We start from the raw sequence: 115,343 nt of genomic DNA, 5'->3' as shown, positions 1-115,343 counted from the left end.
CGCTCGCCGCACCCGCCGCAAGGCCATTAACCTGGATGATGTTAATCTCGACGGCATCGACCCGGTTGCCGATCGCCGCAGGGACGATGCGCAGGATGAGGCTCCGCGCCGCAAGATGCGCAAGCGCTCCGCCGAAGAGATGTCTGCCAAGGCTGACGATCTGCTGGCCACGCTTGATTTGGGCACTGATCCGGCCGATCGCCGCCGCGAGCGTCGTGACAATCGTCGCAATAACGGTGAGGAACTGCCGGGCATTCGTCGCGTGCGTGACGATGAGGGTGAGGGCACACGTCGCCGTCGCCGTCCGGCTGATGACAATATCGATGCTGTGCGTGACCTGGATGATATTCTCGCCACTCTGCCCAGCCAGAAGCACACCGAGCCGAGCGATGAGGGCGAGGCTGGTGAAGAGCGTGAGTTCACTCGCCGCACTCGCAACCGTGACCGTGGCGTCGCCGCCCATGACGAGCGCGCCGACCGTCACAACCGTCGTATGCGCGGCCGCGATGCCGGCGATGATGATCGCCGTCGTGACGATCGCGATATTCGCGATACCCGTGATACCCGCGACAATCGTCGCGAAGAGCCGGCGGAGGATATGGTGCCGGTGGCCGGCATCGTCGATGTGCTCGACTCCTACGCTTTCGTGCGCACCTCCGGCTATCTGCCCGGCCCGAACGACGTGTACGTTTCGATGGGCCAGGTCAAGAAGTATGGCCTGAGGAAGGGTGATGCCGTGCATGGCACCATCCGCGCCCCGCGCGAGAATGATCGCCGCAACCAGCGTCAGAAGTTCGTGCCGCTGCAGGCCATCGATTCGATTAACGGCATGAGTGTGGAAGAGGCGATGAACCGCCCGCAGTTCTCCAAGCTCACCCCGCTGTACCCGCAGGAGCGCCTCAAGCAGGAGACCACCGCCAACAAGCTCACCGGTCGCATCATGGACATCGTCTCGCCGATCGGCAAGGGTCAGCGTGGTCTGATCGTCTCCCCGCCGAAGGCCGGCAAGACCATCACCCTGCAGAACATCGCGAACTCCATCACCGCCAACAATCCTGAAGTGCATCTGATGGTGGTGCTGGTGGACGAGCGCCCCGAAGAGGTGACCGATATGGAGCGCACGGTGGCCGGCGAGGTCATCTCCTCCACCTTCGATCGCCCCGCCTCCGACCACACCACCGTTGCTGAACTGGCCATCGAACGCGCCAAGCGCTTGGTGGAGCTCGGCCAGGATGTGGTGGTGCTGCTCGACTCCATGACCCGTCTGGCCCGCGCCTATAACATTGCCGCCCCCGCCTCCGGTCGTATCCTGTCCGGTGGTGTGGATGCGCAGGCCTTGTACCCGCCGAAGAAGTTCTTCGGTGCGGCCCGCAATATCGAGAACGGTGGCTCCCTGACCATTATTTCGTCCGCGCTGGTGGAAACCGGCTCCAAGATGGACGAGGTGATTTTCGAGGAATTCAAGGGCACCGGCAATATGGAACTGCGTCTGAGCCGCGAACTGGCAGACAAGCGCCTGTTCCCGGCCATCGACATCAACGCCTCCGGCACCCGCCGTGAGGAGCTGATCACCAATCCGTCCGAACTGCCGGTTATCTATCGTCTGCGCAGGCTGCTGGGCGGTATGGAACCCGAGCAGGCCTACCAGACCTTGGTGCCGCGCCTCAAGAAGACCGCTACCAACCGCGACTTCCTTGCCGCGATTGTGCAGCAGGCCAACGCCGGCAACGCCACCAACGGCAACTGATCGCTGATCAAATCAATAATTGGCCGGTTGATGAAAGCCTTGATTTTTTAGGCTTCGTCAACCGGCCACTTTTTGTATGCATGCGCTTGAGATGAGAGATGGCCTGCCGACACCGTTCGCTTGTCGAGGCTGGCGTGCGCGGTGCGCGGGGCCGTTTGGTAGTAGGCTGGTGTTTATGAGCGATACGACAGGCAGCGACTGGCAGAACTCCACCATCGACGAGGCGCAGGCAGCGCAGCACCCCGAAACCGCGGCGGCTGTGGCATCTATTACCGCACTGCGCCAGACTATTGATAACGTCGATTCGGCGATTATCTCGCTGCTTGCCGAACGATTCAAAGCCACGTCGCGCGTAGGCGTGCTCAAGGCCCAGGCCGGTTTCGCGCCCGAGGATATGAAGCGCGAGGATTATCAGATCGAGCGGCTGCACCGCATCGCCGTGGACGCGGGGCTGGATCCCGATATCGCCGAAATGTACCGCGAATTCGTGGTTACTGAAGCCAAGAAGCGCCATGCACGCATCGCCGCTGCCGGTGGCGATCCCGGCGTGCTTGACGTATTCGCCTAATAGAGCCCTTATATACATATCTGATTCTTTACTGAATCTTTGCTGTGTTGCGAGCCGGTGCATATGCGCCGGCTTTTTTGTGCGCTAAATACGCGACTAGCGATAATGTCCCATGTTTTTTTGTGAATTTCACACTGGTTTCGGGGGTGTGGACGAAAGCCGATGATCTCGAAGCGAAGACCTTGCAGCCCTTATTTTCGAGGGCTTTAGCCGGTTGTTGGGGGGTGTGAAGGGGCTTGCGCATGGGGGTATCGTGAGTGGAATCTTTGCGCAGGCGTATGCGTGGGAAGTGAAGGAACACTTATGAAGCACAAGGCACAGCGAACGAAATTATCACGGGGGGGGTATCCATAATCGCGTTGTAACAACGGTGAGCGCGGTGGCGGTATCCATCGCGATGCTGTGGAGCGCATCTGTTGCGATTGCTGATCCTGCCTCCGGCGAAGAGTCGCTTCAGGAAACTACAAATACGTTGGTTGTATCCGATGACCAGACAAGTCAGACCGACCAGTCGGGGTTGGAGGTGCAAAGCAACGAATCGGATGCCGCATCCGATACCACCACTCAGCAGGATGATGTGTCCGCAACGGCTGACACTCAACTGCAGGATAGCGATTTTGATGAGTTCCGTGTTGAGGATACGGTGTCTCCGGCCGGTACGACAATCAACCTGTTCGACTATTGGAATGCGTCTAATCAGGGGGTGAGCAATGATTATGACACGTATATCAACAATGGTCATGCACTGAAGTTCTCGAGCAACTCCAATCCCAAGAACCATTTCTATTGCACGGTGGAAAAGACGGGTGAGGACGGCAAGCCCTTAACGGATGAGAAGGGTAACGTCTTAACGGAAGAAAAGCTATGCACCGAAGTGGGCAAGGATGCCAGTGTTCCGGATCGTGGTTATGCGAATTTCTGGACGGGTGACAGTACGGGGAAGAACACCAACAAGGAACCTTACGAGGAAGGCGAAGCCGGGCAGAACATCGATAGCTGGAAGTACGAACGGGGCGGCCCTCGCCAAGGCATCGTCGCGAAGGAACTCGGTGAGGATGGTTACCCGTATCTGTCCGGCACCGCCAACAACGAGGATGGTAACGATACGCCGGACGACGAGTCAGACGATTATGCGATGTTCCGTGACAAGGCCAGCACGAAGGCGGAAACCGGTGCGATAACCTCGGACGAGGATTCGACGGAGTCGTTGAGCTATCTGTTCGACGCGTCGAGGACCACGTCGGATGCGGATGGCATGAAGGCCTACAGCAGTGTGGGCAATCTGCTGCAGATTGATGACGAAGGTTATTACTACTACGACAGTAAGAAAAACTTCGCGTCGTACAATGAAAGCACCCACAGGTTCGATGTGTATGAGAAGGGTGCCATCACCAGTGGCGGCACCGGGGTGATGGATGGCACCCAGTTCTTTCCCTTCAACACCGCCAGCGAGGTGTTCGACATCAAGGACGGGGAGCTGGTGCAGAAGGATGACATTCCCAGATCCAATAGTTCTGATTGGAACCATCATTTCGGCATGACCATGTCCACACGATTCATCCAGCAGGATGGCGGCAAAGTCGGTGACAACGACATGATCTACGAGTTCGCTGGCGATGATGATGTGTGGATCTACATCGACGGAAAGCTGGTGGCCGATCTGGGCGGCATCCATGATCCTGCCGGCGTTACGATCAACTTCAAAGATGGAACGATCACGTACGGCGATGCCCTGAATAAAGACGGTTCGTTCAAGGAAGGGCGGACGAGGGTCGAATATCTTGACGAAGTGTTCGGGATTGATTCTGAGCAGGATGGCTGGGTGATAACCGACAATGGTCATTACACGTTCGCCGATGAGACATACCACACGCTCAAAATGTTTTATCTGGAACGTGGCGCGCAGGATTCCAACCTGGCGTTGAAGTTCAACTTGGTGACCGTGCCGCAGAGCGTGATTACCAAGGTCGATCAGTCCGGTGTCGGTGTCAAGGGCGCGGGCTTCGAGTTGTATGGCATTGGTTCGGATGGGCAAGAGAGCGACCAGCCAATTGCCTCGGGCTCGACCGATGATAACGGTAACCTGCTGCTGACGGTTCCGGGTGACGAGAACACCCCGCTTTCGTTCGACCAGATCTACCAGAATTCGGGGTATACGAAGTATGTATTGAAGGAGACCGTCACGCCGACGGGCTACCGTTCCTCCGGCGACATACGGTTGGACTACCATCCGCCGACTTCGAGCAGCAATTTGTACGGCGGCTATGTCACGTCGGAGACCCAGAAGTCGGAAACCGAGAAAAGCGACAACATTTGGAAGACCGGCGCCTACGCGAAGGCTGGTTTGCTGGTGTCCGCGCCGGAGAACGTGTACCTGTTGAAGGATCCAAATGATTCCACGGAACCTTCCGACACGCCAATCAGCAGCGATGCTCTGAAAAAAGGCACGTTGTTCGCCGTGGTGCTCAAGCGTACAGGGAATGATGGGGAACTTGGCGCTTCCACAAGCTGGAGCGTGGTGTCGGGCAACAGCCTTGAGGGCTATGAGCTGACTCATCTGACGGACGAAGATGCCATAGGGGATGTGGCCAAGGCGGCGAAGAAGGACGATACCGCGTATCAGTTCCAGATGACGACGGACAATTACCAGGCCACCATCCCGGAACTGCCCGGCGACATTGCCACCTACTACAACCTGTTGCATGACACCGGTGGAGATGAGTCGAAGACCCAGTACACGGTCGCCTACTACTTCACCGAAGGCGCACTGGCCGATGCGGATGGCACGAATACCCATCGTCTGTATATCGAAGGCAAGGATGCGGGCACGCAATGGACGCGTAGGTTCTCACTGAACTTGCATGTGCCGAACATCAAGAACCGGCTGTTCGTGCAGAAGACGGACGAGAACTGGACGCCTCTGACCGATATCGACAAGAATCTGACGATACAGTTCACACTGTATTCGGAGGATCAGGTCAATATCGATCAAAATACTGGCAAAGTAACTGCGAAGGATACAAATAAATACTACGATCGCGCGACCACCAAGCCCAATCTCGTCTTGGACAATGTGGGTGCCGATAGTGGCAAAACGCTGATGCGCAGTGCCTTGGTGTTCCCCACGGGCGACAACGTTCTTAAAGAGGGCGTGTACTACCTTATGGAGACGGGCGACCCGAATACGTACGGCTACACGAAAACCAATCAGGTCACCAAGGTGGTAGTCACCAGCGGCGGTGTGTATGCGGATGCCGGCACATCGAGTGTGGACGTCAAAAACGATGATGGCAGCATCAAGGAATATGGCGACGACGTACGTGTGTGGAAGGGCGTGGGCTCTTTGGTGCGTACCATGGCCGAGTTCGCCTCCGACGATGAATCCGATACCACGCTGCGCGACATCAAGGCCACGCTGCAGACAAGAGATGATGACCCCATTTGTACCGATGGCAAGTGTACGTGGTCGTCAGATTGGAGCGACGAGGACTCCCAGACGAAGTACCTGACGTATGACGCGAATGGTGCCGTGCTGCAATATCGTCCGACGGATGACAACGCCCCGAATTCATCGTTCGAGGATGTGTCGATGATGATCGACGAGGGCTGGTCGAACATGACTGTCACCCAGAACTATGAAGAGCACGAAGTCGACTCTTCCAAGAAGCAGAATCTTGTCAGCGGCGATCTTGGTCAGGTTGATTTGAGTGCTCTGTTCTCTGGCACCACCACCGTTCAGGTGCGCAACAGGGCGAACAAGTCCAACGTAAAGGTGCCACTCAAGGTGAAAAAGATCGTCGAGGGCGGTGATTGGGCGGTCGGTGACGAGTTCACGTTCAAACTGACGGCGGATCCTGCGCAGGCAACGGCTTCGAACGGCCAAAAGGTCACGGCGCCGCTGCCCATCGGCGATGGCGTGGAATGCGACTCGGATGAGGCTGCCGATGCCGAACGCAGTTGCACGGTGACGGTGACCAGACCGGAATCGGGAACCGAGGACGAGGTCTCATTCGGCGAGATCACCTTCACGACACGCCTGTTCCAGCGGACAGGTTGGCCGGAAGACGCAGACAAGAATGGAACGCCCCTAGAATTCACCTACACCATCAGCGAAGTTAAACCAGCCGAGGGTGCCGTTGATGGCATGACGTATTCGGAGGCCAGATACACGTTGAAGGTGGTTGTAACCCGCGATTGGGTGAGTGGCAAGGGCAGCAATGCTCTGACGGTTCGCGTGACGTTGATACGTAACACGGATGACGGCGGTGTAAGTGTTGACGGCGGTAAAGGCGAACTCATGTTCGATTCGCAGTGGGGTTTTGACGCCGATGAAACGGATCCCGCAGTGGCCGTCGCCGAATTCACGAATTCCTTCGGATTCCCGGTTTCATCCCTGCCATTCACCGGTGGTGCGACCGGACGCCAATGGCTGCTCTGGGGGCTTGCCCTGGCCGGCGCTTCGGTACTGGCGTGGCTGGCCTACAACGAGTGGTGCAAACGACATGGTTTGCCCTTCTCAATGATGTGATCAGCTTCATTTCTTAACCCAACACACCAACAACAAATAACCAATGAATAGGAGGAGAGGATTCTCATGAGAATGAGGAAACTTTTTGCCGGACTCGCCGCCGCGGCGACGATGCTGGGCGGCCTGGCACTTGGCGTATCGACTGCCAACGCGGATGATACGTTGGCAGTAACAGCCGACGAACTGGGCCAGACCCAGTCCATCGTGCTGCAAGGCGATGCCGCGCAGCTCAAAGACCACACCTTCAAGGCAGTGCTGCTCGGTGCGTATGACGGCGGCGAATGGACCGATGCCAGCAAGGAAACCCTGGCCAGCGTGTCTGTAAGAACCGAAACCAATGTGCTGGCCAAGGTCGAGAACGCACTGAAAACCATTGAAGGCGTTAAGGATGCTGATGACAAATTCATCAGCCCCGACATCATCGAAGGTGAGGGGACGGATGCCGTAACCATCAGCGGCACGGCATACAACGACTACAAGGCCAGCGTATACAAGGACAATCCGGTTGCGTTCATCGCCCGCTACTTCCTGGGCTATGAAGCAACGGATTCTGGCAACACGGACAACCGCGACACCACGTCATCCCTGAAATCCGAACATTACGCCGGTCTGCTGCGTGACCTCGTCGAAGTATTGGGCGATGGTGACGACACTGTGGGCAGTGTGTTCGAGGGCGTGGCCGACGCCACCACCGAATATGCGGAACGCGGCAAGGCGACCGTAACCATCAGCGGTCTGACGCCGGGCATCTACATCATCATGGATTCCTCCACCGGTGACGTTATCGAACCCTCGCAAGATGAGCCGTCCAAGTACACGGCCTCCATCCACATGCTGGTGGGAACCAAGCTTGCCGGCAAGGATCTCGAGCATCAGGAGCTTGGCGCAGTCGCCGTGAAGAACGAGCTGATCGAGGTGAACAAGGAGATCCTCAAAGCCAAGGGTGAGTACAACGAAGAGCCGGTGAACGAGTCCGACCAGAACGTGGGCGATGTCATCGACTACAAGCTGTCCACCAAGGTGCCGAACACCACCGGTTACGAAACCAAGTGCGGCACTGTCGACGCCGAGGCGGAGTGTGACGGCACGAATTATCTGAGCTATGTGCTGACGCTGAACGATACCCTTTCCAAGGGCCTGACCCTGAACGACAAGGTGACTGACACGGATCAGAGCCACACCGGCATCGTCGTGCGCGTAGCCAAAACGGACGATCCTGACCCGTCTGACGACGACGATTGGCTCACGCTGGCTGAGGATACGGATTATCTGATCACCATCAGCGATGTTGCCGATACTACCGGTGACTATGTTGGCGGCACACTGCTGCGCGTTGACCTGTCCAAGTGGATCAACAATACGATCGTTGGCAAGGAGAAAGGCAACGCGTACATCGGCAAGGAGATTCGCGTCGACTATTCCGCCACGCTGAACTCCGACGCGGTGATCGGCGTCGAGGGCAATCCGAACAAGGTCGATTTGACCTACTCCAACAAGCCGGACGGCGACTCCACCGGTACCATCCCCGGCCCGGAACCTGAGGTGTTCACCTTCGACTTCGGCTTCCAGAAGGTTGCGGCCTCCGATAACAGCAACCTGTCTGGCGCGAAGTTCTCCATCAAGGCACTTGACGGCAAGTATGCCGGCAAGTACCTGACCAAGAACGACAAGGGTGAGTGGGTGCCCACCCCTGCCACCGATTCCAAGGCCGAAGGCGAGACTCCGTACGAGTTCTCCGAAATTGCCGATTCGGATGGTCGCTTCTACTTCTCAGGTCTGGCAGCCGGCCAGTATGAGGTTGAGGAGACCACGGCACCGACCGGATACCTGCAGTCCGTCAAGCCGAAGACCGTTGTCACCATCACGTGGACGGGCCAGAACACCAAGCCGGAACCCGATGGCGCATACACGGTTGCGTTCTCCAAGGATGGTACATGGGATCTGATCACGCCATATCTCAGCGGTGACTCGCTGTCCACCGATATCGTCGAGGGCAACACCGCTGACCGTCCGCTGGTGAACATCAAGAACGCCAAGAACCTAACCGAACTGCCGCTTACCGGCGGCGCCGGCATCGCCCTATTCGTTGTAGTGGGGCTGTTACTCACAGGTGCGGCTGTTATGGTGTACGCCAAGATGCGTGGAACCATGAAGGCTCTTCGCGTCTGATGCGTTTGCGCTGACGCCAAACGCACGTGAGGGGCGAGCGGGAGACCGTTCGTCCCTCACGCATATTGGCCACAAAGCAGAAAGGAAGTGTTGTGTCTGCCGGTAGCCGAAAATTTGCGCCAGATGAAATGGCTTATTTAAGTATGCTACCTATTGTCAGTCGCGTGACTACCACGCGCATCAGTTACACGCGCGACTTCAAAGTCGATTGTCTTCGCGCGTATTTGGCCGGAGAATCTCCCTCCGCGATTTTTCGGCAAGTGGGGCTTGACCCTCTGTTGGTGGGGCCCAAACGCATCGAGCGATGCATAGCGCGGTGGAAACAATCGCCGGATCTCATGGATGAGGCTCGGGCCATTTTGGAGGGCAGGGCGCGCAGGCCATCGCTGGACAGCGCAAGAGTGCCTGTGTCTCCGTATGATGTCGCACGTGTTGCCCTGCCAAAGTCCAATGGTGCGCGCGTGGATCTGCGTGATTTGGTGATTTACCAGCAGTCTTTGCATATTCATGAATTGGAGCAGGAGTTGTGTCGGTATCGTTCTCGGGGTGCGGACGAGACCGAAGATGATGCTGAAAGCGTGAGTGGGGGCGAATCGGCAGTATGAGTTTCGAAGACGCCATAGATATCGCCGATTGGATGGACAGCCGGAGGCGGTTGCGGCGGCAGGTGACGGCGATGCGCGCGATAATTGCGGTATTGCTGATTGCCGCCGTTGCGGCGGTAGGGTATCCATTGGCGTTGCAGTGGCGTTCGGCGGGAGAATTGGCCGCCACGTCATCCGATGCGGCAGCTGAGGTGGCTGGGTGGCTATATCCGCAGGCGGAGGAGAGTCTGGCTGCCGCGCGGGAATATAATGAGCGGCTGGCCGAGCAAGGCCAGAATGTGTTGGGTGAGGCATCGGATCCATTCGCGAGTGTGGCGGGCGGTTCCCATGCGTCGGATGCCGAGGATTCCGCGGCAGAGCAGGATGAGGAATACCAGTCGCTATTGGATGCGGGCGATGGGGTGATGGGTTCCGTTCGTATTCCGAAAGTGTCGATTGAACTGCCGATATACCACGGCACCAGCGATATTGCATTGGCGCGTGGCGCCGGCCATTTGTATGGAACGTCGTTGCCGGTGGGCGGGGAATCGACGCATAGTGTGATCACTGGGCATCGCGGTTTGGTGGAATCGCTGATGTTCACGCGCATCGATGAGCTGCGCAAGGGGGATTTTGTCTATCTTGAGGTGATGGGGGAGACGCTCGCCTATGAGGTGGACGATATTGCGGTGATTGAGCCGGATGATGACTCCAAGCTGCGCATTGTGCAGGGCGAGGATCGTCTGACGTTGATGACCTGTACGCCGTATGGCGTGAATACGCATCGTTTGCTGGTCTCTGGCCACAGAGTGTCGATTCCCGACCCTGCCCCGGATCCTACGGATTTGCATGATGCGCGCACCCTCGGTATTTGGACAGGGGTCGGCGTGCTGGCCGTTGGGTGGACTGCTGTTCGTGTGGTGCGTCATGTGCGGCGTTCTAAGCGTGATGTGCTTGGTATCGCTCGGCATGCTGCCTGCTGATGCTGTGCTGCTGGCGTTGCTGTATTGCTGATGCCGGCAATGAGGTCAATTGCTAATCGCTGAGGCATGAGAGCTGTCGGATTGGGCACAGGTATCACATCGCCACGCCGCACGCAATGTGCTCCTGTGATATTTGAAGGGTAAAAAGGGTGGCTGTCAATATTGTGATATTCATGTTATATAGCGATTTTAGAGGGATGAGACCCCCGAAAATAGGAGTGAACGACAAGTGAATTCGGGGGTATTATGGGGCCTATCGCCGCCAATGATGATGGTGGATGATACGTGGGGTAAAGAGAGAGGATCGTAAGCATGCGACACGGAAAACATCCGGGGGGGGGGGCTTCCATATAAGCATCTGAATAAGTATGTGATGTCTGCGGTGGCAGCACTGGTCGCCGTATCGACACTTGGCATGGGCGCCGTCGCCATGGCCAACCCTTCAGATACCGATCAAACCTCCTTGGAACAGACCCAGACGCTGGTTGAATCCCCTGAACAAGGAGAGTCGGATACTTCAAACGGTTCCGCCGATACTTCCACTGACGCTACCGGCGGCGCCACTGATGGTTTCAATGACTCCAACAATGATGCACCCGATGGCGGTGATGTAACTGATGACAGTGCATCCGATGGCGGTGATGTAACTGATGACAGTGCATCCGATGGCGGTGATGTAACTGATGACAGTGCATCCAACGGCGGTGATGTAACTGATAGCAATGCATCCGACGGTGCCATGGATGGTGAGTCTGCCTCCTCTGGTGAGTCTGCCTCCTCCGGCGAATCCGATGCCACGGGCGACACGGATGAATCAGCAACTGCGAATGAGGAATCCTCAGCCGCAGATACCCAGAGCGATGTGGATGATTCCGTCGCGACGATGTTCAAGAGTCATGAGGTCCCGGGCGTGACGCCCAGCAGCACCAGCATCGATTTGTTCGATTACTGGGATCGATATGACGGTATAAACAAAAAGCCGATTAATGAGACTCGTACTAACAACTACGATAGTTACATCAACAAAGATCATCCGTTGAAGTTTCTGAAAAACGCAAACCAGGCGGATTTCAACAATTGTACGGACAAGACGAAGTGTGGGGTTCAGGATAGAGGCGACGCCAATTTCTGGACGGGAAAAATAGAATCAGGCAATAGGGATTTGCGTCGTACCGGCATCGTCTCGAATACGTTGGTCAACGATTATCCGCAGCTTGCAGGAACAAGTACTAATGGTATGTTCAGGGCCACAAATCAAGGTCCATCATTGGAAACCAATGAATCATTGGATTACCTATTCGATCCGACCAAAAGCAGCGAAGGCAAAGCGTCGTATCCCAACGTCGGGAACCTGTTGCAGATTGATGACAAGGGATACTACTACTACGACAGCAATGAGAACTTTGCATCCTATGATGAGGCCAGCAACGAGTTCAAGCTATACGACACCGGCGCGGTGAATAATGGCGGTGGCGTGGATTCAAAGAACGATCGAACCCAGTTCTTCCCCCTCAATTCGGCGGAAAGCGTGTTCGAAAGCACGGAGGACGCCAACGGCAATCTTCAGTCGAAGGGCATTAAAGCGGATGATATGAGTGGCGCCCTCAACCATTATTTCGGCTTGACCATGTCTACACGTTTCACTACGCAGAATAAGGGCAAAATCAAAGGCTTGGATGGCGAAACATACGATATGACCTACAATTTCGCCGGCGACGACGATGTATGGATCTATATCGACGATGTGCTGGTGGCAGACTTGGGCGGCATTCATAATCCTGTGGGAACCACAATCAACTTTGCTACAGGCAAGATTACGTTTGGCAACGTCGTCGTCAACAACGATGGTTCGATTGAACTGAACAGTTCAGGCTACGAAAGCTATTCATTGGCCGAAGCATTTAAAAAGGCCGGCAAATATTCAGAAGCCGATTGGCAGACAGTCGAGGATGAGTCAGGCAATAAGACGGAGATCTTCAAAGATGACGGCTACCACACCATCAGGATGTTCTATCTGGAGCGAGGCAACCAGGCGTCCAACCTGCGTCTGAGCTTTAATCTGGTGAATATTCCGGAAAGCAATGTCACGAAAGTTGACCAGTCCGGTAATCCGATTCCCAATGTGGGATTCGACTTGTACAAGGCCGACAAGAACTACAAAATCATCGACGGAAATGATGCGTTGGTTGCGAGGGGCACCACGGACCAAAAAACAGGCGAACTGGTGCTGCGCAACTCTAATACCGGTTTGCCAATTTCCTTCGATCTGTTGCATCCCGAGGGTAGCAAGGACAATGACTATTACGTGCTGAAAGAGACCTCGGTCCCTGACGGATATCGAAAATCCGATGACATCCATTTGAAATATGTACCGCCGAGTGATACCGGAAACCAACAGTTCGGCGGGTATGTGGTCGCAGACAAAGACAACATGTGGGATACCGGCGCGTATGCCAACGCCGGTGTGATGGTCAAAGCGCCACAAGATATCTATCGATATGATCCGAGCAAGCCAAAAGGCCAAGGCAAAAAACTTACCAACGACGAGTTGCGTAGTGGAAGACTGTTCGCCGTCATCCTGATGTATCAGGGCAAAGGTGAGCCGAAAGATGTGGCTGACCTTTCATCGAATTGGAAAGTCGTGACCGGTGATGTGTTGAGCGGATATAAGTATTATCCCGAAAACAGGCCGGTTAGCTCGATTGCCGATGTGGCTCAAGCCGTTTCCACATCCACAAAGTCCGCATACCAGTTCACTCTGAATGTGGGCGGCGGATTTGAAACGGTGACTGATGAGCTTCCCGGCGATATCGATACATACTACAACGTCATCGAATCCAAGGTGGGCGCGTCGGCGACCGATAGCAACATCGGTCAGTTCGCCAATGTCAAATACACGGTCGGCTACTACTACACATCGGCGAAAGCCATTGCCAACGTGTCAGAGAGCAACACGACACGTTTGTATATCGAGAGCACGACGCCTGGTGAGATGTGGAGTCGTCAGTTCTCGATGAACCTGAAGGTTCCGAACGTTAAGAACCGTTTCTTTGTGCAGAAAACGGATGAGCAGTGGGTGCCGGTGACCAAGATCAATTCGCAATTGACAGCGCAGTTCACCCTGTATTCGAAGGATCAGGTCAATATCAATGAACAGACCGGCGAAGTGACTCCGAATGATAAAGAGGTTTTTACCGACCGGCAAACCACTCAACCTGAGTTGGTCACCAGTAACGTGGGGCTTGATAGTGGTAAGACGCTGATGCAGAGCGCCGCCGAATTCCCCTCATCGGGAAAAGTGCTGAAGAACGGTGAATACTATCTTATCGAGACACAGGCGCCGGGACTGACTACTGGCATGTATACGGCGACCAAACAGGCCACCCATATCATCGTTTCCAACCAAGGCATTTACGCCGATGCAGGCAAGAGCGGCGATGATGTGCGCGTCTGGAAGGGCGTGGGCTCGTTGGTGCGTAGCATGGCTGAGTTTGCGACCGATGATCAGTACAGCACCACCTTGCGTGATGTCACCGCTACTTTGCAGGTGTGCGGCGAAGACGCTAATGGATCTTCCGCCACGGGCAGCCTCACATATAACGATGATGGCTCCGTTTCATGCAGTGCCGGCACTGATGGTTGGAAACAATCCAAACAGGATGCCAGAAACCCGCTTTATCTCACATATGGTGAGGGCGGTGCCGTGCTGCAATATGGTCTGACCAATCCTAGCGAGGATACCGACGCTTCGTTCGAGGATGTGGCGTTGATGAACGATGCCGGCTGGTCGAACCTTGATGTGAAGCAGAACCACGGTGATAAAGGTGTAGATAGCACCCTGAAAGATAATTTAGGGGATAAAGTACTTGACAAGCTGTTCTCCGGTACCACCACCATTCAGGTGAAGAATACGCCGTCCACCCAGACGGTCTCGCTACCGCTGCAGGTTAAAAAAATCGTCACCGGTGGGGAATGGCCAGATGAGTCGTATACGTTTAGAATAACGGCACCTGAGACCGTGACCGGTACAACAAGCAGTGGCACTAAGACGTATATGACGCCAATGCCTATTGGTGAAGGTGTGACGTGCGAGCCGAAGGCCGTTGATCGACAGCGGACCTGTACAGTGACAATTGCCAAGCCATCAAATGATGCGAGAGAGTCGGTACAGTCATTTGGCCGAATTGTTTATACGTTTGCTTTGTTTAAAGAAGATAAAGGTTGGCCTTGGCCTTCAGAGCTGGACTTTGATTATACGATCACCGAAGTCATACCTGATGGCAAAACAAGCATGAATTATTCTCAGGCCAGCTACACACTCAACGTGAAAGTATCGCTCGGGCAAAGTAACAAGCTCACAGTAAACGCCACGATGACCCAGGCCAAGAACGATAGCGGTTCCACGCCATCCGGCAACAATACTGCCCAGACGAGTGTGTGGGATTTCAATACCTCTGAGACACAGGAACCACCAACCGCCACGTTTACGAATTCGTTTGGGGAGCCTGTTTCGTCGTTGCCGTTTACGGGCGGGGCGACTGGGCGTCAGTGGCTGCTGTGGGGACTGGTTTTGGCTGGTGCTTCGGTGCTGGCGTGGCTGGCCTACAGCGAATGGCGAAAACGTGGCGGCTGGTCAAATTTGCTTGTGTGATTCGCGGCCGATGGTGCCGGCGATCGCACATGAATAACTGAATAACCAATATCAAGATTTGCGGCGGCGGTAGCGCACGGGTGTGGTTTGACCCGGTACCTGCCGGTGGTGTTGTGCAGGTACTTTCGCTGTCGCCCGCAAAACAACAACACAATAGGAAGAGAGGGTTCTCATGAGGATGAGGAAACTTTTCGCGGGGCTCGTAGCCGCCGCAACACTGTTCGGAGGTCTGGCCATGGGCGTTTCCAGTGCCTACGCCGAGGACGGTGAAACTGGTGACAATAATTCTAATCTCAGTGTTGATACTCAGTCCGCAGTTTGCGAGGAGAACGGCACGACGATTACGTTGACGGTGACGGATGCGAACGCGCTCAAGACGTTCACGGATGGGGTTGCTACGGGCAACCGTACGTTCAAAGCAGTCAAGTTGGCTAACTACAACCTAAACAACGGCAAATACCTGACGCTCGAGAGTATCACTGAGGATACGGGGATTATCAGCAAACTCACCGCTCTTGGATACAATCAGTCCAAGGATGGCGACGCGATGACTTGGTTGAGCAAGACGGAGAACTCCTCCAAGTGGCGTACATTCGCCGACGATCCGGGCATAGACTTCACCAATGTGAGCGCTATCGATTCCAGTAAAATCGCAATTGACGATAAGAACAAAACGGCTACGTTCACTATGAATTCGTCTGGTTTGTGGCTGATCGTGGACACTTCTGGTGCCCAAGTATACAAGACGAATGATCAGACCACTACATATCATCCGTTGAAGAACATGCTGGTTGGTACTCCGCTCACCGGTGCCAACTGTCCGTCAGGCAACACGGGTGCGGTTGATACCAAAGATACGAGCGATGTTGACAATCATCCGGAATTTGAATTCAAGAAGATCAACGCGCAAGATCATGGAGTGCAGGGAGCAATATTCAAGGTCTACGAGGGTGAAAGTGTCGACAACGCTAAGATCGTATTTTTCACCGGGTCGAACGGCACGTACACTGTCGCTACTGCCGAAACCCCCGGCGCGGTGACTGAGCTGCAGACACCGGAGGGTGGCGTGATTACGCTCAAGATGCTTGACGTCACGAAAAAAAGCTATTACGTGCAGGAGTACCAGGTGGCCTCCGGCTACAAGGACTTTAAGGGCGATTTTAAGCTCACCTACAACGAAGATACCAAGAAGTGGGTTGCGACGGCCGTGAATGATCCGAATGGCCTGGTTAACCCGAGCAATCCGAAGCATGAATACCTGACGACGGTGCTGAATGTAAAGACCCCGTCCGAACTGCCTCATACGGGTGGTGCGGGTATCGCTGTGTTCAGCGCAATCGGTCTGCTGCTGGCTGGTGCAGCTGGCGTGGTGTACATGAAGTTGCGTGGTGCCAAGAAGACGCTGATCGTCTGACCCGCAGAACTGGTTGTACAACCATCATTCTGATTGTTCAGACCAGACTATTCCCGAAACGTGCTGTGCGGGGTGAGCGAGAAAATCGCGCGCCCCGCACAGCACGTGACGGTACGTCATGACAGTACATCGTGACGGCGCACCATGGCAGCGCATATGGAGAAGGGAGAAGCGAACATGCATCCAGGCCGGCGTATGTTCACTCCGGAAGAGGCGGCATATCTGAGTATGCTGCCCGCGGTGAAACATGTGAGCAGCACACGTATCAGTTACACCCACGAGTTCAAAGTCACATGCCTTGCCGATTATCTTTCCGGGCATTCGCCGTCGGCGTTTTTTCGTCAATCGGGTCTCGAGCCTTCGCTGATCGGTTCTAAACGCATCGAACGATGCGTGGCGCGGTGGAAGCAAGACGACAGGCTTGTCAAAGAAGCTCGTTTGGCGATGGACAAAGGCGTTTCATCACTATTCGACGGCAAAGTCGATGTAGTGGAGCCCGACGACGTCACTCAGTCGGTGATGTCGCTATCAAGAGACAAACGCTACGATCTGCGCGATCTGATCATCTACCAACAGTCGTTGCACATCCACGAACTGGAACAGGAAGTGGCACGATTGCGTGCCGCGACCGCACCGAAACCATGAGTTTCACAGCAGCCCTGGGCATTGCAGACATCCAAGCCCGATATCGTGCGCTGAATCGTCGGCTGATGGCGATGCGCGCCGTGATCGCCGTGCTGCTTATCACAGCCATTGGCGTGGTCGGCTATCCGCTGGTTTTGCAATGGAAATCCGCGCGCAACTTAGCCGCGGCATCAAATAATGCAGCCGAGCAGGTGGCAGGATGGCCATATCCTCAGGCCGAGCGCGTGCTCGAAGCCGCGCGCGACTATAACAAGCGTCTGGCCGAACAAGGCCAAACCATCTTGGGAGAGGCCGCCGATCCCTTCACCACGCAGGCCGGCGAATCAAAAACCTCGGATACAGGCGATTCCGCCGCATCTCAAGACGAGGACTACCAGTCGCAGTTGAATGCAGGCGGGGGAGTGATGGGCACTATTCGCGTGCCTGAAGCCTCCATTGAACTGCCGATCTATCACGGCACCAGCGATGACGCGCTCGCCCGTGGTGCCGGCCACCTGTATGGCACATCGTTGCCAGTGGGAGGGAAGTCGACTCATAGCGTGATCACCGGGCATCGTGGCCTGGTGTCCGCAGCCATGTTCACCAGACTGGACGAACTGGAACCGGGCGACTTCTTCTACATCGAGGTGATGGGAAAAACCCTCGGCTACAAAGTGGATCGCATTACCGTGATCGAACCAGACGACACCTCGGAACTCACCATCATGCCCGGCGAAGACAGAGTGACGCTGATGACCTGCACGCCGTATGGTGTGAACACGCATCGACTGCTGATTTCCGGCCATCGGGTGTCGGTGCCCAACCCCGCCCCGGATCCCACAAATCTGCACGATGCGCGCACCCTCGGTATCTGGACGGCTGCAGGCATGCTTGTTGCCGGATGGGCCTCCATTCGAATCGTGCGCCATATCCGCCGCTCAAAGCGAGACGCTCTCGGCATCGCTCGACACGTCAAACCGGCCGCAACGCATACAACGCATACGCCACATGTATCGCATGCTTCACATAAGGCACCCGCACGCAGCAAATTCTGAAAAGTGTCGTTTTAAGGGGTCTCAAAATTCCGAAAAGTGTCATTTCAGAGGGTGTTGAAATTCTGAAAAATGTCGTTTTAGGCGGTCTTGAAATTCTGATTTGTGTCATATGCTGTAGAAAAGGCAATGATTTCGAGGGAAGAAGGCGACATGCTGCGACGTAAGGCTTTGGAGCGTTTTCGTTTTTGGAAAGAGCATAAAACCAAGCAGGCGTTGCTGGTAACAGGTGCACGCCAAGTCGGCAAATCCACGCTGATCCGCGCTTTCGCCGAGGAATCCTATGATCATGTGGTGATGTTTGACCTCGTGGACAACATGCGTGCGCGAGATTCCTTCGCTCAAGCGCAAAGCGCCCAGGACCTTGAACTGCGTATGTCGGTAATGTCTGATGTCGATATGGTTCCGGGAAGCACGGTCGTCATCGTTGACGAGGTGCAGGAATGCCCGCAAATCGTCACATTCATCAAGTACCTGGTGGATAAAGGCAACTATGATTTCATCCTCTCCGGTTCGATGCTCGGCGTTGCTTTGGATAACATCCGTTCCATCCCCGTTGGCTATCTGACAGAAGTGCGCATGTTCCCGATGGACTTCGAGGAATTCTGTTGGGCCAACGGCGTGCCCGAAACGGCATTCGACATGCTGCGTCAATGCGTATCGCAACGTAAACCCATAGCCGATTATCTGCACAATCGGTTCGCTGATTTGTTCAAGCGCTACCTGCTCGTCGGCGGTATGCCAGATGCTGTGAACGCGTTTCTGCAATCCAACGATATCGGCCAAGTGCGGATAATTCAGAATGATCTTCGCCGCTACTATCGTGAAGACATCAGCAAATATGCGCCGAAAGACCGGCGTTTGGTAATTCAGAATATCTATGACCTAGTGCCGAGCGAACTGTTGCATTCCGGCCGTCGGTTCCATCTGGGATCCATCGAAGGAGTGAAACGATTCACGCAAGTGCAGGATGAATTTCTCTGGCTCACCAATGCTGGAGTGGCGTTGGCTCAATACAATATTGCCGAGCTGGCGCACCCGTTCCTTTTATCGGAGAACCGTAACAAAATCAAACTGTTCTATTCCGATGTGGGCCTGCTGACAGGTGCCTATTCCAAAGAAGCAAGCCGAGACATCCTTGACGATAATCCAAGCGTGAATTTGGGAAGTACCTATGAAAACTTCGTCGTGCAGGAACTGGCAGCGCACGGATTCCAGACGCGCTACTACCAATCGAAAGCGATAGGCGAAATAGATGCGGCGATTGAGCGAGCGGATGGCACGGTAGTGGTGTTCGAAGTCAAATCCGGCAGGTCATACAAAAGTCATGCCGCGTTAGACAATGCGCTTGCATCCACCAACTGCCATGTTGATGAGGCATACGTGCTGTACAACGGCAACGTCGAAGCGTCTGGCAGCATAATGTATATCCCGGTCTACGCCGTAGGACTATTCTCAGCGGAATAGCAGTAAGGGGCTTGAGGCGTCACAATCAAGCTTGCGTGATTGGTGAAAGCGGCTCTAAGCCCGCTGCTTAAACTACTTAATCGTTGTCGTAGCGGACTTGGACGCCGTCCGTAATCATGTCTACGCTGCCGCTGACCAGTTCGATCAGTTGCTGGAACAGTGGGAAAATCAGGAATGTGGCGAAAATCGACCACAGATTCAGGAACACGGTGGTGGCACCGAGCGGCTGCAATATCATGCGGGAAACCAGCATCAGCAGGCCAATCACCGGGCAGATCAGATGCAGTATCACCCCGAAATGCTTACGCGTTTTGAACTGATGCACCGACACCATCAGCAGCGGCACGATAATCACCAGAAAACCGACGGTGATGAATGCATCCAGCAGATGCAGTCCGCCAAGATGCCAGGACGCTGGGGTGAATATTGACGCGATCAGCAAAATGAACCCCACCCCCACGCACATTCGCAGTACGCGTTCGTTGAGCACGTCATCGGATTCGACATCCTCGGCGGCGGACAAATACCTGGTATCTTCCATGATGATCCCCCTTGCGTAGCGACTTCAGTGTAGGCGCGTCAACAGACTTGTGTGGTTTTCCGCAGAAAGGTGAGTTGAACTGTTACGTCATGCCCCGGTGAGGACTACATTAGGACGGGAATTATTGGACGCCATGTCGAATGGATAGGGAATGAAACGTATCGCCGCCGCGGTCACCTGTGCCCTGTGCGTGGTCGGTACCGTTGGCGGCGTGTGGCTGTCTCGCCCGCCGGCTGCGGATTATGGGCCGACATTGGCCGCGGCAAGCGACGTATATGCGGTGATGAATTCCGCTACGAATCCCACGCCAACCCGCTGGTATGTGGCTGGATTTGGCACTTCTGACACAGCTCAAGCACGTGTCGAGCGCATTCCTTCCGATGCTGTCGCACTGCCGTGGACAGTGCATATCAGCTATTCGTTGGACGGTCCCAACGTTGACGCCGATACCGTGCGCGGTGCAAGCGGTTTGGTGGGCATCAGCATTACTGTCGCTCCCTCCGATTCGTTCACGTCTTCCGACCGTTCATCTTCATCCGTCGCTGCTGCCAGCGCAAATGACACAATTCCGGTAGTCGCCTTCAGCATTCCTGCCAGTACTGCCGAGAACCTATCCGCAGATGCCGGAGTATCCATAAGCGCACAAGGCAGCAATATGCTAGTCACCGCAGCCGGGCAGCCGAGCGATACGCTGCACGTCACCTGCTATATGAATGCGAAGGACTTCACCATGAGTCCAGTCGCGCTCGCTGTGCTGCCGACCAGCACCACGCAGTCTGATACCGCTCAGTCTGATATCGCTCAGTCTGATACCACCCAGCTGACTGATACAGCTGCCGCACTAGTCGATTCGCTCACCGATGCTGGTTCCAGCGCGCATCAGCAGCTCATCGATCAGCTCAAGGCACTGCGCGAACGCGAACGTGAGCTGAACAAATCCGTAGTGGCCGAGCGTGAATCCGCCCACAGCCAGGCATTCCATGACTATATGGCCGCCTACGTGGGCTCATACACCAGCCACTTGTCCGGTTCGATCGGCACCTCCACGCAACTGCCCGCGCTGATGGGCACGGCCGGCGAACTCTCTGGGGATACGCCTGTGGCGCAGGCGGTGCTTGAGCTGGCCGACGCGGTGAACAATGTGAGCGCCGCACACCAGCATGCCGGCGCAGTGCAGGCGTTGGACGAGGTGATCCGTCGTATCCAGCAGCAGGGCACCACTGGATTAGTCGACGATCTGACCGCCGAAGCCGCCTCAGAGGCCGCAGCCGGGGCAAAGCAGTATACCGAGGGGCAAAATCAGCTGTCTGCGGCGATGATTCCGTATTCGATGGCCTACACCGACGAATACACGGCCAACCTCAGCATGCTTACCGGAGGATCGTCCTCTGGTGCCGCCGCATATCAGGCGCAGGCCATTGCCTCCACCGACGGCAGTGATGCGCTCGTCAGCGCCCAAGCCAAGGTTGACACCGCCATGGCCACGTTGGCCACGGCGTGCGAGCATACGGGCAAGTCCACTGCGTTAAAGCAGATTCTGCTGCGATTCTCCGATCAGTTCGCCTCCACGCAGACGCAGTCAGATGGTGCGCAGAACAGCGCTACTGGATTGGTGGATACTCAAGCGCAGTCGTTCTATGGCAAAGCGAAAGCCGCTGAAGCGCAGCGCAAAGCGGAGGTCGCACGCAAACAAGCTGAGGCTGCCAAACAGCAGAACGCGGCCGATCCGAACGCATCGCTGGTGGATGATCGCATGCAGATGAGCGCTGGCGACGTGATGAGTTACGCCAGCGGCCTGACTTCGGCCTTGGGCTCAGGCGGTAAATCGTCGGATGACGCGCATCAGGATGCGGCAACGCAAGATTCGGGCAATGCCGGCGATACGGCGAAGAATGCCGACAAGACGGGCACAACTGGTAGTACCGACGATACTAGCGACAACGGTGAGTCGGATACCAGCGATGACAATGCAACCGGCAACGCCGGCGATGCCGACAATATCGAGAACGCTGCGCCAATACTGTTTGGCTTCGGCAACAATGGCACCCTACTCAAACATGACATGAGCAGGCTGATCGGCGAAACCGTGCAATTGGGTGACGCCGGCGACTTGATCGCGCAGGCCATCGCGCAGCTTGAACAGGCACAACAGCTGGAACAGCTCACACAGTTCACGCAATCAACTGACGGCACATCCACCCAACAAAAAACCGCCGGAATCCGATATCTTATCGTGATTCCGACGGTGTAACAGTCAGAGACAAGTCAAAAGCAAGTCAGAAGGTGATGGGAACCGCCTGAATTAAGCGGCCCCCATCAAACTCACAAACTTTTCTCTTATCAGGCCTTCTTAGGTGCCTTAACCGGCGGTTCGCCCAGCTCGCTGGATACCACGGCCACGGCGTCGGCCGCAGCCTCATCAGCCTCAGCCTCGTCAGCGGTCTTGGCAACCAGCTCGAACTTGGCAATATCGCTCACGCGACCGGCCTGGGCAATATCAGCCTTGGCAGCGTTGATTGCCTCAGCACCCTCAGCCGGGGCAACCAGCTTAACAGCCAGAATCGGGGTCTTCATAGAGACCTTGGCCTCGGACTTGATCTTGCGCAGCTGCTCCACAGCCTTGCCGGCCCAATCCAGCACGTCGGCGGACACATCGCCAGCAGCCTGCTCATACGGATCGGCAACAGGCCAAGCAGCGCGGTGCACGGAACCGGAACCGGCGTGCATCCAGCTCCACACCTCTTCGCAGGCGTAGGGCAGGTAAGGTGCCAGCAGACGGGCGAATGCGTCCAGACCCAGACCCAGCGCGGTGCGTGCGGACTTCACGGCAGCCTCGGAAGGCACATTGCCCTGCTCGTCGGCGGTGCCGTAGGCGCGGTTCTTCACCAGCTCAATGTAATCATCGCAGAACTGCCAGAAGTAGCTCTCGATCGCCTCCAGCGCCTTGGAGTGCTCGTAAGCCTCCAGCGCCTCGGTGGCGGTGCGCACCACGTTGGCCAGCTTGGCCATGGCGGCGCGATCGAGCGGCTCGGTCACATCAGCCGGGTTCCAAGCGGCAACAGCAGGCTTGCCCACATGATGGTTCTCGTCCTCGCGGCCAATCGCCAGCGCGAACTTCGTGGCGTTGAGCAGCTTAATCGCCAAACGGCGGCCGATTTTCATCTGGCCGATGTCATAGGTGGCGTCCAGGCCAAGGCGAGCGGCGGCAGCCCAGTAGCGCACGGCATCCGCGCCGAACTTCTCGATCGGCTCGTTCGGCACCACAACGTTGCCCTTGGACTTCGACATCTTCTTGTGGTCGGGGTCGAGAATCCAACCGGATAGCGTGGTGTGCGCCCACGGCAGGCACTGGTTCTCCAAGTGCGCGCGGTCGATGGTGGAGAACAGCCACGTGCGGATGATGTCCTGGCCCTGCGGGCGCAGATCCATCGGGAACGTGGCCTTGTACAGGGCCTTGGAAGCCTCGTCCGGCTCCTCCCAGTGGGTCACGATCTGCGGGGTGAGCGACGAGGTCGCCCACGTATCCATAATGTCCTTCTCAGCGGTGAAGCCGTTGGGCTGGTCACGCTGCGACTCCTCGTAGCCGGCCGGCACATCGATGGTCGGATCGATGGGCAGCAGATCCTCAGCAGGAGTGATCGGATGATCGTAGTCGGCGGTGCCGTCGGCCTTCACCGGGTACCACAGCGGGAACGGCACACCGAAGAAGCGCTGGCGGGAGATCAGCCAGTCGCCGTTCAGGCCATGAACCCAGTTCTCGTAGCGCACGCGCATGAAATCGGGGTGGAACTCCAGCTCCTTGCCGCGCTCGATCAGCTCGGCGTTCAGCTTGGTGTCCGTGCCACCGTTCTTCAGATACCACTGGCGGGAGGTGACGATTTCGAGCGGCTTATCGCCCTTCTCGTAGAAGTTCGTCATACGCTTGGTCGGCGTCGGCTCACCGTCCATATCGCCGGATTCGCGCAGCTTATCGACGATGATCTTACGAGCAGAGAACGTGGTCTTGCCAGCGGTTTCGGCAAACACCTCGCGGCCGGCCTCGTCGGTGATCCAGTCCGGCGTATCCATGATGATACGGCCGTTGCGCTGGATGATGGAACGGGTGGGCAGCTTCAGATCGCGCCACCACTCAACGTCGGTCACGTCGCCGAAGGTGCAGCACATGGCGATGCCGGCACCCTTGTCCATTTCAGCGGCCGGATGCGCCAGAATCGGCACCTTGACCTTGAACAGCGGCGAATAGACTTCCTTGCCGAAGAACGGCTTGTAACGCTCGTCGTCGGGGTTGGCGATCAGCGAGGTACAGGCAGCCAGCAGCTCAGGGCGGGTGGTTTCGATGTAAATCGGGGTACCGTCTTCGAAACGGAACGCGATCTTGTGGTAGAAGCCGGGGTATTCGCGGCTTTCCAGCTCAGCTTGGGCCACAGCGGTCTGGAAGGTCACATCCCACAGGCCGGGGGCATCCTGCTGGTAGGCCTCGCCGCGGGCGAGGTTGCGCAGGAACGCCTTCTGCGCCACGCGCTGCGGATGCTCGCCGATGGTGTGGTAGGTCTGCGACCAGTCGATCGACAGGCCCAGCTTGCGCCACAGCGCCTCGAACAGCTTCTCATCTTGGGCGGTCAGGCGTTCGCACAGTTCGATGAAGTTCTTGCGGGAAATCGGCACCTGATCCTTGGCGTCGATTTTCTTGCCATCGGTGCCCTCGAACGGCGGCTTGAAATCCGGATCGTAAGGCAGGCTTACGTCCACGCGCACGCCATAGTAGTTCTGCACGCGGCGTTCGGTGGGCAGGCCGTTGTCGTCCCAACCCATCGGGTAGAAGACTTCCTTGCCCTGCATGCGCTTGTAGCGGGCGATCACATCGGTATGCGTGTACGAGAACACGTGACCCACGTGCAGGGAGCCGGAGACGGTGGGCGGCGGGGTGTCGATGGAATACACGGCCTTGCGGTCGAGCACTTTGCCGTCCTTATTGAACTTGTAGGTGCCGTTTTCATCCCAAACGGCGCGCCATTTGTCCTCCAGGCCGTCCACGCCGACTTTGTCGGGCAGAGCGGTGAGGTTGGCGTTGATAATAGTGGAGTTGCCTTCAGTCATAAGCCCTGAGTTTATGCACGTTGCATGACAAGAGAAGGGCTAGCTCTTGGTGACGCCGACCAATGGCATGCGTTGGTCGATCAGTGCGGTCGGATAGCCGGAAACCGACGTGCTTGCCACGGTAAAACAGGCTTTGGTATACAGCCAGTCGCTGGCCGCATCCTCGCTGACCGCACGCGCGTAAGCGGCGATATTCTTGGCGTAATCCTCTTCGTTAGTGGAGGCCCGCGCCTGCGCATACAAGGTTTGCACCTGCGCATTGTTGTAATGGAACATTGAGTTTGGGTCAGCGAACGAGCCCAAGCCATCGGAATCGCTCATGGATATGATCGTCAACTCCCAGTCGCCATGCTGAATGCGCTTGTCATACTCCTCTTGACTGAGCACCTCCAGATTCACCTGCGGGCGCGGCACCTGGCTGATCTGCTGGGCGATGGTTTCCGCCAGCGCACGATACTGCTCGCTGACCACCAGATTGACGCCGGGCAGGAACTCTGGCGAAAAATAGCCGAACATATCGGCCGCCTGATTCACATCATGCGGGAACAATCCGGTCAGATCCTCGTAGCCGGTTTCCAATGGGCTGATTGGCCCGCCCAGTGCGCCCGCCGAATCCGGCTGGCTGGATGCAATACCCGCTGCGTCGATTAAATAGCGCAGAGCCTTGCGTATCTGTTCGTCGGACGGCAGGGCATCGGTATCGCTGTTATACGCCAGCAACACCTTATCTGTGGTATTCCCCTTGCTCACCGTGAACGTCGACTGATCGGCGAACGAGGCCGCCGCAGTGGCGCTCGCCGGCGCGATCATGTCAATAGTGCCGTCGTTCAGGGCTTGGGTGACGGCGGTGTCATCGGCGTATTGGGTGACGGTTATGGTGCCGGCGGCCGCCTTGGTGCCATAATACGCATCGTTGCGATGCAGAGTCAGTGATTGGCCGGGCTGAAAATCGGCTACGGTGAACGGCCCGGAGCCGATGGTCGGATCGTTGGCCTCGGCGTCGAACACCATGCCGAGGCGGCCGGACAGCGCGCGCAGCAGCGTCGGATTCGGCTGGCTGAGCGTAATAACCACGGTGGATGAGTCGGGATTGGTCACCGACGTGAGATTGCCGAGTTCTTCGAAGCCGGATACCTGATTGGTCACTGCCTGTTGCAGGGAGGCGACCACATCCGCCGCGTCCAGCGTGTGCCCGTTGGAGAAGGTGACGTTCTTACGGATGGTCAGGGTAGTGGTCAGCCCGTCGCCTGACGTGGTCCATCGGGTGGCCAGCGCCGGTTGCACTTGATTCTGCTGGTCGACGCTGAGCAGGGTTTCGACCACGTTGTCAAGCATCAGACGTTCGGCGGCATTGCTGGGTGTGGTGCGCACGTCCAGCGACTGCGGCATATCCGTTACTCCGATGCGCACGGTGGCGTTGCTCTGGCCGGTGCCGTCGGCAGAGCTTGGACGATGGATTATGGACCAGCCTGCCCAGACCAGTGCCGAAAGTATCAGCGTAACTCCGAGGAAGATACCCCAACTAACCAGTCCGCTGTTCCGTGTGCTTCGCATGCCACCACAGTCTAGCGATGGCTATGTAGTGATGTTGGATGATTGGGTGCGATAGTGCTCTGCCAGCGGCTTTATTCGGCACTCGGGCAGGAATCAGCCAGCGGGCAGTTGGCACAGTCGGGTTTGCGCGCGTGGCAGGTGGCCCGGCCGAACAGAATCAGCCGATGGCTCAGATCAGTCCATTCTTCGGGCGGAAAACAGGCGGTGATTTCCCGTTCGATGTGCACCGGATCAGGGTGAGCGTCTCGCCAATCGGTACGCCAACGCAGGCGTCCGGTCACGCGCATCACATGCGTATCAACCGGGAAGCCGGGCACGCCGAACGCGTTGCCAAGCACCACGTTCGCGGTTTTGCGGCCGACGCCGGGCAAGGTGACCAGTTCATCCATCGTGTGTGGCACTTCGCCATCGAACTGGTCGGTGAGGGCTGCGGCGAGGCCAAGAAGATGCTGGGTTTTTGAGCGGTAGAAGCCGAGCGGGTGGATGATGTCTTCCACACGTATCGGATCGGCCGCAGCCAAGGCCTGTGCGGTGGGGTAGGTGGCGAACAGCTCTGGAGTGACGGTGTTTACGCGCTTGTCCGTAGTTTGGGCAGACAGCACAGTGGCAACCAGCAGCTCAAAGGGGTTGGTGAAGTTCAGCGCGCAGCGAGGTGTGGGAATCGTCTCGCAAAGTATCGCGTATTCCTCATGCATGCGCTGGATGCGCGCGGATTTGCTCTCTCGCATGATTGGTAGTTGGTTCGGCCGGTTCGGATTGTGTTGAAATAATGCCGCCGACTCGCCTAAGCGATGGCTTCGATATCAGCGTTATCAACCGGCTCGTCGGTGGGGATAACGGACTGTGCGGCATGCTTGGCTGCGGCATCATCCCGATCCTCTTCCGGCGGATCGAAGCGGTAGCCCACGTTGCGCACGGTGCCGATGAGATGCTCGTATTCGCCGCCGAGCTTGGCCCTCAGGCGACGGATATGCACATCAACGGTGCGGGTGCCGCCGTAGTAGTCATAGCCCCACACCTCTTGCAGTAGTTGGGCGCGCGTGAACACGCGGCCGGGATGCTGCACCAAGTACTTGAGCAGCTCGAACTCCTTGTACGCCAAGTCAATCGGGCGTCCATGCAGGGAGGCGGTGTATCCGTTGGTGTCCACAATCAGATCGCCGGAGCGAATCTGGCCATCTTCCACGGTGGTGCCGGGTTCACTGGTCGTGCCGCCGGTGTTGCCTCCGGCCGGCGCGTTGCCACGTTCGGAGACCAAGCGCAAACGTCCCTCGACTTCTGCGGGGGAGGCGGAGGAAACCACCACATCGGCGATGCCCCACTGCGAGTTGACCACGGTGAAGCCGCCTTCGGTGAGAATCAGCACAATCGGCGTGGACAGGCCACTGGCATGAATCAGACGGCACAAAGTTTTGGCGGTTGCCAGATCGTCGCGAGCGTCAAGGAACAGAATCGTGTTCTCCGGCATTTTCACGAGGCTGGCCGCATCCATCGGCAGCACGCGCACACGATGGGAAAGCAGTGCGAGGGAGGGCAGCACACTAGAGGGATCACTGGCGAATGTCATCAACGTCAAATCCGTCACGTTGTATCCCCGCTTCTTACTGACCTTATGTTTGCCCGATTGTATCGCGCGCCGACGAAGAATACACCACAACTTCACCGCTCACGGCGATGCAACCTGTTTTATTGTATGTGCTCGCAGGAGTAATTGTGGTTACAATCGCGAAATAATGTTCAGAACGTGGATTAATTAATCATGCCGGCAAGCAGCAGTGTGGCAGCGGCGACGGGAGCACCCATCAGCATGGTCGTAAGAACGCCGGTGCCAGCCCACGGCTGACGAATCTCAGGATCGGGGTCGGCGTCGCGCACCCACAGCACGGAAGCAGCCGCCAAAGCCGCAGCCAAGGCCACCAGAATCACTATGGTGACGATGCCCGCCGTGGTACCGCGCGTAACAAGCTCACCAAGTTCAGGCAGGAAGCACCATCCGGCCACTGAGATGGCAGCCACCCCGGAGGTGACGGCGTGCGACAGCGCACGAATCAGATGCGTGCGATTGGCGCGGGCCATCTGCCGGCCGAAGGAGAACACCACCAACGCCACCAGCAGGAATCCGGCGGACAGTGCCCAGGAATACAGGTTCTGCTCATTGGCAAGCTGCGGGGGCACCTCGCCGGCTGGGAACGGGAACAGCGTGAACGCCAGCGACAGCGCACCGAACACCACGGTGACGACGCGGTCGAGCATGGTGCCGCGGAATGGCCAGTACGCGGCCAACAGCACCAAGATGACGGCTGCCACAACGAAAGGCACCAAGGGTGTGCTGCTGCCGGGGAACGTGACGGCGAACAGAGCGGCGACGATCAGCGCCACGTAGGCTGTGAACTGGGTCAGCAACATGCGCAATGTTTTGGCTGTCCGGCTGTCCTGCGTGGTGCTGGTCATAAGTTGCCTCTCAAAATGAACGGATATGTTGCCATAATCCTACGTCGTGCGGTGGAATGCGGCTGTTTAGTGGGAGTAGCAATGCCAATTGCTGGCGTTACTTAGCGCTACAGGGCAAGGAAGCCGAGGTGCTCAAGCAACACTTTGAAACCAATCAGCAGCAGCACCACGCCGCCGGCGATTTGCGCGGGCTTCTGCCAGCGTGCGCCGAATACGCGGCCGATATATATGCCTGCAATCGAAAGAATCGCAGTGATTACACCAATGGACGTGACCTGAAGAATCAGGTTTGTTTTCATGAACGCGAAGCTCACACCCATGGCGAAGGCGTCGATGCTGCAGGCGACCGCAAGCGGCAGCATATGCTTCCAATCGAATTGCGCGGTCTCTTTGGAGTTCTCTTCCTCTTCCTCAAAGGCTTCGTGGATCATATTGCCGCCGATGAAGGCGAGCAGGCCGAAGATGATCCAGTGATCGAAGGCCGTGACATAGGAGGCGAAGGTGGATGCGGCGAAATAGCCGATAACGGGGAACAGTGCTTGGAATCCGCCGAACCATAATCCGGTTTTCATCGCATCCGTGGCACGTACGCGGGTGACGGTCAAGCCTTTGCCGATGGAGATGGCGAAGGCATCCATAGCCATGGACAGAGAAATCAATACTGTCTGAACAATGCTAGCGATCATAGTGGTGCATAAGGGGTTCATCCCGCCGAGCCTCCCCGGGGGATGGGCCTCGACGGGGTTCCTACACCCGCCTACGCCTTGGGGAGCGCCGACATTCAAACTGCCGAGTCTCACGGCTTTGAATCCCATACGAATGCTGTTCGCCAGTCGTACGCGTTTACGGGGCAAAATTGTAGCACGTTGCGTGTGGAGTGCGGGTTTTCGCGCCGGAAGCCCTGCGATCGCGGGATTCGGGGGATATAGCAAGTGAAAAAACGAAAACCTGCTATTTCCCATCTTGATGGATGGCAATAGCAGGTTTTCGCATTAGCGTTGTCGCAGCGTTATTCAACGGAACGCTGCGCTAGCTCACTTCTCGGAAGCGGCAAGGCGCTCGCGGGCCTCGACGATTTCCTTCTCGGCCTTCTCAACGCCGGTCCAGTAGTCGCCGGGCAGCACTTCCTTGCCGGGCTCCAGAGCCTTGTACTGCTCGAAGAAGTGCTTGATTTCGGCCTTGTGGTACTCGGAGACGTCGTCGATGTCCTTGATGTCGTCGAAACGCACGTCGGCAGGCACGCACAGCACCTTGTCGTCGCCGCCGGCCTCGTCCACCATGTGATACAGGCCCACAGCGCGGCACTCAACCACGCAGCCCGGGAACACGGAGTTCGGGATCATCACGAGGGCGTCAAGCGGATCGCCGTCCTCGCCCAGGGTGCCATCGATGTAGCCGTAGTCATCCGGATAGCCCATGGAGGTGAACAGCGTACGATCCAGGAACACGCGGCCGGTCTCGTGATCGACTTCGTACTTGTTCTTGGAGCCGCGCGGAATCTCCACCACGACGTTGAAGGTTTCTGCCATAGTTATCTCCTTGATCAGTGTGATCAGCAGTATTCGCTACTCACAATACCCGCTTTTGCCGTTCGTTGCGGCACAGTTGCTCTGTGAGTGTTCGTGGTCGGATTGTGGAAGAACGGTTGACCTGCGGTAATTTACGGTTCGACTGCGGGTTCTCACGGTTGCGCTTCCGATTCTCACGATACAGCTGTGGGATTGTCGCATACCTACGTAACAATCCCACAGGTCAATCGTGCAGACCGTCAGGCGAAACGTGCAAATGGCAGGCAAAAGAGATTTTCGTTGGAATTCCACCGTTTTGTCGCGTCTGTGCGTGGTTGCAGAAGTTGGGGGGCAAAGAAATCCCTGAATCACCATGTGGTTTCGTGGGGCTATGCCCAGCTGGGAAGGTATCGGATGTATCGTTTCCCCGATTCGGAATCGACCGTTTTGAGAACCCCATCCTCAAGGCATGTCTTCAGCAATCGTGAGATTTGTGAAGCGGCACTGCTTGGCAAACCGAAGCGTTCCCGCAGAGTGGTGTTGGTCATCGGCTGTCGCTGGGCATACTGTATGCAGGCATGCCAATAGGCAGAGTCGATACGTTGCTGCATGGTCAGTTCCCGGTATGGACTCGCCTGCAGCAGTGTGACGCGAAGATTGTCCCCAGGTTCTTCGATGTTTGGGGCGGGCATATGGTTGGACTCGCAATCCAATACGATTTTGTCCCAGCCGGATCCGGCCTCCTCGCAAAGATTCATACGTCGACAAAGCGCTGCCATTTTTTCATTGCGGGAGTGGGGCGGGTCGTTCAACAGCCGTGCGATATCCACGAGGGAACGTCCGGGATTGGTGAATTCGACGCGACCGTCGAAAATGCAGACCATGGGGCCGGTGCCCGTGATGGAGAGATCTTGATGGATGAGCATGTTGGCCGTCAATTCGCGTAGAGCGTTATGCGGGAATGCTCGTATTGTTGTGCGTCTCGCGCCCTCGATGACCTCCCGTTCCGGCAGAAGTGTCTCGATGTAATTGAGCATCTCGTCGAGATGCGCATAGCCGGATTCGAACGTTCTGCTGCGTGAGGGGGCGATGGGGGAGGTTCCCTCATATCGGATGACGCGCAGTGCCTTGCGCGAGACCGTGGGGAACAAGCCGAGGTTGCGTGCAAACAGCAATGCGCCGAGATTGGTGATGGCATACCGGCCGGAGTCTTGTGCGACGGCCAGTTGCTCCCTGACCAGCATGTGTAGAAGATGTTGGGCCGACGTTGTGGCCGGAACGCTGAACTCCTGACGGTAACAATCGACGTCAATGCGATCGAATACTTCGTCCACGGTGAGTTCCGTGGCGGCGAGCTGCAATTCGAAAATCTCGGATCGGGTGCGGGCCCATAGTTCCTCTTCGCGACGCGAGCCGTGCTTGAGCTCCTGTGTCGACGAGCCAGCTCGGATGTATGCGATTCCGTTCCACAGCGCGGGACGGTACTGTGCGGGCCAGATACGCAGCAGTACCAGTCGCTTATCATCTGTCTCAATGGTTTCGAACTGGAATTCGACATTGTCAGAGAGATGCTGGCGCAGCCAGATGTCTAATCCCTGTCGACCAATAGTCGTGGTACCTGGATCGAAATTGGTTCCGACGATTTTGTGTGATTCATCATCGATTCCCCAAACCTTGTATGCGTAGGTATGCCCGAGAAGCGTTGCCGAGTTGGACATGGCGCAGATGTCTCTGCCAATGCGTTCGGGGTCGGCATTGCCTCGTTTGAACTCTAGGCATTCGCTTTCGCTGGAGCGACTTGCCAACGCTGTGATAAGTGCGATGAGATCTTCTGGCATGATCGTCCTCCTCGTTGGTTCTGGATTTAGCTTAAACTCTTTTGATTTTAAAAGCAAAAGAGAACTTGAATTTTCAGAGCAAGTGCAACGTTGTTGAATGGTGGATTTCCCAGGGTGTCCTGTAGCCGTGGCGTTTGCGTGGTCTGTGGTTGATAGCGTCGTATACGGTCCGGACCTGGCCGTCGTCGATGGTGTCGAAGTCGGTGCCTTTGGGGAAGTACTCGCGGATCAGGCCGTTGGTGTTCTCGTTGCTGCCGCGCTGCCAAGGGTGGTGCGGCAGCGCGAAGTAGCAGACCGCGCCGGTGGCCCGCTCGACCTTCTTGAAATCGGCGAATTCCATGCCCCGGTCCAGGGTGACGGTGCGCGTCTCGGGATGCTCGCGCAGCGTCAGGCTCTCCACGCGGGCGACGTCGCGTTTGGTATGCGTGGCGGCGCGTCCGCCGGCGAGCAGACCGCTTCTGCGGTCCACGAGCGTGACCAGGCACGCCCCGGCGCCTTTGCCCACGACGGTGTCGCCCTCCCAATCGCCCAGCCTGGAACGCTCCTCGACCTCGGCGGGACGCTCCGATATGGGCCTTGCGTCGGGGATCTTGCCCCGGCGCTCCTCGGGCCCGTCCTTGCGATGCCGGCGTTTGCCTTTGCGGCGCAACCGGCCCTTGAGCCCGCGGCGGGTGCGGGCCAGGTCGGGCGGATCGAGCTCGCGGCGGTCGATCGCCCGGTAGATCGTCGAAGCGGAGACGGCCAGATCGGGCCGCTCCAGACCGATCCTGCCCGCGATCTGCTCGGGGGACCAACGCTCCCGCGCGATCAGCCGCACGACCAACCCGGCCAGCTCCGCGTCGTCGAGCCGACGCGGACGCGCGCAGGAGAGCCGACGGTCCTCGTAACGGCGTTGGGCCGTCGACGCGCGGTAGCAACGGCCCGTGCCGACCCTGAACGAGTTGCGGTCGATCTCGCGGCTGATGGTCGACTTGTCCCTGCCCGTGGCCAGGGCGATCTCGCCATAGCTCCTGCCCTCGTGCCGAAGCAGCATGATCTCCTCGCGCTCGGCCAAGGTAAGATGGGTGTACCGGCCCATGGGCCCTCCCGATGTCTGGTTGTCGTAAGCAAACACCATGCTATCGGGAACCCATGGGCCCATATCATTCACACCCGTTGCACTTGCTCTGAAAATTCAAGCCTCATTTATTGATAAGATGATGCAGAAAACCGTGAGATGAGGCAGAAAGGCTGTGACGATGCGAGAATTTAGCTATGCGACATTGCCGGATCGGTTCTTTGCAGCTGACATTACCAAGTTGCTGCTGGAGATTCGTGAATTCAAAGGCAAGCAGCAGCTGTGGGCTGAACTTCGGCCGCAAGTACTGGACTCTCTTATGAATGTGGCGCGTGTGGAAAGCATTGGCGCATCGAACCGCATCGAAGGCATCGCCACTACAGAGCGTCGGTTGCAGGGTCTGGTGCTGCGTACCACGGAGCCACATGGGCGTGACGAGCAGGAAATCGCCGGTTACCGTGATGTTTTGGCGCTGATCCATGAGCAGCATGATTATATCGGCATCACGCCGAATGTGATTCTCCAATTGCATCGTGACCTCATGCGTCATACCTCGTTTTCATTCGGTGGGCATTGGAAAGACAGTGACAATGCGATTGTCGGCATTGACGAGGCGGGGAAGCGTTATGTGAGATTCCGCCCGACCTCCGCATTAGCTACACCTGACGCCATGGAACGGCTGTGCGCGACATATCGTGAAGCGATTAGTCTTGACCGTTACGACGCGCTGCTGCTCGCCATGCAATTTGTGTTCGATTTTCTTTGCATCCATCCCTTCAACGATGGTAACGGCAGAATGAGCCGACTGCTCACTGTATTGCTGATGGAACGTGCAGGATATTCGGTCGGCAGGTATGTGAGCATTGAACGACTGATCGAAGACAACAAGCAGCTCTACTACGAGTCTTTAGCTGCAAGCTCCACCGGCTGGGATGAGAACACCAACGATGAGACTCCTTTTGTGCGGTTTATGCTTGGCATTGTATTGGCCGCATACCGTGACCTTTCGGATCGCATGGGTACCATCTCCTCTGATTCAGGGAAGCGCTCCAAAGCGCAGCGTGTAGCCGACGTGTTTGATCGGCGACTTGGACGAATCACCAAGGAAGATATTCGTAAGGAATGCCCGGACATCAGCGACACCACCATCGAACGAGCGCTGAAGCAACTGATTGATGAGGGACGCATCGCCAAAGTGGGTGCCGGACGTGCCAGCGCTTATGTACATGTGCAATAGGTTAGGAGATCCTTCGACTCCGGGCTACGCCCTCCGCTCAGGATGACGATGGGTGGCGTGTAGTTGCGCTCAGAATGATGTTAGCTGGAGTACAGTCGGCGATCATGTTGGTTGCAATCATTGTGCCACTTCGCCACATGGTAAGACGCGTCGGGCCGGCGTTCGTGCCCATCGCTTACAGTGGCGCATGAAACCCAATGACGCAAACCAAAGGGGAGAGTCATGTCCGTATTGGATGAACTGGTGGCGGGAGCCGTCGAGGATGCTGCAGCGCGCGAAGCGCTGGTGCCCCTCGCCGAACTCAAGGAGCAGGCGGCCAAGGCCCCTGCGCCTCTTGACGCCAAACGATGGCTCAAGCGCGCCGACGGCATCCCTGTGATTGCCGAAATCAAGCGCGCCAGCCCCTCCAAAGGCCATCTGAGCGATATTCCCGATCCGGCCGGATTGGCCAGGGAATATGAGGCTGGTGGCGCGTCCGCCATCTCTTGCCTGACCGAAGGTCGCAGGTTCTTGGGCAGCCTTGACGACTTCGATAAGGTCAAGGCCGCCGTCAAGATTCCGGTGCTGCGTAAGGACTTTATCGTCAACGATTATCAGGTGTGGGAGGCGCGAGCCCACGGCGCGGATTTTATTCTGCTGATCGTCGCCGCCCTTGACGACGCCACGCTCAAGCATCTGCTGGATCTCGCCCATGAGCTCAAGATGACCGTCCTCGTTGAAACCCATACCCGCGAGGAAATCGAACGTGCCGAACGAGCCGGTGCCAAGGTGATTGGCATCAACGCCCGCAACCTTAAAGACCTGAAGGTCGATGTCAACAAATATCTCGAACTCGCCGCTGACCTGCCCGCTGACGTTATCAAAGTCGCGGAGTCCGGCGTGTTCGGTGCCGTGGAACTCACGGATTACGCCCGCGCCGGTGCCGACGCGGTGCTGGTCGGCGAAGGCGTGGCCACCGCCGACGACCATACGCTTGCCGTTGAACGACTAGTGAAAGCAGGAGCACAAGTGAAAGCATCCGAAACCACACCACTGAGTGAGCATGATGGCCCGTACTTCGGCCAGTATGGCGGCCGTTACGTGCCCGAAGCGCTGATTCATGCGCTTGATGAGCTCGAAACCGTATACAACGAGGCCAAGGCCGATCCCGAGTTCCATAAGGAACTCGCCCGCTTGCAGAAGCAGTATGTCGGCCGTCAAAGCCCTCTGACCGAAGCTCCTCGCTTCGCCAAGCTCATTGAGGAACGCGTCGGCATCAGCCCTCGCGTGTTCTTGAAGCGTGAGGATCTGAACCACACCGGTGCGCATAAGATCAACCATGCACTCGGTCAGGCGCTGCTGGTCAAGCGCATGGGCAAAACCCGTGTGATCGCCGAAACCGGTGCCGGCCAGCACGGCGTGGCCACTGCCACCGTATGCGCCATGCTCGGTCTCAAGTGCCGTGTTTACATGGGCCAGATCGACGCCCGTCGTCAGGCTCTGAACGTCGCCCGTATGCGCATGCTCGGCGCGGAAGTGGTGGAGGTCACCACCGGCGACCGCATCTTGAAGGACGCCATCAACGAAGCTTTGCGCGACTGGGTCACCAACGTTGCCACTACGCACTACCTGCTTGGCACGGTGTGTGGCCCGCACCCGTACCCTTCCATGGTGCGTGACTTCCAGAAGGTCATCGGCGAGGAGATCAAAGAGCAGCTCAACGACTGGTACCACATCGACCATCCGGACGCGGTGTGCGCCTGCGTGGGCGGCGGCTCCAACGCCATCGGCGCGATGAACGCCTTCCTCGACGACGAGCGCGTGAACCTGTACGGCTACGAGGCCGGCGGCCACGGCCCCGAATCCGGTGAGCACGCCGTGCGCTTCGCCCCCGGCACCGGCCAGCTCGGCATGTTCCAAGGAGCCAAGAGCTACCTGCTGGAAACCGACGAAGGCCAGACCAAGGACACCTACTCCATCTCCGCCGGACTCGACTACGCTTCCGTGGGCCCCGAACACGCCTGGCTGCACGACATCGGCCGTGTCACCTACGATTACGCCACCGACGAGGAGGCCATGAACGCCTTCCGCGACCTGAGCCAGACCGAGGGCATCATCCCCGCCATCGAATCCGCGCACGCCGTCGCCGGCTCGTTCAAAGCCGCCGCCGACCTCAAGGCCAAGGGCTATGAGCATCCGGTGATCGTCATCAACATCTCCGGCCGTGGCGACAAGGATATGGCCACCGCCGGCAAGTGGTTCGGCTATCTGACCGACGAGCAGAGCGCCGCACTGGAAGTCACCGGCGCGCGCGGCACCGAGGTCGCCTGAACACCGAACACCCTAGAGTTCGTGGCATCAGCCACGAACCCGCACGAGAACGCAACAACACGGAAAAGACGATTATGACGAACGAAACAGCAACCACCCCCTCCGGCCAGCCGTTGGGCATCAGCCACAAGCCTAGCGCCACCGAAGCCATGTTCACCAAGTTCAAAGCAGAGAACCGCCCGGCATTCATCGGCTACCTGCCTTACGGATTCCCGAATCCGGATGTGTCGCTCGACGCGCTGCGCACGATGGTCGAGCACGGCGTCGACGCGGTGGAAATCGGCCTGCCGTACTCCGACCCGGTGATGGACGGCCCGGTCATCCAAGCGGCTAGCCAGCTGGCATTGAACAATGGCGAAAGCATTAATGGCGTGTTCAAGGCCGTGGAAACCGTGGCCAATGCCGGTGGCGTGCCGCTGGTGATGAGCTACTGGAACCTCGTGTTCCATTACGGCGTGGAACGCTTCGCCCGCGATTTCGAGAACGCGGGTGGCGCGGGCCTGATCACCCCTGATCTCATCCCGGATGAGGCAGGGGAGTGGATCGAAGCCTCCGACCGCCACGGCCTTGACCGCATCTTTCTGGTCTCCCCGGATTCCTCCGATAAACGTCTGGAAATCGTTGCCAAGAACACGCGCGGCTTCGTATACGCTGCCTCCCGCATGGGCGTGACAGGTGAACGCGACACGCTTTCCACCTCGCCTGAACAGCTGGTACAGCGCACCCGCCAGGCCGGTGCCGAAAACGTGTGCGTCGGCATTGGCGTGTCTACCGCCGAACAGGCATCCAAGGTCGGTGCCTATGCCGACGGCGTAATCGTGGGCTCCGCATTGGTGCATACCTTGCTGGCCGATGACAATGTCACCGCCCGTGACACCGCCGAAGGCTTGAAACTCCTGGCTGCAAAAACCGAGGAACTCGCCCAGGGCGTGCGCGACGCTCGCTGACACGGATTATGGCATCGTCATATCAGGCTCATCGGCAGTTCCTTGCCTCACAAATCAGTGTGAGTTTTGCGATCAACAACCCGATGAGCCTGATATGACGGCAATAGATAGGCACTTGTTGCCCCCGCGGCTAGGATGAAAGCATGAATCTGGCATATATCCCTTCGCCGACGTTCTCGAAGTTCGAAATCGGCCCGGTCACTATCCACATGTACGCCGTCTGCATTCTGATCGGCGTGTGCGTTGCCGTATGGATTCTGACCACTCGGTGGAAGCGTTATGGTGGCACTTTCGACCAAGTGCTTGACACCACACTGGTCACCGTGCCTTGCGCGTTGGTTGGAGCACGTCTCTATCACTGCATCACCACGCCAAGCGCCTACTTCCCACCCACTGGAAACCTGGTGAACATCCTCAAGGTGTGGGAAGGTGGCATGGCCATCTTCGGCGGCATTTCAGTGGGTGTACTCGTTGCCTTCCTATGGTGCCGGCACCGTCGCTACCCGTTCGCTATCTTCGCCGACGCCATCGCTCCGGCTTTGCCTGTGGCACAGGCCATCGGACGCCTCGGCAACTGGTTCAACCAGGAACTATACGGCTGGCCCACCAATCTGCCGTGGGGACTGAAGCTGAACGATGCCGATGCGATCGGCAAATCGGAGATCTGCTACAACGGCAGCGAATGCCCGGACTACACGACCACGCTATTCCACCCGACCTTCCTATACGAGATGATCTGGAACCTTATCGGTGCGGCGTTAATCGTGTATCTTGGACACAAGCTTGCCGATCGGCTGAAAGGCGGGCAGCAGTTCGCCATGTACCTGATGTGGTACGGCTTGGGCCGCACTTGGATCGAGAACGTGCGCATCAACTATTCCACCGTGATTCTGGGGCTGCGCACCAACGTGTGGACCGCCATCATCGTGTTCCTGCTCGGCTGCATCCTGTTCGTGGTGCTCTACCGCAGCGGCCCCGATCCCAAGGCTCAGGCTCGCCGGCTTGAATCGGTGACCGCCGACGAACTGGAACGCCAGCGCCTCGAAGAGGAACGCCTTGCAGCTAAGAAAGCTTCTAAGGCCAAGTGACGTAACACAAAACACCAAGTAACTAACTATTCGCCTATAAAGCTGCCTATAGTCCCAAACCAAAGTTAGAGTAGGGAATCATGAAGAAGATTGAAATCGCCCCCAGCATTCTGTCCGCCGACTTCTGCAACCTTGAGCGTGATCTCAAGGCCATCGCCAACGCTGATCTAGTGCACGTTGATGTTATGGATCATCATTTCGTGCCGAACCTGACCTTGGGCGAGCCAATCGTCGGCCGCATCTGCGAGGTTACCGATCTGCCGGTTGACGTGCATTTGATGATTGAGGATCCCGACCGCTGGGCCCCCGAATACGCCAAGCTCGGCGCAGCCTCCGTCTCCTTCCATATGGGTGCCGCACATGCTCCCGTGCGCCTGGCCCGCCAGCTGCACGACATGGGCTGCAAAGCCTGCTTTGCAGTGCGTCCGGCCGAACCGGTCGAACCGATTTTCGACATCCTCGAAGAGTTCGACATGATTCTGATCATGACCGTGGAGCCCGGTTTCGGCGGCCAGAAGTTCCTCGATAACCAGATGGCCAAGGTGCGCCGTCTGCGCGACGAGATCACCCGTCGTGGTCTCAAGACCAAGATCCAGGTTGATGGCGGTGTCAGCCCCAAGACCGCGCACATCGTGGCAGAAGCTGGCGCCGATGTGCTGGTGGCCGGCTCCGCAGTGTACGGTGCCGAAAGCCCCGCACAGGCCATTGACGATATTCGCGCCAAGGCCGAGGCCGCCTACAAGGACTGATAAGTAGGGCGTTCTTTCGCCCGTCAACTTTCCACGCAAACCCCAAGGAAAAACACGCATGAAGACATTTGAATCGCTGTTCGAAGAGCTGTCCGAAAAAGCCAAGACCCGCCCCGAAGGGTCGCTGACCGTGGAGGAGCTCGACAAGGGCACCCACTTCATTGGCAAGAAGATTGTTGAGGAAGCCTCCGAAACGTGGATTGCCGCCGAATATGAAGGCGCGGATCGCACCGCCGAAGAAATGAGCCAGCTGCTCTACCACGTTCAGGTCATGATGATTAAGCACGGCCTGACCCTTGCGGACGTGTACAAGCATCTGTAAGCCGTTATAGGTCGCGTTCACAACACGGGATGCATTACATAACAACGTCGTAAAGAGAAGGAACCATTATGCTCAGAATCGCCGTGCCCAATAAGGGCATGCTCTCCGAACCTGCGTGGAACATGCTGGCTGAAGCCGGATATCGTCTGCGTACCAATCCGCGCCAGCTGGTGGTGGAGGATTCGGACAACGGTATCGAACTGTTCTATCTGCGACCGCTTGATATCGCAGTGTATGTGGGTCGCGGCACCATCGATGTGGGCATCACCGGCCAGGATTTGTTGAAGAACTCCGGCACCGAGGCACTGGAGCATATGCCGCTTGGATTCGGTGCCTCCACCTTCCGTTTTGCAGCTCCCAATGAGTCCTCAATCAGCGAACTCAAAGACATCGACGGCAAGCGCGTGGCCACCTCCTTCGACAAGCTCGTGCACGATTATCTGGTTGAGCGCGGCATCAACGCCGAAACCATCCACCTGGACGGCGCTGTGGAATCCTCCGTGCACTTGGGCGTGGCCGACCTGATCGCCGACGTGGTTTCCACCGGCACCACGTTGCGCAATGCCGGTCTGCGCATCTTCGGCGACCCGATTATGCATTCCGAGGCATGTCTGATCCGCTCTCCGCGTCTTGATCCCAAGGACGAGCGCCTCACGGTGCTGTCGCGCCGTCTGGAAGGCGTGCTCACTGCGCAGCGCTATGTGCTGATGGATTACGATATCCCGATCAGCAAGGTCGCCGCTGCCGTTGCCGTGACCCCTGGCTTCGAAAGCCCCACGATTTCGCCGCTGCACGACAAGCAATGGAATGCTGTGCGCGTTATGGTGCCCAAGGCCAAGGTCAATCAGCTGATGGACGATTTGTATGAAGTCGGTGCGCGAGGCATCATCGTCACCGCGCTTCAGGCTTCGCGCATGTAGGCTTACCCAGTGTTATGACCAACCAGAAGGTAAGCGCGCGATATAGTCCGGAAGCACGGGACATTTATTTCACCGTGCCCAATTTGATTAGCCTACTGAGAATCATTTCGATTCCCTTCATCACGGCGCTGATTGCCCGGCATGAGATGATATGGGCCCTGACACTGATAGCGGTGTCATCCGCCTCTGATGGGGTGGATGGCATCATCGCCCGTAAATTCAACCAGGTGAGCAAAATCGGCCAGATCCTAGACCCCATAGCCGATCGACTGCTGATTTTCTGCTCGATTCTGGCACTTGGCATCGCAGGCATCATCCCTTGGTGGCTGTTGATCGTCGTGGGATTGCGTGATTTGTGGATGGCCATTCAAGTGCTCTGGCTCGCCCAATATGGCTATGGGCCGCTGCCGGTGCATTTTGTCGGTAAAACCGGCACTGCGCTGCTGATGATCGCCATCGTGGGCCTTATCTTCGCGGATATCGGCACTGGAACATTCTTCCATGTGCTGTATCTGGCTGCCCTATCCGCAGGAATCTGGGGCGTTGCCATGTACTGGCTGGCCGGATACATCTACATGCGCCAAGGCATCGGCCTGCTGCGCAAGGAACTGGGGGAGCGGTATGGCGCCTGATATCGCCGTACCGGTTTCTTTCCCCGTCTCCAAGGAGAACGAGCCTGTGCGGCGGCGCGCCGTATTCTCATCATCGGTCGCCTCGCTGCAATCGCATCACGCCCTATCCCCGGACGATAGTGCAGCCATACGTACCCGACGTCGGCGTAAAACCGATGATGATTCTTTGCGCCTTATCGACGATTTGGTTAATCGGCCGATGGATTCGATGTATCACGACTCCCGTCTGGTACGTCCGCACCAGTCAACCATGATGATTTGGGCCACGCGCATCGTCGTATTCCTTATCTGCGTCGGTGTCGGATTCGTGGGATCCCTGTTCGTACAACAGCTGCAATCCGACCCACGCAAACAGGTGCGCCAGACATTGGCCAGCCAGATAGAAACCCGCAATAGTGAGGTCGATCAGCTTACCAGCGACGTCAACGATTTGCAGGCGCAAGTCAACGAACAATCCAAAGCCATTTCAGGCATGGCCGATAACGAGACACTGACGCAAAACAATATGGACAACGGCACGGTGGCGGTGCGCGGCGAAGGCATCATTATGACCTTGGCCGACCCACTTGCCGCATCCCAATCAGATCAATCCGGTAGCACCAGAGTTGGTACCACCAGCGCCATCCGTGTCGTCACCGATCTCGATCTGCAACAACTGGTTTCGCTGATGTTTCAAAACGGCGCGGAAGCTATCGCCATCAATGGCAACAGGCTGGGCGCGCAAACCTCCATACGCAAGGCAGGCGGCCATATTCTTATCGGCATGACTGCCATCCAAAGTCCCTACACTATCGAGGCAATCGGCGACAAGGACACACTGGCCGAGGCGATGGGGGCTACAGCATTGAAAAGCCTTTACGATTCCTACAAGGAAGCCGGCATTTACCCGCAGGTCAGCAAATCCAATTCGATTACACTGAAGGCAGCGGTTACTGGCGAAACACAGTATGCAGAGAGGAACGAATAATGGCAGCCGTGCTTGGACTGATCATAGGCATCGTCGTCGGCGTGTTCATCAAGCCGGACATTCCGGTGGTCGTGCAACCCTATCTGCCGATTATGGTGGTCGCGGCAATCGACGCACTGCTCGGTGCAGCCCGAGCCTACTTCGAACGTAGCTTCTCCGATCGTGTTTTCGTGATCTCCTTCTTCGCCAACGTAATCACCGCCACATTGCTGGTGTTCCTTGGCAACCAGCTTGGCGTCGGCTCCCAGCTGCAAACGGCGGTTATCGTCGTGCTCGGCATCCGCATCTTCTCCAACGTGTCGGCCATCCGACGCTTCATCTTCCGAGGCTGATATGGCACGACGTTCAAAATCGGAGAATATGCTGGACAAACTACACGACCAGCATGCGCAAGACAAAGTCAACGACCGTATGCAAACCAGCTCGTTCCCCATCGTTCGAAAAAAGCCTCGTAAAGATCTGAACCGTACCTCTGACCGATCACGACTGTTGTCTTCGATTCTGATTGCTATTATGTGCGCGCTGCTGGGCTTCGCCTATATGACTCAGATCAACAACACCAAGTCCACGTATGAAACGATGGACGAAAGTGAGCTGGTACGCCTGCTCAATGAGACGGACACCCAGATCAACAGTTTGCAACAAACCAAATCGCAGCTGACCGCACAGTTGAATTCGCTGAAAACCGCAGCCGACGAGCAGGAACAGGCGCAGCGGATCGCCAAGCAGAACGAAGAGACCAGCGGCCTGATCTCCGGCAGGCTTCCAGCCAAGGGGCCGGGTATCACAGTGCGAATCTCCCGGGGTGACACTCCAATCGACGCCGCAATCATCTATAACCTCATCGAGGAACTGCGCAACGCCGGAGCCGAAGTCATCGCCATCAACGATGTGCGCGTCGTCACCCGCACCTATGTGCAGGACTCCGACAAAGGCCTTATCGTCGACGGCACAGCCATCGACACGCCTTATGTGGTGCGCGCCATCGGCAATCCGCAGGAGCTATCCAACGCCGTGGATATCGCCGGGGGAGTAGGTGCCCAGCTTCAGGTCAAATACGGTGCCAATGTGGATGTGGAATCCTCCGACGAGATCGTTATCGACGAAACTCGCGAGGCTGCCAAATATAATTATGCAAAGACGGTAGAATAGCGACTATGACTGATCCGATTCCTTCTGCAGGCGAAACCACCATCATCGGTATGCCTGCCATTAATGTACTGCCCGTTACCTCGACCGGCGATCGTCCGCTTACCCAAGAAGACCTGGACACGATCACCAAATTGTCTGAGGGGACGGCGTTGTTGATTTCCACCAGGGGAGCGGTGTCTGGTTCGCGCTACCTGTTGGACGAAGATGAAATCACCGTTGGTCGTGATCCGCGAGCCGATATTCTGCTAGATGATTCAACCGTATCTCGTCAGCATGCTGTGTTCCGTCGCATCGATGGACAATTCTATGTGGTGGATGCAGGCAGCCTCAATGGCACCTACGTCAACCGTCAGCGTGTTGATCAGGCAAAGCTGAAGAATGGCGATGAGATTATGATCGGCAAGTTCAGGCTGGCGTTTTTCACTAAATCCGCCGTGATTTCCCACTAGCCAGAGCGGCAATCCGAAGCGTTCCATTGGAAGCCGGCTACACTGGAAACAGGCGAAGGCAAGCCAAGATAAGGCAGGGGCAAGGCAATGGCGCTCACGGATTTGCATCTTCATGTACCGCTTGAGGAACGCGATAATCTCAATGGCGGTGCTGTTCAGGGAGAACTGTTCTCCGCCGCCGATTCAGATGAGGCCAGACGTGGCTATCGGGGAACCGTCGCTTCCAAAGTCGCCGGTATCACATACCGGCAATTGGATTATTGGGCGCGTAAGCAGATTGTCGAGCCGTCGATCACTCCATCGCACGGCTCGGGATCTCGTCGCCTGTATTCGTTCAAGGATGTTGTGATTCTTGCCGTCTCCAAGCGCTTGCTGGACGCCGGCGTGAATCTGCAGAATGTGACTGCGGCCATCGGCTTTCTGACGCAGCGAAGCGTCGACCAGCTGGCTGGAGTGACCATCATGTGCGATGGCTTGCATGTGCATGAATGCACTACCAGCGATCAGATGCTTGAGCTGCTGCAAAGTGGCAAAGCAGTATTCGCCGTATCCGTGGGGTCGTTATACCGACAAATCTCCGAACAACTCGAACGTGAGGATTACGTGGATCTTGACCAACATGAGATGGTGACGGCAGGCGGCGCATCGCGACCAATCGATGAAATCACTGCAATGCGGCTGCGTAAAAAGATTGAAGCGCAACGATTAGACCGTCAGACTGCGTAAGTGCGTACGAGGGAAGGAAAGGATAGGGAAGGCGTTTGGGAAGTATGGCAGCGCATACTGACGATGTTATGGAGGGTGTTGGGGATAACCCAAATAACTAATCTGACATAACGTACATTATCGGTTTTTTAAGGCTTGGCATTGTTGAGCTTCTCATCCATTTGGGATTCCATGGCATTGCGCGCCTGCATATACATAACAGCAACTTCGCCAAGCACCAAAACAATAACAAGAATCGCCGCCGGTAATGCTTGCGCTTCGTAGAAACGTCGTGCGCGAGCATCCATGAGGTCGGCAACCAAGGCATATACGGGAAATGGCAATATCGCCATAACAAACGATGCCACATGCATAAACACCATTGTCCATGCCACAGGCTTCACCGGTGGACGCTTGGAACGGCGCGTGAACACATGTCCGGTTTGGATGGTGATGCCGATAATCAGCACCGCCCAGAATATGGCCACCAGCCATAACAACGCAGGCACCAGTGCAATCACAGGACGTGCCTCCCCTAAAAAACTCATTACAGCATTTACGTTATGTCAAAAAAGCGTTGGCCGCCATCACAAATCATGATGGCGGCCAACAATTATTGCCTTTTATTTGGCGAAATACCGGTTGACGGCTTCCTCAATCTGATCAGGCGTCTCAATAATCTCATATACGCCGTGCTCTTCCATTTCGCCGGCAGGGGCATACCCCCAGCGGCATCCAATGGTGTCCACGCCGCAGGCGCGTGCACCTTCGATATCGGTGTAGCGATCGCCAATCATCAGGGCCTTATCCCCCGCCGCCGGATCAAAGCCGATGGACTCGAAGCAGTATCGAATCACCTGATCCTTGTCCAGACGGGAATTGTCGGTGGATGCACCATAAATGCCATCAAGCAATTCGGTCAGATGGAAATGCTCACAGATCGGCAGACACTGATATTCGGGCTTGCAGCTAGCCAGTGCCAAATAATATCCGTCATTGCGCAAGGCCACCAGCTGTTCGCGGATGCCGGGGAACACAACATTGACCAAGCGGCCCGGAACCTTGGCACTCGGCTCGTTCGGATCGTCGAATACAGCCTTATCCGCATAGTAGCTGCGATAAATGGCAATGGCATGCTCGAGTTGATCCTCGGGCACATGATTGCGGCGCAACGATTCGATGATTGCTGGGCCAATAAAGCGGCGCAATTCGGCATCATCGGGCACCGGGCGGCCAAGTTCTTCAAAGGTTTTGATTACCGAGGCGATAATGCCGCCGTCGGACTTGGTCAGCGTGCCATCCAAATCCAGCAGAACCACGTTCGTTGGATGATTCATATCCGCCACTCCCCTGTCGTATTGAATAACAGTCTTGTCGAATACCCGTCAACAATCACTCGTAGTCCGGAATCCAACCGTCGCGATGCATTTGAAGCCTTTTCTCCAGCAGCGTGGCCAATTCCTCTTCGCTGCGGCGCTCCAGTAGCATATCCCAGTGGGTACGGGTGGGCTTGCTGATCTCGTCGGGGTCACGGTCGCCGTCGCCCTCAACATGAGCCGTGGCGCCGCAACGGCACTCCCATTCCTCGGGAACTTCAGCACCTTCGGCGAACGGCAAAATGGTGCGGTGTCCCTTCGGGCACACATACGCCACATCATTCCTGGCGGCGAAATCCACGTTGTCGTCGGATTCCAACGATTTCGCGCCAATGCTCATGCCCCTGAGGCTGCGTTCTGCCATAATGGCGTCCTCCTTGCAGTGAATCTAACCTAACAACAATACGTAACAGTTCGGACTAGCCGGTTATTCCACACCTGAATAAGCCACAATGCCGCGATTGACCAGATCGGCAGCTTTGCGGGCGGTATCGGCCAACTTATCCGCTCCATCACAAGGCAGCGGATCGGCCACGGCAATCTGCTGCAATACATCCGATAGACGTTTGGCGGTGCGTACGAAATCGCCGCCGGTCATATCCGTGCCGTACAGGCACGAGGCCAACGAGCCACCATCCGCCCATTCATAGATGATGTCCACAATGCCGAAATCAGGCTGCGCAGGCTCGTCCAATCCATGGTCTTCGCACAGCATACCGATATTGGCGCATACGCCCTGAAGCTTGGAACAGGCGATGGCAACAGGCCCGGAAATACCTCCTGGATAATGCCTCGGCTCCCCCTGCGATCCTCGTCGAGACTCATACACCAAGCCAGACACCACAGCGGCAAGACCACGCGCATCCAGCTTGCTGAATACGCCTCCAAGCAACGCCTCGCATAATTCCAAATCATGTTCGCTGTAAATACGCCTAAGCAACCGCCCCTTGTCGCTGAGCGTCATATCGACACGGTTGCTGTTTTCATGGCGCTCAAGATAGCCGAGTCCGCCGAGAATATCACAGATGCGGTCGAACTGGCGAGCCACGGAACCGGTGCGGGAATGATAACGTTCGGTTACCCGATTCAGTTCACGCATTTCGCGAGCCCAACGATGCCCCCACTTGAGATGCTGCTGCAGATCTGGGCAGTTGCGGCACGGATGCTGTTGCTCGGCTTTGCGCAGCTGCTTGATGCGCGCCTCAAGATCCGCCCAAGCAGCCGCGCGATCCTGTTCGCTGAAGAACAACTCACGCTTGAGTTTGCGCCGGCCATCCTTCTCGATGTCGCTTAAGGCCATGCGAATGCTCATGAAATCCTTGAAGTCGCCATGGCCGCATTGAAACGCCTGTTCGTAGCCGTCAAGCGCCTCGCGCAGCGTCGTCATCTGCGATTCCAGCTGCCAAGCCGATTCGTTAGCCTCCCATTGGGCGAAGGATTGATCCAAGGTGATGCGTGCGGTCTCATAATCGCTGGCATTGAGCAGATTCACCGCCATGTTGAAGGTCGGACGGAAGCTGGAATGCAGCGGGTACACGCGCTTGGATGACAAGGCTGCCGCAGTGGCAGGCACAAAGCCATGATGATCCACCACAATCGCATGCCCGATAGTGTCGATGCCTCGGCGGCCCGCACGGCCGGTGAGCTGGGTGAATTCGCCGGGAGTAAGCCCCACATGGCCCGTACCGTCGAATTTCTCCAGCTTTTCGACCACCACACAGCGTGCCGGCATATTGATGCCCAGCGCCAGTGTTTCGGTGGCGAACACCATTTTCACCAGACCTTCTTCGAACAAACGTTCGACAATCTGGCGGAACAGGGCAATCATGCCTGCATGGTGTGAGGCGAAGCCTTCTTCAAGCGCAAAACGGAACTGGGAGAAGTGCAGGGCTTTGAGATCTTCTTGGGTCAGTTGCCCATCCACCATCTCGTCAACAATGCGACGGATGCGCACCACTTCTTTATCGCTGGTAAGCTCCAATCCGGCATTGATGCACTGTTCAACGGCCTGATCGCAGCCGTTGCGCGAAAAGATGAAATAAATGCCGGGCAGCATTCCCAGAAAATTGAGTTCGTCGACCACCGCCCATCGACGCGGCGTATGGCGTTCGGGTTTTGGTGCCCGATCGCGTGGGCCCTTGCCTGCCTTGCGTTTATTCGGTCGTTGCTCCGCGCGCCTGCGCTCGGCACGACGATCGAATTGGTCAAGACGGTTGATCAGTTCGGCATTGAGTTTCGTAGTCTGCTCACCATTGCCGTCACGGCGGTAGAGATCCAAGACTTCAGGCTCGGTATGCTCATCAGCCTGAACGATGACATGCTGTTCCAATGGCACCGGGCGATGCTCACTGATAACCAGCTTGGTGTCGCCCCTCACCGAGGCGATCCATTTGGAGAAATCCTCCACGTTCGAGACTGTGGCCGACAATCCCACGATGAGAACCGTGCGCGGCAGGTGAATAATCACCTCTTCCCACACAGGCCCACGGAACCGGTCGGCAAGATAATGCACTTCGTCGAGAATCACATATTGCAAGGCGGTGAGTGTAGTGGAACGCTCATAGAGCATATTGCGCAGCACTTCGGTGGTCATCACCACAATGTCGGCCTCGGAGTTGATTGAAGTATCGCCAGTGAGTAGGCCCACACGATCGGCACCATACACCTCAACCAGATCGTGGTATTTCTGATTGCTCAGCGCTTTGATCGGCGTGGTGTAAAAAGCTTTGACATTACGCTGCTGCGCCAGATAAATTGCAAAATCGGCCACAACCGTTTTGCCCGCACCCGTCGGCGCGGCGACCAGCACATTGTTGCCTTCCTCCAGCGCATCATTGGCCTCCGACTGGAAATCATCAAGATCGAAAGGCAACGAATCCGCGAAGCGTTGTGCGATTGATGCGCGATGCGCCTTGACTTTTTGGAATGAAGCATAACGCTGTGCGGGGGTGAGTTCGCGAGCAGCGTTATCAGAGGTATTGCGGTGATGGTGACGTGCCATGATGCTTTCAGTTAGTCGTTAAATCGCTTCCATTTAGCCCAAGCCTGTGCATGACGATTGCGTGTGGCGGCTTTGGCCCGATATACCTCGGCATGGGCGTCCGCATACCGTTCCTGAGCCACCTGCAGGGGCTGAGTAAACAGCGGCGGCTCAGATGGTTGCTCCATCTGCTGCACGGCTCCCAATTCAGCAAGACGTTTGCCAATCCTGTCGCCAATATGCTGCACATCCTTGGCTGCGCAAATTCCACGCCAAACAACGAATGCCAAACCTGCGACGATCATAACCAGCATGAACAATGCCAGTATCAACCAAATCCACCAAGGCATGTGCAACTCCCCCGACTACTTACTTATCCGCACTGATGGACAGCTCGCGTTCGGCACGAGCCACAATCATCGTGCGCAGGGTTTCAGGGGCCACAGCGGTGATATGACGAGCGTGTGCGATACAGAACGCCACAAACCAGGAATCCGAGGACACAATCAGATGTACCTTCTCTCCCGCTCCACACGGTTCAATGGTGGCACCAGGCAGTGCCTTGACGAAGGGCAGATCATGCTGATCGGTGATGAACACCGCTTCAGTGCCGTTGTCGAAGCTCCACTTACGCAATTCGCCAACCGGCATGTTCGGCACATCAACCGGACCAATCGGCTTGACAATCTCCGCCTTCTCGATGCGGGCCAGGCGAAGTACCTGCCATGTGCGCGGCTTGCCATTCGCCTTGTCAATGGTTTTGTCCTTAGAGACATATGCCTGCTTGTCTTCGGGGGCAGCGTCACCAATATCCGTGTACAAAGCCGCGTAATACACGCCTTCGTCGATATAAATCTTGGCAGGTGCCACCAGCCTGCGGCGCAAGCGGCCGGCACCATCCGTGTATTGCATATCCAACAGAGACGAGGTGTTGATCGCACGCTTGACCACAGAGAAGCTGCGCGGTTCCATTTCGTATCCGGTCAGGCTCAGCCAAGGCGTTTGACCGGGAGTGACGTGCTTGCGCAGGCGCTCATACAATGACTGTGCCTGACTGCGCTGCTCGTCGGGCAGCAGCGGAGAATGCGCCAGATAGCTAACCGAGGCGGTCAGCATGCTCAGGTACTGCGGGGAGATGCCAGCCAAGCGTTCCAGACCAAGCGAATTGGTTGCGGAGACAATGCCTTCCGCATCCAGCAGCGGCCAATCGATATCGAAGAATTGGCTACCGGCCATTTCACCATCATCGGACACCGTGGTCAGCGTATTGATGTCCTTGTGGATGATGTTGACGAACTTGCGTAGCTCATCATCGCTTTTAGTCTTGCCAATGAAACGCTCAGCCAATTCGGCCATCGAGAATTCCTCGCCAAGATGTGCGGAAAGGAACAACATCAGGCGCAAACGACGGTCGACTTCGCTGCCGGTTTGGAACGCGGATCCGTTCTTCTTATTCTGTGCCTTGATCGATTCGGGATCCCCTGGCTCGCTGACCTCAGCGGCAGATGCCGAAGCATCCGCATCCATGCCCTGACCGTTTGACTTGTTGGCCAAGACAAACGCTTTGGCCGCGTTCAAGCGACGATGATAGGCGTCAACGGCTTCTTGGGGACTGACAATGGTGGCGCCCGGATGATCAAGCACGAACATGGCCAAATCGTCGGAATCAGTGTAGGCGACATTGAGATGTTCGCCATCCACATCAACAGTTGCGGCGAAACGACGCGAATCAATAACCTTAACCAGCGTGTCCGGAATGGGCTGAGTGCCAAGACCTGGCGCGATGGAATCAAGACCCAAACCGGGAATCGGCGTTTGCGGCACACGTGGTGTGGTACGTGAGGCATGCTGCGTAACCTGCGGTTCCGGTTCCGATGAGATGGACATCGAGCGCGCCAGATAGTTGGCAGCTGCCAGCACCGGCATATCCTCCGGTTCGAACATCAGGCGGATGCGTGGCTCATCGCCCAATTGCAGGCGGTATGAGGCGAAATCCTGCCCCTCCGATTTGGATGAATACTCAGGTTGCCTTGACTCGATGGCGATGCCCATGGCCGCCAACTTGGCACGGTCGCGCTGGAACTGCTTGGCGAATGCGGCCTTGGCTGCCTGATCGGCCAACTCCCCATAGGAGTCCGCATAGGCCTTCACTCGCTGCGCAATCTGCCGGGAGGTGAGCCATTGCGGGAAGGCGGATGACAATACGGCCAGCACATCCAGCTCGTGCTTGCCCCACTTGTCGGAAAAACGCCGACGTCCGCTTGTGCCCTCTGCCATTAGTCCTCACGTCTCGTTAATGTTTCGTTATAAGTGTGCATGAGGTTATCTCACACTTCACTCTATATTAGAGGGTTTTTGAGCGCATGGGTGCCATTTCGCGAAAAAAGTCGTCCTTTTCCGTTATAAACGTATTTTTCCGCCCCTCTGATCACACCCAGTCATCAGGTTCGATGCCAAGCGGGCCAACGTATTCGCCATTCGGCACGTAGCTGGGCTCGCCGGTATCATCAAGACGCGCATCCGCGAACATTTTCACGTCGCGTCCGAATGTCCAATCGCCATGGATGGTTACGGATTTGGCTGCGGCAAGCGAAGGCATGTTGTAGGGGAAGCGTTCGTTGAAGTCGTGGATGTTCTTGTAGAAGCGTGGGTCGAGATCCACGTTCGGGAAGATATAGTTGCCATCCTCCATCTCATAGGTATCCGTGAGATGGAAACGGTCGGACCGCATGATGAACAAATCGTTGGTGGTCTTCACCGGCAGGAACCGCATACGATCCACCTGCACGCAAATGGAACCGTTGAACAGGCTGACGGCGGCACCCATGGCGGTTTCCAGCTGAATCACCTGTTCGCTGTTCGGATCGGTCGGATCAACGGTTTTCTTGTTACGAATCACCGGCAGTGGCAGCACGCCGTCGTATTCGGCAAGCTTCGCCTTCAACGCGTCAATGCGCACCCAAATTGAATTCGTATTGAAATACGGATGCTTCTTGATGTTCTGTGCATCCGCCTTATCGTCGGGATGCACCTGGCTCATCTCGCGCAGCATCAGGCGTCCAGTGGCCTTGTCGCGCACGATATGGCCACCCTTGCGATCGGCATAGGTGCGAGTGGCTACCTCGACCATGAACGGCGCTCCGGTATTCTCGAAATGCTGTGCCAGCGTGCGTGAGGGGCGTGCGCCAAGGTTGTCGGAGTTGGAAATGAACAGATATTTGAATCCACGCTCCTCTAGGATGTCCAGCAAGCCCGATTCCCAGATCGTGGAGAACAAGTCACCATGGCCCGGCGGGCACCATTCCAGATCAGGATTATCCGGGAATGAGGCCGGCTCGCCGGTGATCGCGTCGACTTTAGGCTCGACGTGCTGAATGATTTCCGTCGGCACCTCGTCCTGACGGAACTTGCGATGGGTGTTAATCACCTTCATCGTATCGGCGGAGGTGCGGAAGGAATTCATCAGCGTCAGCGGCAGCTCGACACCCAGCCGCACGCGGGCGGTCAATACTTGGCCGATGATGATGTCGATGAAGCGCATCTGCTTGCCCTTGTGTCGACGCACCGGCAGCAGCGACTTCGCACAATCCAAGCCCATGGAAGTGCCCAATCCGCCGTTGAGTTTGATAAACGCCGTCTTGGCGAAGGCGTCCACAGCTTTATCGTGGTTGATGGTCTCGTAAACGTCATGGAAGTTGGGAATATGTTCGAGCGGCTCGACGTCGCTTTCGCGAATCCAGCTGCTTTCCTCTTCGGTGCGCCACACGGTATACAGATGTTTGAACTGGGCGATGGCCGTATCGCTCATACCGCGGGCGCGCATTTTGTCGGCGCAATGTTCGAAGGCCTCATTCATCGCCTCGTCCACGTTGACAACGGGGGTATCGACCCGAGGCTCGTCATTGCCGGAGAGCTGGGTCTCGTTGTTCGATTCGCTCACTGTGGGTACCTTTCTGCGTGCAACATTCAGAGACAAGTCTATCCCCGTTAGGGGGGATTGCCTATACGGGGGTATCATATTTGATCGCAGCGGTCGCGATCGCGTAAATCTGTCTCCTACCTGCTTCTAATGCTTCATACCTGTGGGACTTCGCTGCCTTCCAAGGATACCAGCGTCATAGTGTCTCTCTGGCATATCTTCTGCAAACTTGTGAACAAGAACGAGAAAAGGCCCCCGAAGGGGCCTTTTCGTTACCTACAGTATTGCAGTGATATGAGGCAGATCAGGCAAGCAGTTCCTTGACGGCGTTGATAACGGCCTGCAGGCTCTTCTTCGCATCGCCGAACAGCATCTGCGTGTTGTCCTCGAAGTAGAGCTCGTTCTGAATGCCGGCGTATCCGGTGCCGCGGCCGCGCTTCATAACGACCACGTTCTGCGCCTTATCCACGTCGAGAATCGGCATGCCGGAGACCGGGGTGCCGGGACGACGCGCAGCGGGGTTGGTGACGTCGTTTGCGCCGACGACCAGCGCCACATTGGCGCTCGGGAACTGCGGATTGATCTCGTCGAGATCCACCAGCTCCTCGTAAGGCACGTTGGCTTCAGCGAGCAACACGTTCATATGACCAGGCATACGGCCGGCCACCGGGTGGATAGCATAGGAGACTTCGACGCCATGTCCCTTGAGCAGTTCGCCAAGGTCGGCGAGCTCGCGCTGCGCCTGCGCCTGGGCCAAACCGAAGCCGGGCACGAAGATAACCTTATCGGCGTACACCAGCTGGACGGCCAGATCATCGGGGCTGGTCTCCTTCATGGTGCCTTCAGGGCCGTCGCCGGCCTGGGCGGCGTCAGAGCCGCCGAAGCCACCGGCAAGCACGGAGATCAGCGGACGGTTCATGGCCTGGGCCATCAGAATAGACAGGGTCACGCCAGCAGAGCCGACGAGTGCGCCAGCCACAATCAGGGCCACATTATCAATGGCCAGGCCGCTCATAGCCACAGCGGTACCGGTGCAGGCATTCAGCACGGAGATGACGACGGGCATATCGGCGCCGCCGATCGGAATCACGAACACCAAGCCATAGCACAGGGCGAACACGGTGGTCAGAATCGACCACAGCAGACGCTGCTCGGGCTGCACACACAGCATGACCAGCGAGGCGATCGACAGCACGGCGAACACGATGTTCCACACACCTTTGCCCGGCAGAGCAAGCTTCTTGACCCACTTGATGCCCTGCAGCTTACCGGCTGCAATCAGCGAACCGGTGAAGGTCACGGAGCCGATGAGAATGCCCAGACCAGCGGTGATAAGCACCACGATATCCGGGGTTTCGGCCTTGGTGAGAATGTCGTTCAGGGCCACAAGTGCGGCGGCGCCACCACCCACGGTGTTGAATACGGAGACCAGCTGCGGCATATCGGTCATCTTCACCTTCTTGGCGGAGACGACACCGGCCACAGCACCAATCAGAATGCCGGCCACCAGCACAACGACGGCCACAATGGTGATGAATCCCTTGGCAAACAGCACGATGAAGGCCATCAGCACGGCCACAATCATGCCGAAAGCAGAAATCATATTGCCCTTACGCGCGGTTTTCGGCGAGTTCATGAAATGAAGGCCGACCACGAACATAACGGCGGAGAACAGATAGACGAACCAAGCGACGATATCGATGGCTCCAACAGTGGAAGTCATTACTTATCCTCCCCCTTCTTCTCATTCTTATTGGACTTGAACATCTCCAGCATGCGGTCGGTAACCACATAGCCGCCGACTACATTCATCGTGCCCAGCACGGCGGCCAGGAATATGAACACATAGGCAAGCGGCGAATTGGCTTCGGCGGCGACGATGACGACGCCGACGATGACGATGCCGTGGATGGAGTTCGCACCAGACATCAGTGGGGTGTGCAGGGTGGCGGGCACCTTGCCAATCACCTCGATGCCAATAAGCAGGGCGAGTACGAACAGGGTGATGGAAACAACAAGCGTAGGCATGCGACTTCCTCCTTACTTCTCTTCGTTCGTTGCGGATTCGACGCGGCCTGCCACCACCATGGCGGCGTCCAGTTCCTCAGACAGATCCTGAGCGAGCTTGCCATCGCGCACGAAGTGAACGAGCACGTCGGCCACGTTGCGGCTCAGCAGGTTGGAAGCGGTGGTGGCGACACCGGAAGCCAGATACGGAGCGCCGATAATCTTGACGCCGCCCTCGGTGACCTGCTCGCCAATCACGGAGCCTTCGACGTTGCCGCCAAGATCAGAAGCAGCGCAGTCGACCACCACGGCACCACGGTGCAGGCCGTTGACGCCGGCCTTGGTCAGCAGCATCGGGGGCTTGCGGCCGGGCACCTTGGCGGTGGTGATAACGATGTCAAAGCCAGCGGCCTTTTCATCGACCGCAGCCTGCTGGGCGGCCTGCTCGGCGGCAGTCAACGCGCGGGCGTAACCGCCCTCACCCTGACCGGCAGAGAAATCAAGGCCCAGATCAAGGAACTTTGCACCCAGCGACTCGACCTCGCCCTTGGAAGCGGGGCGCACATCGTAGGCGGTGACAACTGCACCCAGACGCTTCAGAGTGCCGATGGCCTGCAGACCGGCGATGCCAGCGCCGAGCACCAGCGCCTTAGCCGGGCGGATTGTGCCGGCCGCGGTGGTCATCATCGGCAGGAACGAGCCGTAGGCATCAGCTGCAGTGATGGCGGCCTTGTAGCCCATCACAGAGTTCTGGGAAGTCATCTCATCCATGGACTGCGCGCTGGAGAGCTGGCGGGGCAGCTTTTCAATGCCGATGCCCACCAGACCAGCCTTATCGAGAGCCGCGATGTAGTCGGCATCGGTGAAGGAGCCGAGTATGCCGATCACCCACTGGCCGGCCTTAAGCTGGGCCACGGTTTCGGTAGACGGACGATCGACGAAACCGAGTGCATCGGCCTTGGCGATTACCTCGTCGCGGGTGGTGACGGTCGCACCGGCCTTGGTGTAATCCTCATCAGTGTATTCGGCGGCGATACCGGCACCGGATTCGATAACCGAGGCCACGCCACTCTTCTTCAACCGGGTGACGATATCCGGCGTCAGCGCGACGCGGGATTCGTTGGCAGACGTTTCGTTCAGAACGCCGAACACCACAGTGTCTTGGTTTTCAGCCATGAGAACCTTTCTTTTCCTATCCAGATAACGGGTATGGTTATCCGCGCTCATTAGTGTAGCCAGAAGGTGAAGACTGAAGCACATACGCGCTCATTACGTGGGCGCTGCTTGGTGTTCACGGCGCTATGGCTACGGTTGCGTAAGGTGACGAGTCGCGTTTTGGCGATTACACTTCACTGTTTGATGGCATCCGTCCGCCGACGGATGCATGAACCATGCCTAGAGGAGCGTTACGTGTCGGCAATCAACACCTTTAAACAGCACACGATCAACCTGACCAGCAAGATGCTGCGTCTGGGCGCCGATTTCGTCCATCCGGTGCACGACGACACCCCGGATGAGCCTGATTACCTCTCCAATGCCGACGTGCCGGCCGAATCCGATATCACATTGCCTCATACCGACGAATGGGGTCCCGGTTTCCCGACCGTCACTGACATTGATGATGCGACGGGCCTGCTGACCACATCCACCGCCGGTAATCCGACGTTGGATGAAGGCATATCGATTTATGATATTTACGCCGATCGTGCTGCACGCATGGGCGACGATCCGCTGTACACCTACAAGTCGGGCAACCAGTGGACGACGGTGACGGCCAACGAATTCCTCGCCGATGTGCGCGCTCTGGCCAAAGGCCTGATGCACTATGGCCTCAACAAGGGCGACGGCGTGGCCTTCATGTGCCGCACTTCCTATGAATGGGATCTGACCGATGCCGCGGTGATGGCTTGCGGCGGTGTGCTTGCCACCATCTACGACACCGATTCGGCCGAACAGATTCGCAACATCGTCAACAACTCCGACGCCCGTCTGCTTATCGTGCAGGACAAAACCATGCGGGACAAGGCCGATGGCGCGGTTGAGGAATGCCCCTCGCTGGAGCACATCATCTGCATTGAAACCGGTGGACTTGATGAGATCAAGGCATATGGCGCGGCCATCAGCGATGCTCAGCTGGATGAGCGCATCGATTCCGTGAAGAAGACAGATCTGTGCTCCATCGTGTACACCTCCGGCTCCACTGCCGCGCCCAAGGGTGTGGAAATGACTCACGAACACTACTGCCAGACCGCGCTGAACCTGCCGAGCTACATGCCGGAATTGCTGCACGAGAAGAACCACTCCGTGCTGCTGTTCCTGCCGCAGGCGCATTCTTTCGCTCGTGCGATCAATTACATCGTCGTTGCCTCGGAACTGCATATTTTCATCGCCACCGGCATTTCCACGCTTATTCAGGATTTGCAGGTTGCCAAGCCGACTGTGATGATCGTGGTGCCGCGTGTGCTGGAGAAGGTATACAACGCCGCATCCCAGAAGGCTGGACATGGCCCCAAGGGCGTGGTGTTCGCCTCCGCCGTGGTGGCCGCGCAGAACTATATGAAGGAATTGTCCGCCAATGGTCACGCTTCGGCATTGACGCGCGCCAGGCGCGCCGCCTTCGACCCGCTGGTCTATTCCTCCCTGCGTGAAGTGCTTGGCGGCAGGGCCAAGTGGATTGTGGCCGGCGGTGCGCCGCTCGACCCGCAACTGCTTGCCTTCTTCCGCGGCGCGAATGTGCCCGTCTATGAAGGTTACGGTCTGACCGAAACCACGGCCCCCTGTGCCTTCAATCCCCTGGGCACTCCGTTCCACGCGGGTTCGGTGGGCATCGCCTTCCCAGGTTTCCAACTGCGCATTGCCGAAGATAGCGAAATCCAAGTCAAGGGTCGTGCGGTATTCCCCCGCTACCACAAGAACGAGGAAGCCACCGAAACCTCCTTCACTGAGGACGGCTGGTATGCCACTGGTGATTTGGGCCGTATCGACAATGACGGATTCCTGTACATTACCGGCCGCAAGAAGGATCTCATCATCACCGCAGGCGGCAAGAATGTGGCGCCTGGTCCCATCGAGGAAGTCATTAAGCGCTGCGAGTTTGTTTCTCAGGCGCTGGTGCTTGGCGACAAGCGACCGTTCATTTCGGCGTTGATCACTTTGGATGAGGAGTCGCTGCGCTTGTGGTTGGCTGCCAAGGGGTTGGATGAGACGATGAGCCTTGAAGACGCTGCGAACAATGCGGCTGTGCGCGCTGAGGTGCAGAAATGGGTCGATCAGGCCAACGAAGGTGTGTCTCGCGCCGAATCCGTACGTAAGTTCATCATTCTGCCTGAGGAGTTCACTCAGGAGAATGGTCTGATGACCGCCTCCATGAAGGTGATTCGTCCGAAGGTTATCAAGCGCTACTCCACCCTGCTTAACACGCAGATGTACACCAAGAGGAAGTGACGAAAGAGGGAAAAGAAAAAGAGGGAGGGGCCACTCGTTTTTGAACCGCACCCCGATTGTTGGACTGAAGAAATTCAGATTCGATGATCGGAGGTGCGGTTCTTCATATGCGGGAGGAGCGGAACGAAACCTAGAAATCGGTGGAGGCGGCGAGCTCCGTTTGGGTACGGAAATCCGCCAAACGGGTCTCCAAACGTTCGATGGTGGCGGACAGCGCCTGACTGCCCAATACCACGCGCAGCGGCGCGGGATCCTGATCGGCGCTGGCGATGATGCATTCCGCCATGCGCTTGGGGTCGCCGGGAGCGAGTCCCCTGGAGGCATCCAGCATGGTGAGGAATCCGTGGGAGCTTTCATATTCCGGCATGAGATTGGCCACCTTGGCGCTGCCGTAGCGGAATTCGGTGCGGGCACCGCCCGGCTCGACCATGGTCACGCCGATGTTGAACTGCGCGACCTCTTGTGCCACGGCCTCGCAGAATCCCTCGATACCGAACTTGGTGGCGTGGTACATGGAATTTGCGGGATAGGCCACTTGGGCGCCATAGGTGGACATCTGGATGATGCGGCCGCCGCCCTGCGCGCGCAGATATGGCAGCGAGGTCTTGATGAACTGGATCGATCCAAGCAGGTTCGTGGCGATGATGTGGTCGATTTCGGCGTCGGAGAGTTCCTCCGCGCATCCGAACAGACCGTATCCGGCGTTGCTGACCACCACATCGATGCGTCCGTGGCGTTCGAAGGCCTCGCGAACCGTGTTCTGGAGCACTGGCACGTCGGTCACGTCCAGCAATCGGCAGTCGAAGGTGTCGGGATAGCTGTCGATCAGGTCGTGAACCTTATCGGTGTTGCGTACGGTGCCGATCACGGTGTCGCCGCGCTCCAGCAATTGCTGTGTCATTTCATGGCCGAAGCCGCTGGATACGCCGGTGATCATCCATGTTCTGCTCATTGTCGTTCTCTTTCTGGTTGTGGTTGGGATTGTGCCGGATGGGCCCTATAAGGCAGGAATCCTGGCTGGAATTGGCGTGATGCGGCTACTGCCTGCGGGCCGCCTCGTCCACGCAGCGCAGGGCGTTGAGGCTTCGCGGATAGCCGATGAACGGCAGGCATTGCGAAACGACTTTGATGAGAAACGCCTTGTCGTTGCCGATACGCATATTCGCCGCCGCATGTGAGGTGAGCTGCGGTTCGCAGCCTCCCTGTGCGGAGAGCATGCAGAAGGTGATCATCTCGCGTGTGCGATGGTCGAGACCGGTTCTGGTGTAGTAGTCGCCGAAGCAGTTGTCGGTGAGCCAGCGGTTGATATGACGGGTCTGCTCGTCGCCGGAGTTCCAGAAGCCGCGCATGCCCTCGCCGAAGATATCGACCTGCGCTTGTTCGCCGCAGTCCAGACGGTCGCTTTCGTCGGTGGTCGCCTGTCCTTCCAACGGCAGCTCCACGCCATGTACCGCCAGTATCTCGTTGGTGGCTTTCAGGAAGGGGAACACGCGGCCAATGCCCAGATAGGCCACCGCCTGGTAGACGATTTCCTTCGCTTCGACGGGCGTCACGCCGAAGTTCAATGCGGCGGGCAGCATGGCGCGGTATTCGTCGATGCCCTGGCAGGCGACGAGTGTGGCGAGGATCGCGGTCATACGGGTGCAGTCGTCGAGATCGTCGCTGTTCACCACTTCGTCGAAGGCGAAATTGTCGAAGACCTCGATGAATTCGGGGTCGGTGTTGAGGAATGAGGACTGGTATCCGGGGAACATGCGCTCATGGTAGCGGCGCGCCGCTTCACTGATGGGCACGGAAGACTCCTTTCGTTGTGTGATCTGGCAGGAATGGTCGCGGCGCACGTCAGCGGGCGCGCCTGATGGTCTCAAGATCGTCGAGCACGCGGCGCGGCTGGTCGGTCAGCGGGAAGTTGTCCTCGTCGAGCACGCCGTCCACGCCGTCGGTGGGATCCGGTTCGAGCGCGGCAAACAGGGGCGCGAGATCATCCTGCTCCGCCCCGTGTTCGGCGACGAGCTCAAGCGTGGTGTTGGTGGCCTCGTCGCAGCCGAGGGCGTCGACGAGCACGCGGGCGATCTGGCGGCGGGCCACGACGCCGTCCTCGGGGCTGGCATTGTGGCGGGTATCGCCCTGCAGGAAGGTGATGCGCCGCTGGTCGTCGTCATTGTAGTCGAACCATCCGGGACGGACGATGGTGTATTCGTTGCCGCTCGCGCGCACCAACCGTTCCGAGCGACGCTTCCAATCATGTGCCTCGATGGTGCGGTTGTACTGGGAATTCATGTAGGTCACGCCGATGGCCGTCATCAGAGCGATACGCACCTTGCGTCCTCGCAGCGCCATCAGCGCGTTACGTACCGCGCCATAGTCGACGGCCTCGACCATGGCAGCGCTGGTGTGCGATCCTTGGGTGAAGACGATGCCGTCGGCGCCCTCCAACGCGGTTTCGAACGCGTCAAGACGGGTCAGGTCGCCGACCGACAGTTCGACGTCGCCGGGCAGGCCGGCTCGCGTCGCGTCGCGCACCAGCGCACGGACCTGATATCCCTGGCGCAGCGCCTCGTTGACGGCCAGGCGTCCGATGCTTCCAGTGGCACCGACGAACAGGATACGAGTGGGGGTCATCATAGGCTCCTTAGCGTGTGGAATCGTTGATGTCTCCTACGCTAAGCCACTTCGAAAAACAATACAAATACAGAAAGTTATTCAAAATACATTAATATTTCGAATGTATTTAAGCCTGAGTTCAGTCGGCTAAGACGTTGGGCCTTTCTCCATCGATGACCTCGCGCAGCGCCGTGAGGAACGCCTCGGCCTGGCGGGACAGCGGCTGATTCCTCTTCCAGGCCAAACTGACACGCACGGCATGTTCTGGTGACACCGGCACGAACGTCAAGCCACTCCCCTCACCCACATTGGCCGCGCTCTTGGGGCAGAGCATCGCGCCGAAGCCCTCACGTACCAGATATCCCGCGTTGTGACACAGATTCATCGTGCCGACCACCCGAAGCCCCTCGGCCAACCTGCTCGATTGGACTAGCGAGTCGTTGCGGCTGATGGAGCCTTTGGGCACAATGGCACGCAGTCCTTTGAGCTCGGCCACATCGACGTTTGCACGCGCAGCCAACGGATGGTCGGCGCGCACCACCAATCCCAGGGGGTCGCGGTCGGACAGGTCGAGATAGTCGAATCCGCTCATATCCACCGGTTGCGCCAACAGGCCAAAATCGGTGATTCCGTTGTTGAGCCGGTCGATGATGTCGTCGCTGTAGGCGTCCTGCAGGTGCACCGTCACACCGGGGTGACGTTCGCATAATAGGGTGAGCGCCTTGGCCACGACACACATCGCGCAAGTCTGCGCGGCCGATATGTGCAAGTCGCCTTCGACTGTCTCGCTGGTCGTGATCTCGGCTTCGGCCTTGTCGGCGAGTGCGATGATCTCGCAGGCGCGCCGGTAGAGCATGCGCCCCTCTCTGGTGAGTTCCAAGGCGCGTCCGCGGTTGCCCCGGTCGAACAGTCTCGCGCCCAACGATTCCTCGAGATCCTTGATTTGCCTTGACAAGGTGGGTTGACTGACGCGCAGTACGTCGGCGGCGGCGGTGATACCCTCCTCCTGCACCACTGTGACGAAATACCGTAATTCCTTGATTTCCATACCGTCTCCCGCCGCTTGATAAGCGTCCATATCGTACTATTGTATGCGTTGCGATGTGAAAGGCGCCGCCTCGGAGGTCCGAGACGGCGCCGCAATGCAATGGATGAGAGAAAACTAGGGATTACTTGATTTGGTTGCCGGCCTCCTTCATGCGGGTGAGGTAACGCTTGACGGCCAGGGATTCAAGGCCCACGAGCAGCACACCCAGCACGGCGATGGACACGTAGGTCGTGACCTGCCACATCGGAGTGGAGGACTCGGGTTCACCGTTCTCGTACCGGTAGCTGTTAACCGCCGTGTAGAGGATGTTCTTGGTGGCCTGACGCATCGCGATTAGCGAAGTTGCGCTGCGATCAGTGATGTGGTTAGTGGTGGATGTGGTCGCCAGCATCGCGTCGGTGCCGCCGCGAATGGCCTGGTCGCCGGTCTGGTAGGCGTAGTTCGCGCCGGAGAAGTAGTCGGTTTCCACGAAGCCGCGGAAGCCCCATTCGCCGCGCAGCACGGTGTTGTTCAGGCCGGTGTGGGCGCTGGAGTACGTGTTGCCGATGTAGTTGAACGAACCCATCATGGCCTGCGCGTCGCCGTCGGCCTTGACGATCGTCTCGAAGGGCTTCAAGTACAGTTCGCGGATCGACTGTTCGTTGGCCCAGGTGCACAGCTGGCCGTTGCGCTGCGTCTCCTGCTCATTCAGGGCGAAGTGCTTGGTGAATGAGTAGACGCCGCGGTCGGCCGCGCCCAACATCTGCTCGGCAGCCAGATCGCCGGTCAGCACCGGATCTTCGGAGAAATACTCGAAGTTACGGCCGCCGAAAGCGGAGCGGTGCAGGTTCACGGACGGGGCGTACCAGCCAGAAATCTGCAGATCGTGGGCCATGTCGCCGATGATCTCGCCAAACTGACGGGCCAGATCCTTGTTCCAGGAGCAGGCGATCACGATGTTTGAAGGCAGGCCGATAGAGCTGGCACCAGTGAAGTTGTCCTTCAGAGCGGCGGGGCCGTCGGCATCGGACAGGCGAACCTTGCCGATGGAGGCGATGGCAGCGTTCTGATAGCCGGCGTCGGCGATGATGCCATCCATCTCGTCGAAGTCAAGCTGGTCGAGCAGCAAATCCCACTGATCGTCGTCGTAATCGACGCCACGCAGATCAGCCAGACGCAGACCGTTGTTCGCGTTCGTGGTAGGCATCTCGTCGTCGGCGTTGTCGAACTCGGTCGGATCGTAGTTGCCGATGTTATAGAACGTGGCCTTGTCCTCGTCGGACATGCTGTAGTTGGTCGGCGCAGCGGTAGCCTCGTCGTAGTTGGCGAAACCATCGGCACGGGAGAGGTAGTTCAGACCGCCGTTGGCGTCGTCGAACACGTTGGTGGCCACGACCGCGTCGCCGTTGTGGGTGTTGTCGTCGGAGTCATAGGTGATGGTCTCCCCCACGGTCACAGTCTGTTCGGCGATGACATTATGAGAGTCGGTGTTGATGGACACCGCATAATCGCCGGCTTCGAGCACATAGGCCTCGGCATTCTCATAGTCATAGGAGGCCATATCGTCATCTTCGAATTCGATCGCAATGGTCTGGGACTCGCCGGGGGCCAGTTCATCGGTTTTCTCGAACTCGACGAGATTGGCGGAGGCCTTTTCGATGCCACCATTGGTGTACGGCGGGTTGACATAGACCTCAACGACATCCTTGCCTGCCACGTCGCCGGTATTGGTCACTGTCACATCGAAGCTTACGGTGCCGTTGGCGTAGGTCACATCACCCATGGTCTGTTCGAAGGTGGTGTAGCTCAGACCGTAGCCGAACGGATACTGCACGGCCTCGTCATAGTTGACCAGCCCCTCGTCAGCTGCGGTCTCCCAGAAACGGTAGCCCACGTAGATGCCTTCCACATAGTTCACGAAGTGCGGGAAGCGCACACCGCGGGCGGATTCGACTTCGAATTCCTGAACATTGTCGTATTCGAAGTTGCCGAAGTTGTTCCAGCTTGGAGCAGCGGTCAAATCGGTCAGGAAGGTGTCGGAGGTCTTGCCAGAGGGATTCACTTCGCCGGAGAGCACCTCACCGAGTGCGGCGAAACCGGCCTGACCGGGATGCGGTGCCCACAGCACGGACTTGATCTGCGGATAGTCGTTCAGGAAGTTCATCTCGAAGGCGTTCGCGCCGTTGTAGACGAGCACCACATTGTCGAAACGTTCGGTAACCAGGTCGATCATGTCGCGCTCGGAACGGCTGAGTTCCAGATAGTGCTGGCCTTCCTCAAAATCGGCGTAATTTTCAGAGTTGTTGTCGTAATTCACGCCTGCCACGGTGCCGGCAACGCTGGCGATATCACCCATGTTGGTGGGCAGATCGAGGCCTTCGCCGCCGACGCGGCCGATAACGATCATCGCGGTGTCGGAGAACTCCTCGGCGTTGTCAAGCATGCCGTCGCCATAGGTGTCGGCGGGCGGTTCGGGCAACGTCCAGTCGGCGGAGGTGACGGTGATGGCACCACGCTCGGCACGGTAGTTGGTATAGAAGTCGGTCAGCTCATCGTTGGTGGTGAAGCCAGCATCATTGAGTCCGTCGAGCAGCGACGTGGTGTCGTAGGCGTCAGACAGTGCACCGGAGCCGGTACCACCATAGATCGGATTGGTGGACGCCCAACCGAACACGTTGATATTGCCGGTATCGCTCAGCGGCAGCATGTTGTCGTTATTCTGCAGCAGCGTGATACCTTCGCGTTCGATATCAACCGCCAGTTCGTTGGCTGTGTCGATATTCTCTTGGCTCAGGTCATACCGGGTGGCAGTGGCCATGGTGATCATGCTGCTCAGCGGGCCCATCAGCATCATGGCAATGGCGACGATAGCTGCGACGGCTACGGCGACCCAAGTGGTCGAATGGGTGAGTTTACGCACTGCCATGTTAGCAACGGTGCGCTTGTTGACTGCAATGGTGATGACGATTGCCAGCACTAGGGCGACGGCGATCGCAATCAGCTGTGTCTGGATGGATTGGATGACCGCGATAACGTCATCCATATTGATTTCCAGCATGGTTTCTTCTCCTGCATCGGACTGTTTCTCTGCTACCCGCGGGGCATCGCTGCCGTGTGGCTATTAGTTGCACGCCGTTATGCGAGTGATTCCATTGTGGAAAATACCGAGGCTTCGAACCAATGCATCGTATGCATTATCAGCCATGCATGATATGTATGATCACGTCAACCATCATCGAAAAACGTTGCTATTGCAAGGTTTTATATTGCGTCGTTGAACTGTTGCGATGGAACGGCGCTTCCCTTACACTGCATAACCTGTCGTTTGCGCCGCATAATCTGTCAGCTTCATGCATCATCATCAACAGTGTGTTTACAGACATAGGATTGGCCGGTTGCGTTGAGCTGTTCTCAGCACAACGCAACCGGCCAAATCGATTAGCAGCTACAGTTGAATTTTCGATAGTGTTTGTTTGCTGATGGCAGGCAGAATTACTGCTACACACAGCAAGACCAGTCCGACTACGCCGATTACTAGCAACGGAGCGCTACCGATGTTCCATGCACCATGGTTGTTATAAAGTATGGCGCGCACGCCGTCGCCAATGAAATGCTGCGGTGCCCACGGGTAGATCCAATCCTTCCAGAACTGAGGCAGCATCTCGTAGGGGAACATGCCGGTGGACAGTCCGGCTCCAAGTGTCACTGCACCGCACAACACGCCAAGTGGCAGGCACAGGTCGAACAATCCCAGGCCGACGAGCATCACGCACAGGCTGGCCATCCACATAAAGGGAATTGCCGCCGCAGGCATCCAACCGCCGGATACGACTGCTGATATGCAATCGACTGCCAGAGCCGCAACCAGCGATACTGCAAGTGCCAAAGCCAGCTGCATACCGATATGGCATATTCTTGTGATGCGGTTGTCCGCAAAGCTCATCTTGACAGCGCGCGAAACCAGTAATGCGCCGATGAAGCTCATGATGAACAGCGGCGCAATAACCATATTCTGTGTCATCATCACACCGATAGGCAACGCAGACGACGTGGATTCGGAGTTGCCAGAAACGCCTTCGTGCACGGTTTCGACATTCACTGTGGCACCACTTTTGCCCAAGGCTGTGGGCAGTGCCTGCTTGAGCAGATTGGCGGCGATGGGGCTTTTGCCGTTGTCGATGATGACGCGCAGCGTCGGCACTGCCGCCTCATCATCGGGATTGAGCTTTGCCTGCATCTGTTGTGCACTGAAGTCCTTAGGAATGACGACGGCAGCATAGTATTCGTTATTGTCAATCGCGGCATCAAGCTCGGATTCGCTATCCAGTCGTGTCCAGACCATCGTTGCGGAGGCATCATTGGCCGAGACTAGCTGCTCGGCCATGGTTTCGCCTGCATTGACAGTAGCCTGTGGGGTTTCGACGCCTTCGTCCAATGAGACGATGGCAACTGGAAGTCCTTTGACTTCCAAATGCATCATTGGGTAGAAAATAAGCATCATCATGCACATCACACCGATGATTACCGCGAAAGGCATCGCGTATCCGCGTATCCGTTTAACGGTGTGTGCTGTTTGCTGTTCCATGAACTCCTGGCTTTCCCTTGGTTTCGGTATGTATTGATTCCGTGGTTCAGCTGAAACCAAAGGTTATGATATGAAAGGTTGATTGGTATGAAAACGGAAGAAACCAGATAATTTCTCTAATTTCGAGTGGTCTTGCTTTGGTTTTGGTTACTCGCTGCGAACCGACCGGAGTCGGCATAGAAAGGATGTCACCATGGCACGCCCGAGAAAGGACTCGAAGCTTCCCAGCGCAAGAGAACGTATGGAACAAGCGTTTTGGGATCTGCTGAGAAAACATCCTTATGCTGAAATCTCGATGAAAGAAATCACCAGACGTGCTGGTGTGAACCATAACACGTTTTATTATCACTACACTGGCATGGATGAATTAGCTGAAGATGCATTAGCCCATGCCATTCCACAGGATCTCGTCTCTGCTGTGTTGCATGGGGTCACCGGATCTGATGAAGCTCTTGCACGGCTGGCTGATGATTCGGCTCTTAGCGAGCGAGTCGAGCATTTGTGTCTTGCGGCTAGCGAGCATAGTTCCCCACGTATGCGTGCGATGGTGCGCGACAGCATTAGGGACGCGTGGTTTGCCATCCTGAATATTGACGAACAGGCCATGTCAGTCAATTCGCGGCTTTCAGTTGAAGTGGCGCTTGGCATCTTCATGTCGTTGTTTTCTTATCGGGCTGATCGGTCGGAAGATATTGCGTTGCCTGAATTGTTGCGCACACAATCCGCCAGCATGTTACGAGGCATGCTGCCCAATATGGTGATGTCCGCTCTGGCTGCTGATGGTGCACTACCAGAGCGGACTCAAAACTAAAATCCTAGTTTCTCCAACTGCTTAGGATCCGACTGCCAGCTTTTGGCGACTTTGACGTGCAGGTCAAGTCTGGCTTTGCAACCGACGATGCGGTTGACGGGAGTCCTGAGCTTCTTCTTAACGTAGGTAAGATTCGAAGCGCCCTTGCCGATGATGATCGGCTTTTGCGAATCGCGCTCCACGTACACTGACACATTTACCTGTGCCTTGCCATCATAGGTAGCACCGGTGTCGTTGTCTTCGGGATAGTCGATGGAGTCCACGACCACGGCCAGCGAATGTGGCAGTTCGTCATCAAGAGTTTCCAGGAATGCGCCGCGAATCAGCTCGGCAATGGTCTCCTGGGGGCGTTCCTCAGAAATCTGATCCTCGGGATACATTTGCGGACCTTCGGGCGTGTGCTCGATCAGCACGTTGCGCACTTCGGCGAGATTGTCATGCTTCAACGCCGAAACCGGCACAATATCCGTAAAGTCTGCGAATTCGTTGATTTCGATGAGCTTATTAATCAGTTGCTCACGACCCAACTCATCGATTTTAGTGACAATGGCAATCAGCGGGATACGCCAAGTGAACGAGCCATCGTCCTGTTTGGTGGCGAAATCGGAGCGCAGTCGCGACAAAATACGTTTGTCGCCAGGGCCAATCTGCTGATCAGCGGGCAGCAGGAAAGCCACCATGTCCACATCGGACAGGGACTCATCCACCACATCGTTCAAGCGCTGTCCGAGCAGTGTGCGCGGGCGGTGAATACCAGGAGTATCGACCAACACCAGCTGGGCGTTGTCGGTGGTCAGAATGCCGCGAATGGCCTTACGCGTGGTTTCAGGGCGCGAGGATGCGATGGCAATCTGCTTGCCGATCAACGCATTAATCAACGTGGACTTGCCCACGTTCGGTCGGCCCACCACGGCCACGAAGCCGGAACGGTATGGCTGCAAACCGGCGGTTGCGGTGTTCGAATCGATGGTTTCCTCGCTCATATCACTCCTTGTCGCCGTCATCAGCTGATTCGGCCTTGTCTGTGGTGTCATCCTGGGTTGTCTTAGAGGTTTCATCTTCCCCGTCGCCCTCGACGTGCGCGGGCTCGGCCACGATGGTGGACACTTTCTTACGACGCCCCGCAGAATCCACGGCGGTAAGCTTGATGCCACGAGTTACGGCGGAGGCGCCGACGATGGGCACCCGGCCGATCAGCTTCGTCAGCAGGCCATAGACAGTGTCCACATCGTCTTCGTCGATATCGATTTCGAACAGTTCCTCCAAATCGGCGATTGGTGTGCGCGCCGGCATCCTCCACTTGTTATCGCCGATTTTTTCCGGCTCACAGTGCTGGGTGCGATCGTGTTCATCCTCCAGCTCGCCGACAATCTGCTCGATGGTGTCTTCGATGGTCACCAAACCAGCTATGCCGCCGTATTCATCAACGACCACAGCCACATGTTGGCGCGACCGTTGCATTTCATGGAACAAGTCATCCACAGGCTTGGATTCAGGTACCAGCAGCGGATCTCGCACAATCGATTCGACACTGCGCTCCATGGCGGCGGGATTGAAGGCTGTGGCACGCACGGCATCCTTCAGATACGCCACGCCAATCAGATCGTCCACGTCTTCGCCAATCACCGGCACACGAGAGAAACCCGAGCGGGAGAACAGTTTAAGCGCTGCGGCAAGCGTCGTGTCACGCTCCATGCAGATCATGTCAGTGCGCGGCACCATGATCTCACGTGTCAACGTGTCGGAAAGCGTCAGCACGTTGCGCAGCATTTCGGAGACTTCCGGATCGAACTCGTTGGATTCCACCAAACGATCGATGGCCGCCTTGCCCTGCTCAAGCTGGATTTTCTCCAGCTCCTCGTCATCGGACAGATCGGCACCCCTGCCACGGCGGGCTGAGCCCTTCGTGCCATTTCTTTCGCCACCGATGCGTGCGAACGGCGTGACCTTGCAGGCCAGACTTACCGCGCCGCAATGGGCGATCATAATATCCACCGGCTTGGCCATACCAGCGGAACGAGGACGCACCAGCACGGAAACAACAGCTATCACAATGGCGACGAAGAATCCGGCAAGCAGCTCCGCCCACAGTGGAGCGCCCCACAATGAGGCAATGGCTGCCACCAATACGCCATCCAGCACATTACAGGCGATGCGGAAGAACGCGCAGGAGCCAGCGGTGGCATATCGATCGGCAATCAACCGCTGCACGCGGTGGATTTTGTCGATTTTCTTCATCTTGAGGAATTGGCTGGACTCCGAATCGGTTTGCACCTCAAGAATGAGATTATTCAGACTGGCGCGAGTGACGCGGGCAACCGCGCCTTCCGATGCCGCCATAGTGAGTGAAAACCAGACGAACAGTCCGGCTACGGCGACGAGAACAATGGTTAGTGCGATTAGCGTGGTACTGGAATACTCCATAGTGGTTATTGGTCCTTATGTTGGGAATCAAGGTCACGACCGGCACCGTGCGCGGCATCATAGATGGCCAGCGCATCCGGCGTGCCAGCCGGCAATGACGCTTCATATCCGGTGTCGTGGCGCACGGCAAAGAATGTCAACAGCAGTTGGCGTTGCAGCCCGAACATCTGACGCTCCTGCTCGGGAGTCACATGGTCGTAGCCAAGCAGATGCAGTATGCCATGAATGGTCAGCAGCATCATTTCCTGCATGATGCCATGGCCTGCGGAGGCAGCTTGCTGGGCCGCAACCCACGGGCAGATCACCAAGTCGCCAAGCACGCCTTCCATCACGGTTTTGCCGTCTCCTGGACGAAGTTCATCCATCGGGAAGCTCATCACATCAGTGGGGCCTTCAAGATTCATCCAACGCATATGCAGTTCGGCGATGGGTTCGGGATCCACAAACATGATCGTCAGATCGGATTGGGTGGACACGCGCATCTGATCGAGCACCCAGATGCCCAGATCGGAGAAAATCTTTGGATCGATGGTCCACGCGGTTTCGTTGGTTACGTCAACGCTCATCGTCGCTCCTCGTGCTTGTTGCGGTTTCCTGGCGTCGACGCCCATTACGCTCAATATCGCGGTGGTCTCCCGCAATGGCGGCATGGCGGTCGTATGCCGCAACGATTTTTCCAACCAGCTGGTGGCGTACCACATCATCAGCGTTCAGATGTACGAATGCGATGTCATCGATGGTGCCAAGAATGCGTTCGATAGTGGCCAGTCCGGAACGGGGCACGGCAAGATCAACCTGCGAAATATCGCCGGTGATCACCATGGTGGTGTTGAAGCCGAGCCTGGTCAGGAACATCTTCATCTGTTGCTCGGTAGTGTTCTGCGCTTCGTCGAGAATCACGAAGGCATCATTAAGCGTGCGGCCACGCATATAGGCGAGCGGTGCCACTTCAATGCTGCCATCGTCCATATAGCGTTTGAGCTGGTCGGGGCCAAGCATGTCGCCGAGTGCGTCATATAACGGGCGCAGATATGGATCAACCTTGTCGTTCAACGTGCCTGGCAAAAAGCCAAGATTCTCGCCGGCCTCCACCGCTGGCCTGGTCAGAATGATGCGACGAATCCGTCGATCCTGAAAAGCACGTACAGCCTTGGCCACGGCCAGATAGGTTTTGCCAGTGCCTGCCGGCCCGATGCCGAAGGTGATGGTATGCGATTCAATCGCATTGACATAAGCCACTTGTCCGGCAGTTTTTGCGCGCACCGGCATACCGGCGGCAAATGTGATCACACCGGGCACTTTGGGCTTGCGATACGTCATATCGTGTTCGGCATCGGTGCGTGGCCGCGCCAACTGGCGTTCGGCCGATTGCACAAAACGGTCATGCACAGGCCCATGCCCTGGATGTTCAAGGCGCACATGATTCTTCAATACGTTTTGATCAAGCATGCGTCGAACCATGTCGGCATCCATCGGTGCGGTATATGCAGCCTGAATAAGGGTGTTAACCAAATCCTCAGCCTGTGCGGCCTGCACCTCGGTCTGCTTGGATCTGGATACGATGGCGACCCGGTTACCCCTCACAAGAATGGTCAGTTCGGGGAACGCGCGTTCCACTTCGCGGATAACTTCGTCCACCGGGCCGAATACGGCAACGGGATCAAGCTGTTGCGGGATGGTGATGGTGCGTGTAGTCGTGGCCACTTGCCGGTTCGTCTCCTATTCGTCCAGTTTCTCGCCCGTCATCACATGCGCATGCACGTGGAATACGGTTTGCCCGGCATCAAGCCCGGTATTGAATACCAAGCGGAACGCGCCGTGGAAGGATTCGTCGGCGATATGCTGCGCGACGGCGACAATATGCGCCAACTCAGCAGGATCGGCGGCAGCCAGTTCGGCGACATTGGCGTAATGGTGCTTGGGCACCACCAGTACATGCACCTTGGCCTTGGGGTTGATGTCTTTGAATGCGTACGTCGTATCGTCCTCGAACACCTTGGTGCTCGGAATCTGTCCCGCGATGATCTTGCAGAACAGGCAATCGTCCGCTTCGCTCATCCTTCACTCCTTCATCGATGTGTGACTATGACTTAGCTTAGCGCGTGGGCGTTACGCCGTGCGCGCAATGACTCACCAAATAATGCCGCATTCTCGACTTATTCGTACCTACCCAATGCGCGGCTCAACAAGGAAAGCGCCACCGGGCCGGCCGTAGCCGCCCGAAGAATATTCGTACCCAACACGCAGCTGACCGCGCCGGCATTGGTGAAATCGGCGACCTCCTGCTCACTGATGCCACCTTCGGGGCCGACCACTACGGAAACGGTGCGGGGTTTGCCATCCGCAAGTGTGCGTTCCTGCAATTCGGCCACACGATTTTCTACACCCGCCCACGTATCGGTGGCGTCCTGATGCAGCACCACCACCAAATCACCATGCACGCAGGCGCGCCGGCAAATGGCCACAATCTCCTTGCTGTTCACGCACTCCCCCAGTTGCGGCTTATAAGCTCGACGCGACTGCTCCGTGGCGGATTCCAACACGGATGACCATTTGCGGTCGGTACGGCCCTGTTTCCATTTGGCGATGGAGCGATCAGCCTGCCAAGGTAGCACGGCATCCACACCTATTTGTGTGGCCATATCAATGGCCTGTTCGTCATGCCCAGTTTTGGCTAGCGCCTGAATCAGAGCGAGGCGAGTAAGCGGCTCAGGTTCGCGTCCAACCTGACGCACCTCAGCCAGTCCCTCCTGCGGATCGGCAAGCACCGCTTGAATGCGCAATCCCCTGCCGTCGGATAGTTGCAGACTGTCGCCGGCGGTCAGGCGCATGGCCTTGATGGCATGTTGGCGGATATGCGCCGGCAACGTGAGCTTCCAACCGGCATGCAGCTCGTCGCTGTTTACCGGCACGTTGTCCACGGTCGGATCGAAGAGAAAAAGAGCGTCTGTCATGATTCTTAAGGCTACCGTATTGATAGCGAATGATTGTGTTGGTGGTGGAACTTGTGTTTTGTGGGGGTTGGTTAATAAGGATGGCTCCGTCGGCACGGAAGCCCGCTGGGCTTCCTCTTCGGCCTCCTCGCGCGGCCGGGCTTGTGCAATTCCTGGCGGAATTGCGGCCGGCCGTGGCTCGCGTCGCGCGCTAATAATTTTCCGCAGGAAAATCGGCGCGGACAACGGATGGCTCCGTCGTCGAAGGCCCACTGGGCCTTCTCCTCCTCGCGTCGCGCGCTTGTGATTTTCCGCAGGAAAATCGGCGCGCGACACGCCGAGTTTGCAATGGGGGTGATGATGAGTATAGTTATCCATCGTTGTTCAAAACAACCAACACCTGCCCGGGTGGCGGAATGGTAGACGCGCTAGCTTGAGGTGCTAGTGCCTATTTTTAACGGGCGTACGGGTTCAAGTCCCGTCTCGGGCACAGACAAGGTTCCTGCGAAAGCAGGAACCTTTCTTTGTATCTGGCGCATGCACATGCGTTCCAGCCGCACCCCGGCGTTAGACGCAGCCGGGAACCATAAGGGAGAAATAGATGCAGTTCATTGAGCTTGAGACCATCGATGATCCGCGTGTGGATGCCTATGTGAACCTCACCGAAATGCAGCTGCGCAACCGTCTGGAGCCCGCCAAGGGCGTGTTCATAGCCGAATCCCCCAAGGTCATTGATCGTGCGCTGGCGGCTGGCCGCGAACCACTATCCCTCCTAGTGGAAGAACCGTGGATTGAAGGCATGGCTGACACCTTCGCCTTCATCGATGAGCACTGGGGGGCGCAAGTGCCCGTCTATGTGGCCTCACCCGAACAGCTCAAGCGTCTGACCGGATACCGTCTGCATCGCGGTGCCTTATGCGCCATGCGCCGCTGGACATTGCCTTCAGTGGCTGAAGTGTGCCGCAACGCCCGCCGCGTGGCAGTGATGGAGAACATCGTGGATCACACCAATGTTGGTGCTCTGATGCGTTCGGCCGCAGCCTTGGACGTGGACGCCGTACTGGTTACGCCATCCTGTGGGGATCCGCTGTATCGCCGCGCCGCACGCGTGTCGATGGGCACGGTGTTCCAGATTCCTTGGACGCGCATCACCGGATACAATCCGGACGGTACCGAAAACAAGCATTACTGGCCGTTCCAAGGTATTGACGAACTCAAATCACTGGGCTTCACCACTGTGGCAATGGCGCTGGAAGATGACTCGATCTCATTGGCTGAACTCACACGACGTCTTGACACGGATCCTGCAGCACCGGACCATATCGACAAACTGGCACTGATTTTCGGCACCGAAGGTGACGGCCTGTCCCGCCACACCATCGCCCGTGCCGATCTGACCGTGAAAATCCCCATGAGTCATGGAGTCGACAGTCTTAACGTGGCGGCCTCCAGCGCCGTCGCCTTCTACGCGACACGCGTGCACGACGCGCAATAACACATGGTCGGTATGTTGGCGTGGCCCTGAATTTGCCCGCTAACACAGGCGTTCCATGCGAAATTCATGTGAAGTTCACGCCACGCGGGGCGAGGTTCCTTGCATGTCGCAAAAAATCTGCAATTATTGTGAAGTGACTGTGGCAATGATGCTTCGGTGTGAAGTGCGGTGTCGAAAGACGCTCTGAGATGATGTTACGAGAGGAGCATCATATGGCAAAGAACAAGCAGAAGATTCTGTCCATCGTGCTGGCAGGCGGTGAGGGAACCCGTCTGATGCCGTTGACACGGGATCGTGCCAAGCCGGCCGTACCGTTCGGCGGAGTATTCCGGCTTATCGATTTCCCGTTGAGTAATCTGGTGAACTCGGATTACCGTCATATCATCGTGCTCACCCAGTACAAGTCCCACTCACTGGATCGTCACATTTCGCAGATGTGGCGTTTCTCCTCACTGTTGGGCAACTATGTCTCCCCTGTGCCCGCGCAGCAGCGCTTGGGCAAACATTGGTACCTCGGTTCCGCTGATGCCATCTACCAGACCATCAACATCATCGAGGACGTGCAGCCCGACATTGTGGTGATCGTGGGTGCTGATCACGTGTATCGCATGGACTTCGGCCAGATGGTCGAACAGCACATCGAATCCGGTGCCGAATTCACGGTGGCCGGTATCCGCCAGCCGATCGAGCAGTCGAACCAGTTCGGCGTAATCGATGTCGATCCCGAACACCCGAACCAGATCAAGACCTTCCTTGAGAAGCCCGATACTTGCGCTGGCCTGCCGGATGATCCGAATTCCTTCCTCGCTTCGATGGGCAACTATGTGGCCAACACCGATGCCCTGTTCGATGCGCTGGCCAAAGACGAGAAGGCGGCAGACACCAAGCACGACATGGGTGGCGACATCGCCCCCTACTTCGCCTCCCGTGGCGAGGCTGCCGTCTATGACTTCAACTCGAACGTCATCCCCGGCTCCACCGAAAAGGATCACGCCTACTGGCGCGACGTCGGTACGCTGAAGCAGTTCTACGATGCGCATATGGATCTGATTGCCTATGTGCCCGAATTCAACCTGTACAACCAAGCCTGGCCGATTTACACGAACTCCGGAACCCTGCCGCCGGCCAAGTTCGTGCACGCCGGTCGCGACCGTCTGGGACATGCCACCGACTCGATCGTCTCCCCCGGCGTCATCGTCTCCGGCGGCGAAGTGCACCATTCCGTGCTCTCCCCAAACGTGCGCATCCATTCCTGGGCACAGGTTGTCGACTCCATTCTGTTCGATGGTGTGGTCGTCAACCGTCGCGCCCGCGTCTACAAGGCCATCCTTGACAAGAACGTGGTGCTGACCGAAAACTCCACTGTCGGCATCGACACCGAGCATGATCTTGCCCGTGGCTTCACGGTGACGCCGGAAGGCATCACCGTCGTGCCCAAGGGCACCATTGTGGAAGACTAATCAAAACTCCACTCTATGAAGAAGGCCTTCGCTCTCTTGAGGAGCGAAGGCCTTCTTCATAAACAGTTATTCTGAACGAAGCCGAAGGAATCGATTCCGTTCAGAATAACAATCGTTCTAGTACTTCGGCAGATTATCGAAATTGAAGCCGAGTGCTGCAAGCTGATCACGTCCATCCGGAGTGATGCGGTCGGTGGTCCAGCGCGGATTCCAGGTCCAATCGATGCGGAATTCCTCGACTAGGCCAGCCAGGGTGGACGCGCACTCATCCTCGATCAAATCGGTGAGCGGGCATGCCGGTGTGGTCAGCGTCATGGTAATGATGGCACGACCCAGCTCGTCAATCTCAATGCCATACACCAAGCCAAGATCGATAACATCAATACCCAATTCAGGGTCGATGACCTGATGCAACGCTTCACGCACATCCTGAGCGGTGGCGCGGCCGATGTCATCGACGGCCTTCAGCGGAATCTGATTGTCATCGGCCTCATCGGAGCAACCGCATGCGGAACCACCATGGCCGCCGCAGCCACATGCACCAGCCTGATGCTCAGTGGATTGTACGGGATGCCCATTCGGGAAGCCCTTGGCCAATGCCGGGTTGGCCATCACGCGGCGCGCCGCCTCCTCATCCTGCAGCACGCCATTGACGGCATCGAACACGGAAGCTGTGGGTTCAGGCACAAGATTGTCGTTCATATTCACTCCAAAATCTGCAAAAGACGTTGTGACAACAGTATCGCCACAAGCGTGGTTTGTCACGGGTTTTTCTAGGATTCCTTCGCAGCCAGCGCTTTTGCTATGGAATCCTTGAGGCCTTCCCATCCCAGCAGCGCGCATTTGATGCGCATCGGATACTTCGATACGCCTTGGAACGCCACGGCGTCGCCAAGACGATCCTCAAGCGCCTCATTGTCTAGCCCAGCACCGCGTGATTGCATGAGCTGATGGAAGATGTGTTCCAGATCCATGGCTTCATCCACGCTTGCGCCGTTGACCAGATCGACCATAACCGACAGGGAGGCTTGTGAAATCGAGCATCCGTGGCCATCCCACACCAATCGCTTGATGATATGTGGTTCCTCATCGGAGATCTCCACATGCACGGTCGCCTCGTCGCCGCAGGTCGGGTTGAACTGGTGCGATTCGCCAGGAGTGCAGTATTCGTGACTGGCTCGTACCACACTCTGAGCCGAGTCAACACCGCCCGTAGGTTCAACGGCAGCATCGGGAGCGAAATGCTCCTTACCATGTGGGTTTTTGGAGGCTTCAAGAATAACCTCCTGATACATTTGTTCGAGTTCGTCGCTGCTCATGCCAAAATCGCTCATAACACCTTCCCTTGTATCCCTGTTACGCCTTCCGAAGCGCTCAGGCCCCGAAGAACTTACGAATGCCCTTGGCAGCCTCGACCAGTGCTTGCGCATCCTCAACGGTGTTGTAGACGCCCGAAGAGGCACGATTGGAGGCATATAGACCGAAATGACGATGAATGGGCTGTGCGCAGTGGTGACCCACACGAATAGCGATACCTTGCGCATCAATATATTGACCAACATCATGCGGATGCACGCCAGCCACATCAAACGCCACCGTGCCGATTCGGTTCACGTTCTCACGCGGACCAAGAATGCGGATGCCATCAATATCGCCGAGTTTGAGCAACTCGGCTGCGATGCCTCGCTCATGCTCCTCGATGGCATCCAAACCGATGTTCATCATCCACTCGGCGGCCACACCTGCGGCCACAACCTGCGCAACCGGTTGCGTGCCGGCTTCGAATCTGGCAGGAGGCGCCATATATTGGGCCTCCTGATCCATATAAGCCAATTCGACCATCGAGCCACCGAAATTGGCCGGAGGCAGCGCCTCAAGCAATTCGCGCTTGCCATACAGGAACCCAACGCCGGTCGGACCATACATCTTATGTGCAGAGAAGGCAGCGAAATCCACATCAAGTGCGTGGAAATCCACCTTGAGATGAGGCACGGACTGACAAGCGTCAAGAATGAACAATGCGCCTACCGCGTGAGCTCGGGCGATGATCGGAGCAATGTCGGTAATGGCGCCAGTGGTGTTGCCCACATGGGTAACGGCCACCACCTTGGTGCGTTCGGTGATCACTTCATCAAGATTGTCGGTGCGCACACGGCCATCCTCGGTCAGGTCAAGCCATTTGAATGTGGCACCAGTGCGATACGCCAACTCCTGGAAGGGCAGCAACACCGAATGATGCTCGGCGCGCGACACAACGATTTCATCACCGGGCTGCAAAGCGAAACGCTTGGCCGCCTGTCCCCCACGTCCCAACGATGCATTGCCAAAGGCCGTGGCCAGCAGATTCAGGCCGGCAGTGGCACCAGCGGTGACCACCAGTTCCTCTTCGCCCTCGGCTGCATTGGCACCAACCAGGCGTGCCACTTTGGCGCGTCCATCCTCGAACGCCATTGTGGCGCGAGCGGCCAGCTCGTGAGCTCCACGATGCACACCTGCATTAATCGTGCGATAGAACTCAGCCTCCGCATCGATTACGCATTGCGGCTTTTGAGCGGTTGCCGCCGAATCCAGATACACCAGCGGATGTCCATGCACCTGCTGATCCAGAATCGGAAACTCAGCCCTGATCTTATCGAAATCAATCATTTTAGCCATCACTTCCTCTTGCAGTTTACAGTTGCCCCCTACGCAACGGAGCGGGGGTCTGGGATGTTCTATTCACGACCGTAAAGACTTGGCCAGAGCGGCCCGGAGCGTGTCGCGAATAGAACATCCCAGACCCCCGCGGACACCGCTGGAACTATGGATTACAACCCAGAGCGGGTATTTCAACTCCCCGCTCTTTTCGTCATCTGATGCTATGCCAGAGCGGACTCGGAATCGGCACCTTCGGGCAGGTACTGATCGTAGCCGTTTTCTTCCAGCTCATCGGCCAGCTCAGGGCCACCAGTCTTAACGAAGTGGCCGTCGGCGAACACATGCACGATATCCGGCTTGATGTACTTCAGGATGCGCGTGTAGTGCGTGACCATGAGGATACCGAACTGGTTGGCTTCCTTGGCTCGGTTCACACCTTCGGAGACAATGCGCAGGGCATCGACGTCAAGGCCTGAATCGGTTTCGTCGAGGATGGCGAACTTCGGCTTGAGCAGCTCAAGCTGCAGCACTTCGGCACGCTTCTTCTCACCGCCGGAGAAGCCTTCGTTGACGGAACGGGTGGCGAACTTCGGATCCATTTTCAGGCGCTTCATGGCTGCGGAAAGATCTTTGGTCCACTGGCGGATGGCCGGAGCCTGTCCGTCGATTTCGGTTTTGGCGGTGCGCAGGAAGTTCGTCATGGATACGCCCGGCACTTCCACCGGGTACTGCATGGCAAGGAACAAGCCGGCCTTGGCACGCTCGTCAGGGGTCATTTTGAGAATATCCTGACCATCGAGCAGCACTTCGCCGTCATCAACCACATACTTGGGGTGACCGGCCAGCGTGTAGGCGAGGGTGGATTTGCCGGAACCGTTGGGACCCATGATGGCGTGGGTTTCGCCGGAATTGACGGTCAGATTCACACCTTTGAGGATCGGCTTGATGCCATCCTTGGTTTCGACGTGGGCGACGAGGCCCTTGATTTCGAGAGTGGACATAATGTTGCTCCTCAGTACGTTTACTTATCTTCGAGAACCTGCGCCATGGCGTCGCTTTCACCGCGGGCCAGACGACGGTCGATAACTGCCATCAAATGTTCGGAAATGGCGGGAATACCGATTTCTTCGACGAGCTCGCCGAAGAAGCCGCGCACCACCAGTTTGCGGGCCTCGGTTTCCGGGATGCCACGCGACTGCAGATAGAACAGCTCCTCATCGTCGAAACGACCGACGGAGGAGGCATGGCCTGCTCCGATGATGTTGCCGTTTTCGATTTCAAGATTCGGCTCGGAATCGGCGATTGCACCCGGCGTGAGCACGAGGTTGCGGTTGAGTTCGTAGGAGTCGGTGCCGGGGGCGTTAGGGGTGATGAGGGCATTGCCCACCCATGTGGAATGCGCACCCTGTCCATCGAGGGCGCCCTTGTACACCACACGCGACTTGCACTCAGGGTGGTTATGCACCACCATCGTACGGTGCTCGATATGCTCGCCGGGATCCACGAAGTAGATGCCGAGCATGTTGAGATCGCCCTGTTCGCCGCCGAAATCCTGATCCATGCGAATGCGCACGATATCGCCGCCGAGGGTGACTACGGAGTGCCGCAGGGAAGCGTTACGGCCCACATGGATGCGATGGTTCGCCACATGTTTGGCATTGGCGGACCATTCCTGAATAAATGTGGTCGACACATGCGAATTCGCGCCGGTAGTGATTTCCACGCCTTCGGCCAGACGAGCCTCACCATCATGCTCCACCACCACGTCGGCGTGTGTATTGTCGGCTGCGGCGATCACAAGGTGGAAGGCGTCAAGATCCATTCCCGCGCCATGCACGTGCACCAGCACCGGTTGGGCGATTTCGCCGCGCAATTCCAGAACCGTGGCAGTGGCACCAGAATTCCATTCCACTGCGGAAACACGATCGCAAGGTTTGCTGACGGATCCGGAGAGACCATCGCCAATTTTGACTTGAGATAGCGTAATGCCCTCGGCAAGTGCCGAACCATCAATCATCGACACTTCAATAACAGTTGCGCCAGAAGGCTTGAAGGTGTCAAAGAACTCGTCGATGCGCTCGATGGGCGTGTACCGCCATTCATCCTGCTTACGGTTCGGCTGGGGGAAGTCGTCCACGGCGAAGGAGCGAGCGGCATGATCCACAGATGAGGGCATGGCCGCCGGCATGGCGTAGGGGTTGTTCGGATCCGCGACGGGGAACGTGATTTCCTTGTTCTGTGCCATATCAGCCCACTGATCCTTCCATCTGCAATTCCACAAGTCTGTTGAGTTCGAGCGCGTATTCCATCGGCAGCTCGCGGCTGATGGGCTCCACAAAACCGCGTACGATCATGCCCATGGCCTCGTCCTCATTCAATCCTCGGCTCATCAGATAGAACAGCTGATCTTCGGAAACCTTGGAGACGGTGGCCTCATGCGCCATCGACACATCATCCTCGCGCACATCCACATGCGGATACGTGTCGGAGCGGGAGAACTCGTCGACCAGCAGTGCGTCGCACACGGTGGAATTCGAGGACCCCTCAGCACCCTTGACGATCTTCACCAGACCGCGGTAGGCGGAACGTCCACCGCCACGAGAAATGGACTTGGCCACGATGGTCGACGAAGTGTGCGGGGCAAGATGAATCATCTTCGCGCCAGTGTCCTGATACTGACCCTTGCCGGCAAAGCCAAGCGACATGGTGCTGGCCTTGGCGTACGGCTCCGCCAGGATGCAGGCCGGGTACTTCATCGTGGCCTTGGAACCGATGTTGCCATCCACCCATTCCATGGTGCCGTGCTCACGCACATAGGCACGCTGGGTGACGAGATTGTAGACATTATTCGACCAGTTCTGCACGGTGGTGTAGCGCACGCGGGCATTTTTCTCCACGAAGATTTCCACCACACCGGAATGCAGGGAATCGGTGGAATAAATCGGCGCCGTGCAGCCTTCGACGTAATGCACGTACGAGCCTTCGTCCGCGATAATCAACGTGCGTTCGAACTGACCCATATTCGGTGTGTTAATGCGGAAGTAGGCCTGCAACGGAATATCGACATGCACGCCCTTCGGCACGTAGACGAAGGATCCGCCAGACCATGCGGCGGTGTTCAGCGCCGAGAACTTGTTGTCATCGGAGGGGATGCACTTGCCGAAGTACTTCTGCACAATCTCGGGATACTGCTGCACTGCGGTGTCGGTATCCACGAAAATCACGCCCTGCGCCTTGAGATCTTCCTGAATGGAGTTGTAGATCACTTCGGACTCGTACTGGGCGGCCACACCGGAGACCAGACGGTTCTTCTCGGCTTCAGGAATGCCGAGCTTGTCGTAGGTGGCGCGAATCTCATCGGGCAAATCTTCCCAGGTCGCGGCCTGCTTATCGATCGGCTTGACATAATACTTGAAATCGTCCGCGTCGAAATCCTTCAGATCCACGCCCCACTGCGGCATGGGTTTGGCGATAAAGTCGCGATAGCCCTTAAGACGATTCTCAAGCATCCATTCGGGCTCGTGCTTGTCAGCGGAAATGGCGCGTACCACTTCCTCACTGATTCCCTTTTTCGCCGCCTCTCCAGCAGCATCGGAATCATGCCAACCGTAGGAATAATCGCCAAATTGGCTGATGATTTCGTCGTCCTGTTTGATCTTATCCTCGTTGACGCGGGTGCGATCAGCCACATACTGGCTCATCTCCACGTCAGCCGCGGCGTTCGGTGCTGTGTTATCGGTCACCATCCTGCCTTCCTATCACTCACAAGGTCCTACGCAAACCTAACAGAACCTCGTATGACACACTAGCGCATGTTCGAAATATTGGCTGTGGGCTTGAACACACAAAACCGCCGCCCAGATGGACGACGGTTTTGCATGCATGTGTTTTGTGGACGTTACAGTTGCACGTGCACAGTGGTGCCCATCTTGCACCAGTCGTAGAACCAGGGGGCTACATCCCAGCCGATGCCCACGCATCCGTGGGAGGTATTGCCGCCGCCCGTCGCGGCGAGGTCAGAGTCGCCGTAATAGCTGCTGGTGGCGATGCGGTGGATGGCGCAACCGGACTGAGAGAAGTAATTGACGTAGCCTACGTCCTTAACGTCCCAAGTCGAAACGGAACCGTCGGACAAGGTCAGGTTACCGGACATATCCTGCGATTCGTACTTCAGCCAGATCTTGTAGTCGCCAACGCCGGTGCACAGATCTCCCATGCATTCGCCGGTCACCGGATCATTGCCCTCACCGGCAGACATCCACATGGATTTGACGAGCTGATCGTTTTCGTAGGCGTAGACATGGTGATCCGACAGATCCACGACCACATGACGCTTGGTGGTCTTCGTCTGCATCGGATCGACTTTGCCCTCCACCTGAATCGAGCCGGATCCCTTGGCCAATACAGCCGCCGCATCGGTGCCGATATTCGTATCGGCGCCATCTGCCACGGTGACACCATCATGGCCTTCAGTGTTGACGCCGATTTCCTCGCCATTGCCATTGACGATGACGTCGCGATCCTCACGGTCGGTTTTCAGATTCGGCTTCATCGAATCGTTGTAGTACTGCTGCAGCTTTTCAGCGCTGAACACTACATAGCCGTTACGGGTTTCCCCGTCGTTCAACGGTGCTTCCTGGTTGGCGTTGATGGTCATCGATGCGGCCAATGCAGGGGCATCGAACGTGGCAATGCCGTGATCGCCGATGGTGATCTGAATATTCGCCGCAACCAGACTGTCCAGAGTTGCCTTGGCGGCGTTGGCTACGTCATCGGTGATGACGGGCTTGGTTTCCTTAAGCGTGACAGTGACGGTCTTGGGTTGTTCGGTGCCAAGGGACTGGATGACACGTTCGGCTTCCTTGGCCACCGGTTGCGCATCAGCACCTTGGCCCAACGTCATGGGAACCACGTCAAAACCGTTCTGATCGGCATTCAAGTTCACTTGTGCATCCACCGCGGGCTGCTGGTTGCTGATGCCGAGCTTGGTGTCGATGGCGTTGCTGTCGGCCGTATCAGCCACCGAAGCCGTAACCACGTTATTTTTCTCCCACGGCAGATAACGCTGATACCATACGGTGTCGCGCTTGGCGTTCATCACCTTGTCGGCGATGGATTCGGCGTCGATGCTAATGCCAAGGTCCTTCAGCGTGAACGAATCCGTCTTATCTTCGTAGGTCACAGGCACTTCAGTGTTGTTTACCTGTTCGTCAATCAGCGAAGCAATCTGCTGCTTGGACTTGCCCGTCATGGAATGTCCCCACAACTCAACGCCCGGCAGAGCGTGCGACTGGAAGAACCAGATTCCTCCCGCGCAGGCGGCGGCAAGTGCCACCAGTACGCTGGCCAACACTATCCAAGGCCATACTATGCGCTTCTTCTTCAAGGCGATCGACTCCTTGCCGAAATCCTCGATCGGATCGCCGCCGTCATTCAGCGGGTTGAAGACCTCGGTTTGCGCGCCGTCGAAAGACTGCGTGAAATCCGCGTTGTCGTTGGTCATAGCTCTCTTTCCGATATCTAACTGCTTTTCTGCCTATTATGCACCGACCCTGAGAACGTCTTGCTGACATGGCCAGTGATATAGCTCACATGGAGTTGGCAGGCTCTGTATACACAATCGCCTTGCCTACGCAGAATCTCTGCGGGCAAGGCGATTGCGATTACATAGTGGTAGTGGTCTGTATTACCGATTCACTACGGGCGCTCAGCGCTCGGCTTGATGGTCAAGCGCGGCCTTGACCAGACCGGCGAACAGCGGATGAGGCTTGGTCGGGCGCGACTTGAACTCCGGATGCGCCTGGGTGGCCACATAGAAGGGGTGCACTTCGCGCGGCAGTTCCACGAATTCGGTGAGCTCGCCGTCCGGGCTTTGACCGGAGATAACGAGTCCGCCCTCACGCAGACGATCCTTGTAGGCCACGTTCACCTCGTAGCGGTGACGGTGACGTTCGGTGACGTGCGTGGTGCCGTACAGTTCGGCTACCAGCGAATTTTCGAGCAGCTCAGCCGGGTAGGAGCCCAGTCGCATGGTGTGACCCATGTCGCCCTTTCCAGCGACGATGTCCTTCTGCTCCTCCATGGTGGCGATCACCGGGTTGGCGCAATCCGGCTCAAATTCAGAGGAGTTCGCATCTTCGATGCCCAGCACGTGGCGGGCATATTCGATGACCATGGACTGCAGGCCCAGGCACAGGCCGAGGGCGGGCAGCTTGTTCTCGCGAGCGAACTTCAGAGCGCCGATCTTGCCGTCGATGCCACGGATGCCGAAGCCACCGGGGATCACGATGCCGTCGATGTTGTCGAGTGCAGCGGCTGCGCCTTCGGTGGTTTCGCACTTGTCAGCAGCCACCCATTTGACGTTCACCTTGGCCCAATTGGCGAAGCCACCGGCCTTGATGGCCTCGGTGACCGACAGGTAGGCGTCCGGCAGATCGATGTATTTGCCGACGATGGCGATGTTCACCTCGTGCTTGGGGTGATGCACGCGCTCCAGCAGGTCGGCCCATTCGTCCCAATCCACGTCATGGAAAGGCAGACCGAGTTCGCGCACCACGTAGGCGTCAAGGCCTTCGTCGAACAGGGCCTTGGGCACGTCGTAGATGGACGGGGCATCCACGCAATTGACCACGCCTTCAGCGTCCACGTCGCACATCAGGGAGATCTTGTCCTTGATGGACTGGTTGAGCGGGCGGTCGCTGCGCAGTACCAGCGCGTCAGGGGTGATGCCCAGCTGACGCAGCATCATCACGGAATGCTGAGTAGGCTTGGTTTTGAGCTCGTGGGCGGCGGAGATATACGGCACCAGGGAGACATGCACGAACATGCAGTTGTCGGCACCCAGATCACGGCGCACCTCACGTGCGGCCTCCAGGAACGGCTGAGATTCAATGTCGCCAACCGTGCCGCCGATTTCGGTGATGATCACATCCACATCGTCGCTCGCCTGAGCGCGCATACGGGACTTGATCTCGTTGGTGATGTGCGGGATGACCTGCACGCACTGGCCAAGGTATTCGCCGGCACGTTCCTTGCGCAGCACCTCCTGATAGATCTGGCCGGTGGTGACGTTGGCCTTCTGGCTCAGGAACACATCGAGGAAGCGCTCGTAGTGGCCGATGTCAAGATCGGTTTCGGCCCCATCCTCGGTCACATAGACCTCGCCATGCTGGAACGGATTCATGGTGCCCGGATCGACGTTGATGTAGGGATCAAGCTTCTGCTGCAAAACGTGGATGCCACGGGAACGCAGCAGACGGCCGAGGGAACTTGCCGTCAGGCCTTTGCCGAGAGATGAAACCACGCCTCCGGTGACAAAAATATGTTTGGTAACGTGTTCGGAGGGATTTCCATGTGTTCTTCTAACCATGGAATTCCAGAGTATCAGCCCAGTGTGACCGTGCCACCGGCGGCGTGTTCTCTGTTTGTTTTGGCTGTTTCCCGAGTTTGGGACGCTAATGACGAATAAGAGGGACAAACTTGGGAAGAAAACGACTGTCTTCTCAAGTTTGTCCCCCTGAAGGCGAGTTAGCGTCCCGAACTTGGGACATATCCGCTATTTCAGGATTCCAGCAAATGAACTACTGCGTCGAGGGCCATTTTGTAGCCGTAGAAACCCATGCCGGTGATGGTACCGGTGGCGACAGGGCTGATTACGGAGCGCTTGCGGAATTCGTCACGAGCCGATGGATTGGAGATATGCACCTCCATCAGCGGCAGGCCTTCGTCAATAACCATATGGGCGGCGTCAGCTAAGGCATACGAATAATGCGTAAACGCAGCGGGGTTCATCACCACCGGAGTTTTCTCATCGGCCGCCTGATGCATCCAACGCACCATTTCAGCCTCGTCATCGCTCTGGCGCACTTCAACGTCCAAGCCCAATGCAGCACCCCATTCAGTGCACAGCTTACGGAGGGTTTCCAAATCCTGCTTGCCGTAGACATCTGGCTGGCGGACGCCGAGTCGTCCCAGATTCGGACCGTTGACGACAATGACTCTGGTCATGATGATGGTTCCTTTCCTCAGGGGCTGATTCTTAGCGGGTGATGCGCTCGAAGGCCTCGCGCACGGCGTCGGCCGGCGGATTATCCAAATGGATTACGTGACCGACACGATCGAGCACCACGAAACGCAGCTCATTGCCGCGAGCTTTCTTATCGCGATGCATCAGGGCGAGCACATCATCGAAGGAACCGTTGTTCCATGAGGTCGGCAAGCCCAACGACGAAAGCAGCGAGCGATGGTAGTCGACCAGATCGGCATCGATATAGCCCATGAGATGCGATAATTCAGCGGCATACACCATGCCGACAGCCACCGCGTTGCCGTGACGCCAATGGAAATGTTCAAGCTTTTCGATGGCATGGCCCAGCGTGTGGCCGTAGTTGAGGAATTCGCGCAGCCCCTTCTCTTTCAGATCGGAGGAGACATGGTATGCCTTGACGGTGACCGTACGCTCGATAAGTTCGGCGACTACATCCTCAAGCGGAGTGCCAAGGAATGTCGTGCCATCGAATGCCTTGAGTTCGGCGGCATGGGATTCGAGAATCGAGAGGATTTCGGCATCCATGATGAAACCGGACTTTGCCACTTCGCCCAGGCCCTCGATAAAGATGTCATTGGGCAGGGTGGCCAATGATTTCATATCGGCCAGCACGCCGGCTGGTGTGTAGAAGGAGCCGACCAAGTTCTTGCCCTGCGGTGTGTTGATGCCGGTTTTGCCACCGGTTGACGCATCCACCATGGCCAGCAGTGAGGTCGGGCAGTTGACATAACGCACGCCGCGCATCCAGGTGGCGGCCACGAACCCAGCCAGATCAGTGGCTGCTCCCCCGCCCAGACCAACCACGGCGTCAGAACGGGTGAAACCCTCATTGCCGAGTCGCTGCCAAATGCCGTTGGCAACCTCAATAGTTTTGCCGGCTTCAGCGTCGGGAATTACGATGTCGCTGACTTCATAACCGCCCTGGCGCAGCAGCGCACGGGCTCTGTCGGAATGGCGCTGCACGCTTTGCGTGTGAATCAGCGCGATACGCACAGGCTTGTCTCCCAGCACATCAACCAGATGATTCATCACGCCTTCGCCGATCGCGACATCATAGGGATCGATGGCGGTTCCGGTTACATGGACGGCACGTTCGTTGACCATGTCAATCACTTTCTTTGCGGCACCTTGCGGGGTGAGCCCACGTGTGTGCACATGGACGTTGGCTACCTGGCGGAACACCGGGTCGCGTTCTTTGAACAGTTTTTTCCAGCGTGCGTTGGCATCGCCGTTGAGCATAGGGCGTCCGCCGCCGCGATTGGCACGCTCCATTGCTTCGGCGGGATCGGCCATCAAGTAGACCACACGACCGCCGTCTGCAATATACGCGGCTAAGGCTTCCTGCGTGGCGGGTGTCATCGGGGCACCGCCACCCAGTGAGAAAATACCGTCGAAGGAGGTTAGCTTTTCGCAGATCAAGCGAGATTCGACCTTGCGAAATTCCGGTTCACCGAACTTGTCGAAGTACGCCGGAATTTTCATACCGACCTCGCGCTCGATGTCGATATCGGCATCGGCGAACGGCAGACTCAGTATCTGGGCGATTTCACGTCCGACGCGGGTTTTACCCGCACCCATCATGCCGATGATTACGGCTTTGGGTCTGCTCATCGCATGTGCTCCGGCCAAGAAGCAAGATAAGCTTCACAGTTGCGGCGCGTTTCGGCTACGCTATCGCCACCGAATTTCTCCAGCGCATACTTGGCGAGCGTCAGACGCACCATGGCCTCGGCCACCACGGAGGCGGCAGGCACGGCAGTGGTGTCGGAACGCTGGTTGATGGCTTGCGCGGCCTCACCATTGGCGACATCCACGGTGCCCAAAGCCCTAGGAATGGAAGGAATAGGCTTCATGGCGGCGCGCACGCGAATCGGCTCGCCATTGGACATGCCACCTTCGATGCCACCTGCACGGTTGGTCAGACGGGTGATGCGGCCATCTGCGCCGGGAACCATTTCATCATGTGCAGCGGAGCCGGGGCGCACAGCCTCAAGGAAGCCGTCGCCGATTTCCACTCCCTTAATGGCCTGAATGCCCATAACCGCCGATGCCAGTGCCGCGTCGAGGCGACGGTCGGATTCCGCATAGGTGCCAATACCGGCAGGCACGCCATAGGCGATAACTTCGATCACACCGCCGACGGTATCAGCGGTGTTCTTAATCTCATCGATGCGCGCAATCATGCGCTCTTCGGCAGCCTTATCGAGGGTACGCACTGGGGAAGCATCCAGCGCTTCAACATCGTCGGGGGTGGGCAGCGGCGCATGATCGGCATCTTCCACGCCGGCGCCACCAATGGAAATCACATGAGCCACAGTGCGGATGCCAAAGGCCTGCTCAAGGAATTGGGCGGCAACAGCGCCCAGAGCCACACGCGAGGCGGTTTCGCGAGCAGAGGAACGCTCAAGCACCGGGCGTGCATCATCGAAGCCATATTTACGCATGCCGGTCAGATCAGCATGACCGGGGCGCGGGCGAGAAAGCGGTGCATTGCGACCTTCACGGGCGATTTCATGATCGAGTGGGTCGGCACTCATCACTTCGGTCCACTTGGGCCATTCGGTGTTGCCGATTTCGATGGCTACCGGGGAACCGAGCGTGGATCCATGGCGCACGCCGGTGAGCAGACGTACCTGATCCTGTTCGAATTTCATGCGAGCACCGCGTCCGTATCCGAGACGGCGACGAGCCAACGCGGACTTGATATCATCGCTGGTAACTTGTACTCCGGCCGGCAGCCCCTCGATCATGGCCACCAAGGCCTCCCCGTGCGACTCCCCTGCCGTCTGCCAACGCAACATGTGCATCTCCCTTGTTTTCGTTCGCGATTCCTGCGAACGCGACCCGCATTGTTTTGCGCATAGCGAGTCTCGCGTTCTTGCTAGGGGTTAATGTTAGGGCATGCCGTACCTGTTCTGCCTGCCCGGTCTGCTATGTGGGCTTGCCCTGTCCATCGAGGATGTACGCCATCGTCGTGTGCCATTAACTTGGGTTGCGCTGGGCGCGCTATGCCAACTGGTGGCTGATCTTGCCTATGGCATCATCAGCAATAACCTATTTGCGCTTGTACAGGCGTTGTTGTTCACGGCCTTGTGTTGTTTGCTGCAATTGGCATTGGCCTTGATTGTTCCCAAGACGCTGGGATTTGGCGACGTAACGGCACTCATCCCTCTGGGATTGGCAGTCGGCCTGTTCGGATTGTTTGCCGTGGTCGTGTGGTGGCTGGCCATGGGGCTATTGGGCTTGGCTTGGATTGTGCTGTGGCTCCGCTTCGACCCACAGCACACATCCGCTTATGCCGGCAAAGTGCCATATGTTCCGGCGCTATTAATCGGCGCAATTATCGCGATAACGGTTGCAAACGTAATCAGCTGAATCAGCAAATAGCACTTGCAGTTCACGTCTGTTGCTTTCACGTCTGTTGGCTGCTACTGGTTGTCGGCTTCCCACTGATGAAGCTCGGCAACGAACTGCTCGAATTGCGTGTTCTGCTGATCAAGCGAGCCCGAGGTGAATTTGGTTTCTCCGGTGTCAAGGTTGGTGGTCACGAAGAACAGCCAATCGCCATCTTCCGGATTCATGGCGGCTGTAATCGCATTATCGCCCGGAGAGCTGATCGGGGTAGGCGGCAATCCCTTGCGCTGACGTGTGTTATAGGGATTATCGGCATCGTCAAGCATGGCCTGCGTGATTTGGGAGGGCGACACATTGTTGCCATAGGCAACCGTGGAATCCATACCCAGCGTCATATCCTGTTCGAGGCGATTTTCGATAACGCGTGTCACCTTGCCGTAGTATTCGGATTTGTTGACTTCGGCCTCAGCTATGGAGGCGATGTTCAGGATACGTTCGCGTTCCTCGCCAGTGGGCACACCAAGATCATCCAATTTGGCGATACGTTTGTCGACCAGGGTTTTGATGATTTCAGAGGCTGTATCCAAGTCCGCGAGATTATAGGTGCCAGGTTCGAACCAGCCTTCGAAACTGCCTGACGCTTCGGCGGGCAGGATACCGTCGCCACCGCCGTTGATCACGTCTTCGAACTCATCCTTGGAGATGCCGGATAGTTCTGCCGCTGAGGCAATGACATCGCTGATGCGCTCACCGGCACGAACCTCGAGGAATCCGGACGCTTGCGTCTGATCAGACAGGATCTTCACCACATCGATGGCCTTCATATGCGTTTTCAGCGCAAATGTGCCCGGGTACAGTGTGGCGTTATTCGCGCTGACAGCACTGGTGAACACTGCCACAGATTTGATGATGTCGGCCTCATACAATGCCTGTGCGATTTGTCCGGCACTTTGGCCAGTTTGCACAGTAAAAGAAACATCCTCATCGCCAGGACCTGCATAATCAGCAGCCTGCTGTGTCTGTGAGCTTTCCCTGGCATCTCGCCAAGCCCTGAGTTTGCCATATGCGAAGAAACAGCCTGTGACCACCAGCGCCACAACAATGACGACGGCAATAATCCCAATAAGATGCCGACGCTTGTGTTGCGCACGGCGACGCCGCATATCACGGCGCGATTTTGGCGGCTGGGGAGGATTGCCAGAGCCCGCAGCGGGGGCTCCCTGCTCTACCCAATGCGTATTCTCGTCGAAGAACTCGTCAAAACCATCTGACATGGAACCCGATACCTCACTGTTCCCTCGCACGGTCTAAAGCCGTCTGCAAAATCACCACTGCCGACTGCTGATCCACCATTGGCCTGTGCCTGTTCGAGGATTGGCGCGCCTCGAACAGCTGACGATGCGCAGTGACGGTCGTCAGCCGCTCATCCACCAATGATACCTGCACCGCCGGGTGCTCTTCGGATGTGTCTTCTCTCTCGGTTTGCAGCCTCTTGATCAGGTTGGCCGCCCACCTACGCGCCTTTTTGGCGCTTTTGCCCTCGGTGCCATCCATATTCAGCGGCAGTCCGATAACAACATGCTCAACATGCTCGTCCTCGATCATATCAAGTACATCGTCAATGGCAAAGAAATAGTCGCCCGCAACATGAATGTTGCCGGCGGGATGCGCAAAGGTAAGCTCCGGGTCAGACAGTGCCAGTCCGACCCGGGCATTACCCAAATCAACACCTAACCACACCACGGGCGTGCGTCAGGCCTTCTGTGCCTCGTGCTTAAGGGCTTCGAGCGCCTCATCGATCTTGGTCGCATCGGCACCGCCACCCTGAGCGAAGTCCGGCTTGCCGCCGCCACCGCCGCCGAGGATCTTGGATGCGCCGCGCACCAGATCGCCAGCCTTGATACCAGCCTTGCGAGCGGCCTCATTGGTGGCCACGGCGACCATGGGTTTGTCGTCCTCGCTTACGCCAGCCAGCGCCACAACCACAGGATTCTCTTCGCCAAGCTGGCCACGGATATCGAGCACGGTCTTGCGCAGGGCATCAAAGGAACCAAAGTGGCCCACGTTCTTGACGGCAGCCTTGACCGGGGCAATGGAAGCCTTGGTATCAGCCACGAGTGCCGGCACGGCAGCGGCCAGCTGGCCCTCATACATGGCGGCCAGACGACGGTCGGATTCCTTGAGTTTGGCCAACAGCGCGTTGACGCGCTCAGCCAGCTCGTCAGGGCGAGCGTTGAGCTTGTCGCTCAGCTGAGAGACAAGAGCGTGCTCGCGGGCGTTGAACTCGTAAGCGCCAGCACCCACCACGGCATCGACACGACGTACGCCGGAGCCGATGGAAGCCTCAGAGAGGATGTTCACAGCACCGATCTTGCCGACGTGGTCAACATGGGTACCGCCGCACAGCTCGCGGCTCCAGCCATCCTCACCGATGGAGACGACGCGCACGACGTCGCCATACTTCTCGCCGAACAGGTGCATGGCACCCAGGGCGATGGCGTCGTCAAACTTCATCTCCTTGGTGGTCACGGCGAGGTTGTCGCGCAGCTTGTCGTTGACACGCTCCTCGACGGCGGAGATTACGGACTTTGCCGGTGCCTTGGACCACTGGAAGTCGAAGCGCAGACGGTTCGGAGCATCCTCGGAACCACGCTGGGTGGCCTGCGGGCCAAGCTCCTCGCGCAGCGCCTTGTGCACCATATGCGTGGCGGTGTGCGAACGGGCGATAGCGCCACGACGGTTCAAATCGATATTCGCATTGACCTGTGCACCAACAACCAGCGTGCCCTCGGTCAGACGGCACTGGTGAACGATGAGGTCCTTGATGGGCTTCTGCACGTCATCGACCTCAAGCACTGCACCGTCATCGGAGAGGATTTCGCCCTGATCGGCAAGCTGACCGCCGGCCTCCGCATAGAACGGGGTGCGGTCAAGGATGACCTCGATGTTGGCCGGTCCGGTCACAGCCGGCACCGAGCCCTTGCCCTCCTGCATGATGCCGATCACCTGTGCGCGGGCGGACATGTCGGTGTAGCCGAGGAAGTCGATCGGCTTGGCCAGGGTCTTCTTGAAATCGTCGTAAACCGACAGATCCACGTTGTGACGCTTCTTCAGCGCGTCGGCGCGGGCACGGGACTTCTGCTCGGCCATCAGTTCGCGGAACTTGGCTTCGTCGACCTTCACGCCCTGATCAGCGGCCATTTCCAGCGTCAGCTCGATCGGGAAGCCGTAGGTGTCGTGCAGGGTGAACGCGTCATCGCCGGACACGGTGGCGTCGGAGCCGGCCTCCTTGGCCTTCTTCACAGCCACGTCGAGAATAGTCGTGCCGTTCTCCAAGGTGCGGCGGAACGCATCCTCTTCGCCGTATGCGGACTCGCTAACCTCATGGAAGGTGTTGTTGAGCTCCGGATAAGTGGCTTCCATAGCGGCCTTGGAAGTCGGGAACAGGGTGGGCAGCACGGGGTCGGTCACGCCGAGCACGCGCATGGCCTGCACGGTGCGGCGCAGCAGACGGCGCAGCACGTAGCCACGGCCGTTGTTGGACGGGCGCACGCCATCGGACATGATCATCAACGCGGAGCGCACATGATCAGCCACAACACGGAACTTGACGTCCATGGCCTCGTCATCGCCGTAGGTACGGCCAGAAAGGCGCTGAGCCGCCTCGATGACAGGGAACACTTCATCGGTTTCATAAATGTTGTTCTTGCCCTGCATGAGGTAGGCAAGACGTTCCAGACCGGCGCCGGTATCGATGTTCTTGTTTTCCAGCTCGCCGACGATATGCAGGTCGGTTTTGGACTTGACGTTGTCGACCTCGTAGTTTTCGAACACGAGATCCCAGATTTCGATGTAGCGGTTCTCATCGGCGATGGGGCCGCCCTCGACGCCGAAGTCGGGGCCGCGGTCCACGTAGATCTCGGAGCATGGGCCGCCGGGGCCGGGGCCGCCGGTGGTCCAGAAGTTGTCTTCCATGCCCATGATCTGGATATGCTCGGGGTCAACGCCCTCGTTCTTCCACATGGAGCGAGCTTCCTCATCATCGGTGAAGGTGGTCATCCACAGCTTCTCCGGGTCGAAGCCGTAACCACCCTGATCCTGCGGAGTGGTGAGCAGCTCCCAAGCGTAGTGGATGGCTTCTTCCTTGAAGTAGTCACCGAAAGAGAAGTTGCCGAGCATCTGGAAGAAGGTGCCGTGGCGGGTGGTTTTGCCGACCTCATCGATATCCAGCGTACGCACGCACTTCTGGTTGGAAGCCATGCGCGGATGCGGCGCGGTCTGCTCGCCCATCAGGTAGGGGATGAACGGCACCATGCCGGCGATGGTGAACAGCGTGGTGGGATTCGGTGAGATAAGGGATGCCGAGGGCACGACCATATGGTCATGCTTGGCAAAATAGTCGAGATATCGCTTGGCGATGTCCGCGGTGCGCATGAGCGGATGAACTCCTTGTTGTTGTGGTTTTCGGCGCGGTTGCGCCATGTTCTGTTGGGAACGACTGCGTGGCATGTTCGGTATTCGGCCGAGCATAGTGCCGTTGGGGATATTAGACTGTGCGCGTGTCAGTTGGCGCGTTCGATGTACTGACGGTTAAGCTCAGCCTCGCGGGCTCGACGTGTGGCGTTGAACTCGTTGACCAGACCTTCGAGGGTTTTCATCGGCACGTTATCCTGATCGGGGCCAAGCAGGAACTGACGAGCCGCGTCCGGGGTGTTGGCCTTGACGTAAGCCTGCGCTTTGGTGACGGCCACCACGCCGATGGCTATGCCGACGCCGATCCAGAAAATACGTTTGAACATCAGGCCTCCTTGTGCGCGTCGGTGCTCTGGTCGGCAGTGCCGCGCTTAGCGAGGAACGACTGGCCCGTGGCCTTCAGTGCGTAAACGGCCGAGGCAACCTTGATTACCGGCTTGCCGAGGAACGAACCATACAGGTCGGTCAGGGCACCAACGTTGTTAGCGGTAGTGGAAGCCGCTGCGGAAATCCTGTTGACATCCTCAAGCGATTTGTTGACTTGCTTGACGGTAGTCACACCTTCATCCAAAGCGGGAATCGCATGCTCCCCCGATTCCTTGATGGTCTGTGCAATCTGGTCGAACATCTTGCCCAGACGAATCAGCGGATAGATCATGAATCCAGCCAGCACGGCAAACGCTATGGCCGCGATCAGGCCAGCGATCTCTCCGACTCCCATTCTTGCCTCCTTGAGGTCACAGTTACTCGCATAAGGGTAGCACTCCCCCTGTGCACAAGGCACATTTATAGCATCACATGTTGTATTGCGTGATACTAATGGCCTCGGCGAATGGCTTGTCGGTATCGAAATCGACAACTGTGACAGAACCGTTGGCAGGCCTTTCGCTTAAGTCCAAGCCGGGGCCGGCGAAGCGATGTGCAAGGCTAAGCAGTGTGTTGCCGTGGCTGATCTGCAGCACGTCATCGCCGTCCCTGAGCTGTTTGTTATTTGCGATTAGTGCGAATGCACCTTCGACACGATTCCAATACTCTTCGTCGGATTCCGCATCGTGGAACGGATCGGCTTGCTTCAACCAGTCGCGTGTGGCGGCGAGCCCGGCTTTGGCTACGATTTCGTTGTAGGTTTTCATACCATGGGGTGCTCCGGCCGCATACCAAGCCAGTCCCATATCGATGCCTTCAAAATAGCCGTAGAACTGTTCGCGAAAGTGCATATCCGAGATGAGGGCCGGGCGCGGATGTCCGGCTGCTTCATTGATATCCAGAATGCGTTCGGCAGTTTGCTGGGCACGGGTGGTATCCGAACAATAGGCCGCTTTGAACTCGATGTCTTTGAGTTTGTTGCCAGCCTTGTCGGCGTCCGCGATTCCCGCCTCGGTCAGTGGCGAATTCGACCAGCCCTGCAGTCGGTTGTATCGGTTGAAAAAGGTTTGCCCGTGGCGGACCAAATGCACGTGAAGAATCATGGTAGCCACTGTAGCGCGAATATGACTGTTTCGCTCACTCCCCGTTACAGGATGTTCGTGGTACGAGACTCAGTCATCATGTATGGTTCGTGACGCAACAATCCAGAATACGATTATCAGGACGAACGACGATATATAGCACAGAAAGGCCATGATTCCGCAATATTGCAGCGGAACGATGAAAGATAACATCACGCAGATAACGCCGAACAACAAGGTGGAAATGCCTGCTGATCGGGAGACGAACGATTCCGTCTTCGGCCGGAACCGGAGGTTTGGAATATGCAGTCCGAAGAGACCGGGAGTCGATAGAAGTGGCGCGATGTTGCCGATGATAATCAGAATGCTTCCGGCTCCGGCGGAAATGATTCGGCCGAAGTTGATCGGATGCGCATGAACCGTTGCGGCGATGCCGAAGAAGACGATGAATATCACGTCGACAGTGATTTCCAGAAGGGTGAACGCCAGAAACGTGGAGATCATTCCCCTATGACGGCCTTTTGCGCTAACGCCTATGCCGTCTTGATCAGTGTGGGGCACCATGGAACGAAGTTGAAGTGCTGCTGCCATAAGTAGAAAAAGTACGGTTAGCACGATGCCGACGATCAGCAGCTCCGATTTAGATCCCCACCGATCCGCTCTCCCATCAAAACCGATATGAACGGGAACAGTTGCAGGCATCGATGGCCAGCATATGGCGAGAGCCGCCAGGGGCACAAGTGCCAGTAGATACGATGCGATTGACATGATTGGCAACACAACCCGGTTTCGCATTATTCTCTCTTTTCACTGGAATCGTGAGGCTGTTCGTTTTCGGTTCTGGACAATCTCACGAAATACATAATCAATTCGTCGATTGTGGTGACGTTGAGTCGGTAGATGATTCGATTACCTTGACGTGTTCGGCAAATCAAGCCGGAGTCATACAGACAATTCAGATGGTATGACACTGCAGAAGGCTTCATTTCCAGCATCGAGGAAATCTCGCCGGCTGACATGCTTCGCCCTCTGAGCGATTCGAGGATCTCTCGTCGAATCGGATCGCTCACGGCAGACAGGATTTCGCTGATGATGTGATATCCCTCCCCTCTGAATGTCAGACTTCTGTCCTTGGATCAAATAGTATTTCAATCAAATTTGAAATATAGTTATATCCTAGCACTGGTCTGGACAGCATCAAACCCAAGCATGTGACTCGCTACAATGGGAGGAAGCATGTTGAACGTTTATTCATTAGCCACAGCGAAAGCATGGGGTAAGTGCCGAAAAAGGTAACGAACTATGAATGAAATTTGAAATTGTTTTAGCAAAGAGAAGAAGACACACCCAGTCGCTGACCTTGGGCTATGCCTCTTAAGCATAGGTGTGAAGGTGCAAGCCAAACGACAATTTGTTGCAGCTTAAAGCAGTAACCTGCAGGCTGCGGTGTACAAGGTGCACAACGCAGGAACCCCGCATCCCAGGCGGGAGCGGGGTTCGAGCGGTATGTCCTTGATTCTGATGTTTCAGATGGGGGCCCGGATCAGCGGGCGTAGAATTCGACCACGTACTGGATGTTGACCTGCACCGGCACCTCTTCGGCTTCCGGCTTACGGGTCAGGGTGGCCTTCAGGGAGGCGAGGTTCACATCGAGGTAGCCGGGAACTGCGGGCAGCACATCGCGGTGCACGCCTTCGGCGGCGATCTGGAACGGAACCATGGTCTGGCTCTTGGCCTTCACCTGGATGGTCTGGCCGGGCTTGACGCGGTAGGACGGGCGATCCACGATGTTGCCGTCAACGAGGATGTGACGGTGCACCACGAACTGACGGGCCTGGGCGGTCGTGCGAGCGAAGCCGGCGCGCAGCACGAGGTTGTCGAGGCGAACCTCGAGATCCTGCAGCATGGCGTTACCGGTCTGGCCGGCGGTACGGGTTGCCTTCTCGTAAGCGGCACGAAGCTGCTTCTCGGAGACACCGTACTGAGCGCGCAGACGCTGCTTCTCGCGCAGACGCACTGCGTAATCGGACTCAGTGCGGCGACGGGTGCGGCCATGCTCGCCAGGAGCATACGGACGCTTTTCAAAAATGCGCTGAGCCTTGGGGGTCAGTGCAATGCCGAGGGCGCGGGAAAGACGCACCTGACGGCGGGAACGCTGAACGTTCGTCATTGGTTTTCCTTTGTTCTGTCGTTATTTGAACGGAACGTTTGATTCCCCTGCGGAAACCAAACGCTGAGTCAGGCCTCTCCAACGCTTCCTTTCGCGGACGTGCCGCGAACAACCGGCCGTATGTGCATGCGTTTGGCATGCCCAGTCGTCCGATTGCCGACCCGTTGATGGGCTAAGACTCCAGACGGCATCCACTTTGCAGCAGACACCAGCTATCAAATCTACACCTATGCCACGGACAACCGACACAGTGCTATGTCGAGCTCGCCGCTTCCCTATTGTCCCGTTTGTTCCGTCAGCACACCTGCGTCCATGCGATACACGTTGTCGGCGTAGCGTAGCGCATCGGGGTCATGCGTGACCATCAGCACTGCCGTGCCCGAATCGGCTTGTTCGCGAAGCAGCTGCATGACGATATCGGTGCTTTCCTGATCAAGATCGCCAGTGGGTTCGTCGGCAATCAGGAGCTTCGGACTGTTCATCAGCGCCCTGGCGATGGAAACGCGTCGCATCTCCCCGCCGGACAGTTCGCGCGGGTAGCTTTCCATGAGTTCCGCCACGCCCAATTGCTTCAGCAGATTTTCGGCGCGGGCAATCAGTTGTTCCGGTTCAGGAGCCTTGTCTTCCGGAAACATGGTGGCCGGCAATATCACGTTGTCAAGCACGGTGAGATTGGATAGCAACGTCTGACTTTGCGTCACGAAACCGATGGTGCGATTGCGCAGCAGCGACAATTCTCGGTCAGACAAATCAGCAACAACGTTTCCGTCAATGGTCACACTGCCCGAGGTCGGACGAACCAGTCCGGCGATCATGTTGATCAACGTACTTTTACCGTTGCCCGACCGACCCACGATGGCGACGAATTCACCCGCATCAACCATGAGATTGACATGGCTGACCGCATCGAACGGCTTGTCACGACGAGTGAAGCACTTGGTCAGATCGGTGATTGCAAGCAAAGCCATGTCACTCCCCCTCGCGCAACGTCAAATATGCTTCCGGTCGCCCTAATCGCCACATCGTCAACAGCGATCCGACCACACTCAACACCACTGCCGAAGCGACAGCAAGCACGATCATGCCGCAGATCAGCAACGGGCCAGCCTGCAAGTATGGCAGTTGCAGCTGCCGGCCAATCAACGAACTGAATGGAAATATGACCAGTGAAGCCACTGCCACACCCAGCACGCCGCCGGTCAGACCAATAACGGCTGATTCCTTGAGAATGATGGTGTTAAGCATGCCTCGTGTGGCGCCCATAATGCGCAGGGAGGCGAATTCACGCTTACGTTCGTTGGCCGATGTGGAAAACACTGCAATCAATACAATCGCGCCCATCACCCACAGCACTGCGATGAACAACGTGAGATAAGCGACAAGGGTGTTGAGCGAAGTTCGAGTGGTGGCGGTGATTCCACCGGGATATACGAAGCCAAGATCCTTGAAACTGGCGTCAAGGTTCTGAATGTTGGTGGCGACGGTTTCGGCAGTGTAGCCCTCGGCAACATTGATCAGCACCGAAGACACCGCCTTGCCGGCGTATTCCTCCGGCATAACCTGCGTGGCCACTTTTGCGGAGGCTTCGACCATGGCCGGCACGGTGGTCTGGTTGATGAACACGGAGTTGTCCAGATTGGTGCCTGTCGAAGCAAGCTGCGCGACAACGGGCCAGTCGCGACCATACAGTTCGATGGTGCCATCAGCCGAGACATTGACGTTCGCGCCGGCAAGCATCTGCCCGTCTTCCAGCGTGCCGTCGAACTGTTCGGCCACCCATGGTTCGATGACAAAATCAGTGGCGGGATCATAGCCGATGATCTGCAGTTTCTCATCGCAGCAGGCGGCGGCTAGTGAGGAAATGTAGGTTTGCTGGGTTGCCTGTGCGACACCATCGGCCTGGGAGATTTGGTCGGCGACATCCTTGGTGAGATAGAAGGTCGTCGGACTGCCGTCGGTGAGCAGCGCTTCGGCTTTCTGCGCGGTGTTCTGCGGCACCACCATAAGATCCGCGCCAAGACGGCGTTCCATACTGGCCATACCAGTATTGAGGTTGGTGGCCAGTATGGAACCGCCGAACAGGGCGAGCGATAAAACGACTACCACGGCAAGCAACGCCGTGGTGCGCAACGGCTTGCGTTTGAGATTCTCAAACGGCAGCTTGTTCATGTCGATCAGCATGGCGATGGTATCAGGAGCGCTTGGCGGGACGGGAATCAAGCCAGACGGCAATGCCGGCGAACACAATCGTCAGCACGCCGAGCACAATAAGCGTGGGCAGCATGACGGCACGGCAATGCATCATCGCGCCTGAGCACACACCGATGAGAACGGTCGGCACAGCGATGAGCAGTATCGCGTTCAGTGCCGCGGCGATATTGAGTCCGATGCGCACCTTGGCCTCAACAAACAATGCGATAACGCCCAACAGCAGAATCACGATGCCAATGCCGGTGGCAGCCTGCTGCGAATAATGGCATGCGCCGGGCACGTCATGGCCCTGGCAGGCATGGGCGAAAGTCTGCGGCGCAATGGCAATCAGCGCGCCAAGCACGATGGTGGGGACTGCGGCGAACAATTTCTTTGTCATGATTCTCTTCCCTGGTGATTGAACTCAAACCTTTGCATTATCACAGGGAACAAAACGAAAAACAAGACTTGATTTTCTGTTGTCACAGTGCTATATGGCGCATTCGCAGTATCATGACATATCGCGCATCAATCATTACGCATGGCTGGCGCTGGATCGAGGAGGCAATGAAGCAACCCCATACAGCAATGCGCAACAGACCAGCGCGACCACCGATGGCATAAGCCACCACCATCCGGTAACGGATTGCGTCCATTCCGGCTGAATAATCCAAGGATGGGAGGCAAGCCATCCCATAATCGATGCCGTCATACTGCCCAATCCCACAGGCAGTGCCAGAGGCGTTACCAATCGTGCAAGCTGCCAGCGTGATGCGCCCAGATACCACATGTCATCGCGTAATTGACGCTGCGTGCTCAGTGCGGCGGATGCGCAGACGGCTATGATGATGAGGTTTGCCAAACTTACCAATATCGCCACGCCGATCGCCATGGACTCCATCTGTCGGCGTTCGGTTGAATCATCTTCGACGACAAGCGCATATCCTGCACGGACGATCACGTCGGAGCGGATGGCGTTCTTCGTTTCGTCGGGCAGCGAACCGAATGTGGGAAGTATCAATAGGCGGGAATCGCTCATCTCCACCCCGTCCTGCTCAAGGACCGGGGAACTGGTGTCCAGCACAACGCCTGGCATAACGTCATCGTCGTTGCGCAACACGTGGTTGCCGCCCGTAACCGGAACCTGCATCGAGAACACAATGGGCTCGGCTTCCGCATTCGGATCGCTGACATCGACGCCGATGATGCCGACCTGATTCTGTGCGTCGATCAAATTCGGTTTTGCATATCCGATCAGCTTTCCCGCCTCAGTGCCCGGCTGCGCGAACAACACCATGTCTTGCGCCATGTCACCGTCGTGATAGTAGCAGTCCATCGCCATAACATCACTGTCTGCCAGGCAATCAAAACTCGTTGGATCGGGAACACGAATCTGCAACGCGCCATCATCGGGTTTGAAGAATACCAATGCATCGGCCATGGCTTGCGGATACGTGGATTGCAGATACTCGACATCCCGGGCATTGATGTTGTTGACCGAAAACTTGCCCTCATTGGACGTCGATGTTGCCGCAAGCATGTTTTCGGCGCTTATTGCGGAGGCAAAGCTGCAGACCAGCGCCACCAGCACGCACAGCGGCACAGTATACCCACGCGACCGCAACGCCACACGCTGCTGTATTGGGGTCAATCTCAGATACGGGACGAACATGAGAACAGCCATTAGTCCCGCTGCGGCCATGAGCGCGCCTATCTTGCCCTGAACAGCGGGAACCCACAAATGATAGGACGCAAGCAACGCCAGCCCCACGATGCAGAGCGCAATGCCGCACAAGCGATACGCTCGGGTTTTGCCCTCCAGCGTCTCCACATGCTCCGTGCGAGAGCGGAAAAGAGCCACCACACTCAGTGCCCATCCAAGGGCGAGGCATACCATGGCCATGCATGTGCCCGCAAGTGCATCCGCGATATTCCATCGCCACAGCTGATCGAACAATTCGCCGAACCACGTATGAAACAGCCACATGACGCAAGCTCCGACCATAATGCCTACCGCAATGCTGACGATGGTAGTCAATACGGCGTGGCGCAGTATGATGCGACGGGATTGCTTGGCACTGAAGCCGCAAGCGTTCAGCGCTTGTTCAACACGTCGGCCGTTGCAATGCCCGCTTGTATATAAGGCGATGAACATAATCGCATATATCAGTGATATGGCGATGCCCAACGCAAGTGCGTACAGATAATTGCCTGGAAGCACTCGCTCAAGCACAGAGGATTTCATCTCCTCAACGGCCCCCTCCTCTCGCCCCACATGGATGTTGCCGTGCGAGGCCTCATTCAGCAATACTCCCGTATCGGCTATGGCTGTATCGGACAACCACATTTGAGCGTCGGAAAGGTTGTCTGCTTCAGTTACCGTAACGATGGAAACGTCACTCAGCGTGGCCGGGTTGACGGTCACGCCAGTCACCGTGTACTTACCTCCGGCGGACGGCATGTCGTCAAGACGCAATTCAATGGTGTCGCCGATAGTCGCTCCAATTTGGCTGCACGCCTCGCGGGACAGCGACAGTTCTCGTTCAGTCTGCGGTTGTCTGCCCTGAATCAGACGCCCATACCGTGAGGGGCCTGACATCAAGGTGACGTCACCGGATGTTGCCAAACGTCCATCAGCGGATGCAACCGCCCCGCGCATACGCATGACGGCAATCGCATCCCCCTGAGTCACGTGACGGTTCAGGGCTTGAACCGCCGCATCGCTTCCTCCGGAAATCTGATAGGCGTATCCTCCGAATTCAGCCCGGACACCATCCTCGACGGCTGTTACATACTGTGCCAAACCCTGCGCGAACGCAACTTGGACTGCCGAGCAGCAAATGCATATGGCAATCATCAGAATGCACAACACCGCATGAGACCTGGTGTATCCCCGTCCTACCGCGCTCGTAATGCGGCGGGTTGAGCGGCTCATGATTCCACCAGCTTGAGATTATGCACCCGCAGAACCCGATCCGCGGTGTTTGCCACCAGCTGGTCGTGTGTGGCCACGATAACCATAGCGTTGCGTTCATGCGCGATGGTTGCCAATATATTGGCTATAAGCCGCGTATTATCTTCATCCAGCGCTCCCGTCGGCTCATCGGCAAGCAGTATGTCGGGATTGGTGATCAGCGCTCGTGCAATCGCCACACGTTGCGATTCACCGCCTGAAAGGTCAGCGACCATTTCGTTTTCGCGTCCAGCCAATCCGACCATATCGAGCAAATCAAGCATTGCTGTTCGTGCGTCACTGTCAGCCGCCTGTTTGCGTCTTACCTCAAGAGGCAGCAATACGTTATCTTCCACGTTGAGGTATGGGATCAACCGGTAATCCTGCCAAATGCGGGAGAACGTTGGTCGATGCCAGGCGTTCCCGTCGCTGGCATCCGCAGTGATGTCTTTGCTATTTATGCCTTTGCCATCTATCAGCACGGAACCGGACTGTGGCTGCAGAGTGCCATCAAGCAATCCCAGCAATGATGTTTTACCGGATCCGGAAGGCCCCATAACCACATGCAGGCAACCTTCATCGAAGGAGGCTTGTGTATGATCAAAAATAGGGCGATTCTTATACCCAAAGCACAAATCGCGAATCTGCAACTGCATGATGACACTCCTGGCAAAAATGCAACACATGTAACGGCGCGGCTTCGCGATCACTTCCGAAACCGCGCCATTATTGCTTAGCGCAATCCCAAATTTACTTTTGCAGCTGTCGGCCACCCGTTGAACACGCCGCCATTATTGGTCCACGCTCCGGTGTTGTGCCACTTGTTTGTGTCGGTCCACCAACCTCCTGTTCGATCTACCCCACCTGCAACGACCATAACAGTCTGAGCTTTAGTGTCCGATCCCAGTGAACGACACATTCCTGTGGCGTGAGTATACCCCACCGAATTCACCAAATGTGCTGTACAATTCCCAGATAAGGCTTCTGCCTGAGGAAGCGGGCTAAGAAACAAAGCAACGAAGCAAAGCGACACAGCTATTAAGAGCCAAGGCTTCCAGACTTTTTCTTTCATCATAAACTCCTTTGTTGTTTTAGAAGACGTCAATGAACGTCTTCGTCTGCTAATAATAGACAAACTTAAGTGCCATATTAGTATGATTTATTCAGCTTTTGTCATACGAATGGTCAAATCTCCATTAAGACTGCTTCAACTTAATAAAGTTTCTGACAACATGTGGAGAAATATGAAACTTATATCGGTGTTCATGGCGGTACTTCTATGCTGCCTTTGTCAGATTGACACGTGTACAGTACACAGTGTTACGCCGGAAGCAATGGACTCCAATTCTCATGTTTATTGGAGTCCTTGGTGTCCGGCACCGCTAGAATGGCTATGCGAGCGTTAAGTCCTCAGGGTAATACTCACAGCCCATTCGCCGTCTTCACAGTTAATGCCAACATGTCCTCCATGTTTTTCGACAGTTTGCTTAAGTAGCTGTAACCCCATTCCATGTTTTGTCTGGCCTTCGGGACTTGTGCGAGGATGATATGTATTTGATACAAAAATTTCAATGTTGCTATCTTTATTTGATCTAATATTCATAGCATATGATTGACGATTGCTGTGTTTGATGATATTGTTCGCAAGTTCAATTAAAATATTATCAATCAGTATCCTTGTTTCGGAAGACAGTGGAGGGATCTGCTCGTCAATATAGGCCGAACCTTTCATACCAATTGAATTCAGCCGTTGCATGAATCTTTGTACGCTAGCATTTACATTATCGGTATCTTTCCTAGTCACTGCTAGGTGGTTTATGCTATCAATCTGTAGGGATTCACGTACAGGAGTAAGAACATCATTGCGAAGATTGTCTAAAGCTTTGGCCACGATGATTTCAATCTCATGGATGTCAGACGCTTGAATGGGATTATCGGCAGCGATCGCTGCAAACCTGCGACATCTCATTACCGCGTAAGATAAATCGCCCGCTAGTGAGTCGTGCAATTGATGAAGTAACTTCAGACGCTCTGCCTGATAGTCGTTCTCTCGCCTTAGTGCATCTTGCTGCGCTTTAGCCTTCAATGATTGGGTATGCCATCGAATCGACAACCCAAGCAAACAAAAGAACGCGTAGAAGAAGGACAGGCTGATCATGCCTAAGGTCAATCGACCTTCTTGGGGAAAGGCATTAATGTAAAAGGCTATGCAGAGCACTGACGTGCCGCCGATAGCGACCCATGTTCCTCCCGTAACGCCCAGAACAACCAGTGCATACCAAACCCCTGCATAGTCGGAAACATCAAACACACCTATAGGTACGATGCTCCACAGCACGTTATTGGCAAGCAGCATAAGGGCCGAAGGCAGCGGGTGGAAAGGCATAGTCATCAAAGCTGTGGCATAGAGAATACTGGAAACAATGCCCACGCCGTTATATGTGTCAAGTGGGTAAAATACGAGTTCCAAACATATAAGAACTAGGCAAAGCGCCGAAGCGACACAGTACGATTTCCTCTTCTTCACCTTTTGCCAATATTTGGACATAGTCACAACACCCCCAAACGAGCACACTCCACCACAGCTTCAGAGCGACTGTGCACATTGAGTTTCTCATACGCCCGTCGAGCATAGGTTTTTACTGTCGACTCACTGACGCTCATGGAACGTGCGATGGCAAGACTTGTCTTTCCCTTTGCATACTCGCGAATTACTGTCAGTTCCGCATCAGACAGCAATGTTTTGGCCTTACTGCCACCATCCCATAGCATGGCATTTCTATCATCTGCCGCTTTGCCGATGGCATGCACAATGTCTTCCAATTGACAATCCTTATACAAGATTGTGCTTACGCCTGATGCCAGTGCTTCCTCGTATATGTCGTCAATGGTGAAGGCCGTAATACCTACTACTGCGATACCGGGGTACGAATGATGAAGCTCCTTCGCAAGAGCCATCCCTGACATGTCTTGCATACGAATATCCGTAAGAACAACTTGGGGACGTGTTGATGTTTTTTGGCACAGAGCAAGCGCATCATTTGCGGAGCGAACTTTCCACAGCACTCGTATGGGAGCGTGTTCGTGTTGGAAAAACCACTCCAACGCACTTGCCGCTAGAACGTCATCATCGGCTATTCCAATAGTCACAACATGCATAGGAAAAGCTTACAGCTTTTCGATCGGTGCCACTCTTAACATGAGACGTTTGGTGCCGGCGGAGCCGAAGTCTACGGTGAGCACCGAGTTGCGGCCCTTGTCTTGCACGTCAACGACGGTGCCGAGACCGAACTTGTCGTGTGTTACCTTGTCGCCGATGGCGAAATCCGCAATATTAAGACCATTGTCCTTGGACACGGCGGAAGCAGCCGTGGTTTTAGGCGTGGTGTGGCGTGTGGTGACTTTGCTGCCGCGAGTCTGCCCATACGAGCTGGAACGTGACGTGCCAGATGAGCTCGCCCCATGGCCAGAACCATAACGGGATCCGAACGAGGCCGACGAAGCACGGCGACTGCCGGAACCGTAAGAACCATACGAACCGGAACCATAGGAAGATCCGCCGAACGTTGAACCCGAACCTCGTGAACCATACGCCGAGCTTGAGCCATAACGGGAACGCGAACCATAGGAAGACCCACCGAACGTCACGCCGGAAACATCATCATCCCAGCCTCCGAACTCATCGTCGAAGGCATCGCCGGAACCCTCCCATCCGGCACGCATGCGTTCAACGCCGGCTTCGCGGCGTTTCCAATCAATCAGTTCGGCGGGAATCTCGTCAAGGAACTGGCTGGGCATCATATCGGCGGCCTGCCCCCACTGGGAGCGCACGGCCGCGCGCGTGACGTACAGGCGCTGCTTGGCACGCGTAATGCCCACATACGCCAAGCGACGCTCCTCTTGCAGTTCGGTGGTGTCCTCCATCGAACGCGAATGGGGGAAGGTGCCTTGTTCAAGACCCGTCAGGAACACCACCGGATATTCCAGACCCTTGGCAGTGTGCAAAGTCATCAACGTGACCTTGCCGGAATCCTCGCCTTCACCGGGCAACTGGTCGGAGTCGGCCACCAGCGCCGTGGTTTCGAGGAAACCGGCCAGCGTGGCATCGGGAGTGTTCTGCTCGAATTCAGCGGCGGTGGATTGCAGCTGGGAAAGATTTTCCAAACGAGAGGCGTCCTGTGGATCCACGGACTTCTCCAGTTCCGCGCGCAGCCCGGATTTGTCGAGCACTTCGGCCACCACTTCGCTGGGCTTGGTGTCATGGGCGCGGGTGAACTGCGACAGCGAGGCCATTAGATCGCGGAAGGCCCGAAGCTGGGTGGCGGTTCGTGTGGGCATGTTCTCGATGTCATCCAAGTGCATCAGCGCATAGAAGAAGCTGGTGCCATGCTCACGTGCATACGCCAACAGTATGCCTTCGGCGCGATCGCCAAGTCCACGTTTGGGCACGTTGAGAATACGGCGCAGGTTCACATCGTCATCGGGATTGACCAACGACTGCAAATAGGCCAGCGCATCCTTGACCTCCCTGCGCTCGTAGAACTTCGTGCCGCCGACCAGCTGATAGGGCTCTCCCCCGTTGATCAAGGCCTCTTCCAACGAACGGGACTGCGCGTTGGCACGGTACATAATGGCCATATCCGAGTAGGCGATACCCTCTTCGGCATGCAAACGAGCGATTTCGCCAGCCACCCACTGGGCCTCCTGCTGAGCATTATCAGCGGCGTAGCCAACAATTGGCTCGCCCTTTCCCATCGCGGTCCACAGCTTCTTGGGTTTGCGCCCCTCATTGTTCTTGATCACCGCGTTGGCCGCATCCAGAATCGTTTGCGTGGAACGATAGTTCTGCTCGAGCATGATGGTTTTCGCATTCGGAAAATCCTGCTCGAAGTCTTGGATGTTGCGAATATCCGCGCCACGGAACGCATAAATCGACTGATCGGAATCGCCCACGACGGTAATCCACGCGGGGCCGGTTTTACCGGCGAATCGCGTGATACCGCCGGCATTGGAAGCGTCAGAGCGCTCCCCCGCATCCACGCCGGCAAGTTCGCGCACAAGCACATACTGGGCATGGTTGGTGTCCTGATACTCGTCCACCAGAATATAGCGGAACCGATGATGATAATATTCGGCTACTGCGGGATCAGTGCGCAGCAATTCGACGGTGCGGCCGATCAGGTCGTCAAAATCAACGGCGTTGGCCAGGGCGAGGCGATGCTCATATTCAGCGTAGATAACCGCGTGAATGGCTTCCAAGTCGCCGGCGTGGCCGAACTGGTAGCCCCGCTGGCCGGGCGTGAAGTCAGGCGCATGAACGGCCAAATATTCCTTCCAACCGGTCAGGTTGTTCTTCAGGTCAGAAATGGCACCCAGAATCGAACGCGGCGTGTAGCGCTTGATATCCAGATTGAATTCGGTGGCGATGATTTTCACCAGACGCTCGGAATCGGCGGAATCATAAATCGAAAAACCGGATTTCAAACCGATCGACTTGCCGTCACGGCGCAGGATGCGCACGCAGGCCGAATGGAAAGTGGACACCCACATGCGCTGGGCCACTGGGCCGATCAAACCTTCCAAACGTTCGCGCATTTCGGCCGCGGCCTTGTTGGTGAAGGTGATGGCGAGAATCTGGCTGGGCCATGCGCCGAACTGGCTCAGGATCCAGGCGATACGACGGGTGAGCACGCGCGTCTTGCCCGAACCAGCGCCGGCGCCAATCAATAGCGCCTGCCCCTGGTACTGCACGGCCTCGGCCTGCTGCGGGTTCAGATCGCCCACCAGCTCGGCCGCGGAACGGGCGATGACTTCCGGCTCGTCGTACATATTCCTCCCCTGCCTTAAGCGTGATATGCGACATTCATATCTACCAGAAGTCCCCGTCATCCTTCGTGTCGCAGCCGAGTCATTCGACCCGCGTATGCTTAACACAATATGCGGGGGCAGTCATGCCTTTTGCGAATCCATCAACCATACTGACGCAAGGGAACGTTATGAAGGAACTTGAGGAACGCATCCAAAGCGAAGGCACCGTCAAGGCGGGCAATGTGCTGAAAGTGGACGCCTTCTTGAACCATCAGTGCGATGTGCGACTGTTCGATCGCATGGGCGCGGCCTGGGCCGAGCATTTCGCCGGCAAGCACATCACCAAGATCCTGACGATCGAGGCATCCGGCATTGGCATCGCCTGCTGCGCCGCACAGCATTTCGACAACGTGCCGGTGGTATTCGCCAAGAAGGCGCAGTCGATCAACCTCGACGGCGAACAGTATTCCACCACCGTCTATTCCTTCACCAAGCAGAAGGAATTCCCGGTGATCGTTTCCAAAAAGTATTTAAATCCTGGCGATCATGTGCTGCTTATTGATGATTTTCTTGCCAACGGCAAAGCATTGCGCGGTCTGATCGACCTGTGCAAGGCGGCAGGTGCCACGGTTGAAGGCATTGGTATCGCTGTGGAGAAGGGCTTCCAAGGCGGCGGTGACGCACTTCGCGCCGAAGGCTACGACGTGGATTCATTGGCCATCGTCGAGTCCATGGATCCCGAAACCGGCCGAATCGAATTCCGCTAAACGACTGCTCGCACAGCATATTCATCGCAAACTAGAGAGGAAACCATGTCTGAAGAGAAGAAGAAGGGCATTTCGATGGAGGCGTTGACCTCGCTCGATGCCCCGGTGTCGTTCTGGAAAGGTATTCCGTTCGGCCTGCAGCATGTGATGGCGATGTTCGTGGCGAACCTTGCCCCGATTTTCATCGTGGCTTCGGCCGCGAAGATGAGCCCCGAGCAGTCGGCCGCCGTGATCCAGGCCGGCCTGCTGGTGGCGGGTCTCGGCACTTGCCTGCAGCTGTATGCAGTATGGCGCATCGGTTCGCGTCTGCCGATGGTGACCGGTATTTCGTTCACCTATGTGGCCGCCGCAGTCGCCATCTGCGCCGACAAAGGCTATGGCGCGGTCGTCGGCGCCGTGCTGGTCGGCGGCATTCTGGAGCTTGTGCTCGGCCTCACGGCCAAGTACTGGCGTCGTTTCGTGCCACCGATCGTCTCGGCCATCGTCGTCACCTCGATTGGCTTCTCGCTGCTTACCGTGGGCGCGACTTCGTTTGGTGGTGGCGACGGTGCCGAGGACTTCGGTTCCTGGCAGAACCTGACGCTTGGGCTTATCTCGCTTGTGGCCTGCCTCGCGTTCCAGCTCCTGATGAAGGGCACCGCCAAGCAGTTGTCCGTGCTGTTCGGCCTTGTGGTGGGCTATGTGGTGGCAATCTGCATGGGCAAGGTTGATTTCTCCGGCTTTACTGATCTCGCCATCGTCTCCGTGCCGCAGTTCATGCCGTTCAAGCCTGAATTCGATTGGGGTGCGATTATCTCCCTCGGCCTGCTGTATGTCGTCTCCTCGGTTGAGGTGCTGGGCGACACGGCCGCTCTGACCAAGGTTGGCCTGAACCGTCTGCCCACGGAGAAGGAAACTGCAGGCGCAATCGCAGGCGACGGTCTGATTTCCACGGTGTCCGGCCTGTTCGGATGCCTGCCATTGACCTCCTTCGCACAGAATATCGGACTTGTGGCCATGACCAAGGTCGTCAACCGCAAGGTGATTCTCTCCGGCGGTCTGATCCTTATCGTGGCAAGCTTCGTGCCCGCCATCGCCGAAGTGTTCAACTCACTGCCGCAGGCCGTGCTCGGCGGCTGCACGATCATGATGTTCGGCAACATCATCCTCTCCGGCTTCCAGATGATCGCCGAGGCCGGCTTCTCGCAGCGCAATATCACCATCGCCGCACTGAGCCTGACCATCGGTATCGGCTTCACCCAGGTGAGTGACATCTTCGTGCATTTCCCGGCTCTGTTCCAGCAGATCTTCGCCTCGAACTGCATCGCCGTCGCCTTCGTGGTGGCTGTGATCCTCAACTTCGTTCTGCCCAGCGAAGAGCACTTCTTGAGTGCGCCACAGGCCGCGAAGGAAGCATAAGCGGACTGACTTCGATCTCAGTCCGCGCGAGGCGGATCAAGAGAAAGCCCAGTGGGCTTTCTCCCGCCGGAGCCAGCCGCTTAACAAAGCTTTTCATAAAATCGGGGCTTGTGATTCATCAGAATCGCAAGCCCTTTTCGTATCACATCACTTGGGTCAGCATTGCGCCGGAACCTGTGGGATTGAGCTGACGCAGCCGACTGAAGGCCAGCCCTACGGACGCGAAGGCGAGTGCGAACAGCAGCACTATGCCGACTGATTCGTACCAACCGTTGAAATCAGGGGCTCCGGCGATGGCGGCGTCACGTCCGCCGAAAGCCTGATAAATGGCCTCCACATACCACCAGCCGGGTGTAAATTTGGCTACGGTCACCATGGCATCGGGCATCAAGGACGATGGAATCCACGCGCTGGAAAGGAAAGTCATCGACAAGCTCATCACATTGGACACGCCACTGGTGGCGTTCGGTGACAATCCGAACTGTCCGACCATGAAACCGAATGCCAATGTCATCAGACTCAGCGCCGCGATTGCAATCAAAGACAAGCCCACACTATCCGGTCTCAATGCCGACAGGCCTCCCGGCATGACGGCAGCGACAATCAGCACCAGCGCTACATGGTATATCCAAACGACCATTGCCATGATCAGACTGGCAGCCAACACGCCACCTCCGACGCCAGCAGCCGATTGCGGCGCCGCTCCCAGACGCTCACGCACCAATCCTTCGTTGAACCGTGACACCACCAGGCCGACGGCCAGTGTCATCACTGCCAGCATTGAATAGATCATGCTGCCGGACACCACGATGAATGCGCTGACCGATACCGCCGAACTTCGTTTTGACGCATTGTCACCATCGCTATCGACGCTCATGGCTTGCACGGCCACTTTCGGCAGATGAGACTTTTGTTCGATCACACGATTGATGGCCTCGTTGATTGAGATGTTCCCATCCACACTAAGCGCGGCGCGCACCGTCGAAAGGAACCCATTGACTTGTATACTCGCCATGGATGCCGAGCCGGAGCTGAAGCTGGTCACCGTTTCGACGGTCGGCATCGCTCCCCCGTTACGGGCTGCTTGAGCGAACCGTTCGGCGTACCCTTGCGGAATGACGACAAGCAGTTTGGCCTGATCGGTGGCCACGGCATCCTGCATGTCACGTTTGGCGTCACGCACATCAAGGAATGTCGCGTTCTCACCTAGAGCGCGTTCGAGTCCTCGTTTGAACGCATGATTCGAAGCATCATCCCGATCGATGACCGCCATGCCGACCGTTGTCGACTGGAAGGTGTCCGCAGTATCGCCGTTTTCATTGCCTAAAGCGACCACCACTCCGATGGCGAGAATAACCATCAGCAGGCTGCAGGCAACCAGGTAGCCCAGAATCACGGCCATATGCGCCCTGATGATCAGAAACGCGGCTTTACAGGTGTTCATAGCGTTGCCTCCTCAGCAATGCCGTCGCTGCGATCATGGCGATCGCGGACATGACGAGCAGAATGATGACGGTCTGGGCGAATGGGACGAGACTGTCGTAGTACAGCAGGTCGTAGAACAGATTCGACACCTGTTTGACCGGACTGATGAGATGGAGGATGGGCGCGTCACGTTGGATTAGGTCGTTGAGTTCCATCGACGTGGTGCCCATAAGCCCTGCGGGAACGGATAATCCTACGGCAAATGCGATTCCCACCGCGTTCTTTGCATTCAGCGAGAGTCTGGGTATCGCTCCAAGCGCCAATCCCATGGCACTGGCGGCCAGCGAGGCGACAAGCAGCCCGACTTCGGCCAAAAGCTCGCGCCCACCGACGGTGATGCCAAGCACATAGCGGGTATACAGGAACACGATGCTGGAAGCCATGAACGCCTGCAGCCATCCGGATAGGAATATGCCTATCACCATGCGTGATTTCGGTAGCGCACCGGCGCTGATGCGCGCACCGCTATCGGTCAGATTCGCCTGCATATACACCAGGGGGAAGCAGGAGAACAGCATGCACAGCATGACGACCATGCCCAGAAGCGCGAAATGGTATCGCGCCATGGGCTCGGGAGTGAAACGGGTAAGCGTGGTTTCCGTGGTGAAGGATCCTGTGATGTCGTTGTTATTCGCATCTGAAGTATCGGCGTCGGTACCGCTCGATACGCCTCCAACACGGTCGGCAATTGTCTTCCAGAAGTCGGGATCGCCTGCCAACTGTGGATTATCTCGCAAAGCTGTGGCGATGGCGTCGGTGATGATGCCGCTGTTCATGTTGAACACGTCGATCACGTTGCTTAACGCGCTCAGGCTCAACGATATGGCATCGCCGCCGTTCACTTGCGCGGCTTGCACTTGGGCCGCCGTCGTATCGGATACGGTCATGACGATATAGCCGTCGCCATCCACAGCGAGGATGGCGCGGCACGTTCCTTGTTGCAGCAGCCGTTCCGCCTGTTGCATATCTTCCGTTTCGGTCACGCTCATCAGTGTCGGCATATCGTCGTTTTGGCTGTTATCATCCGATGCCGAAGACAAGGCCTGCACGAACCGTTCGGCACCATATGCATCATTCCATGCCGAGTTCCTTACCACCGCCACGGGCACGGTTTCAATCACGTTATGGTCAGATATGCCGCCGAACACACCCTGCAGTAGCGTGGCGAGGATGATCGGGAAGCAGATCATCCAGAATACAGCGGATCGATCGCGCATGCCGAGGCGCAGCACAGCGTTGAACGTACTCCACATGACGTGCTCCTATTCCCTGGTTTCCGCGTGTTCGGTCGAATCGCGCAGAGCGGTTCCGGTCAGTTCGAGGAACACATCGTTCAGGGTGGGCGGCCGGCTGCTCAAATGGCCGACATTGATGCCTCCAGCGTTCAACACGTCGAGCAGGTCGACGAGATTTCGCTCGCCTCGACGGCATCGCACGTCCAGTTCTTTGCCATCCCATACGGCTTCGATGACGAACGGCAGCGAGCGCACCCGTTGCAGCACCTTGTCGTCAAGGTCCAAAGTCGCGATACTGATGCGCTCCCCCATGCCGATCATGCCTTTGAGCTCTTCGGCGGTGCCGAGCGCGAGATGCCGGCCGTGGTCCATGATGAGGATGCGGTCGGCGATTTGTTCGACCTCCTCCATGTAGTGGCTGGTGTATACGATTGTCGCGCCTTCGCGGTTGAGGCGTTGGATGCCTTCGAGGATGGCGTTGCGGCTTTGCGGGTCGACGGCCACGGTCGGTTCGTCGAAGAAGATGAGATCCGGTTGGTGGGCGATGCCGCAGGCGATATTGAGCCGTCGTTTGAGACCTCCGGAGAGTTTGCCGGGTCGGAACTTGCGAAACTCTCCCAATCCGACGAAGTCGATGGCCTGATCGACCAGTTCGGTACGACGCTTGCGATCTGTGATGTACAGCGAGCAGAAATAGTCGATGTTCTCGGTGACGGTGAGTTCGTTGAACACGGCCACGTTTTGTGGCACGATGCCGATGCGCCGCTTCACGTCGTAGCTGGTCGGCGTGACCGGCTTGCCGAATACGCGAATCTCGCCCTCGTCGTAGGTCAGCAGCGCGAGGATGCAGTTGATGGCCGTGGATTTGCCCGATCCGTTGGGGCCGAGCAGACCGAAGATCTCGCCTTGATGCACATCGAGGTCGAAATAGTCGAGTGCCAGCATGTCGCCGTACCGTTTGACCAAGCCATGCACTGCGACAGCCGAAGCCGGCGTATCGTC

At 57.0% G+C, this 115,343-nt stretch carries 95 protein-coding genes and 1 tRNA gene (2 of these 96 only partly in view); 33 read left to right on the top strand and 63 right to left on the bottom strand.

Annotated elements, in window-relative coordinates:
• The 11 genes from rho to G1C95_RS02390 form a co-directional block, all read left to right on the top strand.
• A protein-coding gene (gene rho / locus G1C95_RS02440; protein WP_335341390.1) for a transcription termination factor Rho crosses the window boundary here: on the top strand, window positions 1–1,747 show its 3' portion. It extends 425 nt beyond the left edge of the window; only the last 1,747 of its 2,172 coding nucleotides appear in the window; its start codon lies off the left edge, out of view; its stop codon occupies window positions 1,745–1,747.
• Between the two features lie 175 nt (window positions 1,748–1,922).
• The gene (locus G1C95_RS02435; protein WP_169171328.1) at window positions 1,923–2,315 is read left to right on the top strand and encodes a chorismate mutase; all 393 of its coding nucleotides are present in this window, start codon (window positions 1,923–1,925) and stop codon (window positions 2,313–2,315) included.
• Between the two features lie 379 nt (window positions 2,316–2,694).
• Window positions 2,695–6,843, top strand: a complete 4,149-nt coding sequence (locus G1C95_RS12690) for a Spy0128 family protein (protein WP_169171327.1) — start codon at window positions 2,695–2,697, stop codon at window positions 6,841–6,843.
• Window positions 6,844–6,915: 72 nt separating this feature from the next.
• Entirely contained in the window at window positions 6,916–9,012 is a 2,097-nt protein-coding gene (locus G1C95_RS02425; RefSeq protein WP_169171326.1) for a SpaA isopeptide-forming pilin-related protein, read from the top strand.
• 92 nt (window positions 9,013–9,104) lie between these two features.
• The gene (locus G1C95_RS02420; protein WP_169171325.1) at window positions 9,105–9,617 is read left to right on the top strand and encodes a hypothetical protein; all 513 of its coding nucleotides are present in this window, start codon (window positions 9,105–9,107) and stop codon (window positions 9,615–9,617) included.
• The gene (locus tag G1C95_RS02415; protein WP_169171324.1) at window positions 9,614–10,579 is read left to right on the top strand and encodes a class C sortase; all 966 of its coding nucleotides are present in this window, start codon (window positions 9,614–9,616) and stop codon (window positions 10,577–10,579) included. Before G1C95_RS02420 ends, G1C95_RS02415 begins: the two co-directional genes overlap by 4 nt.
• 373 nt (window positions 10,580–10,952) lie before the next feature.
• Window positions 10,953–15,230, top strand: a complete 4,278-nt coding sequence (locus tag G1C95_RS02410; protein WP_169171323.1) for a Spy0128 family protein — start codon at window positions 10,953–10,955, stop codon at window positions 15,228–15,230.
• Between the two features lie 178 nt (window positions 15,231–15,408).
• Window positions 15,409–16,644, top strand: a complete 1,236-nt coding sequence (locus tag G1C95_RS02405) for a SpaA isopeptide-forming pilin-related protein (protein WP_169171322.1) — start codon at window positions 15,409–15,411, stop codon at window positions 16,642–16,644.
• Between the two features lie 195 nt (window positions 16,645–16,839).
• A complete protein-coding gene (locus G1C95_RS02400) occupies window positions 16,840–17,289 on the top strand; it encodes a transposase (protein ID WP_169171321.1) in 450 nt (149 codons plus the stop codon).
• A complete protein-coding gene (locus G1C95_RS02395; RefSeq protein WP_169171320.1) occupies window positions 17,286–18,323 on the top strand; it encodes a class C sortase in 1,038 nt (345 codons plus the stop codon). The genes G1C95_RS02400 and G1C95_RS02395 overlap by 4 nt, the downstream gene beginning before the upstream one ends.
• A gap of 150 nt (window positions 18,324–18,473) precedes the next feature.
• Window positions 18,474–19,787: an ATP-binding protein gene (locus tag G1C95_RS02390; RefSeq protein WP_169171319.1), complete on the top strand. Its 1,314-nt coding sequence runs from the start codon at window positions 18,474–18,476 to the stop codon at window positions 19,785–19,787.
• Between the two features lie 76 nt (window positions 19,788–19,863).
• Here G1C95_RS02390 and G1C95_RS02385 read toward each other — a convergent pair whose 3' ends face one another.
• Window positions 19,864–20,328, bottom strand: a complete 465-nt coding sequence (locus G1C95_RS02385; RefSeq protein ID WP_169171318.1) for a hypothetical protein — start codon at window positions 20,326–20,328, stop codon at window positions 19,864–19,866.
• Window positions 20,329–20,479: 151 nt separating this feature from the next.
• On the opposite strand from G1C95_RS02385, the gene G1C95_RS02380 reads away from it, so the two are divergent.
• On the top strand, window positions 20,480–22,579 hold the full coding sequence (locus tag G1C95_RS02380) for a hypothetical protein (RefSeq protein ID WP_169171317.1): 2,100 nt from the start codon (window positions 20,480–20,482) through the stop codon (window positions 22,577–22,579).
• An 89-nt stretch (window positions 22,580–22,668) separates the two neighbouring features.
• On the opposite strand, the gene valS is transcribed toward G1C95_RS02380, so the two are convergent.
• The 9 genes from valS to G1C95_RS02335 all read right to left on the bottom strand — a co-directional run bounded on the left by valS (window position 22,669) and on the right by G1C95_RS02335 (window position 33,854).
• Window positions 22,669–25,425, bottom strand: coding sequence for a valine--tRNA ligase (valS, locus tag G1C95_RS02375; protein ID WP_169171316.1), 2,757 nt, complete (start codon window positions 25,423–25,425; stop codon window positions 22,669–22,671).
• Window positions 25,426–25,464: 39 nt separating this feature from the next.
• Window positions 25,465–26,979: an ABC transporter substrate-binding protein gene (locus tag G1C95_RS02370; RefSeq protein ID WP_169171315.1), complete on the bottom strand. Its 1,515-nt coding sequence runs from the start codon at window positions 26,977–26,979 to the stop codon at window positions 25,465–25,467.
• A 71-nt stretch (window positions 26,980–27,050) separates the two neighbouring features.
• Entirely contained in the window at window positions 27,051–27,707 is a 657-nt protein-coding gene (nth, locus tag G1C95_RS02365; protein WP_169171314.1) for an endonuclease III, read from the bottom strand.
• A gap of 56 nt (window positions 27,708–27,763) precedes the next feature.
• Window positions 27,764–28,546: a winged helix-turn-helix transcriptional regulator gene (locus tag G1C95_RS02360; protein WP_169171313.1), complete on the bottom strand. Its 783-nt coding sequence runs from the start codon at window positions 28,544–28,546 to the stop codon at window positions 27,764–27,766.
• Window positions 28,547–28,728: 182 nt separating this feature from the next.
• Window positions 28,729–29,430: a hypothetical protein gene (locus tag G1C95_RS02355; RefSeq protein ID WP_169171312.1), complete on the bottom strand. Its 702-nt coding sequence runs from the start codon at window positions 29,428–29,430 to the stop codon at window positions 28,729–28,731.
• Between the two features lie 107 nt (window positions 29,431–29,537).
• Window positions 29,538–30,116 carry a manganese efflux pump MntP gene (locus G1C95_RS02350; RefSeq protein ID WP_169171311.1) on the bottom strand — a complete coding sequence of 193 codons (579 nt, stop codon included), beginning with the start codon at window positions 30,114–30,116 and terminating at the stop codon, window positions 29,538–29,540.
• Between the two features lie 348 nt (window positions 30,117–30,464).
• Window positions 30,465–30,959 carry an inorganic diphosphatase gene (locus G1C95_RS02345; protein WP_169171310.1) on the bottom strand — a complete coding sequence of 165 codons (495 nt, stop codon included), beginning with the start codon at window positions 30,957–30,959 and terminating at the stop codon, window positions 30,465–30,467.
• A gap of 368 nt (window positions 30,960–31,327) precedes the next feature.
• Window positions 31,328–32,776 carry an ATP-binding protein gene (locus G1C95_RS02340; RefSeq protein ID WP_169171309.1) on the bottom strand — a complete coding sequence of 483 codons (1,449 nt, stop codon included), beginning with the start codon at window positions 32,774–32,776 and terminating at the stop codon, window positions 31,328–31,330.
• 73 nt (window positions 32,777–32,849) lie between these two features.
• On the bottom strand, window positions 32,850–33,854 hold the full coding sequence (locus G1C95_RS02335; RefSeq protein ID WP_169171308.1) for an IS30 family transposase: 1,005 nt from the start codon (window positions 33,852–33,854) through the stop codon (window positions 32,850–32,852).
• 160 nt (window positions 33,855–34,014) lie between these two features.
• Between G1C95_RS02335 and G1C95_RS02330 the strand changes: the two genes are divergently transcribed.
• From G1C95_RS02330 to G1C95_RS02270, 13 genes are all read left to right on the top strand, one after another.
• Entirely contained in the window at window positions 34,015–35,070 is a 1,056-nt protein-coding gene (locus G1C95_RS02330) for a Fic family protein (RefSeq protein WP_169171307.1), read from the top strand.
• A 222-nt stretch (window positions 35,071–35,292) separates the two neighbouring features.
• A complete protein-coding gene (locus tag G1C95_RS02325) occupies window positions 35,293–37,380 on the top strand; it encodes a bifunctional indole-3-glycerol phosphate synthase/tryptophan synthase subunit beta (protein WP_169171306.1) in 2,088 nt (695 codons plus the stop codon).
• Between the two features lie 74 nt (window positions 37,381–37,454).
• Complete coding sequence (gene trpA, locus G1C95_RS02320; protein WP_169171305.1) at window positions 37,455–38,327, top strand: tryptophan synthase subunit alpha; 873 nt, start codon at window positions 37,455–37,457, stop codon at window positions 38,325–38,327.
• Window positions 38,328–38,470: 143 nt separating this feature from the next.
• Window positions 38,471–39,415 carry a prolipoprotein diacylglyceryl transferase gene (lgt, locus tag G1C95_RS02315; RefSeq protein WP_169171304.1) on the top strand — a complete coding sequence of 315 codons (945 nt, stop codon included), beginning with the start codon at window positions 38,471–38,473 and terminating at the stop codon, window positions 39,413–39,415.
• 80 nt (window positions 39,416–39,495) lie between these two features.
• A complete protein-coding gene (rpe, locus tag G1C95_RS02310) occupies window positions 39,496–40,164 on the top strand; it encodes a ribulose-phosphate 3-epimerase (protein WP_169171303.1) in 669 nt (222 codons plus the stop codon).
• A gap of 58 nt (window positions 40,165–40,222) precedes the next feature.
• The gene (locus G1C95_RS02305; protein WP_169171302.1) at window positions 40,223–40,486 is read left to right on the top strand and encodes a phosphoribosyl-ATP diphosphatase; all 264 of its coding nucleotides are present in this window, start codon (window positions 40,223–40,225) and stop codon (window positions 40,484–40,486) included.
• 68 nt (window positions 40,487–40,554) lie between these two features.
• Window positions 40,555–41,406 carry an ATP phosphoribosyltransferase gene (gene hisG / locus G1C95_RS02300; protein WP_169171301.1) on the top strand — a complete coding sequence of 284 codons (852 nt, stop codon included), beginning with the start codon at window positions 40,555–40,557 and terminating at the stop codon, window positions 41,404–41,406.
• 14 nt (window positions 41,407–41,420) lie between these two features.
• Complete coding sequence (locus tag G1C95_RS02295) at window positions 41,421–42,038, top strand: CDP-alcohol phosphatidyltransferase family protein (RefSeq protein WP_169171300.1); 618 nt, start codon at window positions 41,421–41,423, stop codon at window positions 42,036–42,038.
• On the top strand, window positions 42,028–43,005 hold the full coding sequence (locus tag G1C95_RS02290; RefSeq protein ID WP_169171299.1) for a DUF881 domain-containing protein: 978 nt from the start codon (window positions 42,028–42,030) through the stop codon (window positions 43,003–43,005). The genes G1C95_RS02295 and G1C95_RS02290 overlap by 11 nt, the downstream gene beginning before the upstream one ends.
• Entirely contained in the window at window positions 43,005–43,337 is a 333-nt protein-coding gene (locus G1C95_RS02285; RefSeq protein WP_169171298.1) for a small basic family protein, read from the top strand. The genes G1C95_RS02290 and G1C95_RS02285 overlap by 1 nt, the downstream gene beginning before the upstream one ends.
• A 1-nt stretch (window position 43,338) precedes the next feature.
• Window positions 43,339–44,157: a DUF881 domain-containing protein gene (locus G1C95_RS02280; protein WP_169171297.1), complete on the top strand. Its 819-nt coding sequence runs from the start codon at window positions 43,339–43,341 to the stop codon at window positions 44,155–44,157.
• Between the two features lie 5 nt (window positions 44,158–44,162).
• Complete coding sequence (locus G1C95_RS02275; protein WP_169171296.1) at window positions 44,163–44,606, top strand: FHA domain-containing protein; 444 nt, start codon at window positions 44,163–44,165, stop codon at window positions 44,604–44,606.
• Window positions 44,607–44,693: 87 nt separating this feature from the next.
• The gene (locus G1C95_RS02270; protein ID WP_169171295.1) at window positions 44,694–45,332 is read left to right on the top strand and encodes a MerR family transcriptional regulator; all 639 of its coding nucleotides are present in this window, start codon (window positions 44,694–44,696) and stop codon (window positions 45,330–45,332) included.
• A 128-nt stretch (window positions 45,333–45,460) separates the two neighbouring features.
• On the opposite strand, the gene G1C95_RS02265 is transcribed toward G1C95_RS02270, so the two are convergent.
• The 10 genes from G1C95_RS02265 to G1C95_RS02220 form a co-directional block, all read right to left on the bottom strand.
• Window positions 45,461–45,859 carry a hypothetical protein gene (locus tag G1C95_RS02265; RefSeq protein WP_169171294.1) on the bottom strand — a complete coding sequence of 133 codons (399 nt, stop codon included), beginning with the start codon at window positions 45,857–45,859 and terminating at the stop codon, window positions 45,461–45,463.
• A gap of 75 nt (window positions 45,860–45,934) precedes the next feature.
• Window positions 45,935–46,648, bottom strand: coding sequence for an HAD hydrolase-like protein (locus G1C95_RS02260; RefSeq protein ID WP_169171293.1), 714 nt, complete (start codon window positions 46,646–46,648; stop codon window positions 45,935–45,937).
• A gap of 55 nt (window positions 46,649–46,703) precedes the next feature.
• Window positions 46,704–47,051, bottom strand: coding sequence for an RNA polymerase-binding protein RbpA (locus G1C95_RS02255; RefSeq protein ID WP_169171292.1), 348 nt, complete (start codon window positions 47,049–47,051; stop codon window positions 46,704–46,706).
• 63 nt (window positions 47,052–47,114) lie between these two features.
• Complete coding sequence (locus tag G1C95_RS02250) at window positions 47,115–49,688, bottom strand: DEAD/DEAH box helicase (protein WP_169171291.1); 2,574 nt, start codon at window positions 49,686–49,688, stop codon at window positions 47,115–47,117.
• Between the two features lie 11 nt (window positions 49,689–49,699).
• The gene (locus G1C95_RS02245; protein ID WP_169171290.1) at window positions 49,700–50,017 is read right to left on the bottom strand and encodes a hypothetical protein; all 318 of its coding nucleotides are present in this window, start codon (window positions 50,015–50,017) and stop codon (window positions 49,700–49,702) included.
• 19 nt (window positions 50,018–50,036) lie between these two features.
• Window positions 50,037–51,944, bottom strand: coding sequence for a helix-turn-helix transcriptional regulator (locus G1C95_RS02240; RefSeq protein WP_169171289.1), 1,908 nt, complete (start codon window positions 51,942–51,944; stop codon window positions 50,037–50,039).
• A 151-nt stretch (window positions 51,945–52,095) separates the two neighbouring features.
• Window positions 52,096–53,523 (bottom strand): UTP--glucose-1-phosphate uridylyltransferase, encoded by a 1,428-nt coding sequence (locus G1C95_RS02235; protein WP_169171515.1) that lies wholly within the window; start codon window positions 53,521–53,523, stop codon window positions 52,096–52,098.
• 367 nt (window positions 53,524–53,890) lie between these two features.
• Window positions 53,891–55,309: an NAD(P)(+) transhydrogenase (Re/Si-specific) subunit beta gene (locus G1C95_RS02230; RefSeq protein WP_169171288.1), complete on the bottom strand. Its 1,419-nt coding sequence runs from the start codon at window positions 55,307–55,309 to the stop codon at window positions 53,891–53,893.
• Window positions 55,309–55,614: an NAD(P) transhydrogenase subunit alpha part 2 gene (locus G1C95_RS02225; protein ID WP_169171287.1), complete on the bottom strand. Its 306-nt coding sequence runs from the start codon at window positions 55,612–55,614 to the stop codon at window positions 55,309–55,311. The genes G1C95_RS02230 and G1C95_RS02225 overlap by 1 nt, the downstream gene beginning before the upstream one ends.
• A gap of 12 nt (window positions 55,615–55,626) precedes the next feature.
• Window positions 55,627–56,769, bottom strand: a complete 1,143-nt coding sequence (locus G1C95_RS02220) for an NAD(P) transhydrogenase subunit alpha (RefSeq protein WP_169171286.1) — start codon at window positions 56,767–56,769, stop codon at window positions 55,627–55,629.
• 234 nt (window positions 56,770–57,003) lie between these two features.
• Here G1C95_RS02220 and G1C95_RS02215 point away from each other — a divergent pair, with 234 nt between their 5' ends.
• A complete protein-coding gene (locus tag G1C95_RS02215; RefSeq protein WP_335341389.1) occupies window positions 57,004–59,037 on the top strand; it encodes an AMP-dependent synthetase/ligase in 2,034 nt (677 codons plus the stop codon).
• A 130-nt stretch (window positions 59,038–59,167) separates the two neighbouring features.
• Here the strand turns inward: G1C95_RS02215 and G1C95_RS02210 are convergent, their stop codons facing one another.
• The 6 genes from G1C95_RS02210 to G1C95_RS02185 form a co-directional block, all read right to left on the bottom strand.
• Window positions 59,168–59,989: an SDR family oxidoreductase gene (locus tag G1C95_RS02210; RefSeq protein WP_169171285.1), complete on the bottom strand. Its 822-nt coding sequence runs from the start codon at window positions 59,987–59,989 to the stop codon at window positions 59,168–59,170.
• An 85-nt stretch (window positions 59,990–60,074) separates the two neighbouring features.
• Window positions 60,075–60,791 carry a carboxymuconolactone decarboxylase family protein gene (locus G1C95_RS02205; protein ID WP_205832685.1) on the bottom strand — a complete coding sequence of 239 codons (717 nt, stop codon included), beginning with the start codon at window positions 60,789–60,791 and terminating at the stop codon, window positions 60,075–60,077.
• Window positions 60,792–60,879: 88 nt separating this feature from the next.
• Window positions 60,880–61,662 carry an SDR family oxidoreductase gene (locus G1C95_RS02200; RefSeq protein WP_169171283.1) on the bottom strand — a complete coding sequence of 261 codons (783 nt, stop codon included), beginning with the start codon at window positions 61,660–61,662 and terminating at the stop codon, window positions 60,880–60,882.
• A gap of 118 nt (window positions 61,663–61,780) precedes the next feature.
• Entirely contained in the window at window positions 61,781–62,719 is a 939-nt protein-coding gene (locus tag G1C95_RS02195) for a LysR family transcriptional regulator (protein ID WP_240947375.1), read from the bottom strand.
• Window positions 62,720–62,810: 91 nt separating this feature from the next.
• Window positions 62,811–65,726: a glycoside hydrolase family 3 protein gene (locus G1C95_RS02190; protein WP_169171282.1), complete on the bottom strand. Its 2,916-nt coding sequence runs from the start codon at window positions 65,724–65,726 to the stop codon at window positions 62,811–62,813.
• A gap of 387 nt (window positions 65,727–66,113) precedes the next feature.
• Entirely contained in the window at window positions 66,114–67,253 is a 1,140-nt protein-coding gene (locus G1C95_RS02185) for a YhgE/Pip domain-containing protein (protein ID WP_169171281.1), read from the bottom strand.
• 193 nt (window positions 67,254–67,446) lie between these two features.
• On the opposite strand from G1C95_RS02185, the gene G1C95_RS02180 reads away from it, so the two are divergent.
• Window positions 67,447–68,064, top strand: coding sequence for a TetR/AcrR family transcriptional regulator (locus G1C95_RS02180; protein ID WP_169171280.1), 618 nt, complete (start codon window positions 67,447–67,449; stop codon window positions 68,062–68,064).
• On the opposite strand, the gene era is transcribed toward G1C95_RS02180, so the two are convergent.
• The 6 genes from era to G1C95_RS02150 all read right to left on the bottom strand — a co-directional run bounded on the left by era (window position 68,061) and on the right by G1C95_RS02150 (window position 73,442).
• Window positions 68,061–69,047, bottom strand: a complete 987-nt coding sequence (gene era, locus G1C95_RS02175; RefSeq protein ID WP_169171279.1) for a GTPase Era — start codon at window positions 69,045–69,047, stop codon at window positions 68,061–68,063. The two genes, G1C95_RS02180 and era, sit on opposite strands and share 4 nt — an antisense overlap.
• A gap of 1 nt (window position 69,048) precedes the next feature.
• Complete coding sequence (locus G1C95_RS02170; protein WP_169171278.1) at window positions 69,049–70,488, bottom strand: hemolysin family protein; 1,440 nt, start codon at window positions 70,486–70,488, stop codon at window positions 69,049–69,051.
• 5 nt (window positions 70,489–70,493) lie between these two features.
• Window positions 70,494–71,054 carry an rRNA maturation RNase YbeY gene (ybeY, locus tag G1C95_RS02165; protein WP_169171277.1) on the bottom strand — a complete coding sequence of 187 codons (561 nt, stop codon included), beginning with the start codon at window positions 71,052–71,054 and terminating at the stop codon, window positions 70,494–70,496.
• Complete coding sequence (locus G1C95_RS02160) at window positions 71,044–72,192, bottom strand: PhoH family protein (protein ID WP_169171276.1); 1,149 nt, start codon at window positions 72,190–72,192, stop codon at window positions 71,044–71,046. The genes ybeY and G1C95_RS02160 overlap by 11 nt, the downstream gene beginning before the upstream one ends.
• A 15-nt stretch (window positions 72,193–72,207) precedes the next feature.
• On the bottom strand, window positions 72,208–72,546 hold the full coding sequence (locus G1C95_RS02155; protein WP_169171275.1) for a histidine triad nucleotide-binding protein: 339 nt from the start codon (window positions 72,544–72,546) through the stop codon (window positions 72,208–72,210).
• Window positions 72,547–72,644: 98 nt separating this feature from the next.
• Window positions 72,645–73,442: a 16S rRNA (uracil(1498)-N(3))-methyltransferase gene (locus G1C95_RS02150; RefSeq protein WP_169171274.1), complete on the bottom strand. Its 798-nt coding sequence runs from the start codon at window positions 73,440–73,442 to the stop codon at window positions 72,645–72,647.
• A 381-nt stretch (window positions 73,443–73,823) separates the two neighbouring features.
• Between G1C95_RS02150 and G1C95_RS02145 the strand changes: the two genes are divergently transcribed.
• The 3 genes from G1C95_RS02145 (at window position 73,824) to glgC (ending at window position 76,376) form a co-directional block, all read left to right on the top strand.
• Window positions 73,824–73,911, top strand: a tRNA-Leu gene (locus G1C95_RS02145).
• A gap of 111 nt (window positions 73,912–74,022) precedes the next feature.
• Window positions 74,023–74,916, top strand: a complete 894-nt coding sequence (locus tag G1C95_RS02140) for a TrmH family RNA methyltransferase (protein WP_169171273.1) — start codon at window positions 74,023–74,025, stop codon at window positions 74,914–74,916.
• A 212-nt stretch (window positions 74,917–75,128) separates the two neighbouring features.
• The gene (glgC, locus tag G1C95_RS02135) at window positions 75,129–76,376 is read left to right on the top strand and encodes a glucose-1-phosphate adenylyltransferase (protein WP_169171272.1); all 1,248 of its coding nucleotides are present in this window, start codon (window positions 75,129–75,131) and stop codon (window positions 76,374–76,376) included.
• Between the two features lie 117 nt (window positions 76,377–76,493).
• On the opposite strand, the gene G1C95_RS02130 is transcribed toward glgC, so the two are convergent.
• From G1C95_RS02130 to aroC, 11 genes are all read right to left on the bottom strand, one after another.
• Window positions 76,494–77,078 carry a metal-sulfur cluster assembly factor gene (locus tag G1C95_RS02130; RefSeq protein ID WP_169171271.1) on the bottom strand — a complete coding sequence of 195 codons (585 nt, stop codon included), beginning with the start codon at window positions 77,076–77,078 and terminating at the stop codon, window positions 76,494–76,496.
• A 71-nt stretch (window positions 77,079–77,149) separates the two neighbouring features.
• Entirely contained in the window at window positions 77,150–77,710 is a 561-nt protein-coding gene (gene sufU, locus G1C95_RS02125) for a Fe-S cluster assembly sulfur transfer protein SufU (RefSeq protein ID WP_169171270.1), read from the bottom strand.
• A 40-nt stretch (window positions 77,711–77,750) separates the two neighbouring features.
• Complete coding sequence (locus tag G1C95_RS02120; RefSeq protein ID WP_169171512.1) at window positions 77,751–79,022, bottom strand: cysteine desulfurase; 1,272 nt, start codon at window positions 79,020–79,022, stop codon at window positions 77,751–77,753.
• 212 nt (window positions 79,023–79,234) lie between these two features.
• Window positions 79,235–80,014, bottom strand: coding sequence for a Fe-S cluster assembly ATPase SufC (gene sufC, locus G1C95_RS02115; protein WP_169171269.1), 780 nt, complete (start codon window positions 80,012–80,014; stop codon window positions 79,235–79,237).
• Window positions 80,015–80,034: 20 nt separating this feature from the next.
• Window positions 80,035–81,258, bottom strand: a complete 1,224-nt coding sequence (gene sufD, locus G1C95_RS02110; protein ID WP_169171268.1) for a Fe-S cluster assembly protein SufD — start codon at window positions 81,256–81,258, stop codon at window positions 80,035–80,037.
• A gap of 1 nt (window position 81,259) precedes the next feature.
• Window positions 81,260–82,759, bottom strand: coding sequence for a Fe-S cluster assembly protein SufB (gene sufB, locus G1C95_RS02105; RefSeq protein ID WP_277348154.1), 1,500 nt, complete (start codon window positions 82,757–82,759; stop codon window positions 81,260–81,262).
• Between the two features lie 152 nt (window positions 82,760–82,911).
• Window positions 82,912–84,516: a L,D-transpeptidase gene (locus G1C95_RS02100; RefSeq protein WP_169171267.1), complete on the bottom strand. Its 1,605-nt coding sequence runs from the start codon at window positions 84,514–84,516 to the stop codon at window positions 82,912–82,914.
• A 204-nt stretch (window positions 84,517–84,720) separates the two neighbouring features.
• The gene (locus G1C95_RS02095) at window positions 84,721–86,382 is read right to left on the bottom strand and encodes a CTP synthase (protein ID WP_169171266.1); all 1,662 of its coding nucleotides are present in this window, start codon (window positions 86,380–86,382) and stop codon (window positions 84,721–84,723) included.
• Between the two features lie 191 nt (window positions 86,383–86,573).
• Window positions 86,574–87,020, bottom strand: a complete 447-nt coding sequence (gene aroQ, locus G1C95_RS02090) for a type II 3-dehydroquinate dehydratase (protein ID WP_169171265.1) — start codon at window positions 87,018–87,020, stop codon at window positions 86,574–86,576.
• A 31-nt stretch (window positions 87,021–87,051) separates the two neighbouring features.
• Window positions 87,052–88,671, bottom strand: coding sequence for a bifunctional shikimate kinase/3-dehydroquinate synthase (locus tag G1C95_RS02085; RefSeq protein ID WP_169171264.1), 1,620 nt, complete (start codon window positions 88,669–88,671; stop codon window positions 87,052–87,054).
• Entirely contained in the window at window positions 88,668–89,861 is a 1,194-nt protein-coding gene (gene aroC, locus G1C95_RS02080) for a chorismate synthase (protein WP_169171263.1), read from the bottom strand. The genes G1C95_RS02085 and aroC overlap by 4 nt, the downstream gene beginning before the upstream one ends.
• A gap of 100 nt (window positions 89,862–89,961) precedes the next feature.
• Here aroC and G1C95_RS02075 point away from each other — a divergent pair, with 100 nt between their 5' ends.
• Entirely contained in the window at window positions 89,962–90,435 is a 474-nt protein-coding gene (locus G1C95_RS02075) for a prepilin peptidase (RefSeq protein WP_169171262.1), read from the top strand.
• A 53-nt stretch (window positions 90,436–90,488) separates the two neighbouring features.
• Here the strand turns inward: G1C95_RS02075 and mltG are convergent, their stop codons facing one another.
• The 17 genes from mltG to G1C95_RS01990 form a co-directional block, all read right to left on the bottom strand.
• On the bottom strand, window positions 90,489–91,688 hold the full coding sequence (mltG, locus tag G1C95_RS02070; RefSeq protein WP_169171261.1) for an endolytic transglycosylase MltG: 1,200 nt from the start codon (window positions 91,686–91,688) through the stop codon (window positions 90,489–90,491).
• A gap of 13 nt (window positions 91,689–91,701) precedes the next feature.
• Window positions 91,702–92,157, bottom strand: a complete 456-nt coding sequence (gene ruvX / locus G1C95_RS02065) for a Holliday junction resolvase RuvX (protein ID WP_169171260.1) — start codon at window positions 92,155–92,157, stop codon at window positions 91,702–91,704.
• Window positions 92,158–92,166: 9 nt separating this feature from the next.
• Complete coding sequence (alaS, locus tag G1C95_RS02060; RefSeq protein WP_169171259.1) at window positions 92,167–94,848, bottom strand: alanine--tRNA ligase; 2,682 nt, start codon at window positions 94,846–94,848, stop codon at window positions 92,167–92,169.
• Between the two features lie 128 nt (window positions 94,849–94,976).
• Entirely contained in the window at window positions 94,977–95,213 is a 237-nt protein-coding gene (locus G1C95_RS02055; protein WP_169171258.1) for a hypothetical protein, read from the bottom strand.
• Window positions 95,213–95,608, bottom strand: a complete 396-nt coding sequence (locus G1C95_RS02050) for a DUF948 domain-containing protein (protein WP_169171257.1) — start codon at window positions 95,606–95,608, stop codon at window positions 95,213–95,215. The genes G1C95_RS02055 and G1C95_RS02050 overlap by 1 nt, the downstream gene beginning before the upstream one ends.
• A gap of 73 nt (window positions 95,609–95,681) precedes the next feature.
• On the bottom strand, window positions 95,682–96,356 hold the full coding sequence (locus tag G1C95_RS02045) for a histidine phosphatase family protein (protein ID WP_169171256.1): 675 nt from the start codon (window positions 96,354–96,356) through the stop codon (window positions 95,682–95,684).
• A 69-nt stretch (window positions 96,357–96,425) separates the two neighbouring features.
• Complete coding sequence (locus G1C95_RS02040; RefSeq protein ID WP_277348162.1) at window positions 96,426–97,103, bottom strand: DUF1648 domain-containing protein; 678 nt, start codon at window positions 97,101–97,103, stop codon at window positions 96,426–96,428.
• 26 nt (window positions 97,104–97,129) lie between these two features.
• Window positions 97,130–97,414: a metalloregulator ArsR/SmtB family transcription factor gene (locus tag G1C95_RS12755; RefSeq protein ID WP_417852249.1), complete on the bottom strand. Its 285-nt coding sequence runs from the start codon at window positions 97,412–97,414 to the stop codon at window positions 97,130–97,132.
• Window positions 97,415–97,878: 464 nt separating this feature from the next.
• Window positions 97,879–98,505, bottom strand: a complete 627-nt coding sequence (rpsD, locus tag G1C95_RS02030) for a 30S ribosomal protein S4 (protein WP_169171253.1) — start codon at window positions 98,503–98,505, stop codon at window positions 97,879–97,881.
• Window positions 98,506–98,780: 275 nt separating this feature from the next.
• Complete coding sequence (locus G1C95_RS02025; protein WP_169171252.1) at window positions 98,781–99,473, bottom strand: ABC transporter ATP-binding protein; 693 nt, start codon at window positions 99,471–99,473, stop codon at window positions 98,781–98,783.
• 1 nt (window position 99,474) lies between these two features.
• Window positions 99,475–100,674 carry an ABC transporter permease gene (locus G1C95_RS02020; protein WP_169171251.1) on the bottom strand — a complete coding sequence of 400 codons (1,200 nt, stop codon included), beginning with the start codon at window positions 100,672–100,674 and terminating at the stop codon, window positions 99,475–99,477.
• A 22-nt stretch (window positions 100,675–100,696) separates the two neighbouring features.
• Window positions 100,697–101,095 (bottom strand): DUF4418 family protein, encoded by a 399-nt coding sequence (locus tag G1C95_RS02015; RefSeq protein WP_169171250.1) that lies wholly within the window; start codon window positions 101,093–101,095, stop codon window positions 100,697–100,699.
• 135 nt (window positions 101,096–101,230) lie between these two features.
• A complete protein-coding gene (locus G1C95_RS02010) occupies window positions 101,231–103,630 on the bottom strand; it encodes an ABC transporter permease family protein (RefSeq protein ID WP_169171249.1) in 2,400 nt (799 codons plus the stop codon).
• Window positions 103,627–104,421, bottom strand: coding sequence for an ATP-binding cassette domain-containing protein (locus tag G1C95_RS02005; RefSeq protein ID WP_169171248.1), 795 nt, complete (start codon window positions 104,419–104,421; stop codon window positions 103,627–103,629). The genes G1C95_RS02010 and G1C95_RS02005 overlap by 4 nt, the downstream gene beginning before the upstream one ends.
• Before the next feature lie 629 nt (window positions 104,422–105,050).
• The gene (locus tag G1C95_RS02000; RefSeq protein ID WP_169171247.1) at window positions 105,051–106,196 is read right to left on the bottom strand and encodes a GHKL domain-containing protein; all 1,146 of its coding nucleotides are present in this window, start codon (window positions 106,194–106,196) and stop codon (window positions 105,051–105,053) included.
• Window positions 106,197–106,198: 2 nt separating this feature from the next.
• A complete protein-coding gene (locus G1C95_RS01995) occupies window positions 106,199–106,807 on the bottom strand; it encodes a response regulator transcription factor (protein ID WP_169171246.1) in 609 nt (202 codons plus the stop codon).
• A gap of 9 nt (window positions 106,808–106,816) precedes the next feature.
• The gene (locus G1C95_RS01990; RefSeq protein ID WP_169171245.1) at window positions 106,817–109,477 is read right to left on the bottom strand and encodes an ATP-dependent helicase; all 2,661 of its coding nucleotides are present in this window, start codon (window positions 109,475–109,477) and stop codon (window positions 106,817–106,819) included.
• 167 nt (window positions 109,478–109,644) lie between these two features.
• On the opposite strand from G1C95_RS01990, the gene G1C95_RS01985 reads away from it, so the two are divergent.
• Together G1C95_RS01985 and G1C95_RS01980 are read left to right on the top strand one after the other, a co-directional pair.
• Window positions 109,645–110,223: a xanthine phosphoribosyltransferase gene (locus tag G1C95_RS01985; RefSeq protein WP_169171244.1), complete on the top strand. Its 579-nt coding sequence runs from the start codon at window positions 109,645–109,647 to the stop codon at window positions 110,221–110,223.
• Window positions 110,224–110,268: 45 nt separating this feature from the next.
• Complete coding sequence (locus G1C95_RS01980) at window positions 110,269–111,621, top strand: nucleobase:cation symporter-2 family protein (RefSeq protein WP_169171243.1); 1,353 nt, start codon at window positions 110,269–110,271, stop codon at window positions 111,619–111,621.
• 142 nt (window positions 111,622–111,763) lie between these two features.
• Here G1C95_RS01980 and G1C95_RS01975 read toward each other — a convergent pair whose 3' ends face one another.
• The 3 genes in view from G1C95_RS01975 to G1C95_RS01965 are tightly spaced (at most 9 nt apart) and all read right to left on the bottom strand, a layout consistent with a single transcriptional unit that may run on beyond the window.
• Complete coding sequence (locus tag G1C95_RS01975; RefSeq protein WP_169171242.1) at window positions 111,764–113,065, bottom strand: ABC transporter permease; 1,302 nt, start codon at window positions 113,063–113,065, stop codon at window positions 111,764–111,766.
• Window positions 113,052–114,359, bottom strand: coding sequence for an ABC transporter permease (locus G1C95_RS01970; RefSeq protein ID WP_169171241.1), 1,308 nt, complete (start codon window positions 114,357–114,359; stop codon window positions 113,052–113,054). Before G1C95_RS01970 ends, G1C95_RS01975 begins: the two co-directional genes overlap by 14 nt.
• 9 nt (window positions 114,360–114,368) lie before the next feature.
• On the bottom strand, window positions 114,369–115,343 hold the 3' portion of the coding sequence (locus G1C95_RS01965) for an ABC transporter ATP-binding protein (RefSeq protein WP_169171510.1). It continues 18 nt past the right edge of the window; only the last 975 of its 993 coding nucleotides appear in the window; its start codon lies off the right edge, out of view; it ends in the stop codon at window positions 114,369–114,371.

It is taken from the genome of Bifidobacterium oedipodis (assembly GCF_012932425.1).
Taxonomy (GTDB): domain Bacteria; phylum Actinomycetota; class Actinomycetes; order Actinomycetales; family Bifidobacteriaceae; genus Bifidobacterium; species Bifidobacterium oedipodis.
The sequence above is the reverse complement of the archived record's forward strand: the minus strand, read 5'-3'. Positions and strand labels throughout refer to the sequence as shown.

Excerpts from the sequence above, each read along its gene's own strand:
- sufC (WP_169171269.1), bottom strand. The coding sequence starts at position 80,014 with ATGTCCACTCTCGAAATCAAGGGCCTCGTCGCCCACGTCGAAACCAAG.
- G1C95_RS02045 (WP_169171256.1), bottom strand. The coding sequence starts at position 96,356 with ATGATTCTTCACGTGCATTTGGTCCGCCACGGGCAAACCTTTTTCAAC.
- G1C95_RS02040 (WP_277348162.1), bottom strand. The coding sequence starts at position 97,103 with ATGTCAATCGCATCGTATCTACTGGCACTTGTGCCCCTGGCGGCTCTC.
- G1C95_RS02290 (WP_169171299.1), top strand. The coding sequence starts at position 42,028 with ATGGCGCCTGATATCGCCGTACCGGTTTCTTTCCCCGTCTCCAAGGAG.
- G1C95_RS01970 (WP_169171241.1), bottom strand. The coding sequence starts at position 114,359 with ATGTGGAGTACGTTCAACGCTGTGCTGCGCCTCGGCATGCGCGATCGA.
- G1C95_RS02435 (WP_169171328.1), top strand. The coding sequence starts at position 1,923 with ATGAGCGATACGACAGGCAGCGACTGGCAGAACTCCACCATCGACGAG.
- G1C95_RS02155 (WP_169171275.1), bottom strand. The coding sequence starts at position 72,546 with ATGAGCGAAGCGGACGATTGCCTGTTCTGCAAGATCATCGCGGGACAG.
- G1C95_RS02340 (WP_169171309.1), bottom strand. The coding sequence starts at position 32,776 with ATGCCAGAAGATCTCATCGCACTTATCACAGCGTTGGCAAGTCGCTCC.
- G1C95_RS02250 (WP_169171291.1), bottom strand. The coding sequence starts at position 49,688 with ATGGCACGTCACCATCACCGCAATACCTCTGATAACGCTGCTCGCGAA.
- G1C95_RS02360 (WP_169171313.1), bottom strand. The coding sequence starts at position 28,546 with ATGACATTCGCCAGTGATCCCTCTAGTGTGCTGCCCTCCCTCGCACTG.
- G1C95_RS02170 (WP_169171278.1), bottom strand. The coding sequence starts at position 70,488 with ATGGAGTATTCCAGTACCACGCTAATCGCACTAACCATTGTTCTCGTC.
- G1C95_RS02085 (WP_169171264.1), bottom strand. The coding sequence starts at position 88,671 with ATGAGCAGACCCAAAGCCGTAATCATCGGCATGATGGGTGCGGGTAAA.
- G1C95_RS02415 (WP_169171324.1), top strand. The coding sequence starts at position 9,614 with ATGAGTTTCGAAGACGCCATAGATATCGCCGATTGGATGGACAGCCGG.
- G1C95_RS02140 (WP_169171273.1), top strand. The coding sequence starts at position 74,023 with ATGCAGTTCATTGAGCTTGAGACCATCGATGATCCGCGTGTGGATGCC.
- nth (WP_169171314.1), bottom strand. The coding sequence starts at position 27,707 with ATGCGAGAGAGCAAATCCGCGCGCATCCAGCGCATGCATGAGGAATAC.
- G1C95_RS02230 (WP_169171288.1), bottom strand. The coding sequence starts at position 55,309 with ATGACTTCCACTGTTGGAGCCATCGATATCGTCGCTTGGTTCGTCTAT.
- G1C95_RS02400 (WP_169171321.1), top strand. The coding sequence starts at position 16,840 with ATGTTCACTCCGGAAGAGGCGGCATATCTGAGTATGCTGCCCGCGGTG.
- G1C95_RS02075 (WP_169171262.1), top strand. The coding sequence starts at position 89,962 with ATGCCGTACCTGTTCTGCCTGCCCGGTCTGCTATGTGGGCTTGCCCTG.
- G1C95_RS02295 (WP_169171300.1), top strand. The coding sequence starts at position 41,421 with ATGACCAACCAGAAGGTAAGCGCGCGATATAGTCCGGAAGCACGGGAC.
- G1C95_RS02055 (WP_169171258.1), bottom strand. The coding sequence starts at position 95,213 with ATGTTCAAACGTATTTTCTGGATCGGCGTCGGCATAGCCATCGGCGTG.
- trpA (WP_169171305.1), top strand. The coding sequence starts at position 37,455 with ATGACGAACGAAACAGCAACCACCCCCTCCGGCCAGCCGTTGGGCATC.
- G1C95_RS02225 (WP_169171287.1), bottom strand. The coding sequence starts at position 55,614 with ATGCCTACGCTTGTTGTTTCCATCACCCTGTTCGTACTCGCCCTGCTT.
- G1C95_RS02305 (WP_169171302.1), top strand. The coding sequence starts at position 40,223 with ATGAAGACATTTGAATCGCTGTTCGAAGAGCTGTCCGAAAAAGCCAAG.
- G1C95_RS02285 (WP_169171298.1), top strand. The coding sequence starts at position 43,005 with ATGGCAGCCGTGCTTGGACTGATCATAGGCATCGTCGTCGGCGTGTTC.
- G1C95_RS02210 (WP_169171285.1), bottom strand. The coding sequence starts at position 59,989 with ATGAGCAGAACATGGATGATCACCGGCGTATCCAGCGGCTTCGGCCAT.
- G1C95_RS02370 (WP_169171315.1), bottom strand. The coding sequence starts at position 26,979 with ATGCGAAGCACACGGAACAGCGGACTGGTTAGTTGGGGTATCTTCCTC.
- alaS (WP_169171259.1), bottom strand. The coding sequence starts at position 94,848 with ATGCGCACCGCGGACATCGCCAAGCGATATCTCGACTATTTTGCCAAG.
- G1C95_RS02265 (WP_169171294.1), bottom strand. The coding sequence starts at position 45,859 with ATGAGTTTTTTAGGGGAGGCACGTCCTGTGATTGCACTGGTGCCTGCG.
- G1C95_RS01995 (WP_169171246.1), bottom strand. The coding sequence starts at position 106,807 with ATGCATGTTGTGACTATTGGAATAGCCGATGATGACGTTCTAGCGGCA.
- G1C95_RS02130 (WP_169171271.1), bottom strand. The coding sequence starts at position 77,078 with ATGAACGACAATCTTGTGCCTGAACCCACAGCTTCCGTGTTCGATGCC.
- G1C95_RS02235 (WP_169171515.1), bottom strand. The coding sequence starts at position 53,523 with ATGAATGAGGCCTTCGAACATTGCGCCGACAAAATGCGCGCCCGCGGT.
- G1C95_RS02355 (WP_169171312.1), bottom strand. The coding sequence starts at position 29,430 with ATGACCAGCACCACGCAGGACAGCCGGACAGCCAAAACATTGCGCATG.
- mltG (WP_169171261.1), bottom strand. The coding sequence starts at position 91,688 with ATGTCAGATGGTTTTGACGAGTTCTTCGACGAGAATACGCATTGGGTA.
- G1C95_RS02240 (WP_169171289.1), bottom strand. The coding sequence starts at position 51,944 with ATGGCAGAGGGCACAAGCGGACGTCGGCGTTTTTCCGACAAGTGGGGC.
- G1C95_RS02020 (WP_169171251.1), bottom strand. The coding sequence starts at position 100,674 with ATGAACAAGCTGCCGTTTGAGAATCTCAAACGCAAGCCGTTGCGCACC.
- rpsD (WP_169171253.1), bottom strand. The coding sequence starts at position 98,505 with ATGACGAACGTTCAGCGTTCCCGCCGTCAGGTGCGTCTTTCCCGCGCC.
- sufD (WP_169171268.1), bottom strand. The coding sequence starts at position 81,258 with ATGGCACAGAACAAGGAAATCACGTTCCCCGTCGCGGATCCGAACAAC.
- G1C95_RS01985 (WP_169171244.1), top strand. The coding sequence starts at position 109,645 with ATGAAGGAACTTGAGGAACGCATCCAAAGCGAAGGCACCGTCAAGGCG.
- G1C95_RS02325 (WP_169171306.1), top strand. The coding sequence starts at position 35,293 with ATGTCCGTATTGGATGAACTGGTGGCGGGAGCCGTCGAGGATGCTGCA.
- G1C95_RS02150 (WP_169171274.1), bottom strand. The coding sequence starts at position 73,442 with ATGACAGACGCTCTTTTTCTCTTCGATCCGACCGTGGACAACGTGCCG.
- G1C95_RS02025 (WP_169171252.1), bottom strand. The coding sequence starts at position 99,473 with ATGGCTTTGCTTGCAATCACCGATCTGACCAAGTGCTTCACTCGTCGT.
- glgC (WP_169171272.1), top strand. The coding sequence starts at position 75,129 with ATGGCAAAGAACAAGCAGAAGATTCTGTCCATCGTGCTGGCAGGCGGT.
- G1C95_RS02410 (WP_169171323.1), top strand. The coding sequence starts at position 10,953 with ATGTCTGCGGTGGCAGCACTGGTCGCCGTATCGACACTTGGCATGGGC.
- G1C95_RS02275 (WP_169171296.1), top strand. The coding sequence starts at position 44,163 with ATGACTGATCCGATTCCTTCTGCAGGCGAAACCACCATCATCGGTATG.
- G1C95_RS02335 (WP_169171308.1), bottom strand. The coding sequence starts at position 33,854 with ATGGGCCGGTACACCCATCTTACCTTGGCCGAGCGCGAGGAGATCATG.
- sufB (WP_277348154.1), bottom strand. The coding sequence starts at position 82,759 with ATGGTGACCGATAACACAGCACCGAACGCCGCGGCTGACGTGGAGATG.
- G1C95_RS02380 (WP_169171317.1), top strand. The coding sequence starts at position 20,480 with ATGAAACGTATCGCCGCCGCGGTCACCTGTGCCCTGTGCGTGGTCGGT.
- G1C95_RS02280 (WP_169171297.1), top strand. The coding sequence starts at position 43,339 with ATGGCACGACGTTCAAAATCGGAGAATATGCTGGACAAACTACACGAC.
- G1C95_RS02255 (WP_169171292.1), bottom strand. The coding sequence starts at position 47,051 with ATGGCAGAACGCAGCCTCAGGGGCATGAGCATTGGCGCGAAATCGTTG.
- G1C95_RS02000 (WP_169171247.1), bottom strand. The coding sequence starts at position 106,196 with ATGTCCAAATATTGGCAAAAGGTGAAGAAGAGGAAATCGTACTGTGTC.
- G1C95_RS02345 (WP_169171310.1), bottom strand. The coding sequence starts at position 30,959 with ATGGCAGAAACCTTCAACGTCGTGGTGGAGATTCCGCGCGGCTCCAAG.
- G1C95_RS02010 (WP_169171249.1), bottom strand. The coding sequence starts at position 103,630 with ATGAGCCGCTCAACCCGCCGCATTACGAGCGCGGTAGGACGGGGATAC.
- sufU (WP_169171270.1), bottom strand. The coding sequence starts at position 77,710 with ATGAGCGATTTTGGCATGAGCAGCGACGAACTCGAACAAATGTATCAG.
- aroQ (WP_169171265.1), bottom strand. The coding sequence starts at position 87,020 with ATGACCAGAGTCATTGTCGTCAACGGTCCGAATCTGGGACGACTCGGC.
- G1C95_RS02220 (WP_169171286.1), bottom strand. The coding sequence starts at position 56,769 with ATGGCTGAAAACCAAGACACTGTGGTGTTCGGCGTTCTGAACGAAACG.
- G1C95_RS02260 (WP_169171293.1), bottom strand. The coding sequence starts at position 46,648 with ATGAATCATCCAACGAACGTGGTTCTGCTGGATTTGGATGGCACGCTG.
- aroC (WP_169171263.1), bottom strand. The coding sequence starts at position 89,861 with ATGTTGCGTTGGCAGACGGCAGGGGAGTCGCACGGGGAGGCCTTGGTG.
- G1C95_RS02185 (WP_169171281.1), bottom strand. The coding sequence starts at position 67,253 with ATGGAACAGCAAACAGCACACACCGTTAAACGGATACGCGGATACGCG.
- ybeY (WP_169171277.1), bottom strand. The coding sequence starts at position 71,054 with ATGAGCGTTGACGTAACCAACGAAACCGCGTGGACCATCGATCCAAAG.
- G1C95_RS02245 (WP_169171290.1), bottom strand. The coding sequence starts at position 50,017 with ATGCCTTGGTGGATTTGGTTGATACTGGCATTGTTCATGCTGGTTATG.
- G1C95_RS02390 (WP_169171319.1), top strand. The coding sequence starts at position 18,474 with ATGCTGCGACGTAAGGCTTTGGAGCGTTTTCGTTTTTGGAAAGAGCAT.
- G1C95_RS02180 (WP_169171280.1), top strand. The coding sequence starts at position 67,447 with ATGGCACGCCCGAGAAAGGACTCGAAGCTTCCCAGCGCAAGAGAACGT.
- valS (WP_169171316.1), bottom strand. The coding sequence starts at position 25,425 with ATGACTGAAGGCAACTCCACTATTATCAACGCCAACCTCACCGCTCTG.
- G1C95_RS02270 (WP_169171295.1), top strand. The coding sequence starts at position 44,694 with ATGGCGCTCACGGATTTGCATCTTCATGTACCGCTTGAGGAACGCGAT.
- rpe (WP_169171303.1), top strand. The coding sequence starts at position 39,496 with ATGAAGAAGATTGAAATCGCCCCCAGCATTCTGTCCGCCGACTTCTGC.
- G1C95_RS01975 (WP_169171242.1), bottom strand. The coding sequence starts at position 113,065 with ATGAACACCTGTAAAGCCGCGTTTCTGATCATCAGGGCGCATATGGCC.
- G1C95_RS02120 (WP_169171512.1), bottom strand. The coding sequence starts at position 79,022 with ATGATTGATTTCGATAAGATCAGGGCTGAGTTTCCGATTCTGGATCAG.
- G1C95_RS01980 (WP_169171243.1), top strand. The coding sequence starts at position 110,269 with ATGTCTGAAGAGAAGAAGAAGGGCATTTCGATGGAGGCGTTGACCTCG.
- G1C95_RS02050 (WP_169171257.1), bottom strand. The coding sequence starts at position 95,608 with ATGGGAGTCGGAGAGATCGCTGGCCTGATCGCGGCCATAGCGTTTGCC.
- G1C95_RS02425 (WP_169171326.1), top strand. The coding sequence starts at position 6,916 with ATGAGGAAACTTTTTGCCGGACTCGCCGCCGCGGCGACGATGCTGGGC.
- hisG (WP_169171301.1), top strand. The coding sequence starts at position 40,555 with ATGCTCAGAATCGCCGTGCCCAATAAGGGCATGCTCTCCGAACCTGCG.
- G1C95_RS02095 (WP_169171266.1), bottom strand. The coding sequence starts at position 86,382 with ATGGTTAGAAGAACACATGGAAATCCCTCCGAACACGTTACCAAACAT.
- G1C95_RS01990 (WP_169171245.1), bottom strand. The coding sequence starts at position 109,477 with ATGTACGACGAGCCGGAAGTCATCGCCCGTTCCGCGGCCGAGCTGGTG.
- G1C95_RS02015 (WP_169171250.1), bottom strand. The coding sequence starts at position 101,095 with ATGACAAAGAAATTGTTCGCCGCAGTCCCCACCATCGTGCTTGGCGCG.
- G1C95_RS02200 (WP_169171283.1), bottom strand. The coding sequence starts at position 61,662 with ATGATGACCCCCACTCGTATCCTGTTCGTCGGTGCCACTGGAAGCATC.
- G1C95_RS02205 (WP_205832685.1), bottom strand. The coding sequence starts at position 60,791 with ATGTTCCCCGGATACCAGTCCTCATTCCTCAACACCGACCCCGAATTC.
- G1C95_RS02350 (WP_169171311.1), bottom strand. The coding sequence starts at position 30,116 with ATGATCGCTAGCATTGTTCAGACAGTATTGATTTCTCTGTCCATGGCT.
- G1C95_RS02395 (WP_169171320.1), top strand. The coding sequence starts at position 17,286 with ATGAGTTTCACAGCAGCCCTGGGCATTGCAGACATCCAAGCCCGATAT.
- G1C95_RS02405 (WP_169171322.1), top strand. The coding sequence starts at position 15,409 with ATGAGGAAACTTTTCGCGGGGCTCGTAGCCGCCGCAACACTGTTCGGA.
- lgt (WP_169171304.1), top strand. The coding sequence starts at position 38,471 with ATGAATCTGGCATATATCCCTTCGCCGACGTTCTCGAAGTTCGAAATC.
- G1C95_RS02385 (WP_169171318.1), bottom strand. The coding sequence starts at position 20,328 with ATGGAAGATACCAGGTATTTGTCCGCCGCCGAGGATGTCGAATCCGAT.
- era (WP_169171279.1), bottom strand. The coding sequence starts at position 69,047 with ATGAGCGAGGAAACCATCGATTCGAACACCGCAACCGCCGGTTTGCAG.
- G1C95_RS02330 (WP_169171307.1), top strand. The coding sequence starts at position 34,015 with ATGCGAGAATTTAGCTATGCGACATTGCCGGATCGGTTCTTTGCAGCT.
- G1C95_RS02190 (WP_169171282.1), bottom strand. The coding sequence starts at position 65,726 with ATGCTGGAAATCAATATGGATGACGTTATCGCGGTCATCCAATCCATC.
- G1C95_RS02100 (WP_169171267.1), bottom strand. The coding sequence starts at position 84,516 with ATGACCAACGACAACGCGGATTTCACGCAGTCTTTCGACGGCGCGCAA.
- G1C95_RS02195 (WP_240947375.1), bottom strand. The coding sequence starts at position 62,719 with ATGGACGCTTATCAAGCGGCGGGAGACGGTATGGAAATCAAGGAATTA.